The following is a 110,956-nucleotide window of genomic DNA, read 5'->3' on the forward strand; positions in this document are numbered from 1 at the left end:
GGATGGCCCGCTAATTTCCCTGACGGGTTCCCTGGTTTCCAGCCCCATGCGTGAGGAGCGGCGTGGGACCAACCTTGGATTGACGTAAGGTAAACCCTTCTGTAGCGTCAAAGGATCGGAGGGCGGCCGAAATGGATTTCATTGAACGCATTTTTGGATTTTCTCCCGACAATGGCTCGGGAACTGTCGAGAGCAGCCTTGTCATTGCTGCCATAGTCCTTGTCGCCGCCGTCTACTTCTACAGAAGACAGGGATCACTGAAGAAATAGCCTCTGGACAACCGGCGGAGACAGGTCCGCCAGGAAAACATTACCGTTGCGTCCTCTCAGCGTGGGGAACACGACATGGCAGGATCTCTGGTCAACCACATCAGAACCGCGGCCTTGCTGTTGTTTGCCGCCGAATTCTGGAAGCGTCTGGCCGCCGGGCTGAAGGTGCTGTTTGCCACGATATGCAGGCTGCTGTGCCGGCTGGCCAAGGGCCAGCGGCTGCCCAGCCCGGCGCAGAACGATTGCTGCATCCAGCTACCACCCGACATCTACAAGCGCGCCGATCCTCTTCTCTATGCCCAGTACTATCTGATGGGGCAGGGCCTCGCGGTCACCTGGGACAATCCCGATATCGACATTTTCGACGGCACCTTGCCGGTCACCGGCGCGCTTCAGCCAGCACATACATATCGCGTTCGCGTGCGTGTCTGGAACGGCTCCTATGACGCCCCAGCGGTGGGCGTCGGGGTGGCACTGTCCTACCTGTCATTCGGCGCCCAGACCATTTCCCGTCCGATCGCCAACGTCGCCATCAATCTCGGAGCCAAGGGCACGATCGATTGCCCTGCCTATGCCGAGTTCAGTTGGACCACGCCCGCCACCGGCGGCCACTACTGCCTGCAGGCACAGCTTTCCTGGGGCGATGACGCCAACCCCAGCAACAACCTTGGCCAGAAGAACGTCAACATTGCCGAGATGCGCTCACCGGCGAAGTTCGTCTTCAGCGTGCGCAACGAAGCCTCGGTCGTCCGGCGTTTCCAGATCGAGGCGGACTGCTACGCTCTACCGAAGCTGCGGCCATGTGTCCCGCCACGCGGCCAAGGTCGAGACGAGCGGACGGACACCCCACAGCCGCGGCTCGCCGAGAGCAAGGCGCGCTGGGCCAAGGCCCTCGAGGAACAGGCGTATGGCCGGTTTCCCGTGCCGGACGACTGGTTGGTCAGGATCGTCCCAAGAACGCTTTTACTGCAGCCGCGCCAGCTGACCGAGATCGCCGTCGAGATCGAACCGAAGGACTCCGCCTTCCGCGGCTCAAAGACCTTCAACGTCCACGTCTTCACGGTCGGCGAGAGCGGATCGCGCACCATGACCGGCGGCGTGACGCTCACCGCCACGAAAGGCTGAGGCTGCTCCGATGGCCTACAAGCACTATACGAGCTGCTTTCTCTATCCGGCCGGTGGCAAGCCCTACAACGAGGACGATCGGCTGGCTTTCCTCGCCGGCCAGGCGCTGCAGATCATCGTGATCACCGGGCTGGCGGCTGCCTTCGGCCTGCTGCTGGGGCCGGTCGGTGCGGCACTTGCCGCGGTCATCGCATTTCTGGCGTCCGCCACTGCCACGATCGACAAGGCGGCGGGGGAATGGCTCAACCATCGCCTGGTCTGCCTCGACAAGGACAATCCGAAATGCGCCGTCGGCATCGTGTCTTACAATCCGTTCCGCAGCGATCTCGGCGCCTTCGACAACGACCAGTATTTCGACGTCATACTGATGCCGCATCCGACGACCGAAATCCTCAATGCGGAAACAAATGAGGCGGCCTTGGCGGCGGCCAATCGCTACAATGCCGACGGCACCGTCGTGGCGGAATTCGCCGCCAGCGTCGCGGCCCATCCGGCCAACGATATTCTCAATGACGGCTTTCAGGGTCATGAGCTGCTGTTGCCGCGCGATGACCTGAAGACGGATCTGGGCTACGCACCCGCCGACGATCATGCCCGCTGGGGCCTGCACTGCGAGGCCGAGGGCGACTTCTGGATCAAGATGCGCCAATGGGCACCGGCCATCGTCATCCTGCTGACGGCGGCCCTGGTCGTCACGGCGGCCGCGGCGGCGGCCGGCGCCAGTATCGGCGCGGCTGTCGGCTGCGCCATAGGATCGTTCTTCCTGGGTGCGCTGGGCTGTGCCATCGGCTCGTTCCTGGGAGGATTGCTCGGAGCGGCCATTGGCGGCGCCATCGGCGGAGCGGCGTCCTATTTCGGCGGGGTCAAGCCGGTCCTTCAGGGGTTGTTCAACTGGAGCCCCGGCAATGTCGAGGACGCCAATGTCGGCGACAAGGCGCTCGGCCCCATCAGAATGGGCGACCATGTCGCCGTTCTCGGCGAACATGTCTATGACGGCTATCACAAGGGCTGGCACGAGTTTCATCCGCTGATGGCGGTGGTCAAATTCGATGCGGCCGACGGTGCCGACGCGAAACATTATCTACAGTGGGATCCGAACTTTGCCGACACGGGCACCGTTCCGCCCAAACCGCCGGGCGAGACCACCGACCTCACTGCGCAGGATATGCGTGACGGGCTTGGCAGCGCGGCGTTCCGGTCGCGCTGCGACAGCCTGCGCAGAACCTGGTGCGCCATGCTGAACGAAGCGTTCGATCCCGAGACCAAACGAACACAGCAGGGGCTGGACCAGCGCTGGACCATTCATCCGATGGTCGATGGCTGCATCCCGCAGGAGCAGCCACCAGCCCCGCATATCGGGTGATGCCATCGGCCTCCGACACGCGAAACCGTGATGATGCCAATCGTCTTTCAATCTTGACTAGTTCATTCATGAATTGTACTCGGACGCACCCCAGTGCGGGCAACCCGAGGAGTACTCTATGAAATCCCCCCTTCTTGCCCTTGCCAGCGTGGCCGCGCTCGCAATCAGCCTCGCCGCTGGTCCGGCGACGGCCGAAGATGCCGGCATCGTCGTCTATAACGCCCAGCATGAAAGCCTGGCGAAGGAATGGGCGGAAGGATTCACCAAGGAAACGGGGATAAAGGTCACCTTGCGCAACGGCGGTGACAGCGACTTCTCCAACCAGATCGTCGCCGAGGGCGCCGCCTCGCCCGCCGACGTGTTCCTGACGGAAAATTCGCCGGCCATGGTGCTGGTCGAGAATGCCGGCCTTTTCGCGCCGGTCGCCACCGATACGCTGGCTCAAGTCCCGCAAGACTATCAGGCCACCAGCGGCAAATGGGTGGGCGTGGCCGCGCGCAGCACCGTGTTTGTCTACAACACCACCAAGCTCAAGGCAGACCAGCTGCCCAAGTCGATGCTCGATCTCGCCGACCCGAGCTGGAAGGGCCGCTGGGCGGCTTCGCCTTCCGGCGCCGATTTCCAGGCCATTGTTAGCGCTTTGCTGCAGCTCAAGGGCGAGCCCGCCACGGCCGGCTGGCTGAAGGCGATGAAGGAGAACTTCACCGCCTACAAGGGCAACAGCACCGTGATGAAGGCGGTCAATGCCGGTGAGATCGAAGCCGGCGTGATCTACCACTACTACTACTTTGGCGATCAGGCCAAGACCGGCGAAAATTCCAAGAATGTCGCGCTGCACTATTTCAAGAACCAGGATCCGGGCGCTTTCGTCTCGGTTTCCGGCGGCGGCGTGCTGGCCTCGAGCAAGCATCCCAAGGAAGCCCAGGCCTTCCTGAAATGGGTGACCGGCAGGGGTGGCCAGGACGTGCTGAAGAACGGAAGCTCCTTCGAATACGCGGTCGGCAAGGGCGCGCAGTCCAATCCGAAGCTGGTGCCACTGGCCGACCTGCAGGCGCCGAAGGTCGATGCCACGACGCTGAACTCCAAGAAGGTCACCGATCTGATGACGGCAGCCGGCTTGCTTTAGTTGCCGTTCTTCCTAATAAGGACGTCAGATCGTGCTCCCGCGGGAATTCACCTTTCGCGGGAGCGTTTTGTTTCGAGATGCATTCGTCCATGACGACACGCTTCGTTCCTGACCGCTACCGTGGTCCCATGATTGCCGCTGCCGCGTCGCAACGGTATGGCGCCTGAACGGATGCAGCCCGCGGTCGATCTCGCGCGTCTCGGCCTGCCGCCCAAGATGCCTGGACGGGCGCAGCGGCGGGCGGCGCCCTGGCTTGTCGCCGCCGCCATATTTGTCTCCCTGCTGGCGCTGCTGCCGCTCGCTTTCATCTTCTGGATCGCGGTGCAGACCGGCTGGGAGACGGTCTCGGCACTGGTCTTTCGGCCGCGTGTCGGCGAACTGCTGGTCAACACCGGCCTGCTGGTGCTGCTGGCGGTGCCGATCGCCATCACCTTGTCGGTGACGCTGGCCTGGCTGACGGAACGCAGCAACCTGCCCGGTGCCCGGCTCTGGTCCTGGCTCTGCGTGGCGCCGCTCGCCATCCCCGCTTTCGTGCACTCCTATGCCTGGATCTCCCTGGTGCCCGGGCTGCACGGCCTGTGGGCTGGCGTGCTGGTTTCCGTCATCGCCTATTTCCCTTTCCTCTATTTGCCGGTGTCGGCGGCCCTGCGCCGTCTCGATCCCGCTCTCGAGGACGCGGCCGCGGCACTTGGCCATGGACCCTGGCGCGTGTTCTGGCGCGTCGTGCTGCCGCAGCTCAGGCTCGCAATATGCGGCGGCTCGCTGCTGGTCGGGCTGCATCTGCTGGCCGAATATGGCCTCTATGTCTTCATCCGCTTCGACACCTTCACGACCGCGATTGTCGATCAGTTCCAGTCGACCTTCAACGGCCCGGCCGCCAGCATGCTGGCCGGCGTGCTGGTGACCTGCTGCTTCGTGCTGCTCGGCCTCGAAGTGCTGGTCCGCGGCGAGGAGCGTTATGCCCGTGTCGGCTCGGGTGCCGCGCGATACCAGCAACGAATGAGCCTAGGCCGCGCCACTCTGCCCAGCTTACTGCTGCTCGCCGTCACCACATTGCTGGCGCTTGGCGTTCCGTTCGTGACCATCGGGCGCTGGCTCGCCGCCGGCGGCGCCGAGGTTTGGCGCTTCGACGAGATCGGCCTTGCACTCGGTCAGACGCTGTTCCTGTCGTTCGCCGGGGCGCTGCTTGCCACTGTGGCGGCCATGCCGATGGCCTGGATTTCTATCCGCGCGCCAGGTCCGTTGCAGCGCCTGCTCGAGGGATGCAATTATATCGTCGGTTCGCTGCCGGGCGTCGTCATCGCGCTTGCACTAGTCACCATCACCGTGCGCATCGCACTGCCGCTCTACCAGACCCTGTTCACCATCCTGGTCGCCTATGCACTGATGTTCCTGCCGCGCTCGCTGGTCAGCCTGCGTGCATCGATTGCGCAAGCGCCGGTCGAGCTCGAACGGGCTGCGTCCAGCCTCGGCCGTCGGCCGCTCAATGCGCTGTGGTCGACGACAATCCGCCTGTCGGCGCCCGGTGCGGCGGCCGGCATGGCGCTGGTGGCGCTCGGCATCATGAACGAACTGACCGCGACCCAGATGCTGGCGCCGAACGGCACCCGCACACTGGCCATGGCGTTCTGGTCCTACAGCAGCGAGATCGATTACGCCTCGGCGGCTCCTTACGCCTTCATCATGGTGGCGATGTCGCTGCCCCTGACCTGGCTGCTCTACGTGCAGTCGAAGCGGATGGCCGGACGATGAGCTTTCTCGAACTCGGCAATCTGCACAAGCACTACGGCGCGGTCGCCGCACTGGCCGGTGTCAACCTGAACGTCGCCAGCGGCAGTCGCACGGCGATCGTGGGACCTTCCGGCTGCGGCAAGACGACCTTGCTGCGGCTGATCGCCGGCTTCGAGGCGCCTGATCAGGGCAGCATCGTGCTCGACGGGCAGGTGCTGGCCAATGGCGGCGCCGCTGTCCCGGCGCATCGCCGCGGTATTGGCGTGGTGGCGCAGGACGGCGCCCTGTTCCCGCACCTGACCATCTCTGACAATATCGGCTTCGGCATGGCACGGGACGACGACAGGCGCGCCGAACGCATCGTCGAACTTGCCTATATCGTGGGACTCGACAAGGCCATCCTCAAACGCCGCCCGCACGAGCTCTCCGGCGGCCAGCAGCAGCGCGTGGCGCTGGCCCGCGCCATGGCTATGAAGCCGCGGCTGATGCTGCTCGACGAGCCGTTCTCGGCACTCGACACCGGCCTGCGCGCCTCGATGCGCAAGGCGGTGGCCGAACTTCTGGAGGCGGCCGGCATCACCACCATCCTGGTGACGCACGATCAGGCCGAGGCACTCTCCTTCGCCAGCCAGGTGGCGGTAATGCGCGATGGGAAATTTTCCCAGATCGGCACGCCGCGCGAGCTCTATCTCAAGCCGAAGGACAGGATGATCGCCGAGTTCCTCGGCGATGCCATCATCCTTCCGGCGAGCATTTCAGGCGGCTTCGCCAGTTCGCCGCTGGGTCGCATCGCCGTCGACGCGCCGGACAGCCGCGATGTCGCCCGCATCATGCTGCGGCCGGAGCAGATCGGCCTGAAACGCACCTCGCGCGAGGGCATGTCGGGCACGTCGGACATGCCGTTCGGCGAGGTGACGGAATTGGAATTCGCCGGCTCGACATGCACGATCGCCGTGCGGCTCCTGAACAATTCCGATCCGCCCGACGCTGCGGCCATCGGCGGCACGCCGCTGATCCTGCGCAAATCCGGCATGGACGCGCCGGCGGTCGGCGAGATCGTGCGGCTGACCGTATCGGGCAAGGCGCACGTCTTCGCTTGAGCCCGACGCGCCGGTCATGGTTACCCGGCGGCAGCCTCTACGGCACCGATAGCGTGGTCAGGGCAGCGCGCGGATCGGCATGGCTCTGTGGCGCACCGGTCTCTGTCAGGTCGCCGGTAAAAGACGCAAAGCGCAGCGTCGGCGTGATGTGCATTGATGTGCGCAATGCAATGATCCCGCCGCTGGTGCAGGTCGGCCCCAAAGCGGCGCTCACCTTGCCGACCGAGATGCACGTCGGTGACCTGGATGACTTTCATGTACGTCTCTATGGCTGTGCGCGTGCTGGAAATCAAAGCGCTGGCTCTGGCACCGAAGCCTTGAAGACATCGAGACGGGTGCCTGTCTCCGACGAGAAGAAGTGCATGTCGTCCGGCGAGATCTTCAGGCCGACAGTGCTGCCGGGCTCGGGGTGAACGGCCTCCGAGGTCATCACCGAGAACGGCGCGCCGTCGAGGTCGACATAGATCACCCGCCCCGCGCCCAATTCCTCCACCAGGTCGACCGTGGCATCGAGCGCGCCGGCCGTGCCTGGTGCCACCAGCCGGACCGCTTCCGGCCGGATGCCCATCGCCACTTTCGTGCCGACCGGCAGGCCAGCGCGAGCCATCGCCAGGCGCCGGCTGCCGCCGAGCAGCGACAATCCGTCGAGTTCGACGGTGCCTCCGAGGATGTTCATGGCCGGCGCGCCGACGAAGGTGGCGACGAAGCGGCTGGCTGGGCGGGTGTAGATTTCACCTGGCGTGCCGACCTGTTCGACCCGTCCCCCATTCATCACCACCAGTCGGTCGGCCAAGGTCATGGCCTCGACCTGGTCGTGGGTGACGAAGACGGAGGTGACATTCAGCCGGCGATGCAGCTTGCGGATCTCCGAGCGCATCTGCACGCGCAGCTTGGCGTCGAGATTGGACAGCGGCTCGTCGAACAGGAACACCTTCGGCTCGCGGATCATGGCGCGGCCCATGGCGACGCGTTGCCTCTGGCCACCCGAAAGCGCCATCGGCTTGCGGTCGAGCAGTTGCTCGAGTTCGAGCGTGCGGGCCACCGCCCGGATGCGCTGGTTGCGTTCGGCCGAGGGAACGCCGGCGACTTTCAGCGAATAGCCGATGTTCTGGGCCACGCTCATATGCGGATAAAGCGCGTAATTCTGGAACACCATGGCGCAGCCGCGCTCGCGCGGCTCGAGCTTGTTGACCACCATGCCGTCGATGGCGATCGTGCCGTCGGAAATCTCTTCCAGCCCCGCGATCATCCTGAGCAGCGTGGACTTGCCGCAGCCGGACGGCCCGAGGATGACGACGAATTCGCCCGAGGCGAAGTCGAGATCGACGCCGTGCACGACCTGCGTCTTGGCATAGTTCTTCTTGACGCCGCGTATTGCGATGGAGGCCATCTTTTGTCTCCTTGTTACTTCTCGGTGGCGATCAGGCCGCGCACGAACCAGCGCTGCATGAGCACCACCACGATCAGCGGCGGCAGCATGACGATAAGCGTTCCGGCCATGGCGATGTTCCATTCCGGAATGCCGCCGACATTGGGGATAAGTTGCTTGAGCTCGGTGACGGCGGTCGCGTGCGACTGGTCGGTGGTGATGAGCAGCGGCCACAGATACTGGTTCCACGCCCACAGGAACATGATGGTGCCGAGCGCGGCCATGTTGTTGCGCGACAACGGCAGCAAGATATCGATGAAGAAGCGCAGCGCGCCGGCACCGTCCATGCGCGCCGCCTCGGTCAGTTCGTCCGGCACGGTCAGGAAGAACTGCCGGTAGAGGAAGGTGCCGGTGGCAGTGGCGATCAGCGGCAGGATCAGCCCGGTATAGGAATTGAGCAGGCCTAGGCTGAGCGAAACCTGCACGCCCGAGATCTTCTCGATCAGCCAGCTCAGCCCGGTAATGTCGAGGATGGTCTGGTAGGGCGACAGCACATTGGCGACCACCGCATAGGTCGGCACGATGCGCACTTCCAGCGGCAGCATCAACGTGACGAAGATCAGCCAAAAGATGAAGGTGCGGCCGGGATAGCGGAAATAGACGATCGAGAAGGCGGTCAGCGCCGAGATGATTACTTTGCCGGCCGCGACGCCGGCAGCCATGATGAAACTGTTGAGCAGCTTGGGACCAAGGTCGGCCGTCGTCCACGCCGTCTTGATGTTAGTCCAGAAATCGCTGCCCGGCAGCAGCGACATCGGCACGTCGTTGACATCCTTGAGGTTGTGCGACGCGGCCACGGCCACAACCACGAACGGCGCGATGCAAAGCACAAAGCCGGCAAACAGAATCACATGGGTGAAGAAGTTGAGGAACGGGGTGCGCTCGACCATATCAGTCTCACCTGTAGTGGACGCGCCGCTCGATGAAGCGGAACTGGAAAATGGTCAGCACGATGATCAGCAACATCAGGATGATGCTCTGCGCGGCGGCACCGGAGTAATCGAGGCCTTTGAAGCCGTCGGAATAGATCTTGTAGACCATCAGATTGGTGGCATTCGCCGGCCCACCGGACGTCATGATATCGACGATGCCGAAGGAATCCTGGAAGCTTTCCGTGATGTTGATGACAAGCAGGAAGAAGATGGTCGGCGTGATCAGCGGAAACTGGATATCCCAGAAGCGCCTCATGACACCAGAGCCGTCCATCGCGGCGGCTTCGATCAGGGAACGCGGGATGGCCTGGAACGCGGCAAGGAAGAAAATGAAGTTATAGCCGACATATTTCCAGGAGAAGGCGACGATAATCGAAGCCATGGCGTCTGCGCCGTCGAGGCCGGGATCCCAGAAGCCGGGCCAGACCTGGTTGACGACGGCCATGAAGCCGGCTTCGGGGGCCAGGATGAAGCGGAACGCCATCGCCAGCGCGGGTGCGGCGATACCGTAGGGCCAGATCAGCACCACGCGATAGAGACGCGAGCCGGCTAGCTGGCGGTCGGTGAGCGCGGCGAGCACGAGCGCGACGAACATCGCAAGCCCGGTGCTGATGCCAGCAAAGACAAGACTGGCAGTGATCGAGTTCCAGTAATCGGCGTTGGCTAGGATCGAGCGGAAATTGTCGAGACCGACCCAGATGTTGCCGCCGCCCCAGGGCTGCTGCAGCGTCAGCGACCAGTATACGGCCTGGCCGGCAGGCCAGTAGAAGAAGGTGAAGATCAGGACAAGTTGCGGCACCGCGAAAAGAATGCCGACTGTCCAACTGCCGAAAGTGACGCGTTTTTCCATCGGTCCGCCGTTGCCGCAGGGTGGTCAGCTTAAAGCAAGCGAAAGATTAATAACGAAATAGCCGCCCGTCGACCCAAGCATGATCCCGAAAGTGGAGACGGTTTTCGGGATCATGCTCAAACGGGTCGGCCGGCGGCCCGGAATTTCCCTGGATCAGGGCAGGGTTTTTCCCGGATAGGTCTGCTGGAAGCGGTCGAGGATGGCGTCGCCGTTCTTGACCAGCGTGTCGAGGCCTTCCTGCACGCTGACCTTGTTGGCGAAGATCGCCTGCATCTGGGTGCCGAACTCGGCGCGGATCTGGGTGAAATTGCCCAGGCGGATGCCGCGGGTGATTTCGGTCGGCTCGGAGGCGGTCAGGCTGGCGATCGCGACTTCGCGCCCCTTGTAAGGCGCCTTGTCGTAAAAGCCCTGGCCCTTCATGTAGTCGAAGCCCGACTTGGTCACCGGGATGTAACCGGTGTTGGTCGACCAGAACAGGGCGGTCTTCGGATCGTGGATGAAGTTGAGGAACGCGGCCGCGCCCTTGTATTCAGCATCCGACTTGCCGGAGAGAACCCACAGCGATGCGCCGCCGACGAGCGAGTTCTTGCGCTCCGTGCCGGCATAGACGGGCAGTTCGGCAACGTCCCAGTTCATGCCTTCCTTCTGCGTACGGCCAACCGTACCGTGATCGCCGACCGAGGTCAGGATGACCTGGCAGGTACCGGTGGCAAAGGCCTGGACCATATCCTGGCCGAGATCCTTCGACTTGATCTTGATCAGGCCGGCGTCATACAATTTCTTGAGGTCGGTGACGTACTGCACGAATTTGGTCTTGTTGACTTCGAGACGGGCGTCGAGGCCGTCATAGCCATTGTTCTTCGTGGCGATCGGTTGGTTGTGCAGCGCCGAGAACTGCTCCATGAGCTGCCAGCTTTCATTGGCCGAGATGTTGATCGCCATCGGGCATTCATAGCCGGCGTCCTTCAACGCCTTGAGGTCGGCGCCGACGTCTTCCCAGGTCTTCGGCGCCTCGCTCTTGCCGATCTTGGCGAAGGCGTCCTTGTTCCAGTACATCAGCGGGGTCGACGAATTGAACGGGAAGGACAGCATCTCGCCTTTCGACGTGGCGTAATAGCGGGCGATGCCGGGGAAATAATCGGCGTAGTCGATCTTGTAGCCGTTTTCTTCCATGAGCTTGTCGGCGGGCTTGTAGGCACCCGACAGCATCATGGTGGCGGTGCCGACGTCATAGACCTGAACGACGGCGGGCTGCTTGCCGGCGCGGAAGGCGGCAATGGTGTTCTGCAAGGTGGCGTCGTAGTTGCCCTGGCTGGTGCAGACGACTTCATAGTCCTTCTGCGAGGCGTTGAAATTCTTGCACAGCGTGTCCACGACACGTGCGAGATCGCCCGAAAGGCCGAACCAGAAATCGAATTTTGCCGGTTCCGCGAAGGCAGGCATCGCCAGCGCGGTGCTCAGCACGCCTGCGGCAAGGGCAGCAAAGCCCCGCTCGATGATCGTCATGATTTCTTCCCTCTTGAATGACTGTTGACAAGGGTCTTGCGCAAGTCCTTGCCCGCTCTCTTAGAGAAGGTATGTGACAGTCTGTTGTGGCCCTTGCGGGCCTGAACACAGCTGGTCTTTTCTCCCCTTCGGCGGCGACAGCGGCATGAAAACGTCACACCGGCGCCCTAGGTAGCTAGGGCGCCTGCCAAAGACGTAAAGACCGTCATTGTTATCCGGCAAAGGGATGATGAAATGCTGGTGAAGCGTTCGTGCAATGGCATCGACATGACGAAGCCGCTCGACGTTCCAGGCCACCACCTTCAATGCCTCGCCGACGCCGCCTGAAATAGCCGTTGCCTTCAATCGATGCGGCTGACCTGGTCTGTGCTCTTGCGGTCAGCTTGCGCCGCAAAGGCACGCTGTGGTTGCAGGCGGCTTTATCGATCCTTCAACAGCCAAGCATTAATCAGTCATGTTTCTTTCTTTATTTCCTGCGGGCTAGGGGGAATAAGATGCTGACGATCTATAATTGCATCGTGAACCAGCACGATCTGAGGCTGGTTGCTCTGGCAGCGCTGATTTGTGGAATTTCCTGTTTTTCAGCCGTCAATCTTCTTCATCACATAGGCCGCTCGACGGATCGAAATCGGCTTGCCTGGCTGACGATCGCCTCCACCTCGACCGGCTTCGGCATTTGGGCCACGCACTTCATCGCCATGCTTGCCTTCACGCCGGGAATACCCAACGCCTATGATCCCGGACTTTCAGTACTCTCGCTCGCTGGTGCGGTGGCGGTGACGGCGGTTGGCATGTGGGTCGCCACCTTGCGCGACGAGCTTGATTATCATCTGGTCGGCGGTGCCGTTCTGGGCGGCGGTATCGCGGCCATGCACTACATCGGCATGGCGGCATTCGAGGTCGAGGGCCGGATCGAATGGAACCTGCTCCTCGTCGCCGTCTCCTTGCTGGTCGGCGTGACGCTCGCGGCGCTGGCTTTGCGCGTCGTCCTGCGTGGCTCGTCGATGCCTGCGACACTTGCCGGTGCGGTCTTGCTGACGCTGGCAATCTGCGGCCTGCACTTCATAGCCATGGCTGCCGTCTCGATCTTCCCGGATTCCTCGATAGCCATATCCGAACACACCGTCGCACCGACCTCGCAGGCCTTCGCCGCCGCTGCGGCCACTCTGGTGATCCTGGTGCTTTCGGCCTCCGCGCTGTGGATCGACCTGCGCTTCCGCCGCCAAAAGCTTGAGGTCGACCGCATGCACGGCTTGGCCAACGCCGCGGTGGAAGGCCTGATCGTTTGCGACGGCAATCGCATCGTCAGTGTCAACGACAGCATGGCCAGGCTGACCGGCATGGTCGCAACGACACTGAACGGAAGGGAACTTGGCGACCTCTTTGATGAGCGCACCGCATCCGACCTGATCAACTTCCAGGGACAGCCGTGGGAGGCGGAACTGAGCAATCGCGACGGGATGAGAATCCCTGTCGAACTGATCGCCAGAAGCATCGACTATTGCGGCAAGCCCCACAATGTCGTGGCCGTCCGCGACATTCGCGAACGCAAGAAGGCGGAGCAGGAAATCCTTCGCCTCGCTCATTTCGATCCGCTGACGGGGCTCGCCAACCGCCGTAGCTTTTCCAGCCGGCTTGATACCGAAATCGCGACCACGAGCCGAGACGCAAAACCCGGCAAGGGCGCGAGGGGCGGACATCTTGCGCTTCTGCTGCTCGACCTCGATCGCTTCAAGGAAGTGAACGATCTTTATGGGCATGGCGCCGGCGACGCGATGCTTCAGAAGGTGGCGAATTGCGTCTCCGGCGTTCTTCGCCACGGACAGATGCTGGCGCGCCTTGGAGGCGACGAATTCGCCATCATCGCCCCCAACCTGCCCGACCCGCAGGCGGCGAGCCGGATAGCCGACGCGGTGCTCGCCGCGATGCGCGAGGAGAACCGGCTCTCGGCGGGTGGCGGGCTGGTATCGGGGAGCATCGGCATCGCGCTCTATCCGCTGGACGCGGAAGACCAAGCCAGCCTCATCAGTCATGCGGATACCGCGCTCTATCGCGCCAAGACCGAAGGCAGGGACACCTATCGCTATTTCGAGGCGTCGATGGGCGCCGAGGCTCGCGACAAGCGCGTCATGGAGCACGAACTGCGCCAGGCAGTCGCGCGCGACGAATTCTATCTCGTCTACCAGCCGCAGAAAGAGATCAGCAGCGGCAGGATGGTCGGCTTCGAAGCCTTGATCCGTTGGCGGCATCCCGAACGCGGCGATGTTCCCCCGTCCATATTCATTCCCCTGGCGGAGGACAGCGGCGCCATCGGCCAGATCGGAGATTGGGTGCTGACGGCAGCGTGCCAGGAGGCCGCCCGTTGGGAAAATCCCCTGACGGTGGCCGTCAACGTCTCCGCGGTGCAGTTGCACAATCCGAACTTCAGTCGAAAGGTGCACGAGACCTTGCTCAAGTCCGGTCTCGCGGCGGCCAGGCTGGAACTCGAAATCACCGAGACGGCGCTGGTGAAGGACATGCCGCGCGCGCTGGCGAGTTTGCGACAGGTCAAGGCGCTTGGCGTGCGCGTGGCCATGGATGATTTCGGAACCGGCTATTCCTCCCTCTCCAACCTTCGCGCCTTCCCTTTCGACAAGATCAAGATCGACGGTTCCTTCATCAAGTCCGTCGACACCAACGGCCAGGTTGCGGCGATCGTGCGCGCCGTGCTCGGGCTGGGGCGCGGCCTGGGCCTGCCGGTGCTGGCGGAGGGCGTCGAGACGCTCGGCGAGTTGAAGTTCCTCGACGCCGAGGCCTGTGAGATCGGCCAGGGCTATTATCTCGGCAAGCCGGCGCCGATCGAGGCGTTCGGGGACCTGACCGGCCACGGCAAGCGTGTTCGGGCGCGAGGCGCCGACCGCCAGGATGGCAGCCTCGTATTGCTCAAACCGAGCGTACGCTCGGCCTAGAGCTCCTTGTTTTTACGCAATTCCGGACGGAAAACCGTTACACACTTTTCCTGGAGTTGCTCCGGCTCACGACCCGAGCGCCGTCTCGACCAGCCGCTTTGCATCGGGCCCGGCCCATTCGGCCGGACCGTTCATGTGGGCGATCAGGCAGCCTTCGCCGTCGATCAGCATGGTGACGGGCAGGCCGAGCGCCAGACCGCGCGTCTTGAGGTCGTTGAACAGCGTCATCGTCGAATCGCGGTAGTAGCCGAGCGTGTGCACACCGGTATCGGCGAGAAACTTCTTCGGTTTCACGTCGTCGCCGGCATCGACGTTGACGGCGACGACCTGAAAGGCGGCGCTGCCTTTCTCCTTTTGCAGCGCATCGAGCGCCGGCATTTCGGCACGGCAGGGCGCGCACCACGTGGCCCAGAGATTGAGCAGCACCGTCTTGCCGGCATGATCGGCGATCGTCATCGGCTTGCCGTCCGGACCGTTGAAGGCGAGGCTCCTCATCGACTGCGGCGGATCGGCCGGCAAAAGTGCCGCGACCTCGCCGGTGGCCGCGGCCGCGACCTTCTTGGCGCGATCGCTCTTGGCGGCGCAGGCGACATCGTCCTTGCTGTCGCCTGCGGCTGCTTGGGGCGCGGCGTTGTTGCCAGACCGGCTCCCGCTGACATATACCCCGACCGCGCCGGCCAGCGCTCCCGCCACCAGGGCGGCGAGGATCAGGCGCGGGGCCGGGAAAAATCTGTTTCCGTCTGCCATTTTCTCAAAACTGCTCCGAAGCACGGGTTATAGCCATGAGCGACAAGAAGACCAGCAACCAGATGTGGGGCGGACGATTTGCCTCGGGTCCGGCCGCGATCATGGAAGCGATCAACGCGTCGATCTCGTTCGACCGCAAACTCTACGCGCAGGACATAAGAGGCTCGATCGCCCATAGCGAGATGCTGGCGCAAACGGGCATTATTTCGGCGGCCGATCAAGAAAAAATCGCTCACGGTCTGAACACGATCCTGAAAGAGATCGAAGCCGGCAGCTTCGAGTTTTCGGCGCGGCTGGAAGACATCCACATGAATGTCGAGGCCCGCCTTGCCGATCTGATCGGTCCGGCGGCCGGCCGCCTGCACACCGCCCGTTCGCGCAACGACCAGGTGGCCGTCGATCTGAGGCTCTGGGTCAAGGACGAATGCTTTCGTGTCGCCGAGGCGTTGAAAGGCTTGATCATGGCCCTCCTGGCGCGAGCCGAGGAACATGCGGCGACCGTCATGCCGGGTTTCACCCACATGCAGGCGGCGCAGCCGGTCACTTTCGGCCATCATTGCATGGCCTATGTCGAGATGTTTTCGCGCGACCTGTCGCGCGTGCGCGACGCGATCGAACGGATGGACGAGAGCCCGCTCGGTGCCGCCGCCCTTGCCGGCACCAGCTTCCCGATCGACCGCCACCAGACCGCGAGCGCGCTCGGTTTCCGCGAGCCGATGCGCAATTCGCTAGACAGCGTCTCGGACCGCGATTTCGCGCTGGAGTTCCTTGCCATGGCGGCGATCTGCGCCACCCATCTGTCGCGGCTGGCCGAGGAGATCATCATCTGGTCGACGCCGCAATTCGGCTTCATCAGGCTGTCGGATAGTTTTTCCACCGGCTCCTCGATCATGCCGCAGAAGAAGAACCCCGACGCCGCCGAACTGGTTCGCGGCAAGACAGGCCGCGTCAACGGCCATCTGGTCGGCCTGCTAACGGTGATGAAGGGCATGCCTTTGACCTACGGCAAGGACATGCAGGAAGACAAGGAATCGGTGTTCGACGCGGCCGAGACGCTCGACCTGATGCTGGCCGCGATGACCGGCATGGTTGCGGACATGACGGTCAATGCCGCCGCGATGAAGAAGGCCGCCGGCTCCGGCCATGCCACCGCCACCGATCTCGCCGACTGGCTGGTGCGCACTTTGGGCCTACCGTTCCGCGAGGCCCATCATGTCACCGGCCGCGCGGTGGCGCTGGCCGAAGACAAGAAGGTCAGCCTGGAAAAACTTTCGCTGGAGGATCTGCGATCGATCAACCCGGGCATCACTTCCGACATATTTTCGGTGCTGGCGGTGCAGAGCTCGGTCAAGAGCCGCACCAGCTTCGGCGGCACCGCACCGTCGGAAGTGAGAAAGCAGATCCGCTATTGGAAAAGGCGTCTCGCCAAAGCGTAACCCCGATTTCGCGATCAGCAATATCCGGGGTGCAATGCAACCAGAACTCGGCTAAAAGCAGCGGCGGACAGAGAGTTTCGGACGGATGGATCGATGACCGGAAGCAGGATTTTGGTGACGCTGACGCTGCTTGCGGCGCTTGCCTTCGTGACCGCCTGCGGCCGCAAGGCGGGCCTCGACACGCCCTACGAGGCGGCTGTCCAGGCACGCAAGGATGCCGAGAAGGCCCACCAGCCCGTGCCGCCGGAACCGGAAAAACCGGTCGTGGACAAGAAGTTCATTCTCGACCCGCTGATCTAGCTTCGATGAAGGCGGGATTGGTCTTTCCAAACCCGATCGCATCGTGCCTCAACTTCCGGAACCACTCTCGTGAACCATTTCGACTACCGCGACGGCGTGCTGCATGCCGAGGACGTGGCGATCCCTGATATTGCCGCACAGGTCGGCACGCCGTTCTACTGCTATTCGACGGCGACCCTGACCAGGCACTACCGTGTCTTCGTCCAGGCCTTTGCCGGGCTCGATACGCTGGTCTGCTACGCCATGAAGGCCAATTCCAACCAGGCGGTGCTGCGGACCTTGGCCAAGCTGGGCGCCGGTGCCGACGTGGTCTCGGAAGGCGAATTGCGCCGGGCTCTGGCCGCCGGCGTACCGGCCGGCAAGATCCTGTTCTCCGGCGTCGGCAAGACCGCGCGCGAAATGGACTTTGCGCTCGAAGCCGGCATTCTCTGCTTCAACGTCGAATCCGAGCCGGAACTCGAGCTGTTGTCGGCACGTGCCGTGGCGCTCGGCAAGGTGGCGCCGATCTCGCTGCGAATCAATCCCGATGTCGACGCCAAGACCCACAAGAAAATCTCAACCGGCAAGGCCGAGAACAAGTTCGGCATTCCCTGCCAGCGGGCGCGCCAGGTCTACGCCCGCGCGGCAACGCTTCCGGGCATCCGGATCACCGGCATCGATACCCATATCGGCAGCCAGATCACCGAGTTGCAGCCCTTCGACGACGCCTTCGCCCTGCTGGTCGACCTGGTCGGTGCGCTGCGCGGCGACGGCCACGCCATCGAGCATGTCGACCTCGGCGGCGGCCTCGGGATTCCCTACCGCATCGACAACAATCCGCCTCCCTTGCCCGACGCCTATGCCCAGATCGTCCGCAAGCACGTCACCAAATTGGGTCTGAAGGTCATGTTCGAGCCGGGTCGGCTGATCGTTGGCAATGCCGGCATCCTGGTGTCGGAAGTGATTTTCGTGAAGGAAGGCGACGCCAAGAATTTCCTCGTAGTCGACGCGGCCATGAATGACTTGATCCGGCCGACGCTCTACGATGCCTTCCATGAGATCAAGCCGGTCGTGCAGCCGCCGGCCGACGCGCCGCGCATGATGGTCGATGTGGTCGGCCAAGTCTGCGAGACCGGCGATTATCTCGGCCTCGACCGCGACCTGCCCCGGATGATGGCGGGCGACCTCGTCGCCGTTTCCACCGCCGGCGCCTATGGCGCGGTCCAGGCCGGCACCTACAACACCCGCCTGCTGGTGCCGGAGGTGCTGGTCGACGGCGACCGTTTCCATGTCGTGCGTCCGCGCCTGACCTATGACGAGCTGATCGGGCTGGATTCGGTGCCGGACTGGCTTGCGTAAGCCGCCCTGCCGCGACGCTATAACCGGTTCTGGATGAGTGCCCTTGCGTCGGCGATCCTGTCCTCGTCACGGCGGTAGAAGGTCCATTGCTTGATGCGCTTGGTTCTGAGCAGGCCGGCCTGGATGAGCACGCGCATATGCTCGGAAAGCGTCGCCTGAGTGATGCCGAGCTTCTCGGCGATCAGCAGAGCGCAGACGCCGTCCTCGACCAGATCGCCATCCGCCTGTGCCCGGAAATGCGCACGTGGATCCTTGAGCCAGTCGAGAACCTGCAGTCTGCGCTCGTTGGCGATCGCCTTGAAGATATCAACCTCTTGCATTTAGTCATTTTGCCAAGTTACTAATTGCTGTCAATCCCAAGGAGATTTTGATGTCGCAGGGCAACGTCGTCACACGCGCACGCATCGCCGCGATGGAACCGCGCATCCGCCCCTATATCAGGCATACACCGGTTCTGCGCGTCGACATGGCCGACTTCGACCTGCCGCCTTTGGCGGTCGACCTCAAGCTCGAATGCCTGCAGCATTCCGGCTCGTTCAAAGCCCGCGGCGCTTTCACCAACCTGTTGGAGCGGCCGGTTCCCGAGGCCGGGGTCGTCGCCGCATCGGGCGGCAATCATGGCGCCGCCGTCGCCTACGCCGCCATGCGGCTTGGCCACGGAGCGACCATCTTCGTTCCCGAAGTGAGCCCGCAGGCCAAGCTGGACCGCATCCGGGGCTATGGCGCCGACCTCGTTGTCGGCGGCGCCCGCTATGCCGAGGCGCTGGCTGCCAGCGAACGATTCGCGGGGGAAACCGGCGCCTTGCGGATCCACGCCTTCAACCAGGAGGAGACGCTGATCGGCCAGGGCACGCTCGGGCTCGAAATCGAAAGCGATCTGCCTGAGATCGACACGCTGCTGGTCGCCGTCGGCGGTGGCGGCCTGATCGGGGGGATCGCCGCCTGGTATGCCGGCCGCATCCGCATCGTCGCCGTAGAGCCCGAGGGCGCGCCGACCCTCCATCGCGCCTTCGAGGCCGGCCATCCGGTTGACGCGCCCGCGGAAGGCATCGCCGCCGATTCGCTGGCGCCGAAGCGCGTCGGCGAGATGATGTTCCCGATCGCCGAAGCCTTCGTCGAACGCTCCATCCTGGTCAGCGACGACGACATCATCGCCGCCCAGAAGGCGCTCTGGAACCGCGTGCGCATCATCTCGGAGCCGGGTGGTGCCGCCGCCTTCGCCGCGATCCTGTCGGGCCGTTACGCGCCGACACCGGGCGAACGGGTCGCCGTGCTGGTCTGTGGCGCCAACGCAGACCCCGCCAATTTCTGATTGCAACCATTTCGGCAGGCTTCACGTTCTTTCAAACTGCCTCGCCTTTGCCGTGTTTGCTGGTATTCTTCGAGTCGTGAGGCTTGGGCTATCCCGCCCGCCTCGCCGCATGATCGCGAAAAGTGGAATCCGAGTTTCGGAACAGATCATGCCCAAAGAGGTTGAGCCCATTGCGGTCCTTCTGGACGGAACAGGGCTCTAGGAAGGGGCCGATGACCGAACGACCCATCTTCAGCAGCGATCGCGGCCTGGCCGGACGCCTGGCCTTGAGCCGGCTGGCGACGCGGATCTCGATGGCGATCGAGCGTGGCTGGCCGCTGCTGCTTCCGCTCATTATCGTCGTCGGCCTGTTCCTGAGCGTCTCCTGGTTCGGTATTTTCCCCCGGCTGCCCGACGTGGTGCGGATCGGCCTTACCGCCATGTTCTGCCTGGCAGGTCTGGCGGCGCTTTATCCGCTGCGCTTTTTCCGCATCCCTGGCGCGGCCGAGATCGATCGCCGCATCGAAGCCGCCAACAGACTGCTGCACAGCCCCGTACAGGTGCAGAGCGACCGGCCCAGCGGCCAGGAAAGCAGTTTCTCGCAAGCGCTCTGGCGCGAGCACCAGAAGCGAATGGCTGGAAAGCTCGACAATCTCAGCGCCGATCTGCCGCGCACGCGCGTGCCGGAGCGCGACCCGTGGGGGTTGCGCGCCGTGGCGGCGCTCCTGCTGGTCACTGCCTTTGCCTTCTCCTTTGGGCCGACCGGCGGCCGGCTGGGCGATGGGTTCAGCGCACATGGGACGCTCGACACCGTACCGCCGCGCATCGACGCATGGGTGACGCCGCCGGCCTATACCGGCAAGCCTCCGATCTTCCTGACGGCCGACGCCAACCAGGCGACGCCGACCTTTCATGTCCCCGAGGGCAGCGACGTCTCCTTGCGCGTTACCGGAGGCTCGGGCGAGGAAACGCTCGCCTATGCCGACAAGGACGGCAATGCGCGCGCCATCGACCCCGCAAGCCCGCAAGCCGCCGCCAAACCGGCAGCAAGCCCGGCGGTGCCGTCCGCCTCGAAGGTGCGCCAGTTCGCCAGCAAGCTGACCGGCGACGGGACGATGACGCTGAAATCGGGGGAGGATCAGCTTGGCCGCTGGGCTTTCGCCGTGATCGCGGACAAGCCGCCGCAGATCCGCTTCGTCGGCGAGCCCAAGCGCGCCGCCAACGGCGCCTTCGAGCTCAACTATCAGATCGACGACGACTACGGCGCCGCCACCGCCAAGGCGGCCTTCGCGCTGGCCGACCCGCAGGCGCCGGGTGCGCATCCGCTCTACGGTCCGCCCGAAATGCCGCTGACACTGCCGCGCCGCGGCGGCAAGTCGAATGCCGCCAAGACCACGAAGGACCTGACCGAGCATGTCTGGGCCGGCAGCAGCATCAAGCTGACGCTGGTCGCCACCGACGACGCCGGCCACACCGCCTCAAGCGAAACCAAGACGCTCGTGATGCCCGAACGGCCCTTCGCCAACCCGCTGGCACGCGCGCTGATCGAACAGCGCCGCCTGCTTGCGCTCGACGCCAATGCCAAGCCGCGCGTGCTCGACCTGATGGAGGCCATCACGCTGCGGCCCGAAGACACGTTCGATACCATGTCCCACTACCTCGCCATCATGAGCGCGATGAGCCGGCTGAAGCTGGCGGTGAACGACGATCAATTGCGCAGCGAGGTTGCCTACCTCTGGGAGATCGCGCTTGGTATCGAGGAGGGCAACCTCTCGGCCGCCGAAAAGCGGCTGCGCCAGGCCCAGCAGGCCCTGCAGGATGCCATCAAGAATGGCGCCAGCGATGCCGAGATCGAGAAGGCGATGAAGGAACTTCGCGAGGCGATGAACCAGTTCCTGCAGGAATTCGCCGAACGCGCCAAGCAGAACCCGAACGCGCCGCAGATGCAGCAGAACGGCCAGGAGCTGCGCCAGAGCGACATCGACCGCATGATGGACCAGATCGAAAATCTGGCGAAGTCGGGCGCTCGCGACAAGGCCCAGCAATTGCTGTCTCAGTTGCAAGACATGATGAACAACCTCCAGGCCGGTCGCCAGCAGCAGGGGGGCGAGCAGGACAGCCAGATGCGTCAGCAGATGGATAAGCTTGGCGAGATCCTGCGGCGCCAGCAGGAGATGATGAACGACACCTTCCGCATGGATCAGATGCAGCGCGGCGAGCGCCAGCGCGGCCGCAACCGCGACGAGCAGCTTGGCCAGAACGATGAGCAAGGTCAATCGGGCGAAAACGGCAAGCCCGGCGAGAATGGCGAGCCAAAGCCGATGACGCCGCAGGAATTCGCCGATGCGCTGAAGCAGCTGCAGGAAGGCCAGGGCCAGCTGAAGAGCGATCTCGAGCAGCTGAAGAAAGGCCTGGAGGGCATGGGCATGGAGCCCAATGAAGGATTTGGCGAGGCCGGCAAGTCCATGGGCAGCGCCGAGCAGGCGCTTGGCGAGGGCCAGGGCGACGAGGCCGTCGGCCACCAGGGCCGGGCGCTCGAGGCGCTGCGCAAGGGCGCCAAGGACATGATGAAACAGATGCAGGCCATGCAGGGCGACCAGGGCGGCAGCCAGGAAGGCGGCCGCCAGCAGGATGCCGACCGTGACCCGCTCGGCCGGCCGCGCGCCAGCCAGGGTCCCGATTTCGGCGATTCGGTGAAAGTGCCCGACGAGATCGACGTGCAGCGCGCGCGCCAGATCCTGGAAGCGATCCGCAAGCGGCTCGGCAATGCGCTCAGCCCCGACATCGAGCGCAGCTATCTGGAACGGCTGCTGGAGCTGAAATAGGAAGCGGCGAGAGCGGCCAGCTTCATTTCCATGAAGCCGATCTACCTGTTGACGAACGCCTCGCGGATTGCCTCCTGCATGCCGTCGATTGCTTCGCCTGACGCATTCGGGTTGCGATGCATCACCACATTGGAGGAATCGATGTCGCCGAACCCGTCCGCGGACGTCAGCTCTCGGCAGTCCGCCGGAATGTTGCTGCGTGAGATCGGCGCGATCGCCAACCCTGAGGTGACGGCAAGCTTCAGGCCGCCATTGGTATCGCTTGTATAGGCGACGCGATAGGCAAGGCCGCGCTGCTCCAGCGATTTGATGGCGAAGTCCTTGCACCAGCCGGCGCGGTTGTAGAGCGCGATCGGCACCGGGCGCTCCTCATGCATGTGATGCAGGTTCGACGTCACCCAGACCGTCGGATCGTGCATCAGCACTTCGCCGCCGGATGGGTCCTGCCATTCGAACACCACGCATAGATCCAGCTCGCCGGCGGCGAGCGCCGCGATCTGCGCCTCCGAATGCGCGTAGCGCACGGTGACCTCGACCTTGGTGTGGCGCTTCGAAAATGCGCCGAGCGCGCGAGACAGGATGGCATGGCCATATTCCTCCGGAATGCCGATGCGCACCGGCCCACCGAGCGGCGCCGCCGCCATCGACGCCGCCGTTTCGTCGAGCAGCGAAACGATACGGCGGGCATTGACGATGAGTTCGCCGCCCCGCCGCGTCAGTGCGACGCCGCGTGAACCTCGCTCGAAAAGGCTGTCGCCGACCAGCTCTTCGAGCTTCTTCATCTGCATCGACACGGCCGATTGCGTGCGGCCGGCCTGCTCGGCGGCCCTCGTGAAATTGCCAGCCTCGGCGATGGCGACAAAGGTACGCAGGAGATCACTGTCGAGGGTTGGCCGCATGGCATCCATCATAAGCGGATTTGATCGCTGGCATCATTCCAATTCGTTTGCAACATGTCAAACGCCGAACGATAATCGCATCACCCATTGGAAATGCAGTCGCGAAATCGGCCGCGGACCAATCAAGAGTCCTCACTCGTGCCCGCTACCCGAAAACGGTGGCGGGTTCTTTTTGATCTGGTGAGGGTCGCCGGATCGGATGCGCGGGAGCCTGAACGGATGCAGAATAGGATGGTGGGCGGCATCCTGAGCCTGTGCCTGGGCGTGCTGGTCTTCTCGCTGCAGGATCCGCTCGTCAAAGCCGTGTCGAGCGGCTACCCGGTGACCGAGGTGATGGCGATCCGCTCGATCATAGCCTTGCCGATCCTGATCGTTCTGGTTCACGTCGATGTCGGGCTGCGGGCAATCCTGTCGAAACGGTTCGGCCTGCTGACGATACGCGCCTTCATCCAGTTCACCTCCTACACGGTCTATTACCTGGCCATCGCCGCCCTGCCGCTGGCCGACGCCGTGGCGCTTTATTTCATGGCGCCGCTCTGCATCATGGCGATGGCCGGCCCCTATCTCGGCGAGCGCGTTTCCTGGCAGACCCTGTCAACCGTGCTGATCGGCATGTTTGGCGTCCTGGTGATGCTGCGGCCCGGCGCAGGGCTGTTCGACTGGGCGGCCTTGCTGTCGCTGGGCTCGGCCGTGCTCTACGCCTTCTCGCAGCTGATGGCTCGCAAGATCGGCGATACCGAATCGTCCACTGTCATGGCCTTCTACCAGAACGGCGCCTATCTCGTCGGCGCGGCCGTCGTCGCCGGCACGTTTCACATTGCGGGCATAACCCACGCTGTCCACCCGAGCCTCGAATTCCTGGTGCGACCATGGATCTGGCCGACGCTGCCGGATTTCCTCAAGATGGCCGCCTGCGGTTTCGTCGCCGCAGCCGGCATGATCCTGCTCTCGCAAGGCTACCGGCTGGCGCCGGCCAACCGCGTCGCCACCTTCGAATACACCGGCATCCTGTGGTCGCCGCTGTGGGGTTTCCTGTTCTTCGCCGAGGTGCCCAGGTCAGCAACGGTGATCGGCGCGGCGCTTATCATCGGCGCCGGCCTGCTGGCGCTCAACACCGAGCGCCGCGCCAGCCCGGCACCGGCGCTTGTCGCCAGGGATCCAGCCTGATCAGGCGAAGCAGATCAGCGCGCGTTCGACGCGAGAACGGATCTCGGCCAGCGTGAAGGGCTTTTGCACGACATCGAGGATGATGCCGTTCAATTCCTCGGCGCGCTCGCGCTGGTCGGCATAGCCGGTCATCAGCATGATCTTCATCGCGGGAAAAAGCGCGGCTGCCGCAACCGCCATCTCGATGCCGTCCATCTCGGGCATGCGTATGTCGGAGACGACGAGATCGTAACCGCCTTTTGCGGCGCGGATCAGCGAAAGCCCCTGCGCGCCATCGGCGGCGATATCGATTGAGTGGCCGGCGCGTTCGAGCGCGCGGGCTGCGAGGGTGCGGACGGACTCATCGTCCTCGACGATCAAAAGCTTTGCCATGGCCGGCATATTTGGTGGCGAAACGTTGACTTTTCCTGAAAACCCCGGCGTTCGTCCACACTAATTTTCCTGCCACCGTTAAGGCCTTTTTCAGGATTCACCGGTGCGAGGCACTCGCCTTACACGTCGCCTTTCACCACACCCACGAACGGCAATTCACGGAAGGCATGCGCCACATCCATGCCATAGCCGACGACGAAATAATCGGGGCAGTCGAAGCCGACGTAATCGGCGTTGAGCGCGGTCTGGCGGCGCATGCGCTTGTCGAGCAGCACGGTGATGGAACAGCTTTTCGCGCCACGCGACAGCATCAGGTCGCGCGTGAAGCTTAGCGTCTTGCCCGATTCCAGAATGTCGTCGATCAACAGCACGTCGCGGCCGGCGACCTCGTTGTCGATGTCGCGCAGCACCCTCACCTCGCCGCTGGTTGTGCCGGCGCCATAACTGGAGATGAAGATGAACTCGACTTCCGGCGACAGGCCGACATCATGCATGGCGCGGATCAGGTCGGCGGCGAAGATGAACGAGCCTTTCAGCACCGAAATCACCAAGAGATCGTGATAATCGTGCCCGGCGATCTCCTTGGCGAGTTCGAGATTGCGCCGCGCGATCGCCGATGCCGAAAACAGGACTTCGATGTCCTTGCCGCGCACGTTTGGCATTTCTCGCCCTCTCCAGTTTTTTCCCAACGCCTTCACACCGAGCGTGTGATGGGATTCAGGTCAGGCCGAGCCGAAAGCGGTGGTTTCCGAGAACCGGAGCGGAGCGTACTTAAGTACGTGAGCACCGGAAGCGCGGGGAACCACCGTTTGCAGACCGGCTTCACCTGAATATCGACACACGCTATTCGGCGAAGGTGACCAAAACGGTCCTTACGCCGTTCTTAGGCACGTCGAGCCGGCTGGCAAAGCCGAATCTTTCGCCCGATGCCAGCGAATGGCCAGATGTCCCCAGCGTATAGCGGGTTGTTCGCCCGTCATTGCCCGTCACCCGGATTTCGAGTGGCGGCATTGTCGCCGGCCTCGTCCCATCATTGGCGGCCTCGCCGTCGACGAACAGCACCGGATTGGCGCCGGAGGCGTCGACGCGTGACGTCACGCCTGAAATGGTCAGCGCCGACGCTTGCGCGCCGGGCAGGAGCGGTGCCTGGCGCACCAGCGCATGACCGCCCGAGACCCAGAAGGCAGCAAGGGCGGCACCGATGCCGGCGATCCAGAAGATCGGACCGCCGCGCGAGGCCGGCGGCCGTTCCGCCGGCGTTTCCGGCTTGCGCAGCATGTCCATGCCTTCGATAGGCGGGGTGACAATCGCACGCGGCAGCGGCGAAACATTTTCGACTGGTGAGGCCGGCTGCGGCAACACCATATAATCCGCATCGATGATATCATCCGCCGGAGCGCGCAAGATCCGGTCAACCGCGGCAACTGCCGCGGGATCGGTCATGATTTCGCCGGAAACCGGGCGCGCGGTTCGTTCGTCAGCCATCACGGCCCCAGTATTGCGCATGTTCGCTTTTCGTTTCTTTTGCGTAAACACAAATGGTTAACGCTTCCCCACCGGAGCCCTCTTGAAGAGCCTAAACGAGCCAGGAATTAACCGCCGGTTAACCATGCCGGCCGATGGTCTTTTCACAAAACAGGCCGGTTCGCCGCGGCCAGGAAATTCAGGTCGTCGAAATTGATTCGCTTTGAAAATGTCGGCCTCCGCTATGGCATGGGTCCGGAAATCCTCCGCGACATCTCCCTGCACATACCGGAGCGCTCCTTCCAGTTCCTGAGCGGTCCTTCGGGTGCCGGCAAGACGACATTGCTGCGCCTTTTGTTCATGTCGCTGAAACCGACGCGTGGACTGATCACCATCTTCGGCAAGGACCGCTCGCGCATCTCACGCACCGAACTGCCGCATCTGCGCCGCCGCATCGGCGTGGTCTTCCAGGACTTTCGCCTGCTCGACCACATGACCACCTATGAGAATGTCGCGCTGCCGCTGCGCGTGCGCGGGCGCGAGGAAGCGAGCTACCGCACCGATGTCACCGAGTTGTTGAAATGGGTGGGGCTCGGCGAGCGCATGCATGTGCTGCCGCCGGTCCTGTCCGGCGGCGAGAAGCAGCGTGCCGCGATCGCGCGCGCCCTGATCGAGCAGCCGGAGATCCTGCTCGCCGACGAGCCGACCGGCAATGTCGATCCGCCGCTGGCGCGGCGGCTGCTGCGGCTGTTCATCGAGCTCAACCGGCTTGGTACCGCCGTTGTGATCGCCACGCACGACCTGGGCCTGATGGAGCAGGTCGACGCGCGCCGCATGATCTTGGCCGGCGGAAGGCTTGATATCTATGACTGAGCAGTCGGCCGACCATTTCGAGGAGCAGGATGGCGAGGCGGTGGAGGCGAGGCCGCGCGCACAACGCAAGATGGCGCCGATCGTGCCGGCTCAGAACATTGCCGGCCGCGCGCTGGTGCTGGTCATCGCCATCATGACTTTCCTGTCCTGCCTGACCTTCGGCGCGGTGACACTGGTGCGCGACACAGCCTCGGTTTGGGAAAACCAGATCTCGCGCGAGGCGACGATCCAGATCAAGCCGGCCGACGGCCTCGACATGGAAGCGGCGCTTACCCAGGCTTCGCGGATCGCTGGCGAGTTCCCTGGCGTGAAGGCCACCCGGATCATCGACCGCGAAGCGACCGCGAGACTGCTGGAGCCCTGGCTGGGTTCGGGCCTCAACATCGACGACCTGCCGGTGCCGCGCCTCATCATCGTCACCATCGATGAGAGCAGCCCGCCGGACTTCGCCGCCATGCGCGCCGCGATCACGCCGAAACTGCCGAGTGCATCGCTCGACGACCACCGCACCTGGGTCGACCGGCTGGTGGCCATGGCCCGTACCACGGTGACCATAGGCGTCGCCGTTCTGGCCCTGATGCTGTCGGCGACGGTGCTGACCGTGGTGTTCGCGACCCGTGGGGCCATGGACGGCAACGGCCACATCATCGAGGTGCTGCATTTCGTCGGCGCCGAGGCGCGCTTCATCGCACGCGAATTCCGCCGGCATTTCCTGGTCACCGGCATGAAGGGCGCGGCCGCCGGCGGGGCGGCGGCGGTGCTCGTCTTCATCGTCTTCTCCTGGTGGTCGTCACGCAACATGGCAACCCCGCAGGCCGATCAGGCAACCGCCTTGTTCGGTAACTTCGCCATCGGTTCGGCTGGTTACGCAGGTGTCGTCCTGATGGTGCTGGTGATCGGCGCGCTGACGGCGGCAACCTCGCACGTCACCGTCGTTGCCTATCTCAGCGACATCGACGTTCGCCAGCCCGATGCATGAAAGGACCTCGTCCTGGCTTGGATGGAAACAGGGCGATCACGGATAGAGAATTCGCGTAACGCAAAGTGCGTCTTTTACCTATCAAGGGCCGCATTTGAGGATTAACTACATGATCATGGATGTGCGGGACTCGACCGGGACGGCTGGACAGCTGCCAGTGGTGGTTGACCGTTGGCGCGGCCTTGGCAGGGTTAGCCATCTAAGGACCGCCCTTCGCTTCTCCGCTCTCTCCCTGCTTGTGCTTGCAACAGTGTTCGCTGGCGGCTTTGGCTGGTTCGCCAGCAAGGTCAGTCATCTGACCACGCCCGCCAACCCGGCCAAGGCCGACGCCATCATCGTGCTGACCGGCGGCCAGTCGCGCCTCGACGCCGCGATGGAGCTGCTCGCATCCGGCAAGGGCGAGCGGCTCTTGATCAGCGGCGTGCACCCCTCGGCCAGCCGGCGCCAGCTTCAGGCGGCGACCGGCGGCGACAAGAAACTGTTTTCCTGCTGCGTCGACATCGATCGCGCCGCGCTCGACACGATCGGCAATGCCGAGGAAAGCGCCAAATGGGTGGAAAACCATGCCTATGGCACGGTGATCCTGGTCACCAACAATTATCACATGCCGCGCAGCCTTTTGGAGATGGGCCGGCTGCTGCATGGCGCCAAGCTCGAACCCTACCCGGTGGTCAATTCCAACCTGGATAATGGCAGTTGGCTGACCAAGCCGCGGGCCGTGCGCGTGCTGTTCACCGAATACACCAAGTATCTGCTGGCGCTGGCTCGCGGGTTTATCCCGGTGAAACCGACGCCCGAGGGAATCGCGCTGGCCGAGACCGCCGCCGGCGGCTGAGCCGCGTCACTGCTTGGCGACAGCCCCTGAAACGCCCTTGAGGCGCGCGATCTCTCGTTCAAGGTCTTGGATGCGCCGGTCGCGCTCGCCAAGCGCGGCTGCCACATCAGCCGCCTCGAAGCGCTGCGGTATATGTTGCGGGCAATTGGCATCCCATGCCGAGACGGTGAACAGGATGATCTGCTCGGGACGCGCCTTGTAGTCCGGCGGCATCAGCCTCGCCGTCAACTCGGCATCGTTCTCGACAACGCGCGCCGTACCCCAGATCTTGATGCGCTGGCGCATCATGTAGTCGATCAGGAACAGGAAGGCCCTCGGATTGTCGGCCAGATTGCCCTGCGTGATGAATTGCTTGTTGCCGGAGAAATCCGCGAAGCCGATCGTCTTTTCGTCGAGTACCTTGAGAAAGCCAGCAGGCCCGCCGCGGTGCTGGATGTAGGGCTGGCCATCGCCATTGGCCGTCGACAGGAAGATGCTGGTCTGCATTTCGATGAACGCGGCAAGGTCCGGTGTGATCGCCGACTGCCAGCCGCCGCGCTCCTCGACGCGGGCGTAGGACTGGCGCGAGCCCTTGCGCGCCTGGATCGCCTTCACCGTCGGCGTGAAGGCGACATCGCTGGTAAAAGCGTGTGCGTTCATCGAAACCTCCTTGCAGGAATGCTTCTAAAGACCGAGCTCCGACAAGGTCGGATGGTCGTCCGGCCGCCGGCCGAGCGGCCAGTGATATTTGCGCTCGGCTTCGGCGATCGGCAGGTCGTTGATGCTGGCGATGCGTAGCCGCATCAGCCCGTGCTCGTCGAACTCCCAGTTCTCGTTGCCGTAGCTGCGGAACCATGAGCCGCTGTCGTCGCGCCATTCATAGGCGAAGCGCACGGCGATGCGGTTGCCGTGGAAGGCCCAGACCTCCTTGATGAGCCGGTAGTCGAGCTCGCGGCTCCATTTGCGCGTCAGGAACGCCTGGATGGCATCGCGGCCCTGCAGGAACTCGGCGCGGTTGCGCCAGCGGCTGTCCGCCGTATAGGCGAGAGCCACCCGCGCCGGATCGCGCGAGTTCCAGGCATCCTCGGCCATGCGCGCTTTCTGGGCTGACGTCTCGGCGGTGAAAGGTGGAAGCGGCGGGCGGCTCTCAGACATGGGATTCCTCTGCGGCATGAAGGTGGGGACCGGCGGGCACCGCCGCTCCTATCCGGATTCAGGCAACATCGCGGGCGGAAACAACCGGAAAATCGATCTCGGTCTGGGCAACCTCATTGATATAGTTGGTCCAGACGTTCAGGGCGACATGCTGGACAATCTCGATGATCTCTCCGTCGTCATAGCCCGCGAGCCTGACAGCGGCGATATCGTCCTGGGCGACATGTCCGCGGCTTTGCGCAATCCGGGCGGCAAAACGCACCGCCGCGGCTGCCTTGGGATCCAGGGAGCCGCCATGGCGATTGGCCATCATCTCGGCATCATCGAGGCTTGCTAGCGTCTTGCCGAGATAGGTGTGCGCGCACAGACAGTAGTTGCACCCATTGATTTCGGCGATCGCCAGCGCGATGCGCTCTCGCGTCGGCGCCGGAAGCCGGCCCTTGGCAAGCGCTCCCATCATGCCGAGATAGCCATCCAACGCCGCCGGACTGTTGGCGACCATCCGAAACAGGTTCGGCACGACACCAAGCTGTCTTTCCACCGCTTGCAGCATGGGCTGCGCGGCGGCGGGAGCGGCAGCGATAGACGAAGGCGTAGCGATGCGGGGCATGGAGATTTCCTGGTTGAGGTGTGCCCCCACTATATGCAGCCTTCCATCTTGCGGATGTAGATGCCATATCTGCAATCAACCCTTCCATTTTCTGGAACAAATGATGGATCGCCTCGAAGCCATGTCTCTTTTCGTCGCGGCGGCGGAAGGCGGCAGCCTTTCCGCCGCCGCGCGCCGTTCGGACGTTCCCCTGGCAACAGTCAGCCGCAAGGTCTCCGACCTGGAGCGGCACCTGAAGACACGCCTGTTGAACCGCTCGACGCGGCGGCTGACACTGACCGACGCTGGCCATGCCTATCTCGCTGCCTGCCGCCGCATCCTCGACGAGGTCGGCGACGCCGAACGCGCCGCCGGCGGCGAATACAGCGCCCCGACAGGGGAATTGATCATCACCGCGCCAATCGTCTTCGGCCGTCTTCACGTGCTACCGGTCGTCACCGACTTCCTCGCCGCCTATCCCCTGGTGGATATCCGCCTGACGCTCGGCGACAGGATAAGCCAGTTGGCCGAGGATCATATCGACCTCGCCGTCCGTATCGGCAGGCTGCCGGATTCGCGCATGGTCGCCATCAGGGTCGGTTCGATCGGTCACGTTGTCTGCGCAAGCCCTGCCTATCTGGCCGGACGCGGCATTCCAGAAACTCCCGGAGATCTCGAAACGCACAGCTGCATTACCTTCGAGGGCCTTGGCTCGCTCGCCACCTGGACCTTCACCGTGGACAAGGCTGATTGTGTCGTGCCGGTCCGATCAAGGCTCCGGGTCAACACCGCCGAGGCGGCGATTGATGCGGCGATCGCCGGTGTCGGACTGACGCGGGTGCTTTCCTACCAGATCGTCGCCGCCGCACGCTCGGGAACACTGCGCCCCGTGCTCGGGGATTTCGAACCCGAGCCTTGGCCGGTAAACCTGGTGCATGCGGGCCAGGGCCGGCTGCCGGTGAAACTGCGCGCCTTCCTCGACTTCGCCGCCCCGCGCCTGAGGGAACGCCTGGCGCAGGCGACCTGGTAGGACGGGGCAGTATCGCACCGTTTCCTTTTTCTCCGCGCTTGGTGTAACCAACGCACACTTCCTCACCGGACCCTCCCCATGCTCTATGTCCGATCGCTGGCCTTCAATTTCGTCTTCTACGTCAATCTGATCGTCCAGATGATCCTCTGGACCCCGTACTATTTCCTGTCGCCCCGCCACCGCGCCTGGTTCGTGCCGAAATTCTGGTCGCGCACCTCGATGTGGCTCTATGACAAGATCGCCGGCACCAAAAACGACATCACCGGGCAGGAAAACCTGCCCGAGGGTTCCTTCATCCTGGCGCCCAAGCACCAGTCGTTCTGGGACGCCATCGCCTTCTTTCCTTTCCTCCAGGACCCGCTCTACATCCTCAAGCGCGAGCTGACCTGGATCCCCTTCTTCGGCTGGTACATCTTGAAGATGCGGATGATCCCGGTGCATCGTGGCAGCCGCTCCAAGGCCTTGAAGGCCGTGGTCGCGGCGACCAAGGAAGAAATGGCGCGCAACCCGCGCCAGCTAATCATCTATCCGGAGGGCACGCGCCGGGCGCCGGGCGACGAGCCGGCCTACAAATACGGCATCGTCGAAATCTATTCGCAGCTTGGCGTTCCGGTCGTGCCGGTCGCCCATGTCGCTGGCCTCTATTGGCCGCGCCGCAAGTTCCTGCGCTATCCCGGCACCGTCAAGGCGCGCTTCCTGCGGCCTATACCGCCTGGCCTGGGCAAGGACGAGTTCATGGCGCGGCTGATCGGTGAGACCGAGGCTGCCTGCGACCAGCTTCTCCTCGAGGCATCCCGCGCATCCAACCCGCCGGTCCTGCCGCCAACGGCGGTGAAGCGGCTTCGGGAGCTCGGCGCGGAGGCCTGAAGCCTTCTGACCACGGGCCGTGAGCTGTACACCGCCAGCACCGTGGTAACGCTTATCGTCGCCGGTTCCGGGCTGCCCATGACGACAGTGGCGGCCAACAACAGCGTGAGCAATTGCCGCCAAAGCTCCGGCTGCGAGACAAACGGTCCGGCCATCTGATCCTCCGCCCTGAGCCCCATTGCCAAGGACGGTATGGCAGCAGATGAGGACCGTCTTGGACGTTCCTGCGTGCGGCGCCGGCGGTAGCCTCAGGCGCTGGCTTTGTCGAGTTCGGCCATGTCGTCCGCGGACAGCTTCAGCGACGCCGCGCGGATCAGGCTGTCCATCTGCTCAGGCTTGGTCGCACTGGCGATTGGCGCGGTGACGCCGGGCCGCGCGATAACCCACGCAAGCGCCACTTCCGCCTGTTTGGCCGAATGCCTCGCCGACACCGCGTCCAGCGCCGCCAGGATGCGCATGCCACGCGCATTGAGGTAGTCTTTTACCCCGCCGCCGCGCTCGCTTTGGCCGAGATCGGCCTCGCTGCGATACTTGCCGCTGAGAAATCCCTTGGCCAGGCTGAAATAGGTGATGACGCCGATATCCTCCGCCACGCAGAGATCGCGCAGCGGGCCATCGAAGGAGGAGCGGTCATAGAGATTGTATTCCGGCTGCAGCACCTCATAGCGCGGCAGGCCGCGCAGGCTTGCCACGTCAAGTGCCGCGCGCAACTGGCCGGCGTCGAGGTTGGAACAGCCGGCATAGCGGATCTTGCCCTTGGCGAGCAGTTTCTCATAGGCGCCGAGGGTTTCCTCATAGGGCGTGGTCGGATCCGGCCAGTGCGACAGGTAAAGGTCGATGAACTCGGTCTGCAACCGCTTCAGCGATACATCGACGGCCTTTTCGATATAGGCGGCCGACAGGTCCTTGTGGCCCTGCCCCATGTCCGAGCCGACCTTGGTGATCACCACGACCTTGTCGCGATTGCCACGATCCTTCATCCATTTGCCGATGATGGTTTCCGATTCACCGCCCTTGTTGCCGGGAACCCAGCGCGAATAGGCGTCGGCCGTGTCGATGGCATTGAGGCCAGCCCCTACAAAGCGATCGAGCAGATCGAAAGAAGTCTTCTCATCGGCGGTCCAGCCGAAAACATTGCCACCCAGAACCAGCGGCGCGATGGAAAGGTCGGTGCGACCGAGACGGCGTTTCTGCAAGACGGATCTCCGTGATGATTGGGACCGGGCGGATGCCGCCCGCTGGCTGGGTTCGGAGCCTAACCTAGGTCTTGCCGCATCGAGGTCAAAGGCCTGGCCACCTTTTCCGCGGAGCCAGGCTTCACAAAGTCGCTATCCGCTGCGCCACGTCCTCCAGCCAGTGGTCGCGAATCTCAAGCGCCTCGTTGTCGCCGGATCGGCCGACCGCGCCGCGCACCACGGCCGCCGCATCCGCCGCGTCCAGCGCGCCCGCATATTGCTCGTTCTTGCGGTCGACGATGTAGGCCACGGCTTCCACCGCGCCACCGCCGTCGAGGCGAACCTTGAGCGTCCGCTCGAGATAGACGCTGGTGACGAGTTCGCGCTCGCGCAGATAGGCAATGACCTCGTCGCGCAATTCGCCAGGCACGCGGTACGCGAGGCCGACGCAGGAGCCGCCATGGTCGAGGCCAAGCACCAGTCCGGGCCGCTGGCGTGTGCCGCGATGGACGAAGGAATAGACGCAGAGCGAGCGGCGATAGCCGTTCAGACGGGCGCGTCGTGTCTCGACATGAGCGAAACCCGGCCGCCAGATCAGCGAACCGTAGCCGAACACCCAAAAATCGCCCATATCACCGCGCCTGATTGTTAAAGAATGGCAGCACCGCACCGGTAACCGGTGTTTTTTCCATCCATCTCTGTCTACCTAGTGTTCGGAACCTGAGAATCCGTCCACACCATCCATGCGTTAATGAGAGCCAAAGCATGACGTCAAGTGACGAACGCCAACCGGGTAACCGTCGCCGGCTGTGGTGGCTTGCCACGTTCATCCTCGTGCTGTTCGCCGTTTACAGCGCCGGCTGGTTCTATCTTGCCAACAGGGTCCGGTCCGAGGCCGGCAAGGTGGCTGCCACGCTCAACAAGAGCGGGATCGAGGCCGGTTGCGCCAATCTCCAGGTCGGTGGCTATCCCCTGAGCTTCACGCTCTCCTGCGACAGTCTGGCGTATGAAGACGATGCCAAAAACATTGCCGCCTCGGCCGGCGCCTTCAACGCCGTCGCTCAGATTGTCCAGCCTTTGTCGCCTGTTGCCAATCTACGCGGTCCGCTCCGGACCTCAGTCCCCGGCATGATGCCACTCTGGATCGACTGGGACAATCTGCAGGCCAACGTCAAATTGTGGTACCCGCTGCCGCGGCGTGTAGCGCTGCAGGCCGAGGGCCTGTCGGGCCAGACCGACCCGGCCGACGACACCGATCCGGTGGAACTGTTCAGTGCCGGCAAAGCGTCAGGCCAGTTGCAGCCCAACAACGGCGATCTCGACTATGTCGGCAGCTTTGGCGATCTCGAGATCGATGCCGACGCGATCGGCGGGCGGGTGTTGCCGGCGCTCGATGCCAGCGGCGACGTGACACTGAAGAACGGCGTGGCGCTGATCGGCACGCAGGTGAAAAGCCTGCGCGGCCAGCGGATCGAAATCCGAAACCTCGATCTGTCGTCCGGCACGGCGCGCGTGACCGTTTCCGGGCCGCTGTCGGTCGATGCCGAAGGCTTGGTCGACGCCGACCTGATGATTAGGATCAAGGATCCCAAGGCAGTGGCATCTATTCTTGCTGGCGCCATACCCGAGCAGAAGAATGCGATCGAGCAGGGTTTTGGCGCCCTGGCACTGCTTGGCAGCGAACCGTCGATGCCGCTGAAAGTGATCAAGGGCAAGGCTTCCCTTGGCTTCATTCCGCTGGGCAAGATCAAACCGGTCAACTAACGGATGGAGAGGCCGGCAAAGCTCCTGAGCGTCGGCGCACTGACGCTTGACACTATTCTTCGTGTCGAATCGCTGCCCACGCATCAAGGAAAGTTCATCGCCTCGGACGGCGTCCAGATCGCCTCGGGCATGGCCACGAGCGCGGCCTGCGCCGCGCATCGCCTGGGTGCCGAGGTGTCGCTATGGGCGAGCGCCGGCGACGATCCGGTCGGCGATCTGCTGATTGCCGGGATAGAGGCCGAAGGCGTCGATTGCAGCCATGTACGCCGCGTCAGCGGCGCCCGCTCGGCACTGGCCTCGATCCTGGTCGATGCGCATGGCGAGCGGATCATCGTGCCTTTCTACGACGCGCGCGCTCAGGCTGATCCCGAGGTTTTGCCGTTCACCGACATAACGGCATTCGACACGGTACTGGCCGACGTGCGCTGGCCGGGCGCCGCGGCACTTGCCCTGAAGGCGGCGCGCGCCGCCGGCCGCCCAGCTATACTCGATGCCGATACCGCGCCCCTGGCGGTACTGGAGCGATTATTGCCGCTGGCCTCGCACATCGTCGCCTCCGAGCCGGCGGTCCGCATCATATGCGGCCACGCGCTGGATCTGGAGACCGCCTGCATCGATCTGGCGTCCCGCACCGATGCGTTCGTCGCGGTCACCGGCGGCGCGGCGGGTACCTGGTGGTTCGAGCGAAGCACCGGATCATCCCGCCATGTCGAGGCACCGAGGATCAAGGCGGTCGATACGCTGGCCGCCGGCGATGTCTTTCATGGCGCCTTTGCCGTCGGGCTGGCGGAAGCCATGGCGGTCGAGCACGCACTGCGCTTTGCCAGCGCGGCCGCCGCGCTCAAGTGCCTGCGCTTCGGCGGCCGGCTGGGCGCGCCCGATCGGGCGGAGACGCTCGCCATGATGGCAACGGCCTGGCCGGTTAAAATCACCTAGCTCTTTGCCGGATGCTCGACCGCCTGGCGGCCAAAATCGGGCGCGTCGATATCTTGGCCCGCCTCGATGATCGAGCGGCGCACGGCGCGTGTTCGGGTGAACAGGTCGAAGAGTTTGTCGCCGTCCCCCCAGCGGATGGCGCGCTGCAGGAACGCCAGGTCTTCCGAGAACCGCGCCAACATCTCCAGGATGGCATCCTTGTTGTGCAGGCACACGTCTCGCCACATGGTCGGATCGGAGGCAGCCAGACGCGTGAAATCGCGAAAACCGGAGGCGGAATATTTGATCACTTCCGTCTTGGTCACCGATTCCAGATCGTCGGCGGTGCCGACGATGTTGTAGGCGATGATGTGCGGCAGATGCGAGACGATGGCCAGCGTCATGTCGTGATGCTGCGGGTCCATCGTGTCGATGTTGGCGCCGCAGCGGCGCCAGAATTCCGACAGCCGTTCCAGCGCATCCGGATCGGTGCCCGGCACCGGCGTGAAGATGCACCAGCGATTGTCGAACAAGTCGGCAAATCCGGCATCCGGGCCGGATTTTTCGGTGCCCGCCAGCGGATGGCCGGGAATGAAATGGACGCCTTCGGGCACATGCGGCTGCATCTGCGCGATAACCGAGGCCTTGGTCGAGCCGACATCGGTGAGGATCGCCCCCTTTTTCAGCGCCGGCGCGATTTCCTCCGCTACAGCGCCGGATGAGCCGACCGGCACCGAGACAACGACCAGATCGGCATCACGCACCGCGTCCTCGGCATCGATGGTGTAGGAATCGCCAAGGCCCAGTTCCTCGGCTCGCTTAAGCGTTGCCGGGCTGCGCGTCGAGACGGCGACATGGCGAGCCAAACCCTCGCGTCGGATGACGCGGGCCAGAGACGAGCCGATCAGGCCAATGCCGACCAGCGCGATCTTTTCGAACATCGGTGATGCCATGGTGTTCCAGCTTTTCAGACGTTCTAGCTTTTCAGGAATGTCGTGAGCTCGGCGACAACGCCGCGATTGGCCTCTTCGGTACCGACCGTCATGCGAAGCGCGTTGGGAAAGCCGTAGCCTGAAACGCGCCGCAATATATAGCCGCGCGCGCTCAGATAATCGTCAGCCGCCGCCGCGGAATGCTTCTGATCGTCGGGAAAATGAATGAGCAGGAAATTGCCGACGCTCGGCGTCACGCGCAGCCCCAGCCCGGCCATTTCGCCGCTCAGCCAGGTGAGCCAGGTCTCGTTATGCGCCACGCTTCGCTCGACATGGGCACGGTCGCGGATCGCGGCGATGCCGGCCTCGATCGCTGTAGCATTGACGTTGAAGGGGCCGCGCACACGATTGATGGCGTCGACTATATGCAGGGGACCATACATCCAGCCGATGCGCGCGCCACCCAGCCCGATCTTGGAGAAGGTGCGGGTCATCACCACGTTCTCGGCGCTGCCGGCCAGCTCAATGCCGGCTTCGTAATCGTTGCGGCGAACATATTCGGCGTAGGCCGCGTCGAGCACCAGAAGCACGTTTCCCGGCAGTCCGGCGTGAAGGCGGCGCACCTCCTGGAACGGCACATAGGTGCCGGTCGGGTTGTTGGGGTTGGCCAGGAACACGATTTTCGTGCGCGGCGTGACGGCCGCCAGCATCGCATCGATGTCGGCGCGCTCGTTGGTCTCCTTGACCACGACCGGGGTAGCGCCTGCCGACTGGATGTAGATCTTGTAGACCATGAAGGCGTGCTCGGTGAACATAGCCTCGTCGCCGGGCGCGAGATAGGTCTGCGCCAACAGGCCGAGGATTTCGTCCGACCCATTGGAGCAGATGATGTTTTGCGCGTTGAGGCGATGCACCTCGGCGATTGCCTCGCGCAACCGCCTGGCGGTACCGTCGGGATAGATGTCGAGCTTGCCGGCGACTTCGCGCGCGGCCTCGATCGCCTTCGGCGAAGGCCCAAGCGGATTCTCGTTCGACGACAGCTTGTAAACCTTGGCGACACCGGCGGGTGCCGAGCTTTTGCCGGGCACATAGGCTTCTATGTCCATGATGCCCGCGCGCGGAGTTGGACGTGCCTGATCCGGTGTCTGGTTCATATCTTGCAAATTCCGTCGAAAACGCCTCCATCCGGAGGCCGCTGCGGAAATACAAGCCATGGCTCGCAATGTCGAGAGGTGGCAGTGGTGCCAGCCGCCGCCATTGACGGCGAGGCAGGCGGGTTCTAGAAAGACCATGACAGTTCCGTGGTGATTTGGCCGGTCGGCTTGCAGCCACGTTAAACAATTCGCTAAAGGGCCGTTTGCGTGACGTAACCGGCTTTGCGAAGGCAATGCCGGTTTTTTGTTGTCCGCGACCGGACGGACGGACGCATCGGCGGCGGAGATCGGCAGCGATTTCCACGAGCGCACGGTGCAGCAAGAGGGACGTGATGGCCGCTCTGCGTGCAGGAAAGACCAACAACGAGGCCGACCAACCGTCGAGCCCGGTGTTGCGGTTCGGGCCCGACAAGCCGCTCAAGCTCGACGCCGGCACGCTGCTGTCGCCGTTCCAGATCGCCTACCAGACCTATGGCACGCTGAACGATGCCCGTTCCAATGCCATCCTCGTCTGTCATGCGCTGACCGGTGACCAGCATGTCGCCAGCACCAATCCGGTAACCGGCAAGCCCGGTTGGTGGGAAGTGCTGATCGGACCGGGCAAGATCATCGATACCAGCCGTTTCTTCGTCATCTGCTCCAATGTCATCGGCGGCTGCCTGGGTTCCACCGGTCCGGCCTCTACCAATCCGGCCACGGGTAAACCCTATGGCCTCGACCTGCCGGTCATCACCATCCGTGACATGGTGCGCGCGCAGCAGATGCTGATCGACCATTTCGGCATCGAGAAACTTTTCTGCGTGCTCGGTGGCTCGATGGGCGGCATGCAGGTTCTGGAATGGGCGTCGAGCTATCCCGAGCGCGTGTTCTCGGCGCTGCCGATCGCCACCGGGGCGCGCCATTCGTCACAGAACATCGCCTTCCACGAAGTCGGGCGGCAGGCTGTGATGGCCGATCCGGACTGGCATGGCGGCAAATATTTCGAGCATGGCAAGCGTCCGGAGAAAGGGCTGGCGGTGGCGCGTATGGCCGCCCACATCACCTATCTGTCGGAAGCCGCCCTGCACCGCAAATTCGGCCGCAATTTGCAGGACCGCGAAGCGCTGACCTTCGGCTTCGATGCCGACTTCCAGATCGAGAGCTATCTGCGCCACCAGGGCATGACCTTCGTCGACCGCTTCGATGCAAACTCCTATCTCTACATGACGCGGTCGATGGATTATTTCGACCTCGCCGCCGACCATGGCGGCCGGCTGGCCGACGCCTTCGCCGGCACGAAAACCCGCTTTTGCCTGGTGTCCTTCACATCGGACTGGCTGTTCCCGACCGAAGAGAGCCGCTCCATCGTCCACGCACTCAACGCCGCCGGCGCCTCGGTATCCTTCGTCGAGATCGAGACCGATCGCGGCCACGACGCCTTCCTGCTCGACGAGCCGGAACTGTTTGCCGCCATCAACGGCTTCATCGGCTCGGCCGCGCGCGCCAGGGGGCTCAGCGCATGACCCTGAAAAGTTGCGGACTTTTCGGACCAAGGTCATGCGCCAAACAGAAAGGCGAAGCCATGACCCTGAAAAGTTGCGGACTTTTCGGACCAAGGTCATGCGCCGTTCCGGAGGCGAAGCCATGAGCGTCAACGGCAGCCAGCGCGTCGACCTTGAGGTCGTCGCCAACCTCATCCCGCCGCAATCGCGTGTGCTCGACGTCGGCTCGGGCGACGGCTCGTTGCTCGAATTGCTGCAAGACACCAAGCAGGTCGACGGTCGTGGTCTCGAGCTGTCGCAGCGTGGCGTCAACGAATGCGTGGCGCGCGGTCTCAGTGTCATCCAGGGCGATGCCGACACCGATCTCGAATTCTATCCCGACAAGGGCTTTGACTTCGTCGTTCTGTCGCAGACCCTGCAGGCCACCCGCAACCCGAAGCTGGTGCTCGACGAGCTGCTCAGGATCGGCAACCGGGCGATCGTGTCCTTCCCCAATTTCGGTCACTGGCGGGTGCGCCTGTCGCTGTTCGTCAAGGGCCGCATGCCTGTGACCAGCGACCTGCCCTATTCTTGGTACGACACGCCCAACATCCACTTCTGCACGATCCGCGACTTCGTCAACTTGTGCGAAGAGCTTGGCGCGACAGTGGAGAAGGCGACCGCGCTCGACGCCAACGGCCAGAAGATCGGCCTGTCGATGCCATGGTGGTTCTGGAATTTCTTTGGCCAGCAGGCAGTGTTCCTGCTGAAGCGCTAATGAAATGGACACCGCAGGCGAGACTGCCAATCCTTTGAGGCGGCCGCGCTACTTCCTGCGGCGCGAAAGTGTTGCAGTTGAAGCGCCAGGAGCCGGAATTCATCATGCCTGGTCGGTCGAACGACGGCACGACGGGGTGACATGGCAGGTTGTTTTTTGTAGCGTCGCACCGAATCCGAGGAGGCCCATCCAGGGGGAAGTCCGATCCATTTAGCCATCCCCATGATCAAAGGACCTGGCGCGAAGGGTGTTTACGCGATGAAGGCGGCCGGCGCGATATGATCGGGAAGACCGAACAGGCGCCCCTCATCACGGTGATCACGCCGACTCACAACCGGCGCGAAACGGTGCTCCGCGCCGTCGAAAGCGTGCTCTCCCAGAGCATGCCGCGATTTGAACATATCGTCGTCGACGATGGTTCGACGGACGGGACCGAGGCGGCGCTCGCCCGCATCCATGATACCCGGCTGATCTATGTCGGCGCGAAGTGGCGCGGCGCCAATGCCGCCAGGAATGCCGGCATCGAGCTAGCCCGGGCGCCCGTGGTGACTTTTCTCGATTCGGACGATCTCTTCCTGCCGCACCGGCTCGCACGGACGCTGACATGGTTCGACGACAATCCGGCGCTCGAGGTCCTGCTCTCCTCATATGTCTCGGTGAAGGGTGGCCGTGGCACCGCCTGCGTCAACCGTGGCGCTTTCCTGAACCCGCCAATGCTGGAGCGGGCCGTGGTTGCACAGACGGCCTTCATAGCCGGATCGGCGATAACGGCCAGGCGCGAGGCTTTGCTGGCCATCGGTGGCTATGACAGCGACATTCCCCGGATGCAGGACCGCGAGCTTCTGCTGCGCTTCGCACAGCGCTTCGGCGCGCAATTGTCGGAAGATATCGACTGGACGAAGCACAATTCGCAGAATTCGATTTCAGGCCGCAGGGACGGCTATGTCGAAGCCTACGCGATCCTGATGAGCAAGCATCCGCACATCGCTCGCTCTTACCCCCATATCCCTCCCTTTATGATCGCGCGGCAGATCATCGCCGATATTCTCCGGGGGCGAATACCACAGGCATTTGCGGGATACATGGCCAACCGCTCGTCTGACGCGCTTGGTTATTCATTGCCGGAACTGATCAATGGTTATCTCCACGGCCGCCGCTGGCGGCGCGACCTCTACGACGAAGTTCGCGGTAAGTTTGGGATTCCACCGGCCTGACCGGCGACAGCTCAGCGATCGAGCGCGGCGCGTCGCAGGGCGCATTCCTTCTCGTCCGGCAGCGAGATGTCGACCGCCAGGGCCTTTGGCGGCCAGGCAACGGGCCGCAACGGGGGAAAACTGCTACTTCCTGTGGTGGAGGCTTGCCGCGGCTGGCGGCGGCTCGATGGCACCCGCCCTGACGTGGGCAGGTTTCAGCGAGGGCGCGCCGGAATCCTTAACGATCGTCAGGGAACGCGGGAAGAACTGATTGTTGTGCTGTCCGCGCCCGATGTTGAGGATCGCGGCCCCGGGCAGTCGCTTCTCCAGCAGCGACAGCACGCGCCGCAGCGAGGGTCCGTCGAACGCATCCATGGCTTCGTCGATGATCACCCATTTCGGCTGTCGCAAGGCGAGCCTGGCCACGCCCAGCAATCGCTGTTCGTCATCGCCCAACTCATGGTCCCAGCGTCCGACGCGGTCGAGCGACGACGACAGGCGTCCAAGACCGACCTCGGCAAGCACCGCTGAAATGTCGGCGTCGTTCGCCGGCGCATGCCCGTTCGGGTGATTGAGGACTTCGCGCAGCGTGCCGGCCGGCAAATAGGGGACGCGCGGCACGAAGATAATGGTTTCACCCGCGGGCAGGCCGATGCGTCCACTGCCCCACGGCCACAGCCCGGCAATGGCGCGGAAGAACAGCGTCTTTCCGGCGCCCGGCTCGCCGGTGATCATGACGCGCTCGCCGGCAAGGATTTCGACATGCTGGTCGGCGAGCTTGGTGCATCCGTCAGGCGATGCCACCTGAAGCTTCTCGAACGTGAGGCTGCCATTGGCGTTGTCGGCGAATTCGATGCGCTTCTCCTTATCGTGCAGCACATCGGTTTCATCGAGCGCGATGCGGAAGTCGGCGACACGCATCAGCGTGGCGCGCCAGTCGGCAATGCTGCCGATGTTGTTGATGAACCAACGCAGGGAGGAGTGGACCTGGTTGAAGGCCCCGACCGCCATCATCAGCCCGCCAAAGCTGATATCCCCCGAGAAATAGACCGGCGAGGCGACCAGGATCGGCGGCCAGCCGTTGACGTGGAAGACGAAGCCCGAAGACAGTTCCCACAGCACACCGACGAAGGACACGAGCAGGATGAACGACTGCAGCAGGCCGACACCAAGATCGGTCGACAGGTCCGAGAGATGCGCGGCATCCTGCTGCATGCGCTGGTCGGGATTGACGCCGATGGCGCCGGCATTGGCCAGCCGGAAGGCGCGCGCCGGCCGCATCCACTGGTCGATCAGGTCCAGCGTCAGCGCCTCGCGCAACTTCAGCCGGATCATCTGGTTGAGCCAGGTCTGGCCGATATTGAGCACCAGCAGTCCGCCGGCGATCATGGCAAAGACCATGAGCTGATGCAGGAAGGCCGCCATGTCGCGGCGCGCGAGCGCGTCGTAGAAGGGCTGGTTCCAGCGGTTGAGCAAGACCTGGCCGATCGACGTCGCGATAATGACGCCCATGATGCCGAGCGACGTCCACAGCAACCACTTGCGAACCGGCGATCCGATCAGCGCCCGCTTGATCGTCGCCACCTGATCGCGCAGGCTGCTGGCCACGGCGACCGGCTGAACGGTGGCCTGATTGTCCAATTGATCAGCCATGGCCGAGGTCCTTGCGTTCAGTAGCGAAGCTGAAACCGGATGAAGGGAGCCGACGGCGGCAGCCCCTCAACCACTCTGCGAGCCCAGCACGACAGATAGGTCGGAAAGACGCGGCGCGATGCAAGTTTCCATCGCGATCACGAAGGTGTCACTTGCCGGGGCGATGCCACACCCCTTGCCTCGGCCCGCCGGCCGAGCCGTGTCGCGCCATGCGGCGACAGCACCGGCACGAAGACGCGGCGGGACGCACGCTGGGCCACCGGCACGCCTTGATAGAGCCGTTTCTGCGCTTCGACGACAATGACGCCGGAAAAGATCGGCCACAGCTTCCGGCCGGCGCGCTCCAGCACATTGTGGAAGCGCATCATGAAACGCCGCCGCGATGGCGGGAAAAACAGCGCATCCGACCAGGCGGCGGGCGTGAAATTCGCCTCACGCAGCAATTCGGTGAGCTGCCCGCGTGAGAAGGGCCGGCCATTGCCGAACGGCGTATGTTCGAAGCGCGCCCAGACCCCGCGCCGGTTTGGCACGACGATGACGACGCGCCCCGCCGGGGACAGCACCCGCCAGATCTCGTTCAGCGTTTCGCGCGGGTTTTCGACGTGTTCGAGCGAATGGACGAGCAGCATGCGGTCGATGCAGGAATCGACCAGCGGCAGTTCCTCGTCGAACACCAGGGCCGTCGCCGTTGGCCCGGTCGCCGGCCAGACCACGGCGCCCTGAGTCGCCGGCATGAAGGCGAAGACCCGCTCGGCGTCGGTGCCGAAGCGTTCCAGCCAGGGCAAGGTATAGCCCAGGCCGACCAGCCGCTCATTGGGCACCGCGGCCCATATCGACGACAGCGCCATGGTGATCGAGCGCTCGGCGAACCGGCCGAGCGTTGTCGAATAGAAGGAACGAAGGTCGACGATGTCGGAATGCATGTCAGGGATGTAGCCGTGATATCGGCCGGATTCAACAAAAGGCCGAAGCGGCCGGCACTACGTATGTCAATTTGACATCCCAGGATAACATTCGCTTTGCTTGCCATCCGGGATGACATTCGCTTTCTCATCCGGGATGACATTCACGCAGCGGCGCCCTATGTCTGCGGCGGTAAATGGAGAGATGCGATGCCGGTCGAAATCGAACAGTTCATGTGCCGCACCGACAATTTCGGCGTGCTGGTGCATGACCGCGAAAGCGGCCAGACCGCGATCATCGACGCGCCTGAGGAAGCGCCGATCCTGGCCGCGCTCAAGCGCACCGGCTGGACGCCGACGATGATCCTGACCACACATCATCATATGGATCACGTCGACGCGAATCTGGCGCTCAAGGAGCGCTTCAAGCTGCGCATCGTCGGCCCGGAGGCGGAAAAGGCCAAGATCCCCGGCATCGATGAAACCGTCGAAGAAGGCTCCGTCCTGCATCTCGGCAACGAGCGCATCGAAGTGATCGCCACGCCTGGGCATACCGCTGGCCATGTCTCCTACCATCTGCCGTTGTCGAAAGTGGCGTTCACCGCCGACACGCTGTTTGCGCTGGGTTGTGGGCGGCTGTTCGAATGCAAGCCGCCGGTGATGTACGGCTCGCTGAAGAAGCTCGCGGCCCTTCCCGCCGAGACGACAATCTATTGCGGCCACGAATACACGCTCGCCAATGCCCGTTTCGCGCTGAGCGTCGACCCCACCAATTCGGCGTTGAAGGAGCGCGCCGCGCGGATCGAGGCGCTGCGGGTCGACAACAAGCCGACGCTGCCGACGACGATCGGCGAGGAACTCGCGACCAATCCCTTCCTGCGCTGGCACGATCCGGCAATCCGCAAGCATCTCGGCATGGAAAAGGCCGGGGATGCCGAGGTCTTCGCCGAGATCCGCAAGCGCAAGGACAATTTCTGACCACCATGCCAACTTTCTGCCGATGACCAGTTCCGCGGAAATCATAGCAACGCTCGCCCTGAAGCCGCATCCGGAAGGCGGCTGGTACGCGGAAACCTTTCGCGACGAAGCCGGCGGTGCGCGCGGCCATTCGACAGCCATCTACTTCCTGCTGGAACAGCATCAGGTTTCGGCCTGGCATCGGGTCAGGGACGCCGCCGAGGTTTGGCACTTTTATACCGGCGCGCCATTGGCATTGTCGATGTGGGAAGAAGGCGGCGCCATTATCGAGCAGGTTCTCGGCATCGAGCTCGCGGCGGGTGAACGGCCGCAGATCGTCGTGCCAGCGGGCTGGTGGCAATCGGCGCGCACACTTGGCGAATGGACGCTGGTCGGCTGCACGGTGGCGCCGGGTTTTGATTTCGCCGCCTTCGAACTGGCCGAGCCGGGCTGGCAGCCGAAGCCGATTTAACCCAGCAGGAATCCCAGCGTGATCGCCAGTTGGGCGGCATAGTACAAAACCCACACGGTCAAACCCATCCAGGCGCGATGCGGCGAGACGGCCGCCACTAAAAATTTCTCCATGGCGAGCAGCCCGTCCGATGCCATGAACAGCACGGCGCCACCAATCACCCAGACATTGCTTGTCGTTAGCGCCGACATGCCCATAGCCAGGATCGCCATGACATAGACGGCAACCGGTATACGCAAGCCGGGACCAACGCGGCGCCAAAGCGCCGCCAGCATGACGATCGCGAACACCGCCATGGCCAGCGCGATCGCCCCGCGCCAGGGCTCGGCGCCTAGCAACTCCAATCCGGCACCGCTGCGCAGCAACAACGCGACATAGACGATGTGGGCGACGAGAAAACTGGCCAGTCCACCCAGAAAGGCTTTTTCGCCGTCGCGCGACAAGAAGGCATCGCCCATGGCGCTCAGCGCAAGGGCGGCGACCAGCAGCAGCGGCCCGCCTTGTATTGCGGCGAGTACGGCGAGCATCGCGACGGCAAGTGTCTTTGCCGCCGAGCGGGCCAGCGTCGGCGGCGTGCCAAGCGTGAAGGCATAGATCACCGCCGCCACCAGCGAAAAGATCAGCGTCGCATTGGCGTTGGCGTCGATGCCTCCGGCAAACGGCATCGTCATGCCCTGGCTCCGCCTTCGGCTGCCCGGGCTCCGCCTTCGGATGCCCTGGCTCCCTCTTCGGATGCCCCGGCTCCGCTCTCCGTAGCCGGCTTGCGCAGGAACAGCGATTTTGCCGCTAGCGCCGCGCCGCCCGTGATGAGCACACAGGCGGCCAGAATGCGCAGCGACGGTTCGGCGGCGCCGGCCGCGATCAGCACCAGCGTCGACAGCAGCGGCGCCGCGTAGCCCGCGGCACCCAGCACCTGGATGTTGCCGCGCTTGACACCGATGTCCCAGGCATAGAAGGCCGCGCCCACCGGCATCAGGCCGAGCCCGAGCACGGCCAGCCACTGGCCGGCGCCGTCAGGCAGAACCGTTTGTTCCAGCGCCAAGTGGCAGACGAGCGACAGCACGGCGGTTGCCGCGCAGAACCAGGTGACGATGCTGGTCGGCACCGACGGGAAACGTCGAGACAGCAAGGAATAGGACGACCATAGCAGGGCGCAGATGGCGGCCATGGCGTAACCGAAGGCGTAGCGCGCATCTAAGGCCAGGCCGCCGCCCTTGGTGACGATAAGCACGGTGCCGGCAAGGCCGAGCAGCGCGCCGACGACATGGTTCCAGGCCAGCTTCTCGCCCGGCATCAGCGCCGAGCCCAGCACGATCAGCAGCGGCCAGAGATAAGCAATCAGGCTCGCCTCGATCGCCGGCGCGTTGCGCAGCGCGGTGAAGTAGAAGAAGTGGTAGCCGAACAGGCCGGCAATGCCGATCGCCCAGACCTGAGGAGGAATCTTTTGGCTCCTGTCGGTGGCCGGCATGAACAGTCGCGTGACAAACCCAACGCCGGTGCCGATCGAGAAAGTGATCGCCGACAACAGGAATGGCGGCACTTTGCCGGACGCATCCGTTAGCGACGCCAGCAATGCCCACATGGCGACCGCCGAAAAGCCGATCAGTGTTGCGCGCCCCATTTTGTCTCCAGTGGCGCGCCCGTTCTGTCCCGGTGGCGTGCCTTATTGTACCGCTTCGAACCGTCTGGCGCTGATGGTCAAGGTGCCGATCTGCGTTCCGACCGTGGCGTGGATCGGCGCATATACGCCGGTTTGGCCGAGCGGTGCAAAGGTCACCATCATGCGGCTTTTGTTCTTGAGATAATTGAGCGCCTTGCGGCCCTTGCGATAGCCCGCCACCGGCTCGAAACCCATCTGGCAGGTGACGGTGTCGCCCTTGTAGCCCGGCACCGAGATCGTTCCTTTCGAGGCGTAGGTCAGCGTCAGGTCGGCGCGCATCTCGCCATCGTAGAACTTGACCTTGCGGCCACAGACCTGGTCGAGGCTGTCGGCATGGATGACGGTCGCCGCCATCGGATCGAGCACCGATGCAAGGTCGCCGGCGCCGAGCGGCACCCAGGCCTTGGGATCGCGCTTGCCCGGAGCAGGGATGACCTGAGTCGAGGTCACGTTGCCATTGCTAAAGCGAATGTCGATCGAAGACGCTTTCTTGCCGGAGGTGTAGTCGGCTCGAAACGCCTGCGGCACCATTTTCTGGCCCGAAATGGTGCCTTTTGACGAGATCGTGCCCCGCGTGTCGTCGAACAGCTTGGCGAGACCCGCCGCCGAGACACTGCCTTCGATCGCGTAGGCACCGTTCTCATAATGGCTGGAAAAGGTCGATCTGGCGATCGAGAGACCAAGGAACGACACCGTGTATTCGCCCTTGAACGACTGCGGCGAGGCAGCGGACGTAGCGGTCGGCAGGGCGATGACTAGCGCGGCAACAAGCGCGTGAGACGAACGAGGCATGGCGGGATCGGATCCTTGGTTTTCGGCCGGAGGCGGGCGACTCCGGTCTGGCGTGTCCCTACGAGACCGCTTATACGGTGAAATCCGGCCTTAATATGAAAAGCCGGGCGCTTCCGTGCGGAAGCCGGAGCTTGACGCCCCGGTGAAATGCAACTATGGAACGCCAACTTTTCCATAAGGCCGCCTGACCAGAACCGCGCGCCACCCGGCGCGGGTACGAAGGTTTGGCAGGCCCCGAGAGAACTGAAGGTTAGAACCATGTCCCGCACCTGCGAACTCACTGCCAAGGCAGTCCAGACCGGCAACAATGTGAGCCACGCCAACAACAAGACCAAGCGTCGCTTCCTGCCGAACCTCGTCAATGTGACGCTCATTTCGGAAGCGCTGAACCAGAATGTACGCCTGCGCATCTCGGCCAACGCGCTGCGTTCGGTCGAACATCGCGGCGGCCTCGATGCCTTCCTGGCCAAGGCCGACGTCAAGGAACTGTCGCAGCGCGCGCGTCTCTTGAAGAAGCAGATCGCCAAGAAGCTTGCCGAGCAGGTCGCTGCGTAAGATCCAGATAAAGGCGGGGGACGACCGCCTGGCCAGCCTCTTTGCTGGCCGCTGAGCATCGGATAGATCCGCAAGGTTCGACACTCCGATGCTCAATTTCGAAGCGAGCGCTGCCTCGGCATGATGCTCCGCTGGTTCCATTACCCAGGATAAAAAAATGTCTTCTTTTTCGCGGTACCTGCCTTTCGTGGCCGCCATGGCACTTGTCGTCGTGGCATCGAACATCCTCGTGCAGTTTCCCATGCAGGGCCACCTCGGCGGCCTGTCGCTCGCCGACGTTTTGACCTGGGGCGCTTTCACCTATCCCTTCTCTTTCCTGGTCACAGACCTCGCCAACCGCCGTTACGGGCCCGCCGCGGCGCGCCGGATCGTCTTTGTCGGCTTCATGACGGCGGTGGTCTGCTCGATCCTCGTCCCGCCCTTTCTGTTCCGCCATGGCCTGATCGAATTCGAGACATCAGCCGACCGGCTGGTGCGCATCGCGGCGGCTTCCGGAGCGGCATTCCTGTCCGCGCAATTGCTCGATGTGACCGTGTTCAACCGTTTGCGCCGGCAGAGCTGGTGGCGGGCGCCGATCGTCGGCACGCTGGTTGGATCGGTGTTCGACACCCTCGTGTTCTTCGGCGTCGCCTTTTCAGCCGCCTTTGCCTTCGTCGGCCCAAGCGACGGGTTTGCGCTGGAGAGCGCCCCATTGATGGGGGTGTTTCATGTCGACGCCATGCGCTGGGTGTCCTGGGCGCTCGGCGATCTTAGTGTGAAACTGATCATCGCTGTTCGTGGCTCTGATCCCTTACCGGCTGCTCGCCGCCCGCTGGAGCCAGCCGGCCGTTGCCGCGGCCTAGCAGTGATTCCCTGGATCCAGCTGGACTCCGCGAAAACGCCTGATGGCCGGCAGGAACTGCGGCTGAAACAGCGCGGTTCTGAATTCTCGATCATGCTTGGTACCAACGAGCTGATGAACAGCCGACTGAGCGGCTCCGAAGAAGCGCTGGCAAAACTGTCCTGCCAGGGGATTGCGGGTCATCGTCGGCCGAGAATCCTGATCGGCGGGCTCGGCATGGGTTTTACGCTGCGCGCTGCCCTCGCCGAATTGGGCGACAACACCGCGATCGTCGTCGCGGAACTGGTGCCGGCCGTCGTCGCCTGGGCACGCGGCCCGATGGCCGAGATTTTTGCCGGCTCGCTCGATGATCCCCGCGTCACCATCCGCGAAACCGATGTCGGCCAGCTCATACGGTCCGCACCCATTGCCTGGGACGCGATCCTGCTCGACGTCGACAATGGCCCCGAAGGCATCGTCCACAAGGGCAACGACGCGCTCTACAGCGTGGCTGGCCTCGCCGCCGCACGCACCGCCCTAAGACCGGGCGGAGTCCTGGCCGTATGGTCGCAAGGGCCGGATGCCGGCTTCACGAGGCGGTTGAAACAGGCGGGTTTCGCTGTCGAGGAAGTCAACACGCGCGCCAACGGCAAGCGCGGCGCGCGCCATGTCATCTGGATCGCCACCAACAGCTCATGATCCTAGGTCGAGGCCGTAGGCAGCCGGGGCTACTTCGGCCGCTGAAGTTCGGTGGCAAGGGCCTCCAGCAGCCCGCGGGTCCCTCTTCCCGCCCCTTGGCGGAATCGACACCGTCGAAGAAGGCGCCCTGCTCGGTGTAGGTCAGCCTTGTGCCGTCGCCCGAAGGCGTCAGCTCCACGGTGGTCAGCGATGCCGACATGGGCTGCGGCCCGACCGCCATCCTGTAGGAAAACACGATGCGCTGGTCGGCAACGATATACTGGAATTGCGCGTCGAGCCTGATCTCAGGGCCGTCGCCATAGCTGAAGCGAGACACCTCGCCGCCACCGACACGAAAGTCGAAGCTGAACTCGGCAACGCTAAAACCATCGCCTTCAATGCGCCAGCGCCGCACCGTCTCCTTGTCGCCGAAGGCATGGAAGACACATGACGGCGATTGCGGATAGGTTCGCTCGACGGTGAAAGTGGAATGGATGACGGAATGCTCGTCTTTCGCGGGGGCGATCTGGTTCATTGCGGTTCGTCCTTTTCCTGATTTTTCTTGGGGAATTGGTCTGTCTCGGCCAGAATCTGGCCAAGACGGTCGAGGTGGCGTTCCGCCGGTAAGCGGCGCTCGGCAATCCAGTCGGCGAGCGGAGCGAGCCCGCCCGGTTCGATCCGGCAGGTGCGCACTCGCCCGATCTTTTCGCTGCGGATCAGCCCACAGGCCTCCAACGCCTGCAGATGCTGCAGCACGGCGGCAAACGTCATGCCGAACGGCTCCGCCAGCTGGCTGACGGTGGCCGGTCCGCTGCTCAACCTTTCCAGGATCTGTCGGCGGGTGGGCTCGACAAGCGCGCGAAGTATAACGTCGATCCCTGAATTGTTAAGCATGGACTTGAGTATTGTCGGCGCCACTTTAATTGTCAAGCCCAGACTAAAGTGTTTTTGCCTGGCGGTCGTCGCGACACTGGCCCGGATTCAGTGGCTTGTCGGGGCAAAGACTGTGGGATGGCCGGCGCATGGACAAAATCGCCGCAAGATCGCTGGTGGGGCGTCGCGAAGGGCTGCCCCTCAATCCTGAAGCAGAATGAATTCCAGATAGAGATTGCGCTGCAGGATCGAATGGTTGTCGTCGGAGATCAGCGACACCATCAGCGCGCCGTCATCCCGGCTCCAGACGTCGAGCCCTTCAATATTGTCGATTTGGTAGCCCATGTCGGCTTGCAGCAGCACCGGCCCGTCGGCGACGGCGCCCTTCTCGACGCTCTCCCCATAAATGCGCCGCAGCCGCATCTTGAGGCCGCCCGCCATGGTGAAGCTGCGCTCCAGCAGCAAGAGGTCGCCATCCGGCAGGAAGGCGCCGTCGGTGATGTCGAAATCGTCGTTGCGCTTGATGGTGAAGACGCCCCTATGCGGGCCTTCGATAATGGCGGCGTAGATGTTGCCTGATTTGTCGAGGCTCTTCTCCGACACCACGACCAGGCCGCCTTGATGCTGGCCATTGGCATTTGAATGGGTAACTGTCTCGAAGCCGCGGTTCTGCCGCAGCTCCCGCGGCGGCACCAGGAAATCCAGCTGCCTGAATGGCGCCTTCATGGTGTCCGGTTCGATCCTGAATTGGGAGACGCGGTGGTTGCGCTCGAAACCGACGGTGGCAATGCCGTCCTTGACCGCGAGGCCTTCGGCGTCGACTTCCCATTTTTCGTCGATCGGCTGCCCGCTCTGGTCGGCCATCTGCTGCATGCGAAAATTCTGGATGCCGAGGGGTCGCCTGTCGGCGTCGCGGGCCACCGAGCCGAAGAACCAGTAACCGGTGTCGGCAACACCGATGAAATCACTGCCCGCTTTCAGGAACCGAAAGGCCGACAACGCGCCGAAATCGCGTGATGGCGACGTCATTTCCAGCCCACCGACGAATTCGAGCGGACCGAATTGCTTGTCGGCGCGGCCAATGTGGAATTCGGTGATCGGGCGTGCCGAGACGGCGACAGGTTCAACTGGAGCCGAGCCGGCCGAACCTGCCGGAACACCGGCGAGCAGGACGATGGCGGCGAAAAGCGTTTGCCTAAACCCGCCTCGCGAAAAGATCATCCGGCGCGCCGCACGCCGCCGCGACGCGTATCCTTCGCGCTCTCCTCGGCGAACAGCGACGCCAGCTGCTCGGTCATCGCGCCGGCCAGTTCCTCGGCATCGACGATGGTGACAGCGCGCCTGTAGTAGCGCGTGACGTCATGGCCTATGCCGATGGCCAGCAGCTCGACCGGTGAGCGCGTCTCGATCAATTCGATGACAGCGCGCAGATGCCGCTCGAGATAATTGCCCGGATTGACCGACAGCGTGGAATCGTCGACCGGCGCGCCGTCCGAGATCATCATCAGGATCTTGCGCTGTTCAGGCCGGGCAATCAGCCGATTGTGCGCCCACAGCAGCGCCTCGCCGTCGATATTTTCCTTGAGCAGGCCTTCGCGCATCATCAGGCCAAGGTTGCGGCGTGCCCGCCGCCATGGATGATCGGCGGATTTGTAGATGATATGACGCAGATCGTTGAGGCGGCCGGGGTTCGGCGGCTTGCCGTCCTTCAGCCACTTCTCGCGCGCCTGTCCGCCCTTCCAGGCCCGCGTGGTAAAGCCGAGGATCTCGACCGAGACGCCGCAGCGCTCCAGCGTGCGCGCCAGAATATCGGCGCAGGTGGCGGCGACCGTGATCGGCCGGCCACGCATCGAGCCGGAATTGTCGAGCACCAGCGTCACCACCGTGTCGCGGAACTTGGTGTCGCGCTCCTGCTTAAACGACAGCGGCTGCATCGGATCGATGACGACGCGCACCAGTCGCGCCGGGTCGAGATAGCCCTCTTCCAGGTCGAAATCCCAGGACCGGTTCTGCTGCGCCATCAGCCGGCGCTGCAGCCGGTTGGCGAGCCGTCCGACCACGCCCGACAGATTGGCGAGTTGCTTGTCGAGGAAGGCGCGCAGCCGGTCGAGTTCTTCCTCTTCGCAGAGCTCCTCCGCGCCGACCGTCTCGTCGAAAGCTGACGTGTAAACCTTGTAGTCGATTTCCTTCGGCAGATTGGTGAAGGGATTGTCGTTGCGCCTAGCCTCGCCGGGCGTCTCGGCATCGGCATCGTCGTCGTCGGACAAATCGTCAGCGGTGGCGTCGGAGGCTTCCGTCTCCGCCGATTGCTCGTCGTCGGCCGATGCCTCGGCGTCCTCGGACTGGGACTGCTCGGAGCCTGAATCGTCCTCGCCGCCTTCCTCGCTCTGTTCCTCGCCTTGCGGCTGGTTGTCGTCATTGTCCTCGGAGTCTTCGGTCTCCTGGTCGTCGCCGAGTTCCTCGGCCATTTCCATGGAGGCAAGCATCTCGCGCACGACCCGGGCGAAGGCCTGCTGGTCCTCGAGCTTTTCCGACAGGCCGTCGAGGTCGGCCTTGGCCTTCTCCTCGACCCAGGGCCGCCAGAGTTCGACCAGCCGCTCGCCGCTCTTCGGCACCGGCCGGCCGGTCAGCTTTTCGCGCACCATCAGCGCCAGCGCCTCCTCAATGGGCGCGTCCGCCTTATCCTTGACGTCGACGAGGTTGGCCTTGGTGTATTTGTCCTCCAGCATCGAGCCGATATTGTCGGCGACGCCCTGCATGGCGCGGCTGCCGATCGCCTCGACGCGGGCCTGTTCGACCGCGTCGTAGATGGCGCGGGCGGCCTTGCCTTCCGGCGCCAGCTTGCTGTGGATGCGCACATCATGGCAGGCGCGCTTCAACGCCATGGAATCGCCGAGCCCGCGGGTAATCGCGATGTCGGACTTCGATGCCTTCTTGGGCAGTTCGGGCAGCCGCGCACGGCTGCCCGCCAGCGCCGGCCTGTCCTTGGCGAAGCCGACTTCCATTTCCTTGTCGCCGGCAATGGCGCGCATGCAGACGGTGACGGCGCGCTTGAAGCTGTCGGCTTCAGACCCCGTCTTGGACTTGTTGCGCGTATTGTCGCCCGGACCCGCCATAGAGGCTCTGCTTAGCCCAGCACCACATTGACCGCGCTCTCGGGCAGATCCTGGCCGAAGGCGCGCTGGTAGAACTCGGCAACCACCGAACGCTCCAGCTCGTCGCACTTGTTGAGGAAGGTCAGCCGGAACGCCATGCCGACATCGCCGAAGATCTCGGCATTCTCGGCCCAGGTGATGACGGTACGCGGGCTCATCACCGTCGACAGGTCGCCATTGATGAAGGCCGAGCGCGTCATGTCGGCGACGCGCACCATCTTGTTGACGATGTCCTTGCCCTTGGTGTCGCGATAATGCTTGGCCTTGGCCAGCACGATGTTCACTTCATTGTCGTGCGGCAGATAATTCAGCGTGGTAACAATCGACCAGCGGTCCATCTGCGCCTGGTTGATCTGCTGGGTGCCGTGATAAAGGCCAGTGGTGTCGCCTAGACCAACCGTATTTGCGGTCGAAAACAGCCGGAACGCCGGATGCGGGCGGATAACCCGGCTCTGGTCGAGCAGCGTGAGTCGGCCGGACGATTCCAGCACGCGCTGGATGACGAACATCACGTCCGGACGGCCGGCGTCATACTCGTCGAAGCAGAGCGCCACATTGTGCTGGTAGGCCCAGGGCAGGATGCCGTCGCGGAATTCAGTGATCTGCAGGCCGTCCTTGACCACGATCGCGTCCTTGCCGACGAGATCGATACGGCTGACATGGCTGTCGAGATTGACACGCACGCAGGGCCAGTTGAGGCGGGCGGCGACCTGTTCGATATGGGTCGACTTGCCGGTGCCGTGATAGCCCGACACCATGACGCGGCGGTTGTAGGCAAACCCGGCGAGGATCGCCAAGGTCGTCGCCTTGTCGAACAGATAGTCGGGATCGACATCAGGCACATGCTCGCTGGTGACCGAGTACGCTGGCACCACCATCTTGGACTCGAAACCGAATTTCTCCTTCACCGACACCGTCGTGTCGGGGAGGTTGGCGATGTCGCGATCGACCTTGTTCATATCTCTCAACGTCTCCACGGGCGAAACGTCGCGTTTCGCCGGCAATCCATTTTGTTCGGGGGCGGTCTTAGAGCCTTTTCCAACCTTATGAAAGTTGGAAAACGACACGAACCATAGGGTCGCTCAGCACAGGCCCGCCTGTTTGAGCACGCGATAGGCCTGAAGCACATCGCGGAACCGGTCTTCCGAACCTCTGTCGCCGCCATTCGCATCCGGATGGTGACGCTTCACCAGTTCCTTATAGCGCGCCTTGATGTCCTTGCCAGTCGCCTTTGTATCAAGGCCAAGCGTTTCCAGCGCCTTGGCCTCAAGCGGCTTGGCCTTGCGCTCGCGCGCCTCGCGCGGATCCTTCGGTCCCTTGAACAGGTCGAACGGGTCGCGCATGCGGTTGTAATAGCCCGCGCGGCCGGAGCGCATCTGCGCCATGTCGGGCGAAGAACGCGTCGAGGCGCCGTTGACGCCCATCTTCCAAGTCGGCCGGTGGCCGGTCATCGCTTCCTTCTGGAAGCGCGCCACCTCGGTGTCCGGCACGCCGGAGAAGTAGTTGAAGCCCTTGTTGTACTCACGCACATGGTCGAAGCAGAAGCGGAAATACTCGCCCTCCTTCATGCGGCCGACCGGCGCGCGATGCGTGCCCGCCTCCTTGCAGCCATCCCACTGGCAGATCGGCGCGTGCGCCTTCACCTCCGCGTCCTTGTCGGGGCGGACGCGAATCTTCTCGAAATATTTGGGATACGGCTTCATCTAACCCATTTATGGGGCGTTCGCAGATGCGAAACAAGAATTGACATTTTCGCGATGATCGCCCTAACCGCTGAATCGCGGCTTAAAGCAGGCGAATGACCGATTTTGTTGCGCGCCGGCGGCCCGGCGAATCCTGTTTCCGGTTTACACGCCGGCGCGCCGACCATATGTGGTGAAGGGAGAAGACGATGTCCATACAGGCGACCATGGAAGACAAGCTCAACAGGGCATTGTCGCCCGAGCGGCTGGTCATCCTCAACGAAAGCCATCTCCACGCCGGCCATCATCACGTGGAATCCGGTCACCACGCTGAGTTCGATGGCACCGGCGAGACACATTTCCGTGTCCGTATCGTCTCGGCGAATTTTGTTGGCATGAGCCGCGTCGAGCGCCACCGCGCCGTCAACGAACTGCTGGCCGACGAGTTGAAGGCCGGCGTTCACGCACTGGCTATCGAGCCCACGGCGCCCGGCGAACAGACGCGCTGGTAGGCCAAGTCCCCGAGCTGAGCTGTAGCGCGCGTCTCGCGCTGTTCAGATTATCGCTTCGATCAGGAATGGCCCGCGCCGCGACAAGGCGGCATCGAGCAGCGCGTTAAACCGCTCGCAGGTGTCGGCACGCGCCGCCTCCACGCCCATGCCTTTGGCCAGCGAAACCCAGTCCAGCGCCGGATGGTCGAGGTCGAGCATGCGCCTGGCATTTTCGCCGATCGCGTTCACCCCGACATTGCGCATTTCGCCATGCAGGATCGCATAGGTGCGGTTGGAAAAGACGATCGTCACCACGTCGAGATTTTCCCGCGCCTGCGTCCACAGGCCCTGCACCGTGTACATGCCGCTGCCGTCGGCCTCCAGATTGATTACCTTGCGGCCGGGACAGGCGATCGCCGCGCCTGTCGCCAGCGGAATGCCGCCGCCGATCGACCCGCCCGTGCCCATCATATAGTCGTGCGGCGCGGCAAAGGCCGACAGCGCGAAGAAGCGTCGCGCCGAAGTGACCGCCTCGTCGCAAACGATCGCGTCGCCCGGCAGCTTTTTGGCGACGGAGAGTGCAATTGCATCTTCCGTCAATCTGCCGGTTGGTGTTGCCTCCTCGGGAAAGGCGCTTGCAACCAACGCCGGTTGCGATTGCTTGACGCGTAGTTCGTCGCGAAGCGCCTCCAGCGCCGCATGCAGATCCTGACCATGGGCGGCGAGCGTCAGCACCTGGCAATCGTCACGGACAAGCCTTCCCGGTTTTCCCGGATAGGCGAAGAAGGCGACCGGCTCCTTTCCGCCGATCAGCACAAGGACATCGATATCCCTGAGCGCTGCCGTCGCCGCGTCGACGGGATAGGGAATGCGCGTCGGCGCGACACGCCCGCGCCCGCGCTGCATACGCGCGATCAACACCTCGCTGAACAGCCTGACATCGCAGGCCGCTGAAATCTGGCCGGCGATCTCGAGGGCATCGGCTCGCGCCGCCCGTCCCCGAACGATCATGCCGACGCGCCCGGGAGCGGCACGGATCGCGGTAGCCACCGCTCGCACGGCGTCGATGTCGACGGCTCGCGGCGATGCGAGTTCCACTTTGACGGGCGAAACCGCGTCGGCGTCGCCCCAGGCCGCGTCCGCCGGCAGGATCAGCGTTGCGACACCCGGCGGCGTCAGCGAGGCGCGAAGGGCCGCCTCCGTGGCCGGTTGGACATCCGTGGGCCCTTCGATGCGGCGCACCCACTTCGACATCGGCGCCGCCAGCCCCTCTATGTCGCTGGTGAGCGGCGCGTCGAGCGGCAGATGGTAGGAGGCATGGTCCCCGACGATGTTGATCATCGGGCTGAAGGCGCGCCTTGCATTGTGCATGTTGGCCAGCCCATTGGCGAGGCCCGGGCCGGTGTGCAGCAGCGTCGCGGCGGGTCGATCGGTCATGCGCGCATAGCCGTCGGCCGCACCCGTCACCACCCCCTCGAACAGGCCGAGCACGCAGCGCATCGCCGGCTTGCGGTCGAGGGCCGCGACGAAATGCATTTCGGATGTGCCGGGATTGGCGAAGCAGACATTCACGTCATTAGCCAACAGCACGTCGCACAGAACATCGGCGCCATTCATGCAAATTTTCTCCCATTCACGAAGAGCAATTGCACCCGCGGATATCGGCACGGCAATATCCCGCCGCCGCTTTTGGCATGATCCAGCCACGGAATGGGCGAGCGACGGTCGGCAGGATCAGGCGAGCGTCGATTTCAGGAACGCTGGCGCCGCGGCGTTCGGCGCACTGCCGTCATCTCCGCCGAAATCGCGGTTGATGGGCGGCCATTCGGGCGGGAGCGTTGTTTGGATTTCAGTACCAGATGCATGCGCGCCGACGGAACAAACAATGCCTTCCCGCAGTTGAATATGCGAGCCCCATCAAAATGGCTCCGAAGGCAACGAACATGCGTGAGAACCAATCCGACGTCTTCCATCTCTTCTCGGAAATTTATGCGAACGCCGCCCAGGAAGAGATAAGTCTCCAGCAATATCTGCTCGCCTGCCGCGAGGACAAATCGATGTATGCCTCGGCGCCGGAACGAATGGTCGAGGCGATCGGCGAGCCAAACCTGGTCGACACCAGCAAGGACGAGCGGCTAGGCCGTATCTTCTCGAACCGGACCGTCAAGATATATCCCTCCTTCTCCGACTTTTACGGGATGGAAGATACGATCGAGCGCATCGCCGGATATTTCCGCTATGCCTCCCAGGGCCTCGAGGAGCGCAAGCAGATCCTCTACCTCTTGGGTCCGGTCGGTGGCGGCAAATCCTCCTTGGCCGAACGGTTGAAGAAATTGATGGAAGAGCGCCCGATCTACACGCTGAAGGTCGGCAACCAGATCAGTCCGGTTTTCGAATCGCCGCTTGGCCTGTTCCATCCCGATCGCATGAGCGATCTCCTGGAGGACAAATACGGGATAGCCCGGCGCCGCCTGAACGGACTTATCTCGCCATGGGCGGCCAAGCGCCTCGACGAACTGTCCGGCGACATTTCCAAATTCAGCGTCGTCAAACTGATGCCGTCGCGGCTGCGCCAGATCGGCATCGCCAAGACCGAGCCTGGCGACGAGAACAATCAGGACGTCTCGGCCCTGGTTGGCAAGGTCGACATCAGGCAATTGGAAAATTTCAGCCAGTCCGACCCTGACGCTTATTCCTACAGCGGCGGGCTGAACCGAACGACGCAAGGGCTGCTCGAATTCGTCGAGATGTTCAAGGCGCCCATCAAGGTGCTGCATCCATTGCTGACGGCGACCCAGGAAGGCAGTTACAACGGCACCGAGAATTTCGGTGCCTTTCCGTACCAGGGCATCATCGTTGCCCATTCCAACGAATCCGAGTGGCAACAGTTCAAAAACAACAAGAACAATGAGGCGTTTCTCGATCGCATCCTCGTGGTCAAGGTGCCGTATTGCCTGCGCATCACCGAAGAGAGGCAGATCTACGAGAAGCTGCTGCGCGAGAGTGAATTGGCCGCCAGCCCCTGCGCGCCCGAGGTGTTGGACATCCTCAGCCGGTTCAGCGTCTCGACACGCCTTGCCGAGCACGACAATTCGCCGCTGCACACCAAAATGCGCGCCTATGATGGCGAGAACCTCAAGGAAGTCGACCCGAGGGCGAAGTCAGTCCAGGAATATCGCGACGCCGCCGGCGTCGACGAAGGCATGACCGGCGTCAGCACGCGCTTCGCCTTCAAGATCCTGTCGCAGACGTTCAACTACGACACCAACGAGGTCGCGGCGGACCCCGTGCATCTTATGTACATCCTGGAAGAGGCGATCAAACGGGAGCAGTTTCCGAAGGAGACGGAAGCCGCCTATCTCGAATTCATCAAGTCGGAGCTGGCCGCCCGTTACGCCGAGTTCATCGGCCATGAAATCCAGAAGGCCTATCTGGAGTCCTATAGCGAATATGGCCAGAACCTGTTCGACCGCTACATCGCCTATGCCGATGCCTGGATCGAGGACCAGGACTACAAGGACCCCGACACCGGCCAAATCCTCAATCGCGAGGTGTTGGACAACGAACTGTCGCAGGTCGAAAAACCGGCAGGCATCGCCAATCCGAAGGACTTCCGCAACGAGGTGGTGAAGTTCACGCTGCGTGCCCGGGCGCGCAACCATGGCCGCAACCCGTCATGGACGAGCTACGAGAAGCTGCGCGAGGTTATCGAAAAGCGCATGTTCGGCCAGGTCGAGGACCTCCTGCCCGTGATCAGCTTCGGCTCCAAGCAGGATAGCGTCACCGAAAAGCGGCATAATGAATTCGTCCAGCGGATGGTGGAGCGCGGCTATACGGAACGGCAGGTGCGCCGGCTGGTCGATTGGTACATGCGGGTGAACAAGGCGGGCTGAGAGCAGTCCGGATGGTTGCATGCCGATCTTTATCGACCGCCGCCTGAATCCGAAGGACAAAAGCCTTGGCAACCGCCAGCGCTTTCTCAGGCGTGCCCGCGAGGAGCTAAAGCGCAGCATTCGCGACCAGATCCGCGCTGGGCGGATCGCCGACGTGGACGCGGAGCATGTCGTGCCGATGCCCGAAAGAGGCACTGGCGAGCCGACCTTCAACGACGCCAGGGACACCGGCCGGCGCCGGCACATCCTGCCGGGCAACAGGCAATTCTCCCAAGGCGACCTGATCGCCAAGCCCGGTCAGGGCGGAGGCATGGGCGGTTCGTCACCGGGAAAAACCGCGTCCGAGGACGACTTTCGTTTCGTGCTTTCGCGCGAGGAGGTGCTCGATCTCTTCTTCGAGGATCTCGAACTGCCCGACCTGGTCAAGCTCAATCTCAAGGAGATCCTTGCCTTCAAGCCGCGCCGGGCGGGTTTCGCCGCCACCGGTTCGCCAACCAACATCAATGTCGGCCGCACGATGCGCAACAGCCACGGCCGCCGCATTGCGCTCAGGCGCCCCAAGCAAGCGGCGGTCGATGCGATCACGCAGGAACTCGCCTTGCTGGAGGCCGCACCGCCTGATGCTCAAGCGCGCGAGCGCGTCGTGGCGCTCAAAGAAGAGATCGAGCGGCTGGAGCGCCGGCGCCGGCGGATCGCCTTCGTCGACCCGGTCGACATCCGGTTCAACCGCTTCGACCAGCGCCCGGTGCCGAATGCGAAAGCGGTCATGTTCTGCCTGATGGATGTGTCAGGCTCGATGGGCGAGCGCGAGAAGGACTTGGCCAAGCGCTTCTTCGTGCTGCTGCACCTGTTCCTGAAGCGACGTTATGAACGCACCGAAATCGTCTTCATCCGCCACACGCACGAGGCGCAGGAGGTGGATGAGGAAACCTTCTTCTACTGCTCGCAAAGCGGTGGCACCGTCGTTTCCACCGCGCTCGAGGAGATGCATCGCGTCATCGAGCAGCGTTACCCCGCGAGCGAGTGGAACATCTACGCCGCCCAGGCCTCGGATGGCGACAATTTCGCCACCGATTCCGAGCGCTGCATCGCCCTGCTGAACGGCAAGCTCATGCGCCTGTGCCAGTATTTCGCCTATGTCGAGATCATCGACGAACGCGAGAGCCACATCTTCGGCGCGACTGAAAACGGGACGTCGCTCTGGCGAGCCTACAGCGCCATCGAATCGAACTGGCCGAACTTCCAGATGAGCCGCATAGCCACGGCCGCCGATATCTATCCTGTCTTTCGTCAGCTCTTCGCCAAACAGCCCGCGCTCCGGAAGAGCGCCTGAGGGGAACCATGGCCAGGACAGCCAGCAAACCGGGTTTGCTCTTTTCCGGATCCGACTGGGATTTCCCGAAATTGTCGCACGCCTACGAGGCGATCGCGGCAATCGCCATCGAGGACCTCAAGCTGGACACCTATCCGGTGCAGATGGAAATCATTTCCTCGCAACAGATGCTCGACGCCTATTCATCGGTCGGCATGCCGCTGATGTACCGTCATTGGTCGTTCGGCAAGCATTTCCTGTACCAGGATTTTCTCTACCGCAAGGGTGGACGGGGCCTGGCTTACGAACTGGTCATCAACTCCAATCCCTGCATCGTCTACCTGATGGAGGAAAACACCATGGCCTTGCAGGCCCTGGTGACGGCGCATGCGGCGCTCGGACACAATCATTTCTTCAAGAACAATCACCTGTTCCGGCAGTGGACCGACGCCGGGGGGATTCTGAGCTACCTGGAGTTCGCCAAGGGCTACATCGCCCGATGCGAGGAGCGGCACGGACTGTCGGCCGTGGAAAGCATTCTCGACTGCGCCCACGCGCTGATGGAACAAGGCGTGTTCCGATACCACAGGCCGCCAAAGCTGTCGTCGGAGCGGCAGCGTGAAGGGCTGCGCGAGCGCCTGGAGTATGAAGAACGCTCCTACAACGACTTGTGGCGCACGCTGCCACCCTCGCAGGAGAGCAGCAAGACGGAGAAGAAGGACGAAGGCTTGGCGGAGCGGAAGAAATCGCTCAACCTGCCCGAGGAAAATCTGCTCTATTTCCTCGAGAAGAACAGTCTTATCCTGGAGCCCTGGCAGCGCGAGATCATCCGCATCGTGCGCATCGTCGCGCAGTATTTCTATCCGCAGCGGCAAACGCAGGTGATGAATGAAGGCTGCGCCACCTTCGTGCATTACACCCTCATGAACGCATTGTTCGACCGCGGCCAGATCAGCGAGGGCGCCATGCTCGAGGTCCTGCGCAACCATTCCAATGTGATCTTCCAGCCGGCCTTCGACGACCCCCGGTTCTCCGGTATCAACCCATACGCGCTCGGCCTCGACATGATGCAGGACATCCAGCGCATTTCGACCGCGCCTACGGCGGAAGACCGCGACTGGTTTCCCGACATCGCGGGCCGGGGTGACTGGCGCGATGTGCTCCTGGACGCCTGGGCCAACCACCGCGACGAATCCTTCATCCGCCAGCACCTCAGCCCAGCCCTGATACGGAAATGGCGGATGTTTGTCCTGGCCGATCAGGCCGACAACGCGCATTACGAGGTCGCCTCGATCCACAACGAGCGCGGCTACCAAAAGATACGTGCCGCGCTGGCCCAGAGCTACGACATCGGGGCGAGCCGGCCGGATATCCAGGTGGTGGATGTCGACCTGCTCGGTAACCGGCATTTGCGGCTGCAGCACAAGGTGAAGGAGGGCGTACTGCTCGACAGCGGCAGCCGCGACGCGACCCTGCGCCATGTCCGAAGCCTCTGGGGTTATGAGGTCAGCCTCGCTTCGGTCGACGCCGAAACCGGTGCGACGCTCAGCGAGCGCTCAAGCAACGACTGTTGAATTTCCGCCCGGCCGCATCGGCGGGTGCCCGGCACAACGAGTGGAACACAGCCGGTGCGCTCAACCGACCCTCGTTCAGGAACGCCAGCGCGGCTGCTTGGCCTGACCGTAGGCCACAGTTTCCGGGGATGGCGTATCTCGCGCCGCTCTCGTGCGGGTTGGCAACAAGGCAGCCATCGAGGCCAGGAGCAAGGTTCGCCGATCGATCGTCATCGGCGAAGAATGCATCGTGGCGGGGGGGGTTTCCGCGAAGGATTGGTAAGGCGACGGCTCGATAGCAATTCCAGGAAAAAGTGCGTAGCGGCTTTCCGCCCGGAATCTCGTAAAACAAAGAGTTAGAGCGGCTCGGCGATCCTATCAAACACTGACCCGATCTAACTGTCGCCGGCCGGCCGGATCCTGACCCTGGCAATCCGGTTCTTGTCGCGTTTCATGACGACGAAGCGCTTGCCGTGAAAGGTAAAAGCCTGCTTCTCCTCGGGGATCGATTGCGCCTCGTGGATGACGAGGCCGGCGATCGTCGTCGCCTCTTCGTCCGGCAGGTTCCAGTCGAGCGCCCGGTTGAGGTCGCGGATCGGCACCGTGCCCTCGACGACGACGGAGCCGTCCGCCTCCTGCTTGACGCCCTGGATGTCGACATCGTGCTCGTCCGCGATCTCGCCGACGATCTCCTCGATAATGTCCTCCAGCGTCACCAGCCCTTCGACCTCGCCATATTCATCGACGACGACGGCAAAATGCGCCTTGCGGCGCAGGAAGGCGTTGAGCTGTTCCTGCAAGGTCGTGGTGTCGGGCACGAACCACGGTTTTGACGCGATCTTCATCACGTCGATCCGCGAGAAATCATTGCCGGCTTCGTTCAGCGCGCGCAGCAGATCCTTGGCGTGCAGCACGCCGACGATGTTGTCGAGTGAACCTTTCCAGAGCGGCATGCGGGTGTGCGGGCTCTGCAGGATCTCGCGCACCACCGCTTCCGGCGCATTGTCGGCATTGACCGAGCGCATATTCGTGCGGTGGACCATGACGTCGGAAACTTCGAGCTCTTCGAGGTCGAACAGGCCGCCGATGCGGTCGCGATCCTCACGCACCACCTGGCCGTCGCGGCGAAAATCGTCGACCGCGCCGCGCAACTCGTCCTGACTCGACCGCTGCGGCTCGATGCGCGAGAGTTCATAGCCGAACATGGCAAGCAGGCGGGTTCGCACGGCAACGACCAGGATGACGAGGATGGCAAGAACGGCGAAGACGACCCAGCCAGTGTCCATCTCAGCCGGCTTTCCCGTTGCCTGGATGGTTTTCCCTGAGGAACGCCAGCACTTCCGAGGCCGGCACATCCTTGGCGATGAAAGCCTCGCCGATCCCGCGCGTCAGAATAAAGGTCAGCGCACCGCGCGACACTTTCTTGTCCTGCGTGATGAATGAAAGCAGCGCATCGGCATCGGGCAAGTCGCCCGGAATGTCGGCCATCCGCCACGGCAGCCCGACGGCACGCAGATGCGCCTCGACGCGGGCCGCGTCGTCGGGGCTGGCGAGATTGAGCCGAGAGGAGAACCGGTACGCCAGCGCCATGCCGATGGCGACCCCCTCGCCGTGGACGAGGCGCGTCCCGTCATACAGCGTGGCGGCTTCGAGCGCGTGCCCGAACGTATGGCCGAGGTTGAGCAGAGCGCGGTCGCCGGTCTCGAACTCGTCGCGGGCAACGACATCGGCCTTGGCGCGGCAGGCTTCGGCAATGGCCTCGACCCGCTCCGGTCCGCCGGCGAACACCTTTTCCCAATTCGCTTCCAGCCAGGCGAAGAAATCCGGCCGGTCGATCAGCCCGTATTTGGCAAGCTCGGCATAGCCGGCGCGAAATTCGCGGATCGGCAGCGTGTCGAGCACTTCGGTATCGGCCAGCACCAGCCTGGGCTGGAGGAAGACGCCGACGAGGTTCTTGCCGCGCGGGCTGTTGATGCCGGTCTTGCCGCCGACCGAAGAATCGACCTGCGCCAGAAGCGAGGTCGGAACCTGCACGAAATTCATGCCACGCCGCACGATCCCGGCGGCAAAACCGGTGAGATCGCCGATGACGCCGCCGCCAAGCGCGATGACGACGTCGCCGCGCTCCAGCCTAGCGGCCAGGACGCCGTCGACCACCGCCTCGAGATGGGCAAAGCTCTTGGTCTTCTCGCCGGGCGGCATCGTGATGATCGCGGGCTGGATGCCACTCTTCTCGAGCCCGGCCCTCAGCGTATCGAGATGCGCGGCGGCGACGTTCTCGTCGGTCACCACAGCGGCGCGCGTGCCCGGCAGCCGGCGCGAAATCTCAACGCCGGCGCGCGACAGCAGGCCGGAGCCGATCAATATGTCGTAGGCACGGTCGCCCAGACCGACTTCGACTGTGACTGGCTGATCCGCGCTCATGATTCGACCTCGCCCGTCGCGGCTATCGCATCGATGCCGAAATGCCGGCACAGCGCCTCGATCACCTCGGCCGCGATGATCTCCTTGCGATCGTCGCGGGTCGGCACGGTGACGTCAGAGGTCGCATAGACCGGATAGCGTTCCGCCATCAGCCGCTCCAGCACGGCACGGGGATCGGCGCTTTTCAAGAGCGGCCGGTTCTGCTTCTTGGAAACGCGGTCCATCAGAAGGTCGAGTTCGGCCTTCAGCCACACCGAGACGCCATGGGCGGCGATGGCTTCGCGCGTCTGCGCGTTCATGAAGGCACCGCCGCCGGTCGACAGAACCTGCGGACCGTTTTCCAGCACGCGCAGGATGACACGCTGTTCCAAGGCCCTGAACTCGGGTTCGCCATAGCGCTCGAACAGCTCCGGCACGCTCATCCGCGACACGCTTTCGATCTCCTGGTCGCTGTCGATGAAGGGCAGCGAAAGCATGGTCGCCACCTTGCGGCCGATCGCCGTCTTGCCGGCGCCCATTAGCCCGACAAAGACGATGGACCGGCTGCCCAGCCGGCCAAGCAGCGTGCCATGGGTCTCGCCTGGGGGATTTGCCTGTAGCGCGTTCATCGGCTGCTTCTTCGGCCCTCTTTGCCGGCGTATCGACATGAAAAGCCGGTTTGCGTCAAGCGTGCCGAGTGCCTTGGGCCGATATGGACAGAGCGACGCTTGCGTCAGGAGTTGCTAACAGGGTCCGCTTCTTCCTTGAATTGGCCGGATTGGCGTCCCATAAGGGCACAGGGTTTGGAAACGCAGAACAAGAAGACGGGCGAGAACTGAATGCCGACACTGTTTCGCTTTGTCGTGACCCTCGCGATTCTGGCCGGCATTGCCTATGGTACGATGTTCGCGCTGGTGATGTTCGTCGAGCCGAAAAAAGCCGAGATGAGCGTGCGTATTCCGCCGGAAAAGCTCAATCCGAAGAAAAACTGAACCCCAAGAAGACCGACTCGGAACCGCCTCAAGGACATGAACAGCGCCGCTCGCATCGAGGCCTTCCTGGAAATGATGAGCGCCGAGCGCGGAGCGGCGGAGAACACGCTTTCCTCCTATCGCGGCGATCTCGAGGATGCTTCCGAGGGGATCGATGGCGGACTTGCCCGCGCCGGCGCCGCCGACATCAGGGCCTATCTCGACGATATCGCCGCGCGTGGCTTCGCGCCGACCTCGCAGGCGCGCAAACTGTCGGCGATCCGGCAGTTCTTCAAGTTCCTCTACGCCGAGGGCCTGCGCGCGGATGACCCCACCGGCACGCTGGACAGCCCGAAAAAAGGCCGCCCGCTGCCTAAGACGATGAGCGAGGCCGAAACCGGCCGGCTGATCGACCGCGCCGCGCAGGAAGCCGGCGATGATGGGCTCGGCCACGCCGACAGGCTGGCGGCCTTGCGCCTGCATGCGCTGGTCGAAGTGCTCTACGCCACCGGACTGCGCGTTTCCGAGCTGGTCGGCCTGCCGGTGACGGTGGCACAGCGCGACGACCGTTTCTTCATGGTACGCGGCAAGGGCGACAAGGAACGCATGGTGCCGCTGTCGGCCAAGGCGCGCGCGGCGATGCGGAACTGGCTTGAAGCCCGGGCCAAGCTGCCCGCCTTCGCCAACAGCCCGTTCCTGTTTCCGGCGGCATCCGACAGCGGCTATCTCTCGCGCCAGGTCTTTGCCCGTGACCTGAAAGGATTGGCGGCGCGCGCCGGCATCGCCTCGGCCAAAATCTCGCCGCACGTGCTGCGCCATGCTTTCGCCAGCCATCTCCTCCAGAACGGCGCCGACATGAGAGCCGTTCAGCAACTGCTTGGCCATGCCGACATATCGACGACACAGATTTACACCCATGTGCTGGAAGAGCGGCTGGTGCGGCTGGTCAACGAGCATCATCCGCTTGCCGACTAGGCCTCATATCGCTATGTGAGGACGACATTTCACCGCCCGGAGCCTTGGTTTCAACGGTTCCGCTGTCATTGCCTTCCGACGTATCGGTCCGCCCAAGCATGTACAATTACCTCGATTTCGAAAAGCCGGTCCAGGATCTTGAGCTCAAGATCCTCGAACTCAAGAAGCTTGCCGAGAACGGCGAGGCGGTCGATGTCGCCGATGAGATCACCAGGCTCGAGAAGCGCTCGCGCGACGCGCTGCGCGAACTCTACAAGGCGCTGACGCCGTGGCAGAAAGTGCAGGTGGCGCGCCACTCCGACCGGCCGCACTGCATCGACTACATCAAGGGCCTGTTCAGCGACTTCACGCCACTCGCCGGCGACCGCAATTTCGGCGAGGACCAGGCGATCGTCGGCGGCTTTGCCCGTTTCCGCGGCGAGCCCATCGCGATTCTCGGCCAGGAAAAGGGTTCGGACACGGCGAGCCGCCTGAAGCACAATTTCGGTTCGGTACGCCCCGAAGGCTATCGCAAGGCGGTGCGGCTGATGGAACTGGCCGACCGTTTCAAGATCCCGCTTTTGACGCTGGTCGACACGGCCGGCGCCTATCCCGGCGTTGGCGCCGAGGAGCGCGGCCAGGCCGAAGCCATTGCCCGATCGACCTCGGCCTGCCTTGGCCTGAAAGTACCGTCGATCTCGGTGGTTATCGGCGAAGGCGGTTCGGGCGGCGCTATCGCGATCGCCACCGCCAACCGCGTCTACATGCTCGAACACGCCATCTATTCGGTGATTTCGCCGGAAGGTGCCGCCTCCATCCTGTGGCGTGACACGACGCGCTCCAAGGACGCGGCAACCAACATGAAGATCACCGCGCAGGATCTCCTGGAACTGAAGGTCATCGACGCCATCATCCCCGAGCCGATGGGTGGCGCCCAGCGCGCGCCCGAAACGGTGATTGCCGCGACCGGCGATCTCATAGCCAAGACAATGAACGAATTCGCCGGCGCCAACACCGATTTCCGCGAACAGCGCCGCGAGAAGTATCTGGCGATAGGCCGCAGCCTCTGACGCCTTTTGGGCGGCGGAACAAGGCAGACGGAAGCTGCCTGTCCACGCCAATGTGGCGGCGATGAGCAATTTCGCCACAAAAATGCCGCCCCATTCGGTTCAATGAAATCACCGCGGGAGAACGGCCGAGCCTTGCGGTAAGGAATTTTCAAGGTTAACGGGCTTACGGTCCGTCAGTGTTCAGCATGCGGGTGTGGCCGTTTCGAAGCCATTGGCCCGAAAGAAAAGACATAGCCTTATCCATGTTTGCCAAGCTTGCCCGCACTGGAGTTCTTGCCGCCTCGATTGCCGTCGCGGGCTGTAATGATTCGTCGATGAAGGACTTTGCCCCGGAAGCCAACAAGCCGCTGCCCGACAAGGTCCTTGCCGATATGAGAGCCAAGGGCATGGTCCGCACCTCTTCGGTGATGGCGCGCATCTTCAAGGAAGAAGGCAAGCTTGAGATCTGGAAGGCCAAGACCAATGGCCGCTACGACATGGTGGCGAGCTACGACATCTGCAAATGGTCGGGCAAGCTCGGCCCGAAATACACCGAAGGCGACCGCCAGGCGCCGGAAGGTTTTTACACGGTTCGCCCGTCGCAGATGAATCCGCGCTCGAATTACCATCTGTCGTTCAACATCGGCTTTCCCAACGCCTATGATCGTGCCAATGGCCGCACCGGCCAGAACCTGATGGTGCATGGCGCCTGCTCGTCATCGGGCTGCTATTCGATGACCGACGCCCAGATCGAGCAGATCTACGCCTTCGGCCGCGACGCCTTCCAGGGTGGCCAGACCGAGTTCCAGATCCAGGCTTTTCCGTTCCGCATGACGGCCGCCAACATGGCGCGCTACCGCAACGACCCGAATTACGAATTCTGGAAGATGCTGAAAGTCGGCTACGACAATTTCGAGGTCACCAAGGTGCCACCGAAAGTCGACGTCTGCGAGAAGCGCTACGTCTTCAACCAGGTCGCCCCCGATGGGCAGACCTTCAATCCGACCGGCCCCTGCCCGGCGACCACGCAGCCGGATTCGCTTAGGAGCGCCTATAACGCCTATCAAAGCACCTATGACTCGGCCTTCAACAGCGCGCTCAAGGCCAGTGTGCCGCCACCCAAGCCGACGATTGCCGGCATCAAGGAAGCGAGCATCGTCTCCGACTGGTCCAAGCGCCGGGCGCGTGGCGAGCGCGTGCCGATCGATCCGCCGTCGCTCAACACCGACGGTTCGGTGACCGAGACGTCGCGCATGGGCCGCATCGATTCGCCCGCCGGCCGCAAGATGGCCGCGCTCGAAGCCGAAAAGGCCGCCAAGGAGAAGGCCGAGCGAGAGCGGGTGGCGGCGATAGAAGCGGCAAAAGCGGCGAAGGAAGCCGCCAAGGCGCAAGCGTTGGCCGAAAAGGAAGCTGCCAAGGCGCAAGCCGTGGCTGCGAAGGAAGCGGCTAAGGCCGCCAAGGAAGCTCCGGTTGCCCCCGCGACCATCGCGGCCCCGGCGGAGGCCGCGCCGGCAGCCGAGACGCAGGCGGCGAGCGCCGATGAAAGCCGGGTTACGAAGCTGAAGAACAAGTTGCTCGGCATGTTCGGCGGCTGAGGTTTTCACCTTGGCCGAACTGATAGCTATCTACGACCTCAAGGGGCTGAACTGCCCTTTGCCGGTCCTCAAGGCGAAAAAGCGCCTGGCCGGGATGCAGCCCGGCAGCAGGCTCTGGCTCGAAACCACCGACCCTCTGGCTGTCATCGATATTCCTGCCTTCTGCGCCGACAGCGGACATCAGTTGATCGAGACGGCGGCGATGTCCGGTGGCCATCGCTTTCTGGTTGAACGCGGCCAACAGCGCCCGTAAAGCTCAACGCCCGGCGATCGCCAGGGGATTGTTTTCCAGCGCCGCGCGGTCGGGCGTGTCGACCGAAGGCCGGTTGGTGAAGGCGGCGAACAGCCGGCGCACATAGTCTTCCGGCATGTCGAGCGTAATCAGCACCAGCCGCGTGCCGCGCTGGCTGTCCGGCCAGGACGGCAACCGCACCGGCGGATGCAGGATCTTTTGGACGCCATGCACGACCAAGGGCCGCGACGGATCCTCCTGCAATTCGATGACGCCCTTCATCCGCAGCAGGTGCTCGCCATGTGTGGAACGCAGGAGATCGAGGAACATCTCGATGGCTGAAAACGGCACCGGCCCGTCATGCACCAGCGAGTGGGTTTTTACGCGCTGATCGTGGCGATGGGCATGGTTATGCCCTTCATGGTCATGGTCACGTTGGTGGTGATCATGCGCGGCTTCTTCGCCGAGCCAGCGCCGCACGTCGGCGGATTTGGCCGCAGGATTGTAGAGACCGCAGTCGAACAATGCCGCCACCCCGGTTTTCGTCTCCCCGGCATCGAGCACTCGAGCCCCGGGATTGATCTGCCGCAAGCGCGCCCGCAGCGTGGCGAGGTCGCCGTGACCGGTGGCCAGATCGGCCTTGGAGAGCACGATGCGGTCGGCCACGGCGACCTGCTTGACCGCCTCGATATGCGCATCGAGCGTAGCATTGCCGTTGACCGCATCCACCAGGGTGATGACGCCGTCGAGTCGAAAGGCCTGGACCAGCGCCGGATGGGCCATGATCGACTGCAGCACCGGCGCCGGGTCGGCCAATCCCGTGGTTTCGACGATGACGCGGCCAAGCCGGACGATGCGGCCGGTCTGCAGCCGGTCGACCAGCTCGGCCAGCGTGTCGACAAGTTCGCCGCGCACCGTGCAGCACAGGCAGCCGTCGGAAAGCTGGATGATGCCGTCGGAGGCCTGCTCGACCAGCAGATGGTCGATCGCCACCTCACCAAACTCGTTGATGATGACCGCGGTGTCGACGAGCGCCGGATCCTTCAGGAGCCGATTGAGCAATGTCGTCTTGCCGGCGCCGAGAAAGCCGGTCAGCACCGAGACTGGGATCGGGAAACCGCTCATCTGGTTCTGTCTTCTAGTTTGACCATGATCTCTCGCGAAAGCCGGATCATGCTCTAATTCGCGACCTTGGCCGGCTGGTCGCCTTGCGCGGCGGCACCCACGACTTTCGGGCCGGTGCCGGCGGGCACCGGCTTGTCGGGCCGCCAGGTCGGGATTGGTACGTCGGCATATTCCTGCGCGCCCTCGTCGAGGATCGCCTTAGGCGCCGGCCCCGTCGCGCCGCCAAGGCCGACGGCAACCAGTGTCGGTACATGATCGAGCTTCTCCCGATAGGGCGATTTAGACTGGTCCTTGGCGGCGGCCGGCGGCGGCGCCTCGGACTGCTCCGCCTTCGTCTTCTTCTTGCAGACTTCGTCATGCATGTCGTTGGGCGAGATCAGATCACCGTAGGGCGCGAGTGTGGTGACGGTGGTGGACCCCGCGGCAGGCGCGTCAAAGCCCTGATCGAGCAATTTGGCCGCGGTTTCGGCACGGCTGACCGCCGACTTCTCGCCAAGCACGACCGCCACCAGCGTACGTCCGTTGCGGGTCGCCGACCCGATCATGTTGAAGCCCGACGGGCAGACAAAGCCGGTCTTCATGCCGTCGGCGCCGGGATACCGGCCGATCAGGAGATTGTAGTTCGGAATGGCCTTCTTGCCGACCGCGAGCCCCTCGATCGAGAACCACGGCGCATATTGCGGGAACTCGCGGCGGATCGCCATCACCAGGATCGAAAGATCGCGCGCCGTCGTGTACTGGTCGGGCGAGTAAAGGCCGTTCGGGTTCACGAAATGGGTGCCGTTCATGCCGAGCCTGGCCGCCTCGGCATTCATCCTTTCAGCGAAGGCTGCCTGCGAGCCGCCGACATTCTCGCCGACCGCCATGGCGATGTCATTGGCCGACTTGACCAGCATCATCTTCAGCGCATTGTCGAGCCGCATCACCGAGCCGGGCTTGAAACCCATCTTGCTTGGCGGTTCGCCAGCGGAATGTTTGGTCACCTTGATCGGCGAATCGAGCTGGACTTCTCCGGCCGCGATCGCCCGGAAGGTCACATAGGCGGTCATCAGCTTGCTGAGCGAGGCCGGATACCAGCGCTTGAACGCATCCTGGTGCTGCAGGATCTGGCCGCTCTTCAGGTCGAAGACCACCACCGGATTGGCCAGCGCTGGCCCAGCCAGGACGGACAGCATGATTGCGCCAGCCGGGAATGTTTTGAGGAAATGCCTGTACCGCATGATCGAATCCGAAATCGCCTCTTGCCCTGATTGCCCCTGGCTCCGTAAGATTTCATTACGTGACCGCCAGCATAAGGATCCGACCCTCAAAAACCGGACCGCATTATTGCGGTGCTATTTACCCTATGTGACGCCAACATGGCAAAGCGCCTGACAATCATAATTGCAAGGCACCCCGGGCCCAATTGCAAACCACCAGGCTGAAGCCGGCTGCACCAACAACGAAATGGAACCATCATGCCAATCCTCAACCGCGCCGCCGAAATGCAGGACGAAGTCGCCGGCTGGCGACGACATTTGCACCAGACGCCAGAACTGAACTTCGATGTCTTCAAGACGGCGGCTTTCGTCACGGAAAAGCTGAAAGAGTTCGGCTGCGACGATGTGGTGACCGGCCTCGGCAAGACGGGCGTCGTCGGCATCATTCGCGGCCGTCAGGGGGAAGGCCCCACAATCGGATTGCGCGCCGACATGGATGCACTGCCGCTCAAGGAGATCACCGGCAAGCCCTACGCGTCGACCGTTCCGGGCAAGATGCATGCTTGCGGCCATGACGGCCACACCGCGATGCTGCTCGGTGCGGCGAAATATCTCGCCGAGACGCGCAACTTCACGGGCTCCGTGGCGGTGATTTTCCAACCGGCGGAAGAAGGCGGCGGCGGCGGCAACGAGATGGTCAAGGACGGCATGATGGAGCGTTTCGACATCGCTAAAGTGTTCGGCATGCACAACATGCCCGGCCTGCCGGTCGGCCAGTTCGCCATCCGTCCGGGCCCGATCATGGCGGCGACGGCCGAATTCACCATCACCGTGAAAGGCCGCGGCGGCCATGCGGCGATGCCGCACGGCACGATCGATCCGATCGTCATCACCAGCCAGTTGGTCGGCGCCTTGCAGACGATCGCCTCGCGCAGCACCGATCCGGTCGAGGCGGTGGTGGTGTCGGTGACCAAGTTCCACGCCGGCGACGCATACAACATCATCCCGGAATCGGCCGAGATCGCCGGCACCGTGCGCACGCTGAAGAAGGAGGTGGCCAGGAAATCGGAAGAGCGGATCCGCGCCATCTGCGCGGGACTTGCCACTGCCTATGGCGCGACGATCGAAGTCGACTACGACGCGAACTACCCGGTGACGTTCAATCACGCCGATGAGACCGTCTTCGCCAGCGATGTGGCCGCCGACGTGGCGGGCGATGCCCAGGTGCACCGCGAGATCCAGCCGGTGATGGGCGGCGAGGATTTCTCCTACATGCTGGAAGCCCGGCCTGGTGCCTTCATCTTCATCGGCAATGGCGAGACCGCCGGTCTCCACAACCCGGCCTACGACTTCAACGACGAAGCCATCCCGCACGGCATGAGCTATTGGGTGAAACTGGCGGAGACGGCGCTAGCCGCCTGAGGCCATAAAAATCGCCGGCCGAATTGCGTTCGACCGGCCCTCTTGGCGAAACGATCCGAAGGGGCTATGTGTCGGGCCGCGTGGTCCCGTAGCTCAGTAGGATAGAGCGGCAGATTCCTAATCTGTAGGTCACAGGTTCGATTCCTGTCGGGATCACCAAAATCGCTGAAAATACAAGGCGCTAGGCTGGTGATAGAGATGCTCATTGCCCGGAGCATATCTGTGTCCGCGTGATGTCCGCAACTTGCGCGTTGCTCCGCGAGCCGCGAGTGACCAGGCTGTGTCGCGCCCAATGTGGCGATGTCCCCACGGGTCTGTCTCAGATCGACCGCCGAACAAGCCCTGCGGTCGCGCGGACCGACTCCGCAGGAGCCTCGATTTCGGCTATACATCGGTCTGTGAGTCGAGATGACGCCAGTGGTAAAGCTGCCGCGAAATCATACTTCCCCTAGATCATTCGCGCCCCCAGCTCGATGCATCTATTGCGGTCGTGAGGGCGGAGAGCGCGGTCTTCGAGACGAGCATATCATTCCCGATGGAATTGGCGGACGGTTGGTTTACTCCAAGGCGAGCTGCCATGATTGCGAAAAAATCACATCCGCGTTTGAGGGGCGCGTCATAAGCCAAGCCTACGGAGATACGCGTGCAATACTTGGCCTAAAGCGTGGGAATGGCCGAAAATGGCCTAATGAATTCAATCTCACTGTCACGCGCGACGCTGAGGAGACCACTATTCCAGTAAAGGAGGATGGCCTGCCGGTCGCGATCTGGCTGACCTGCTTGAATCATCGCCCATTGATCCTGGACAACAAGCCGGTCAGCGGCAACACGAAGGTGGATCTCGCACTCTGGTCTCCACTTAAAGATTATCAAGACCGCCTAGCAAATTTGGGACCTGGAAGCGTGCCGGCTGCCAAGAGCTATCAGTTTGACCAGTTCTTCCGATTCATCAATCGGATCGCGTTCGCCTATGCACATGCTCTGCTAAAGGGAAAATTCTCCCCGCTGACTTCCGAATACGTGCTTAGAGACAGAGGCAAGTGGATCAGGAGATACATCGGTGCGGACATCATCGGACGGCCCGACGATGCCGCTTACGATATCCACGAACTCTACGTCGCTCAGGTTGAGGCCGGCGGGCTAATTTATATTGCCGTTCGGGTTCATCTTTTTGCCCTGAACAATTTCCCGGCGTACGTTGTCATCGTCGGCACAGCCAACGCCGAGACCGAGCAACCTACTAGTCCCGTTTACGATCAAAAGACGCCCGGAAAGTGGCTCGAGGAGAATTCTGTCTTGATGCGATCTCACCCTAGGGTTCGCTTTCGCTTTCGCAAGGATCGATAATCGCATGAAATAAGACTCCGACGCCCGCTGAACGATCGTGGCCGCGATCGCGCCGCAGATGTTCTTGACTTCGAATGGCATGGTGTCGACGCGCACATCGCCTCGCGCGCCGTCCGGTGATGTTGCGACGCGCCGCGCTGTTGCTCCGACGGCGGGTTCAGCCGACGCACTGATTGACGCGTTGACCAGCCTAGCGGCAGAGCTGCGCGCCCAAGTGGAACGATAGTCGGTGATTGGCTTGTCGCCAACGCTTGTTTGCCGGCGCCGCAAATGTTGGACGAGGAAGACAAGATCGAAGGACGGCTAACTTACTGACAGCTTTTAAGGGCAACGCCCTGCTTGTCTTTGTACGATTTGAGAGGCCCCTTCGCAGAGACCTTAACCGTTACGCCATCTTGTGCGCATATTAGACAAACGTTGGTCTCGCAAATGCGCAGGATTAGCGCTCGCGACGACGCGGCTGTCGTGCTGGAAACCCAAAAGTCGGAAACGTCAGACGAGTTTGTGACGGCTGGAGAATTCGGGTCATCCTTCATCGAGGCGACTAACGCTGAGAGTTTGCCTTCGAACGACACCAAATTCTGTACAGTGGAATAGGTCGTCCAACCAGTTAGAATAAGTAGCACGACCACGCTGAATACAAGCCAAGTCGTCAACCTGGCTCTCCGCTCCTTAAGCGTCTGAATAGCGAGATTGTATTTTTGAATTTGAGACATCCCATCGGTATTGATGTGGAATGACTCGTTCAGGGCGTTTACTAGCTCACGTTGCTGGTCAGGAGCCGCTTTAGAGATTGTTGAGGCTCGATGCCGAAGGAATAATGCGTAGGCGGAAAAGGAAGCAGCGGCAAGAAAGGCCACGAGCGTGAACGTCGATTGAACCTTAGGTACCGCATCCCAAATGTCTGCAAGCATAGCTTCACTCTTTTATTGAGGTATGCAGCCTGTTGGAGAAGCTGAAGACCAATCCGTTTTCAAGAATGCCTGCCACCCCGGACTAACCACGGCCACACACCCGTGCTGCACAAAAAGGCGGCTATCGCTAATGCCGTTTATCAGCTTGGGAGAATTGACATCAAAATTTGCGAACGTGGTAGCGATGTCCTGGGAATTGCTCTGCAGTAGGTCGAGTGAAAGCTTCAACGCCGAGGGATCGGCCTGCGCGATTGCGGGCGAAAGCGCTAAGAAGAGAGTATTTGCGAACGCTGCGGGATCGCTGACTGCTGGTCCGACAACATCCTTCGGGTCGTTCAGGAATCGTAGTCCCTGGGTAATTGGGTCGCCGTCACCGCTTTTGAGAAACTGCAGACCGTTGAGAAAGCCCTGCTTTTCAATCTCTTGCAGAGCAGCGGCCTTCGCATTCCCAGCTTCGAATGTGATGGTGCATTTACTGGACAGGTCGGCTACCGAGCATGTCCCTTCTCCGCTAGCCGACGCTTTCTGATTTTTTTTGCACTCACAAGTATTTTCCGCCGCGAAGGCGGAAACACTGCTTGCGACCAAAAAGAATGCAACCAATGCGTAGCGCGCGTTCTCACGGGTCCACATCATCGCCCCCTCAAATATTCTATAACGCTAATTTGTACAGATTTGGAAGTGAACTGGCGAGTCGGATTGAAGAAGGCTGCTGGTTTAGCCACTGCGGTGCTCTGCCTGCGGCTCGTTAAAATCCTGGAGCGACGTATGCCGAAGGTCTCACAGCGTCGCCGGCTACTCATGCCCTTCGGCGCGGCCCGGCTGGATCCTGGACCCCCTGAGCCGTTGGCGCATCTCGCGATTGAGGGTAATGAAGGCCGATCCGACATAGCGGCTGCGCCAGGTGATTTGGCATGAGTAGCCCGGTCATAAGCAGCTGGAGATGTCCAGTTGAATCAGTATTTCGAGCGACGGGGCGACGACGGCGCACCTGGTCGCGCGGCGAGCGGCGGCGGATTGCCACCTGAAGTTGGCAGGGTTGGAGGGCTCGGCGGTTTTGGCGGCGTCATAGATGACGACTTGCCGATCGAGAAGTGTGCTTCGTCATCAGGCGGGCTATCCGGGGCTCGTCTCATCAAGTGCAGCCATTCCCCAATACGCTCGTCTATGACGGTGCGCGCTGGCACCACGAGAGAGAGCAATTCCTTTATTTCACTTTGGCTGTGGCGCAGTCGCGCCTGTTCAGAGAGCAGCTGAGCAAGTGCGGCAGAAATGTTGGCGATCGCATCTGGCTTTGCCTGTCGCTCCTCCTCGTCATGATCGGCGGGGATAGCAGCATAGATTTGTTCCAGGTCGGGCCACCATTTGTCGAATGTCGCCGCGAGGCGATTCTCCTCTATGGGGGATGCCGAAGCCTTGTTGATATCTTTGGTCAGCTTCAAGATGCCTGGTCCGTCGAATCTATTGAATTGGAACTGACCAAGTGGGCTGCGAGCAAGGGCTAGCTCAGGCAAGTCACAGAGGAGAGGTGTCACACGTCCGGGTAGGGTGTTTGACAAAGCACCTGCTTCGAACAGAACCCAAGGTGCATTCTGGTTCGACTTAGTCACAATGACTATGCCAAAACCTCTCTCAGCAAGGGATTCGGCGATGGTATTCAGACCTCGATCGCCAGACACGATATCCTGGGAAGACACAAAAACGTCCACGGCCTGCAGCACATTTGGAAGCCAGTCCCTCAAGGCTTGAGCTATTGCATGGCTTTGCTTGCCGGACCAGCTGGCGAATATTTTCATGGGGTTCCCCTCCCTTATATAGCGAATATTAGCGTACTAGCGGTGTAGGCGAAACAGCCTGATCTCAGCCGGCACGTTTGGAATGAGGCTCATGGCTCAGTCGAAACCTCACGCGCAGGTGACAGCTGTCAGGTCTCACGCAGCACGAGGTGGCGGATGGGCGTCGACCGCGCCTATGTAAGCGGATTGGAGATGGGTAGGAGGAACCCCACGGTCATTACGCTTTGGCAGATAGCCGAAGCGATTGGGGTCAGGCCATAGGATCGATCTATTGTCCGAGGAAGAATAGCAAGATATCCGAACTCAACAGAAATTCGTCGGCGCCGGGAAGGTGATCTCTTGCCGATCCAACTTTGCGGAAGGGTAACCATGCAGACTTTGGCTGCGCTCCTCACGCCAACGATCGGTAAGCAGCCGGCCCGCACGTTCGTACAGCGCTCGCCCTTCCTAGGTCAGCTTGAGCATGCGTGCGCCGCGTTCGAACAGGCGCAGGCCAAGGCTGGCCTCAAACTCCGCTACCCGACGTGACAGCGTCGCCTTGGGGCGAGCGGCAGCGCGGGCGGCACGCCCGAAGCCGCCATGGCGCGCCACGATGACGAAATCAGCGAGAGCAAGCAGATCCATGTGTTCCACCAGTGATACGCTGCGTTCAAATATCACAGCTATCGGCCCATGTGCGAACCACTCATATTCGGGTTGTCAAGCAACCCAACTCGGAGAAACAATCATGACTATCCTCGTTACCGGCGCCACTGGCCGTGTCGGCCGCCAAGTCGTCCAGCAGCTCGTCAAGCGCGGCGCCGATGTGCGCGTCCTCGTTCGGGACATCTCGAAGGCTGACTTTCCGGCCGTCGTAGAGGTCGTTCAAGGCGAACTGCTCGATATCGACTCGCTGCGCAAAGCGTTTGCCGGCATCAACACACTGTTCCTGCTCAACGCCGTGTCGGGGGATGAATTCACCCAGGCGCTCATCACCCTGAACATTGCCCGCGAGTCAGGCCTCGAGCGAGTTGTCTACCTGTCGGTGATCCACAGTGATCGCTTCGTCAATGTGCCGCATTTCGCCGTGAAGTCCGGCGCGGAGCGGATGATCGAACAGATGGGCTTCAGCGCCACTATCCTGCGCCCGGCCTACTTCATCGACAATGAACTCATGATCAAGGATGTGATCTTCAACCATGGGGTCTATCCGATGCCGATCGGAGCCAAGGGCATCGCCATGGTCGACGCCCGCGACATTGCCGAGGTCGCAGCCGTCGAGCTGATCCGTCGTGACCAGGCCCCGGGCAAGCTGCCGATCGAAATCATCAATCTGGTCGGCCCCGATACGCTGACTGGTTCGGATGTAGCGGCGATCTGGTCGGATGTCCTGGGCCGCCCGATTGCCTATGGGGGCGATGATCCTACCGGGTTCGAGCAGAATCTGGCGAACATCATGCCCAAGTGGATGGCCTATGAGATGCGCCTGATGGCCGAGCGCTATGTCGCCGACGGCATGCTTCCGGAGGCCGGCGACGTCGAGCGTTTGACACGGATCCTGGGCCGCCCCCTGCACTCCTATCGCAACTTCGCGAATGAGCTTTTGAGGCCAACCGCATTCGCACTCAGCTTCAACGAGTGGCAGCTGTATGGCCCGAATCTTACTGGGGCTTGTCGCTCGGCGTCCATTTGAAGTGGTCGCCGTCTTTCTCGATCTGCCCAATACCTGGGAACGGAAAGTGTGGCGCGAAGATCATCTCGTGGTCCTTGGCCAGTGTGGCCAAGGTCTTGGCCCTGTTCTGCTCACCTTCCGGCTTGTCGCCGTCGAAGGCCACGGCCCAGTCCGGCTTGGCGAGCGAGATGATTGAGCTGTGCACCGTGTCGCCAATATCGAACAGCCGTTCTTTTCCGGATTTGATCTGATAGCCGACATGGCCAGGTGTGTGCCCCTTGAGCGCTACCGAGGTGATACCAGGCGCAATCTGGGCGCCGGCCTTGAAGGGTTTCACATGGCCGGCGATGACCTTGACGATATCGGCCGCATCCTTGTTGGACTTGGCGAAATCCCACTCCACGTCAGACATCCTTATCGTGGCATTGGGAAAAGCCAGTTTGCCGTCCTTGACCAGCCCTCCTATGTGATCGGGATGAGAATGGGTGATCAATATCTCGTCGACGTCAGCGGGTTTGATGCCGGCCTTGGCCAGGCTGTCCTGCAGCGCACCGCCGACACCCGTATCGATCAACACGACGCTGGTCTTCGATTTGACCAGCAGGGCGTCAACACTCAGCGTGATGGTATCGGTCGGCGCCCCCGCCGCCTTGAGCAGCTCGCCGACTTCCGCGGGGCTGTGATCGAGGCCGAAGGTCTTGCCATCGTTGGGCTTGACGAACTGGGCGTCGTGCAGGGCGACGATGTCGAGTGTGCCAAGCTTGAATGACTTGGCATCCGGCTGCTGCGCCGGCATTTGCGCCATTGCCAACCCCTGATGGAGCAGCATCAAAGTCGTTGTGGCCAACAGCCTGATGGAATTGGACCTTATCATGCGGGTATCCTCTGGCTGCTGAGGCGCGACCGTATCGGAAGACAGCTGGTGCGGCGGGCAATTCCGGGGTCGGGCCGATCACAAATTCGCTAGGGATATAGGCCTCGGGCACGGTCCGGCAATGGCGACCCCTTACCGATAGCCGCTTCCGGGACGACTCGGTAGGCTGGGCGTGTTCTCAAAGGCCTCGGCGAGCCCCGAAGAATAGTCCGCGCTTCAGCGTCGGCGCACTTCGCCTGGGTCATCGGCGACACCCACGCGATGACGGTAGACCATTTCCCAACCTTTCCAGCCCGTGAACAGAAGAATGAGAACCACGATCAGCGAGAGGACCAGGCCGGTGGGCATCACCGCCGTCTCGCCATGGGTATAGCGCGAGTACCAGTTGTAGAGTTCGATCAGGACGACGAGCACATTGCCGCCGGCGTGGAGCCAAGCGTCACTCAGATTTCGGATTTGAACATCGCCCAGGACATCGGTCAGCCCGGCAAGGGCTGCCAAAGCGGCCATTATCAGGCCCGCCCCAAGCAGCCAGAGACTAGCGGTCACCCATCCCGGATTGCCTGTTCGCCAGAAGATCAGGTCGCACACGAAGGTAGCGACGAAGAAAGCGATCGGGAAAGGAATCAGCATGGGATGGATCGGATGGCCGGCAATGCTTGCCGTGCTTTGCGGGTTGCGGGCCATGGTAATGCCTCCAAAGGCAGTCGCGCGCGACTGCGGTACATCTCTGAAAGACAGTGTGGAGTAAAACGCCGGCTGCAGGTGAAGGTTCCACACCCCAAAGCGGTAGAGCTCCGAAGCGGAAGGCGCGCGGGCACGGTTCGATGGCGGAGCTGGTTGAGTGGAGTCGTGGGGCGGATAGCTATGCCGCAGTAGGCGCAAAGTTATCCGTGCTTACCCGCCTTGGCGAACCACGGCGGGCCTGCTTCGGCTGCGATCGGGCGGGCTCAGCCGACCCTGACGACAAAATGCTTGGTCACCGGCTCGATGATCTTCCAGGTGCCCTTGAAATCGGCTTCCACCACGAAGGCGTCGCCGGGGCCGACCTCGACCGGCGTGCCGCCGTCGGGCGTGATGATGATGCGGCCGGCGATCATGTGCACGAACTCATAATCGGTGTAGGTCGCATGATAGGTGCCGGGCGACGCCCGCCAGGTTCCCGATATCACCTTGCCATCCGGAGTCGTGTGCTGGACGGCTGTCTGCATGGTTGGCTGGCCCTCGACCGCGATCCAGCCAGGCAGATCGCCGGCTTCCGCGTGCTCGACCGCGCCGAATTTCAGGATGGTCTTGTTCGTCATGCCGGGCTCCGTTTGCTTCATGTGTCCTGCGGTTCGGATAGCCGATGCACATGACGGGAGCAATGCCGTGCCATGCGAAACAGGCACGGCGGCGCATTCGGGCTGACCGGCGCGGACCTGGAGGATTATGGCTTGTGCCGTGCCGAGACCAGCTCTGCCTTGCGTTGCGCCGTCTCCAGCCCGAGACCGATGAAGGCGCGCGCGTGCTTGGCGAGCGCCATGTTGTCGGTCCACAGATTGCGCCAGATCGCCGTCTTCTTCGACAGGTTCTCGTCGACAATCTCCGAGGAGAAGGATTCGAAGCTGAGATCGTCGGCATAGCCGATTGCGGTCAGCGCGTCGAAAATCCCTGCGAAATCGATGTTGCCGGTGCCGAGGAAGCCGCGATGGCTTTCGCCGATATGGACATAGCCGATCTTGGCCGCGGCGTGGCGGATGGCCAGCCCGACATCGGCTTCCTCGATGTTCATGTGGAATGTGTCGAGATGCAGGAAGATGTTGTCCGACCCGGTGTCCTCGATAAAGGCCAACCCTTGCGCGGCGGTGTTGAGCAGGTTGCTTTCGAAGCGGTTGACGATTTCGAGGTTGAGCGTGACGCCGGCTGCCTTCGCCGTCTCGGCGACCTTTGCCAGCGTTGCCGCGCTACGGTTCCATTGATCGCGTGTCGGTGCCTCGATCTGCAGGCCATGGCTGGTCGAAAGAATGCCGGCGACCTTGCTGCCGCCAAGGTCGCGCGTCAGCGCGACGGTGTCGCTGAGGATCTCGACACCGCGGGCGGCGACCGCCTTGTCGGCGCTCGAAATATCGCCGTCACCAGGCAATCCGATGCTGATCGCGACGCCGAGACCAAGATCGAGGATGCGTTTGGCAAGCCCGCCAATATCGACATTGGCAGGGTCGAGATAAGAGAATTCAATCAGGTCGAAACCGGCCTCCCTGGTATTGGCCAGCGTGCGTTCGAGTTCGCTCTGCGCCGAGCTTGCCGACCAGACGAAGGAATGGATTCCGATGCGTGACATGATCGTCTCCGGTTAAAGCAATTCCGGGAAAAGCATGCAGCGGTTTTCCGTCCGGAATTGCGTAAAACAAAGAGTTAAGCGGCGAGGAGAATGGTGCGGCCGGATCGCTCCGGCCGCACCGGCCTTGGGAGGCTTATCGGGCCGCGGTCCAGCCCTTGTAGTCCTTCAGGTTCTCGGCCGTGATCAGCTTCGGGTCGAGCAGTACGGTGGCCTCCGCCGGCTTCTTGCCGGCGAGCAGGTCGGCCGCCATGGTCAGCGACTGGCCGGCCATCACATAGGGATCCTGCGAGGCCGAGGCCTTGATCATCGATTTGCCGGAAGAAAGTTCCTTTTCGATATCCGGCGCGCCGTCGACCGCGGTGAAGATGAACTCCGAACGGTTGAGCTGCTTGGCGGCGAGTTCCGCGCCGATCGCCGTCGGATCGTTGATGGCGAACACCGCGTCGATCTTGTCGAAACGGGTGAGCAGCGACTGGAACACTTTCAAGCCGCCATCGCGGGAGCCTTCGGCGTTCTGGTCATCGGACAGGATCTTGATGTCGGGATGCTGGGCAAGCACGTTCTTGCAGCCTTTCACCCGTTCCAGGATCGACGACGACGCCGGCCCGTTGAGGATGACATAGTCGCCCTTGCCGCCGGTGTGGTCGACCAGGTATTGGCAGGCTTCCTCGCCGGCCTTGACGTTGTTGGTCATCACCGTGACGTCGGCACCGGGCGCCGAAACGTCGAAGGCCGCGACGATGATGCCGGCGGCCTGCGCCTTCTTCACCGCCGGAGCGATCGCCTTGGCATCGACCGCGTTCAGCATGATCACATCGACGCCGGCGGCGATGAAGGAATCGACCTGCGAGACTTGCTTGTTGAGGTCGTAGTCGGCCGACACCGACGTCACCTCGACTTTCGGATTGATCTTCCTGGCCGCGTCCTCGATGCCCTTGATGGTGGCGACGAAGAAGGGGTTGCCGAGCAGGCCGACCGAGATGCCGACCTTGTTGAGGTCCTTGGCCGATGCCGGCGCGATGGCGACGGCCGCGAGGGCGGCGCCGCAGAGCAGTTTGGCGATGGTCTTCATTACGCTTACTTCCTCCTGATGCCCCGCGCCTCTCACGGTGCGTTACACAAGCCGGTCGTTGATGCCGGCGACTAGGTCACTCACGTTCTTGCCCCTGACTGGAGCCGGTAGCGGTCGAGGGCGACCGCCACGATGATGACCAATCCCTTGATGATGTACTGCCAGATGTCAGAGACACCGGCCAAGATGAGGCCGTTGGAGAGCACCGCGATGATCAGGCCGCCGATCAGCGTGCCCCAGATCGAGCCGACGCCGCCGACGAAACTGGTGCCGCCGAGAATGACGGCGGCGATGGCGTCGAGTTCGTAGCTTTGCCCGAGCTGCAGGCCGTTGGCGGCGTAAAGCCTTGCCGCCGACATGGCGCCGCCAAGGCCGGCAAGCAGGCCGGAAACGCCATAGACGAAGAGCAGCACCAGCGGCACCTTGATGCCGGTCAGCCGAGCTGCCTCGGCATTGCCGCCGACGGCATAAATCCAGGTGCCGAGCACCGTGCGCTTCAGCACCAGCCAGGACAGCACCACCACCGACAGGGCGATGACGACGAGCCAGGGAATGCCGAGCACCGAACCGTTTCCGATGAAGTCGAACGGCAGGTCGGAGTTGAACACCGTCGTGTCCTGCCCGAGCAGGCGGGCAATGCCGCGCACGGCTGTCAGCGAGCCCAGCGTGACGATGAACGGCGGCAGCCTGATATAGGCGATGAGCAGCCCGTTGATGAGCCCAAAGCCGAGCCCCGCCAGGATGGCCGCAGGCACGCCGAGCAGGCCCCAGTCGGGCACCAGCGACACCAGCACCGCCACCATCGCGGCGGCTGCGAGGATAGAGCCGACCGACAGGTCGATGCCGCCGGTCAGGATGACGAATGTCATGCCGGCGGCAAGCACGATGTTGATCGACGATTGCTGCGTGACGATGAGCAGGTTGGTGCCGGTGAGGAAGCGCGGGTTGATGAACTGGAAGCCGGCCGCCAGCAGCACCAGCACCGGCAGCATGCCAAGCGCCGCAAGCGCGGTGCGCAGCCGCCGGCTCCTGACCGCCGCCTGATCCACGCTCTTCGTCGCGGTCGTTCTGTCTGTCATCGCTGAGACGCTCCCGTCGCAAGTTCCATGATCGCCTCCTGACGAAGCGGCTCGCCTTCGGATGCCGTCACCTCGCCTGATATGGCGCCGTCGCGCATCACCAGCACGCGATCGGCGACGCCGATCACCTCGGGCAACTCGCTTGATATCATCAGGATGGCGATGCCCCGGTTGGCGAGATTGTCGATCAGCCGGTAGATTTCCGATTTGGCGCCGACATCGACGCCGCGGGTCGGCTCGTCGAGGATGACCACCTTCGGCTCGGTCTCCAGAAGGCGCGCGAGCAACACCTTCTGCTGGTTGCCTCCCGACAGCGAGCCGGCATTGGCCTGCGCCGAGTTGGTGCGGATCGACAGGTCGGCAATGGCCTTTGCCGCACGCCTGTCGGCGGCCGTGAAATCGCGAAGGCCGCCGGCTCGCGCGTCCCTGACAAGTACGCCCATGCTGATGTTGTCGGAAATGGACATATCGAGGAACAGGCCGAGTTCCTTGCGGTCCTCGGTGAGGTAGGCGATGCCGGCATCGAGCGCCTCGCGCGGCGAGTCGATGGTTATGGGCTTACCGTCGAGCTCCATCGTGCCGGCGCTACGTTTGTCGGCACCGAAGATCAGCCGGGCAAGCTCCGTGCGGCCCGAGCCGACGAGGCCCGCCAAGGCCAGCACCTCGCCGTGATGGAGATCGAACGAACAGTTCTTCAGCAGACGAGCGTCGGACATGCCGCGCACCGAGAGCGCGACGGCGCGTTCTCCGTCTGGAGGGCGATGATCCTTCTTGTAGAAGGCGGAGAGATCGCGGCCGACCATCATCGACACCAGGCGCGAAGCGTTGAGATCGGCGCGATCGAGCGTACCGACATAGCCGCTGTCGCGCAGCACGCTGACGCGGTCGGCAAGTTGGTAGACTTCCTCCATGCGGTGGCTGATGTAGATGATGGCGATGCCTTGCGCCTTCAGCGTCGCGATCACCTCGAACAGGCGGTCGGTCTCGCGAGAGGTCAGCGATGTAGTCGGCTCGTCCATGACGATGATGCGCGCATTGGTCGACAGCGCCCGTGCGATCTCGACCAGTTGGCGCTCGCCGAGCGACAGGCCGGAGACCAGCGCACGCGCCGAGAACGAGACACCCAGCCGACCGACGATCTCTGCTGCGCGCCGGTTGCACTGGTCGCGGTCGACGATGCCGAAGCGGCGCGGCTCGTTGCCGAGGAAAATGTTCTGCGCCACCGTCAGGTTCGGCGCCAGCGACAGCTCCTGGTAGATGACCGCGATGCCGGCGGCGCGCGCCTTGATCGGATCGCCGGTCGCGGCGGGCGCGCCATCGATCAGGATCTCGCCGCCGGGATCCGGCCGATAGGCGCCGGACAGCACCTTCATCAGCGTCGATTTGCCGGCGCCGTTCTCGCCCATCAGCGCGTGCAGCTCGCCGGCGTGGACGCTGAGCGAGACGTCCTGCAGGGCACGGATCGCGCCGAAGGTCTTGGAGATGTGGCGCATCTCCAGCACCGGCTGGCGCGCCGCCTGCGTCTGCACCGCGCTCATCGCGTACCACCCGCCGCCGTGGCGGCGGCACCATGCCCGGCAACGAGATCGCGCCAGGCGTCGCGATAGCCGGCAAGCCCGCTGAATTGTGTCCCCTGCACCGGCTCTGGCGGCTCGGCTGCGAAGTCGCGCCCCACGCTCTCGAAGGCGAGCGCCGCGGCACCCGTGGCGCTGCCTTCGAGCGAAGCACCTTGCAGGAAGGCCTGACCGGGACGCAGCTGCGCCAGCAGCCCGGCAAGCAGGCCGCCAGTGTTCAGCCCGCCATCGATGATGACGGTGTCGTCGGAATGGATGAGATCGAGGCAGAGATCGATCATCAGCGCCACATAGAGCAGAGCCACGGCCGCGCGTTCCTTGGCATCGGGCGTGCGCCCGACCAGCCGGCCGGAACGGTCCGGCATCGGCCCGCCCGCAGCGAAGCTCGGCAGCGCCATGAGGCCGGCATCGATCGCCTGGTGGATCGAGCCACGCGGGATCGCGCCTTGCCAGTCGCCGCTGATGACGGCGAATTCGCGCCCGCCCATGAAGCGGATGGTCGGTACTGGACTACCGTCGACATCGACATTGACCAGCATGTCGCGCTCACGGTCGAGCGCTTCGAGCGGACAGTCGGGGTTGAGCACGACCACCCAGGTGCCGGTCGACACGACAGTCAGCGGGCCAAGCTCCTGGCGGCGATAGGCATGCAGTGCCGCATTGGAGTCGTGGACGCCGTTGTGGATGGCGACCGGGCGCCCGGCACCATCGAAGCGCTGCTCGCCGATGACGGCGCCGGCGCGTTCGAAAGCCGGCATCTGGCCACGCCAGCCCTCGGCGTCGACCAGCGAGGAGAAATCACGTTTGCGCGGTGCCCACAAATGCGAATGGCAGCCGAGATAGGAGACTTCGCAGACCGGCCGGCCGCCAAGGCGCCAGCTCCAGTACTGGGGATAGCCGAGGATCCATTTCGCCGCCGCGAACGCGTCGGGATCGACTTCCTGCAGCCATAGCATATGACGGCCATAGTTGAAGCCGAGCGGCAGGCGGGGGGAGAATGTCTCGCCGAAATCCGGGATGCGGCGGTCGATCCGCGCCACGATTTCGGCCGGTGGCTCCTGTTCGTAGTCGAGGATCGGATGGGTCAGCGCCTTGTCGTCGACAAGAGCGAAGGTACAACCATGGCCCGACACCATCACCCCTTCGACACCATGGTTTTCGACCGCGTCGGCCACGGCACCGAACGCCCAGCCATGGAGGGCGGCCTCGTCGAGCACGCTGAAGCCGCCGTGGCGCGCCCATTTCGGTTGCGTCCGGCGCTCGTCGAGAATACGTCCGTCCTGGCCGAAGACGAACAGCTTCGAATTGGTCTTGCCGAAGTCGAGCACCGCCACGTTCACGCGAGGGCTCCCGAGGTTGAAGCGATCCGCACCATGACGCCGGCATCCTCCAGCATGCGCGCATCGCCATCGGAGAGCCCGTCATCGGTGACCAGCGTGCCGATGCGCGACAGCGGCAGCGCGACATTGCGCGCGTGGATCGACAGCTTGCGGCTGTCGGCCAGCACCACGATCTGGTCGGCGCAGAGGCTGAGCTCGACGATGGAGCGGACCAGCAGCGGATGCGATTCCAGCAGCCCTTCCTGGTTGAGCCCTTGTGAGCCGAGAAAGAATTTCGAGGCATAGAAGGGCGTCGCCTGGGTCGGCGAATGGATGATGCCGGGTTCGCGGTGCAGATCGCCGCCGGCAACCGTCAGGCTGCAATGGCCATGGTCGCTGAGATAGGCCGCGAGCGGCATCGAATTGGTGTAGAGCCGGATGTTACGGTCGGCGAGCTTGACGCCGAGATGGAAGCAGGTCGAGCCGCCATGGACGATCACGGCGTCGCCATCGCGCACCATGGTCGCGGCGACGGCCGCGATCTGCCGCTTGGCCTCGACGGCAAGGTCACGGTTCTCGTCATAGGGCCGGGCATAGGCGACGCCCGCATGCGAGGCGCCATCGAGCGCCGAAATGCCGCCATAGACCTTGCGCGCCTCACCGGCCTCGTCGATACGGTCGATATCGCGCCTGACGGTCGCCGCCGAAACGCCGAGCCGCTCCTGCAATTCGCGCACGGAGGCAAACGGGCGATCCCGCAGCAATTCGACGATCTGACGCTGGCGGCCGAGGTCGCTCAACCTTTCCTCCCTGACGCCATTTCTATGGCAATTGGTGCAACTTACTCAACATTAGTTGGATTGCAAGCTGCTTTTGACGATAGTAGATCACTATTGACGCAGATCACTCACATCTGCGATACCAGCGCCAACACCCGTCCCGACGACGGGATTTCGTGCAAGCGTTGGAGAAAAGGGCCATGGCGACCCAAGCTGATGCACAGGAACTGGCCGCCTTGCGGGCGCTTTCGGCCAGCATCGGGCTGAACCCCCATATGACGCAGGCGGCGGGCGGGAACACCTCGCTCAAGGCCGGCGACACGCTGTGGATCAAGGCCTCGGGCACCTGGCTGAAGGACGCGCTCAGCGACGACATCATGGTGCCGGTGGCGATGGCGCCGCTGCTCGAGGCCGTCGACCGTCGCGACCCGGCCGCCGACAAGCCACAGGCCTTCGCCATCGAAGACCTCAATCGGCGCGGCCTGCGTCCGTCGATCGAGACCACGGTTCATGCCTTGATGCCGCAACGCGTGGTTCTGCACGTCCACTGCGTCGACACGATTTCGCTGGCCGTGCAAGCCGATGGCGAGGCCGAGGTCGCCACACGGCTGGGCGGCATCGAATGGGCCTGGGTGCCCTATTTCCGGCCGGGCCTGCCGCTCGCCCGTGGCATTGCCGAGAGATTGCGCCCCGGGGTCAACGTACTGATCCTTGGCAATCACGGGCTGGTGGTCGCCGCGGAAACCGTCGCCGAGGCGCAGGCCTTGCTGCACCGCGTCCGGTCGCTGCTGGCGCGCCCGGCGCGCGCGACCGCCGCACCCGACATCGCCGCCCTGACGACGCTGGCCGGCGACTACCGATTGCCGGCGGACATCGAAGCGCATGCTGTCGCGCTCGATCCGGAAAGCCTGGATATGGCCGAGGCCGGCAGCCTCTATCCGGACCATGTCATCTTCCTTGGCCAGGGCTCGGTCGTGGCGAGGTCGGGCGAGGACGTAGCCGGCGTCGTCGCGCGGCTCGGCGCGGCGCCCCCGGCGATCCTGTTTCCCGGCGCCGGCGTGCTGATGCGCGGCGACGCCAGCGCCGGTGCCGACGCGATGCAGCGTTGCCTGGCCGACGTGACCACGCGCGTCGATGGCAAGGCGCGGCTGAACTATCTCACTGCCGCCGAGAATGACGAACTGGTCAACTGGGACGCCGAGCAGTATCGCCAGAAGCTCAACGCCGCCGGCACGGCCTGACAAGGAACGGGACGACATGACGCCACTTGTCGTCGGCATCGACATCGGCACCTCCGGCGCCCGCGCGGTCGCCATGCGCCAGGATTTTTCCATTGCCGCCCAATCAGCCGTGCCTCTCGACAAGTTCGGCCCGAACCCCCGCGATCCCCCGACCTGGTGGCAGGCGGTCCAGGCGGCGCTGGCCGGGCTGCTCTCAAGCATAGACCGTGCCACGGTCCGCGCCATCGCCGTCGACGGCACATCGGGCACGCTGCTGCCGGTCGACACTGATGGGCGGCCCCTGGCCGAGCCGCTGATGTACAACGACAAGGTCGATGACGTAGACATCGTGACCATCGTCGCGCGCGAGGCGCCGGAAGCGAGCGCCGCCCACGGGCCGACTTCAGGCCTCGCCAAGGCGCTCCGATTCCAGCGCTTGCCCGGCATGGCGGGCGTGCTGCACCAGGCCGACTGGATCGCCGGCAACCTGTCCGGACGCTTCGACGTCAGCGACGAGAACAATGCGCTCAAGACCGGCTATGACGTCGAGGCCCGCCGCTGGCCTCATTGGATCGCGGCCACCGGCATGCGCATGAATTTACTGCCTGATGTCGTCGAGCCGGGCGAGGTCACCGGCACGCTCACCACGGCCGCCGCCACGCTTTTCGGCCTGCCGCGCGATGTGGTTGTGGTTGCAGGCACCACGGACGGCTGCGCCTCATTCCTGGCGACGGGCGCTACGGCAGCCGGCGACGGCGTCACCGCATTGGGTTCCTCGCTGACCATCAAGATCCTGTCCGACCGGCCGATCTCGGCGCCGCGCTTCGGTATCTACAGCCATCGTCTTGGCGACACCTGGCTAGCCGGCGGCGCATCGAATTCCGGTGGCAAGGTGCTGGCGCGGCATTTTCCGCTCGCGCGGATCATCGAGCTCAGCGCGATGATCGACCCGGCGACCGAGACCGGCCTCGACTACTATCCGCTTGGGACGGCTGGCGAACGGTTCCCCATCGCCGATCCGGGCTTGCCCCCACGGCTCACCCCTCGGCCTGCTGACGATGCCGATTACCTCAAGGCGATGTTCGAGGGCATGGCGGCCATCGAAGCGCTTGGCTACGGCAGGCTGGCCGAACTCGGCGCGCCGGCCCTAACCTCGATCCGCAGCGTCGGCGGCGGCGCCGCCAATCCGGCGTGGAGCGCGATCCGGCAGCGCAAGCTCGGCGTCGCGTTCCTGCCGGCCCTGTCGGACGAGGCAGCCGCGGGTACCGCACGGCTGGCGCTGAAGGGCGCAAGCGAGACAGGGCTTCTATGAACGTCGAACACCTCGATAGCATCGCACCGCTGGCGGAACGCTACCAAATCTTCCTGCTCGACCAGTTCGGCGTGCTGCATGATGGCCAGGCTCCCTATCCTGGCTCGGTGGATGCATTGTCCACGCTGAAGCGCGCCGGCAAAACCGTGGTGCTGGTTTCAAATTCCGGCAAGCGCGCCCGGCCCAACGAGGATCGCCTGCTGAAGCTTGGCTTCGCGGCCGGCAGCTGGGACCATTTGGTGTCTTCGGGCGAGGTGGCGTGGCGACGCTTTCACGACATGACGGCGTCCGGAGCGTTGCGGTCCGGCACGAAATGCCTGCTGATCAGCCGCGACGGCGACCGTAGCGCGATCGAAGGCCTGCCCTTCGCGCTATGCGAAGCCGGTGAAGAGGCTGAACTGGTGCTGATCGCGGCCAGCGAGGGAGACCGCTACGGCCTCGACCACTATCGCAGGCTGCTGGCCCCGGCTGCAACGCGACAAGTGCCGTGCTTCTGCACCAATCCAGACAAGATCATGCTGACGGCTATCGGACCCCGCTTCGGCGCAGGCGAGATCGCCGATCTCTACGAAAGCCTGGGCGGTAGCGTCACGCGCATCGGCAAACCCTATCCGGGGATCTTCGAAGCGGCGCTCGCGTTGGCCGGCGAACCGGAGCGCGGCAGCGTGGTCTGCGTCGGCGACAGCGTCGAACACGATATTGCTGGCGGCAACGGAGTCGGCATCGCGACGGCACTGGTGATGGGTGGGATATTGGCCGACGCGCCTGACCTCGCCGCTGTCTTCGATGAGCATAAGGCTTGGCCGGACTATAAGGTGTGGTCCTTCAGCTTTCGCTGACCGCCGCCAGGATCCGCCTTGCACTCTCCTCGTCGGTGATCAGGATTGTGGGCGCGATCAGGTTCATTGCGCCGAGCAGGGCGTCGGTCTTCTCCGCGCCGCCGGAGGTCAGAACGCGGATTGGCGCCTTGCGCAGCCGGTCGACATCCACCGACATCACATGGTTGTTGACGGGATGGTCGACCAGATCGCCGTTGCGGTCGTAGAAGTGGAACAGGAGGTCCCCGACGGCGCCGCGCGCCAGCAGCGCCTCCCGGTCCGCTTCCCTTAGGAAGCCGCCGCGCGAGAAGGTGGTGGCCGAAGCGATCCCGCCGACACTCAGCAGAACGGCATCGAGCGCGTCGGCCATTTCAAAAACCTCCTGCAGGCCGCAGCGTTCGATCAGCGCGATCTTGGTCTCGACGCTGTCGACGACGGCTGGCGTCGGCATCAGATAGCCGTCGCCCTGAAAAATCTGGGCGAAGCGCCAGGCGAACTCGGCCGGGTTGACCCGGCGCGCGACGCCGACGCCGCCAAGCAGCGAAATCACCTTGAAATCGGTCAGCGACTTGGCGCTGATGAACGGCAAGGTGTGGAACAGCGTATTGCCCCAGCCGACACCGACCTGCATGCCGGATTTCATCGCGTCGGACAGGAACATGCCGGTCTTGGCGGCTATTGCCGGGATCGGATCGGCACTGGCCGCCGTCAGCGGCGCCACCAGGGCCTGCTGCAGGCCGAAGGTTTTTTCCAGCGCGCGCTCCAGCCGCACGATCTCCAGAAGCTCGCTCTCGATGGTAATCTTGACCTCGTTGCGCGACCGCGCCTCCGCCAGCATGCGCACGATGGTGACGCGGCCGACGCCGAGCACATCGGCGATCTCGTTCTGCGTCATCTGCTCGACGAAATACATCCAGGCGGCGCGGATCCTGAGGCGGTCCGTGCGGCTCTCGCTGACGACCTGCTCGGTCGCTTCGGCTCCTGCCCGCCTTTCCTCGGCCCGCCTTTCCTCGGCCCGCCTTTCCTCGGCCCGCCTTTCCACGATTTGTCGTCCCCTGGCCAATCATCCCTCCCCCGCGACGGACGAGCGCGCCGTCGCCGATTCTGCATGCTGGTCTAGTATCGCCTATTGATCTACCAATCGATAGGAACAATGTAGAGTGGGTGGCGCCCGTCACAGGTGGCGCCGCACGGCACATTCGAGGCTAACCGCGATGCTCCGACAAATCTCCGAAGATGTCCGCGTCAACCTCAAGGACCGGCTGCGGGAAGTCCGCGACATCATCCGCCAGAGCCGCCACGACGGCGCCAGCGATGCCAGCCTGCTGCGCGAAGCAACCAGCCATCTGCCGCCATTTCCGGGCAAAGGCATCGAAGGCCTGCTCAGTCATGCCGCGAGTGCCGTCGACGAAGCGCTGTCGATCGCCGAATCCTTCGTCCCGCACGAGCGCCCGATAAGGGTGGACGGAACGACTGTAAAAGGGCTCGCCACCTATTTCCCGGCCGGTGACGAAGACCAGCAATTGAGCGCCGAGCGCTTGTTCCGGCGCGACATGTACTATCTGACCAAGGCGGTGCTTGCCGGGCTGAAGATCGACCACGCCCGTATCCATGAAGCCGGGTTCGCCGCCGTCCACGCGGCCATGCGCAAGCGCCATGGCGAATTGTTGGCTGCGCTGGCCGCGCCGCGTGCCGGACTGCAGGCCATCGCGGCCATCTGCGCGGCACTGCTGGTCGAGTTGCTCAACCAGCGTCCGGTCCGCTTTGGCGAAGCCGCGCCGGAAACGAACGCCGCTGGCGGCCAGGCGCTCGACATAAGCTGCCTGGCGCCGGTCGTCCTGGCCTGCGGCCTGGCGACCACCGGTCGCGACGGCGCGCCGGAGCCCGACATGCTGGAAATCGCAATTCTGGCGGCCGACATACGTCATGAGCGCATTGCCCAAGCGTGCGCCAAGGCGAGCCCGGTCGATGAATTGACACCTGTGTTCGCCACCTTGCTTGCGCATCTGCCGTAAGCTCCAGCGGCGATTGCGGAACTACTCCCCGGCTGCCATCGCCGTGATCGTCTTCTTGGCGCGCTGGATCGAGGCCGGGCTCATCGACAGCTCGGTCAAACCCATCTCCAGGAAGGCCGGAATGAGATCCGGCCGGCCCGCCGCCTCGCCGCACATGCCGACCATGATGCCGGCGGCGACGCCGGCCTTGGCCGTCAGCTCGATCGCCGACATGACCGCCGGATTGGTGACGTCGTTGAGCTTCGCAACGGTCGGGTTGAGCCGGTCGGCGGCCATGATGTACTGGGTCAGGTCGTTGGTGCCGATCGAGAAGAAAGCCACTTCCTTGGCCAGTGCCGGGGCGATCAGCACGGCGGCCGGGGTTTCGATCATCACGCCGAGATCGAACGTCGCATGCGGCACGCCTTCGGCCTTGAGTTCGGCGGCGCATTCGTCGACAAGAACGCGCGTCTGCCGCACCTCGCCGAGATCGGAGACCATCGGCAGCATCACCTTGATGTTGCCATGCACGGCGGCCCTCAGCAGCGCCCTTAGCTGGCGCTTGAAGATATCGGGCCGGTCGAGGCACATGCGGATGCCCCGCCAACCGAGGAAGGGGTTCTCCTCGTCGGGGAACTCGATGCCGGCAATCGGCTTGTCGCCGCCAATGTCGAGCGTGCGCACGATGACCGGATAGGGTGCGAAGGCCTTGGCCAGCGCCGCATAGGTCTCGGCCTGCATGTCCTCCGACGGAAGGTGCATATGGCGCATGAACAGGAGCTCGGTGCGGAACAGGCCGACACCCATGGCGCCGGCCTCTTGCGCCGCCTCGATCTCTTCCAGCGAGCCGATATTGGCCGCGACCTCGATGACCCTGCCGTCCGCCAGTTTCGGCGTCACCGTCTTGAAGGCGGCCAGGCCGGCACGCTCCTTCGCCGCCGCTTCGACACGACCGGCGAAATCGGCGCGCGTCGCCGCATCGGGGTCGATGATCACCTGGCCGCTGTTGCCGTCGAGCGCCACCTCTTGCGCCTTGCGCAAGAGGTGGATCCGGTCGCCAAGGCCGAGCACCGCCGGAATGCCATGCGAGCGGGCGATGATGGCGATGTGCGAGGTGGCGCCGCCATGGCCGCACACCACCCCGCCGATGCGTTTCAGCGGCGCCCGCGCCAGATCCCAGGCGCCGATATCATCGGCGATCAGGATCGCGCCTTGCGGGATGTTTTCGAGGCTGGCGTCGTCCTGGCCAAGCAGCACCAGGCTGATCTGCCGTCCGACCGCATGGACATCGTCCGCCCGCGCATTGAGATAATGATCGTCGACGGCGCTGAAGTCGGCGGCGATGGTGGAGGCTGCGGTGATCGTGGCCGAGACAGCGTCATTGCCGCCCCTGATTGCCTTCTCGGCCTCGCCGGTCAGGCTGTCGTCGGCGGCGATATCCCTCAGCGCCGCGACGATGCCCCGGTCACCGGCCGACAGGCTATCCTGCGCCAAGGCCCGGTCCATGCGTGCCTGAACGGCGGCGACGGCGGCGTGAAACCTGTCGATCTCGCCGGCGATCTCATGGGCCTGCAGCATGCGGCCCTGCCCGGCGATGTCAGGCGGGAGATGTACGAAAGCCGGCCCGATGGCGACGCCCTCGCTTGCGGCGACGCCGCGCAAACCACTGCTTGCTTCGTCTGATACGGCGGGCGCGGATCGGGGCGCTGGCGCGGGTGCCGCTTCCTTGCCGTGGTCATTGGCTGGAGCGTGGGTTTCTTCGTCGTCGAGACCCGCCTTGGGGTTTTCGAGATAGCCGATCAGCGCCTCGATCGCCTCGATGGCGTCGGCGCCGTTCGCCCGCACGGTGACTTCCTGGTTTTCCTTGACCGCCAGCAGCATCAGCTTGACCGAGCTCTTGGCACTGACCGCCTTGCCGTCCTTGACCAGTTCGACGTCGGATTCGAAAGCCTTGGCGAGCTTGACGAAGCGCGTGGCGGGACGGGCGTGCAAACCTTCATGCACTCTGACGATGGTCGAGCGTTCCATGGCGAATACTCTGCTTTGTTGGGCGCCAAAGCCAGACTGGCTGGGCGCGAATGCTTTCAAGCGGCGATGGTGATGATCGCGTCTGTCTTCAGGGCAGCCACGAGGGCTTGCGTATCGACCTGGGACGCGCAGATCTCGCCCGGCCTTTCGGCCTCGGTGGCGCCGTTGAACGAGATGACGACGTGGCCCATCTCGAGCACCTTGCTCCAGGCGCTGGAGCCGACGGCGGTTATGACAGCCGAAACCGGGCCAAGAGTGATCGACGCGCCCTGTTCAGGCGCGCCGTCGCTGGGTCCGATCTCCGTCTTGTGGAGCACCGAGACCTCGGCAAGCTCCGGTGGCGAGCCATCCGCGAACAGAATGACCACGCCGCCCTCGGCGAGGTCCGCCACTTCGGGTCCTATCGCCGTGACCCGTGTCTTGAGAAGAACCGACATATGGCGAACCTCGTTATTTCTGGTGTTTAAAACACGATCAGGGAGACGACCCAGGCGATCAGCACCGAGACCGGACCCATGATCTGGCGGCTGATGAGCACCGCCGGCACGCCGATTTCGATGGTTTTCGGCTTGGCTTCACCCAGTGCAAGGCCGACGGGAACGAAGTCGCAGCCCACCTGGGTGTTGTAGGCAAACAGGGCCGGCAGCGCCATCGCCGGAGAGATCGTGCCGTTGGCAATCTGCGGGCCGATGATGGCAACGCCGATAACCTGCGCGATAACAGCGCCTGGCCCCAGGATGGGCGACAGGAACGGCAGGCCGCAAATGGCCGAGATGATCAGTAGGCCGACGATATTGTTGGCCAGCGGACCCATCGGCTGCGCCAGCACGTCACCGACGCCGGTATACAGGATCAGGCCGATGAGCATTGTCACGAAAGCCATGAACGGCAGCACGTTGCGGATGACCTGGTCGATGGTGCGGCGGCCGGCATTGAAGAAGATGCCGACGACACGACCCATGACGCGGCCGATCGTGCTGATGAAACCGATCAGGCCACCCTCGCTGGGCAGCGCCGTCGGCGTCGCTGTGTTGTTGGTCGAACTCATCGATGCTGCTCCCCCTGCAGTCGTGACCGCCTCGGACCCGTCCGCCATTGTGACGTCGGCCGGCTTGACGCCCGAAACGTAGATATCCTCGGTGATGAACTGGGCGAGCGGCCCGGACTGTCCGACCGGCGTCAGGTTGACGGTCGGGATACGCTTGCGCGGATAGACGCCGCATCGCGCGGTGCCGCCGCAGTCGACGACGACAACCGCCATTTCGCTTTCGATCGGCGGCGCCCTGAAGCCGTCGACGGCTTCAGCGCCGGTCATATCGGCGATGAGCTGCGCCACCGGATGAATGCCACCACCGGTGACTGAAACAACCTTGCTGCGCTGTTCGGTCGGCTCGATCACAAGCGGACCGCCCCACCCTGTTTTGCCCCGGGTGATCCGTACGGCTTTGTATGTCTTGGCCATGATGTCCTCCCCGCCCTTACAGCTCGACGCCCTGGCGGCGTGCCATGATGGCGGTGATGCGCTCGGTCAGCATGCCCTTGAGCAGGATGACGACGAGGCCGACGATGGCGTACCAGATGGCAACCTTGACATGGTAGCCGGCGGCAATGACGCCCCGCTTCTCGAGATCGAGCAAGGCCACGAGCATGCCTCCCCAGACGAAATATTCGCCAGGGTTGATGTGCGGAAAGAGGCCGAGCGGCGGATGCACGTAGGACACGGCCGCGTCATAGAAGGCCGGCTTGTGCTTTTCTTCCAGGAACGAGCCGAAGGTGTAAGCCATCGGGTTGGTGAGGAAGAACACCGCCAGCAGCGGCAGCACGGTGTAGCGAGTCAGCGCGATACGGCCAGCGCCACGCGCCAGACCGTGAACCCGCTCTTCGCCGACCAGTTCGGTGACGGCGTAAAATGCGGTCATCAGCACCACAAGCGTCGGGATGATGCCGGTGACAAAGCCGGCGAAAACCTCGCCGCCCTTCTGGAAAATGCCGATGAAGTACTTGCCGATGGCAGTGAGCCAGCCAAGCTGCTCTTCCTGCTGCAGGTTTTTCAGCTGCTCCTTCAGCTGATCGGCGGTGACCGGCCCGCTGTCGGTCTGCGCCTGCGCCAGGACCACGAGATGATCGGAAGCATGCTCGACGGCGAGCTTGCCATGCAATGCAGCATCCGAGACCATGGCACCCGCGACATGCAAATTGTGCACGGCCATGTCGGCATGCTGCGCCAACAACGAAAATACAGACATTTCTCCTCCTTATGCCGGCCCGCCGGTAGATCCCAGTCGGCGCACGGCCTCCTCTAAGCCCTTGCTACATTCAAGCCGGCCAAACCCGGCTTCTTCCCCGGCTCCGACCGTGCTTTGTCGATCTGTTCGATCGCCCGCTTCACGGCCTCGGCCACACCGGGTTCCCCCTCCCCCATGATCGCAGGGTTGGACCGGAGTCGATCGAGGGGAACGCCCTCGAATTCTTCATGTCGCTTGAATTTGGTGAACACGGAACGGCCACTCATCACCATCATGCGGCGCACGATCAAGTCGGGCGTAACCACGACCAGCGCGATCGTTCCCTTGGCAAATCGGCCGCGAAAATTGCCGGCTCCGACGAAGCCGTCCTTGAACTGGTCGGTGACGCCGCGGAAGACATCCGAATAGTGCCGCATCTGCAGCCAGACGCCGAGCGACTGCAACGCCCACACAATAACCAGCAGAAGCAGTCCCCACTGCCAAATCGCCATTCGGTTCTCCTCCCGAAGCCTCGGTCGAGGCGCACCTTGGACCGGCGCGCGACAACAGCAAAGTGAGAACATTTGTTTCCGCCAATGTCAATATGTATGATATTGGCCTCTACCACGGTCATCCACAAGGCCGCTGCGCGATTACCGCGACGGCACGACTGTGATAACCTGTTGGGAAACGGGATACAGAAAATGGAACTGCCCTTCAGGGACGAACTGGCCCTCATGCCCGACCTGCGCCACCGGCTGCGGCAGTTGCGCTGGTTCCGCGCCACCTTCCGCGGCAGCGCCAAGGTGGTTTCGGACACATTCGGCGTACGCTTCGACATCGACGAGGCGAAGCTGACCCGGGCTTTTCTCGATTGGGTCGAGGTCATGGAAGCGCAGAAACGTTTTGCCGCGATCGACCGCGCCGATTTCATCGTCTTTGCCGCCGGCCTCGTGCTGCGCGAACTGATAAAACAGGCGCCGGCTCGGGAAATCTCCGGCCTCACCCAGCTCATCGAAACGGATCAGAATGCCGGCACGCTGGACATCATCCGTTTCTGGCCGGAAGGCTTTCTCTACACCAACTACTGTGTCTCGGTGATTTCGGCGATCTACGAGCAGGAGTTTGGCTCGGCGCCCAGTATCGACAAATGCGCCGACGACCTGCGCACCTGGTGGTCCTATCGCGAGAACGTCACCGAAATTCCGGCGTATGCCGTGGCTTTCCTCGACCGCTTCCTGGGGGCGGAACCGAACTGGATCACGCCCGATCGCGCACAGTCGCGGCAGGCCATGCAGCGGGCGCTAGGGTCCTCCCGCGCCAGCGACGTCTTGCGCCAGCTTTGAATCGGCCTCTATTACCCCCTATCCACGAGGCCGAGCGTGCCCGCTATTGAACATTTGACTTTTTGCCGATAGCGATGTGCGAAATCGGACAGAGGCCGGGAGAAACGCGTGGCGCCGTCAAGACTGATCATTTTCGATTGCGACGGCGTTCTCGTCGACAGCGAGCCGCTGGCCGCCAAGGCCTATGAACGTGTCTACGATAAGCATGGCATGCCGGGCGTTCACGGCGGCATCATCGCCCAGTGCGTCGGCATGAAACAGGCCGACATCATCGTCAGGATCAAGGAGTTGACCGGCCATCAGTTTCCCGCGTCGGCCGACGGCGATATCTGGGCCGAGACCAAGGTGCTTTTCACCGAAGAGTTGAAGCCAACGCCTGGAATAGGCTCGTTTCTGGAAACGCTTGCCGGCGACCGCTGCGTTGCCTCTTCATCCTCCATCGAGCGTATAAACCACAGCCTGGCGGTGACCGGACTGGCACGCTTCTTCGGCGATGCGATCTACAGTTCCTCGATGGTCAAGAACGGCAAGCCGGCGCCGGACATCTTCCTTTTCGCGGCTGCCGGGATGGGCGCCAAACCAGCCGACTGCATCGTCATCGAGGACTCGCCTTTCGGCATCCAGGGCGCGGTTGCCGCCGGCATGACGGCGATCGGCTACACCGGCGGCGGCCATACCTATGCCGAGCATGCCGCACGGCTGACGGCGGCCGGCGCCGATCTCGTCTGCGCCGACTGGCATGAAGTTAGCCGGCAATTGGCTGGACTTGGTGTGCCAGCCTAAGTGGCAGAGGCTAAAGAGGATGGTTTGGCGGCCATTCGCTGCGTGGAATCTCGGAGCCGACACGGAAGCCGAACGACAGGACCCTGGTCGCCTCGGCATCCACCTCGCATCGGAAGCTCAGTTGGTACCATGTGGTTGTCGTGCTGAAGGCCGCTTCGGGGCGGTCGAGAACATTGCCGGTTTTCAGCGGGATCGTCGGCAGCCATTTGGGAGAATAGTCGGCACCCTGCAGCTCCTGGTCCAGCACGTTGGCGCAAAGGGTCGCAACGCGCTGACTTCGAGGTACGCCGCTCATGGAACTCGTGGCCAACGCGTCGCCGGTAGCACCCTGCGAGTAGAGTCTCCGAACCCCCGGAAGACCGGAATACATCGGTGATCCAGCACCTGCGTCGTTCGTGGGATTTGAGGCGGTGGCTTTTCCGGCCCGGGACTTCAGGGCCTTTTCTGACTTGAACTTCATCGTCTTGACGACTTTGGCCTTGGGCTTTTCGGTCGCGGGCCCGGTCTTGGCGTCGCTCTCGGCTGGCGACGGCTTCGGCTCTACGGCTGCTTGCTGATCGGCGGCTTTTGGCGCAGCCAGCCGTTTATCAGCGTCCGCCGTGACCTGCTTATCCTCGCTCGGCGTGGGCTTGGCGACGGTCGGCTCGGTTGGCGGATTCTCATCGGCCTTGCTCGCATCCGGCCGCGGCTCCGCGTTTGCCGTGGCGGGGGGGTTGTCCTCGGCGGACTTGGGCTCAACCGGAGGCTTCGAAGCGTCATCCTTTGCAGGCGACGGCGCATTGTCCTTGGCCGCCGCCCCATCCGGGGATTTCTTCGGTCCTGCATCTTTGTCGCCATACTGGAAAACGCGCTTCAAAGCGGTGTCATCAGGTTGTTTGCGCGGCTGTTCGGGTGGTTTTTCAACCTTCTGCTCGGGGGGCTTCTCAGCCTTCGGTTCCGGCGGTTTCTCGGCCTTGAGCGGCTGCGGTTTTGGCTTGTCGGGCGGAGGCACGAGCGCGACGCTTATCGGTTGCTCCTGCTGCGGCTCTTGTGAGGCTTTTGACAGGCCGTGGATGAAGAACGATGCGACAAGCGCATGCAGCACCAGCGATGCGGTCAAGGCCCACAGCAGATTCCGGCGCCATTCGCGTGTCTCGTCCTTCATCTCTTCCGATGTGGAATGAAATAGCGGCGGCTTCAAGCATAAGGACCGGATTGGCGCCATTTAGCCGCTGACAGCTTGGTGATCTGAATGATGCCGCGCAGCGAGATCGGCTAGCTTTGCCACCAGCGTGGGATTCCGTCCAGAAATCCTTCGTCCAGCCGCGTTTCGCCAAACCAGTTCAGCCGGTTGATGCTGACGAAGCCGGCATCGATCGCCGCGTTTTCGTCGCCCGGCCCACTGGCATGCACGCGCCCACGCGGCACGGTGATGACCGTGCGATCGCCGTCGCTTTCCATCACCTCGGCCGTGCGGCCGATCTTGTCGCGGCCGATGCGCGGCTGTCGGATTTCGGCCGGCAGCGCGGTCGGCAGGTTGACGCTCAGCCAATGTCCCTCTGTCGCCCAATCGGCGCGCGATTGCCAGAGCGAGGCGATCAGCCTGCCCAGCCATTCGTCGTCGCCATCGGCGAATTCAGGATTCTTCACGCGCGAAAAGCCGATCGCCGGTACGCCCCAGAAAGTCGCTTCGCGGGCAATACCCAGCGTGCCGGAATAGGCGATATCCTCGGCGACGTTGCGGCCGTCATTGATGCCCGACAATACGAGGTCAGGTTTCGGTTCATCAGCGAACAGCCACGTCATGGCGCTCACCACGCAATCGGCTGGCGTGCCGGAGCACGAATACCAGTTCGGCTTGACGCGCCGCATCATCAGCTGCCTGGCGATGGTCAGCGACGAGCCGGCGGCGGTGCGCTTGCCGTCCGGCGCAACCACCCAGACATCGTCGCTCAACCCGCGAACGGCATTCACGAGACGGGCAAGACCCTGCGCTTCGATGCCGTCATCGTTGCAGATCAGGATTCTCATGATGCGCTTCCTTGCCGCACCGTGATGCGTTGGCCCGTACGGCATTGCGTGAGCAACGACGGGATATGGCCTTTCAACTCGCCAAGAAGATCGGGGGCGCAGGAATGCCCCAGTGCCCTGGGGCGTCCCGCCTTCTCCCAGATGCCGACATTGCCCGATAGTGTCGGGTGAGTGGGCATGCGGATCCAGTCCGCCCGGCCGGCCTTGTGCATGAGATCGCCCGGAGAGCCCAAGGGCAGATGTCCCGTGAGCAGCACCGGAAACCCGGCATCGTCGGCGCGAGGCAACAGTAGCGACGACGGGCCGGCCTCGCCCATGCCGTCATCGGCCAGCAGGGGCAGCGAAGGCAGCGGGTCGGCGTCGGTCCAGTCCACGGCACTCCGCAGCCGCAAGCGCAGCATCTCGGATGCGCCCGGCAGCAGCGCTGAAGTGGCGGCGACCTGCGCTTCGAGCGACGAACGCATGCCGGCGTGGATGGCGAACGACCCGGGCAAGGCCGCGATCAGTTCCAGCGATCGGCCAGACAGCGGCGTCGGCAAGAGGCATCCCTGCGGATGCCGCGCCACCCATTCGGAAATTTCTTGCGCCCGGGCAGCCCCCGGCACGGGATCCGCGCCGTAGGAGGCATCGAAGACCAGGAGATCGCAGTGCCGGATCGTGTCCATGACGAACACATTGCTGTCAGGCACCACATCGGCGGAATAGGCGACGCGGCTTGTCCCGTCATCGACGGCGAACCAGACCCCGCCAGCGACATGACCTGAACGTCCCGTGCTGACGACGAGATTGCCGCTAGCGAGCGTGTCGCCGGGCTCGAAGAGCTCGATGCGGTTTTCGGGCAAGGGAAATCGCCTGAAATCCTCCGGCTCGGCATAGGCGGCGAGCGTGGCCGGCGCCTCGGCGCGGGTCTCCGCCGTCATGAAGATCGGACCGCTATAGCCGCGTGACAACAGCCAGCTCAGCGCGCCGACATGATCCTCATGGGCATGCGAAACGAAAACGGCGGCGATATTGTCGATCTGTCCGTTGAGCGCTGGATAGTATTCCGCCCCCGAAGCGCCGACCTTGATGCCGACATCGAGCAGGATGCGATGGTCGCCGCTGTTGACGGCGAGGCTGGTGCGGCCCTTTTCTCCGAAGCCGCCGGCAAGGTCCACCATCATCACGGGGCCGTCCCCGCCGCCGGGACCAGCCAGCCGGATTTTATGCGCAGGCGCGCTTGCGCCCCGTTCACCAGCACAACCGGGTCGGGCTGCTCGAAATGCAAGGTGAGGTCGGGACCAGCGGCCGGTGCGAATTCAATCCGCGCCGCGCCGCCCTGGTAGATTGCCCGCTTGACGAGACCGTCGACGCCCGAGGCATCGGCCGAAAGCTCGATATCGGCGGAGCGGCAGCAGATCTTGGCGCCGGCGCGCGGCCGCTCGCCAAGCCGGCAACGGACCACCAGCTCGGTTCCGAGAACCCGGACCTTGCAATGGCCGTTTTCCTCGCTGGCCAACACGTCCGCCGGAAGCAGAATGCCTTGTGAAATGAAGGAGGCTACCATTTCATTTGCCGGCTTATGATAGAGTTCGCGCGGGGTCGCGAGCTGCGCCAGGCGTCCATGGTCCATCACCGCGATGCGGTCGGCCAGCGCCATCGCCTCGGCCTGGTCGTGGGTGATGTAGACGATGGTCGTGCCCGTGCGCTTGTGGAAGGCGGCGAACTCGTCCTCCATCGATGCTCTGAGATGGACGTCGAGGTTGGCGAGCGGCTCGTCGAATAGCACCAGCGAGGGTGTCGCCACCAGGCAACGCGCCAAGGCCACGCGCTGGCGCTGGCCGCCGGAAAGATTGGCGGGCCGGCGCTCGCCCAGCCCCTGCAGATTGACCAAGGCGAGCGCGTCTTCCACTTTTTGGCGCGCAACCGCCTTGTCGAGCTTAGCCACCTTCAGCGAATACCCAATATTCTCGGCGACGCTCATATGCGGCCACAGCGCGTAATTCTGGAAGACGATGCCGACGCGCCGCTTTTCCGGCGCGACGCTGCCGCCGCTGTTCGACACGACATCGCTGCCGATGCGGATTTCGCCCGAGGTCACCTTTTCGAAACCGGCGACCAGTCGCAGCAATGTCGTCTTGCCACAGCCGGAGGGGCCGAGCACCGCCAGAAACTCGCCGTCAGCGACATCTATCGAGACATCCTCCACGGCGTCGAAATCGGCGAAGCTTTTGGTCACATGGTCCAGGGTTAGTCGCGCCATGGCAGAACTCCGCTCGGAAGATGAGGGGCAAGCAGGTTGGTCACCAGCATCAGCACGAAGGTGACCGCGACCGTGATGACCGACATCGCCGCTGCATAATTGGAATCGCCGCCCTGCTCGAAGGAAAACATGACAACGCCAATAGTCTCCGAGTCCGACGACCACAGCAGCGCCGAGACGGTGAGTTCGCTGAGCGCCGTCATGAAGATCAGCAGGCCGCCGGCGATCGCCGCCGGCGCGACCAGCGGAAAGACGATGGTGCGCATGCGCGTGAACAGGCCGGCGCCCGCCACCTGTGCGGCTTCTTCAAGTGCCCGATCGATCTGGTGGTAGCCGCTGATGGTCGGCCGCAGCGCCAGCACCAGGAAGCGGGCGAGATAGGCGTAGAGGATGATCCAGACGGTGTTGTAGAGCTGGACGCCGGTTAGCGGAATCGGCCGCAGGAACAAGAGCAGCGAGGCGATCGCCAGCACCACGCCGGGCAAGGCGTACGGCAGTTCGACCGACAAATTGAGCAGTCGCACCCAGCGCTGCTTGCCCCAAGCGATGAGGTAGCCGACCGGCACGGCAACGACGACCGCGAAGAAGGCGGCGGCGATCGACAGCCAGAAACTGTTGAAGAAGGCGCGGTTGGCGGCATCGTGTTCGAACAGCACGAAGCGGTAATTGTCGAGCGTCGCCGTCTTGGCGGTGAGTGCGATGCCGTAGCCCGGCACCAGCGAGGTCAGTACGAGCCCGAACAGCGGCAGGACCAGCACCAGCACGATGAGCAGCCACAGGCCGGCCTCGGCGACCGGCCGCCAGCGGCGCAGTTCATAGGGTTCGGCAGGCAGCGATGTCGAGGAGATGCGGTAGTCCCGACGGCGGCTCACCACCTCCTGGGCAAGGATGCCGGCCATGGCGATGATGCCGATCAGCACCGACAGGCACGCGGTCTCGCCGAGTACCGCCGGCCCCCCGCCGGCCAGCTTCTGATAGATGAGCGTCGGCAGCACCAGATAGTTGGCGGGAATGCCGAGGAAGGCTGGAATGCCGAAATTGCCGACGCAGGAGACGAAGGCCAGCGCCGCGGCCGCCATGATCGACGGCGTCATCAAAGGCAACACGATGGTGATCAGTACGGTGAACCAGCCGGCGCCGCCGGCCCGCGCGGCCTCGACCAGCTCGCGCGGCAGCTTGCGCAGGCCGGCCCGCACCAGCAGGAACACGAGCGGGCCGTATTGGACGCCGAGCAAAAGGACGATGCCCGAGGTCGAGTAGAGCGGGTTCTTCGTGCCGAGCGGCGGCGCTGCACCGAAAAGCTTGAGGAATGGGCTGGCAGGGCCGAACAGTTGCAGCCAGGCCAGCGCCGTCACCTGCGGCGCGATCATCAGCGGCATGACGTAGCAGAGCACGAGGGCGCTTCGGCCACGTATGTCGGTCAGCGAGACGAGCACCGCCACCAGCGTTCCCGACAGCACCGCCAGAAGAGTGCCGCCGATGCCGACGACCAGCGTATGCCATGTCGCGATCCAGGTTGCGGGGCTGGCAAGTCCGGCCTCCACGGCCACCGTCGACAAGACACCGCCGGGTGCCACGATCTCCTTGACGAGGCGCAGCATGGGCAGCAGCGAAAGCAGGACGATAACGACGGCCACCGCCGCCGTCAGGACCATTTCCTGGCCCCGGCTCTCCCTGATGCGTGTCGGCATGATTGCGTTTCCTGGGATCGGTGCGGGCGGCATGCCGTCGAAACGGCATCCCGCCGCGTTGCCGGCTCAGCCGCCGAACAGGTCCTGGAACTTCGCCTTGTCGGCGTCGGTCTTGGCGACGATCGCCTTGGTGTCGAACGGCATCACGTTGACCTTCACGCCTTCCGGCAGCCATTCGGGACGACCGACCGAGGCGCGTGCCGGCAGGTAACCCATCGACAGTGCCAGCTTCTGGCCTTCATCGGACAGAATGAAGTCGACGAACTTTTTCGCGCCGTCGACGTTCTTGGCTGTCTTCATGATGGCCACTGGTTCTGTCACGGCCGGCACGCCTTCAGAGGGGAACACGAATTCGACGGGCGAACCCTTCTTCTTGGCGTTCATCGCCATGAAGTCGACGAGGATGCCATAGGGCTTCTCGCCCGATGCCACCGACTTCAGCACCGCGCCATTGCCGCGCACGCTGACGGTATTGTTGGTCTTCAGCTTCTGGAAGAAATCCCAGCCATAATTGCTGTCGCCGGCGAAGCCCGAAAGCAGGTAGGCGGCCGCACCGGAATAGAGCGGGCTCGGCATGACCAGGCTGTCGGCATAGGCCGGCTTGGCGAGGTCCGCCCAATGCTGCGGCTTTTCGGCGGCAGCGGTATTGTAGACGATGCCGGTGGTGATCAGCTTGCTGCCGAAATAAGTCTTGTCGGCGTCATAGGCATCCGCCTCGATGCCGTCGAGCTTGGCCTCGGGATAGGCCAGCAGCCGGTCGTCCTTCTTCAGCAGTTCCATCGACACCGCGTCGGCGATCAGCAGCACGTCGGGCTGCGGGCTGCCTGCGGCGAACTCGGCCGCCAGCTTGGTCAGGATGTCGCTGGTTCCGGAGCGATAGATGGTGACGTCGATGTCGGGCTGTGCCTTCTTGAAGGCATCCACGGTCTTGGCTGCATCTGCCTCGGGCTGGGATGTGTAGAGCGTCAGTGTTTCAGCATTTGCCACGCCGGCAAACAAAATTGCCGCGAGCGCCAGCTGGCTAGCCAGCTGCTTGATGAAGTGCGTCTTCATGAGACCTCCTGTCGTGTCTGTGCATGACCGGTCCGGCCGCTGGCCAGCACCCCGTCTCTTCCTCCCTGCACGGCGCATATGACTGGTGGATGACACAGCGCGTGAAACCAACAAAATATGTTCATATGTACGATGTCAATTACAAATGATCACAATTATGCGATAATCGGCCTGCCGCGAACCCGACATCCGATTGACATAAGAGCGGCCTTTCCCGGATGAGGACAACGCCGGCCGCCATGACGCATGAGGGACGACAATCCATGCCCACGCAAAAGCCCGCACCGGCTCGCCTGCCGATGGTCTCGTCGGACCTCAGCGTCAAGACGGCATGGCTCTATTACGTCGAGGGCTTCACGCAGGAGCAGATCGCCGAAAAGCTCGGTGTCTCCAGGGTGAAGGTCATGCGTACGCTGGCCGCCTGTACCGCTGAAGGCATCGTCGTTACCACGATCAACGCGCCGACAGCCGAACAGGTGGCGCTTGAGCGGAAACTGGAAAAACGCTGGGCCCTCAACGCCGCGGTCGTCATCCCGACACCCTCGGTTCACGACCATCTGGAGAAGGCCATCGGCCACGCCGTGGCGGCCTATCTCGGCGAGCAGATGCAGGATGGCATGACGCTGGCGATCGGCGGTGGCGCCACGCTGCATGCCAGCGTGAGCTTCCTCGCCCGCCGGCACTTGAAGCGCGCCTCCGTGGTGGCGCTTGTCGGCAGCCTGCCGCATTCGCAATGGATCAATCCGTCGATCGTGGCCGCCAAGGTCGCCGATGTGTTCGAGGTCGACAGCTATCAGATCACGGCGCCGGTAATGGTGGAGGACCCTTCACTGCGCGATCTCCTGTGGGCCCAGCCGACGCTGCAGGACGTGCGCCGGCGCGCCGCGGCGGCCGATATCGCATTGCTCACCGTCGGCGACATGTCGCCCGATGCAACCATCTTCCGGCATGGCATCGTGCCGTCATCGCTGATTACACCCTTGAAGGCAAAAGGCGCGGTCGCCAACATGCTGTGCTATTTCGTCGATGCCACCGGCAGGCTCGTCGACCACGAAGTCAACCGGCGCGTGATGGCGATCGATCTCGATGTCGTCGCCCATGTGCCGAATGTCGTGCTGGCCGCCGGCGGAAAGCGCAAGGTGGCGGCAATCCTCGCCGCGCTCAAGGCTGTCAGCACCAATGTGCTGATCACCGACAGCGACACCGCTGTGGAGTTGCTGGCCAAGGCCGGCTAAGACGCCTGCAGGGCTTAAATCAATCCGCGCTCGCGCAAAAAATCCTCGACGCCGACATGGGTCATGGATTCGAATTCGGCGATCGCTTCGGCCACGCGTCTACGCTGCCCCGCCAGCAGCGTGAACACCTGCTTCATCTCGCCCGAAACGCCAAAACGGTTCCAGCGCTCGGCGATATGAGCGGGCAGGCCGATATCATTGCAGAACGCATCGAGGCTGTCGTAGCCGAGGCCGACGACAAGCCGCCTTGTCTCTTCCGCCGACATGCGTGGCTCGAAAGCATGATCGTGCAGGCGCTGCGCCACCAGCTTGATGTCGGAAGGCGATGCACCCATGACCTTGCCGAACAAGGTTTTGACGTCAGACGGGTCGAATGCAGGCATGTTGGCCTCCCTTGGTCGCGATCACCAGAGAACATGGGTCAAGGGTCGGTGCCTGACAAGTCGTTTCATCATGAGCCGGCGCACCATTGGCGCCGGCTTACGGCAGGAGACTAGACCAGCATGCCCATCGGATTCTCGATCAGCTTCTTGAAGGCGACCAGCAATTCGGCCCCCAGCGCGCCATCAACCGCACGATGGTCGGTCGACAGCGTCACCGACATCACTGTCGCGATCTTGATCTCGCCATTCCTGACCACCGCCCGCTGCTCGCCCGCGCCGACCGCCAGGATCGTCGCATGCGGCGGGTTGATGACGGCGGCAAAGTCCTTGATGCCGAACATGCCGAGATTGGAGACGGCGGTCGTGCCGCCTTGATACTCTTCCGGCTTCAGCTTGCGGCTGCGGGCGCGGCTGGCCAGGTCCTTCATCTCGTTGGAAATGACCGACAGCGTCTTGTCGTCCGCATGCCGGATGATCGGCGTGATCAGGCCACCGGGGATCGACACGGCCACCCCGACATCGGCATGCTTGTGTTTGACCATGGCGCTCTCGGTCCATGAGGCATTGGCATCCGGCACCGCCTTCAGCGCCATCGCCATCGCCTTGATGACCATGTCATTGACCGACAACTTGTAGACGGGCGCCTCACCCTTTTCGGTCTTTTTCACCGGCGCAGCGGCATTGAGCTGAGTGCGTAAAGCCAGCAGCGCGTCGAGTTCGCAGTCGAGCGTCAGATAGAAATGCGGGATGGTGGTTTTTGCTTCGACCAGGCGCCGCGCGATGGTCTTGCGCATGTTGTCGTGAGGGACGAGTTCGTAGGAGCCTTGCTCGAACAGTTTCAGCACCTGCTCGTCCGACATCGCCTTCACCGGCGGGGCGGAGGCAGGGACCGGAGCTTCGGTAGCGACCGCCGGAGCTTGCTTGGCGCCGCCCTTGGCAATCGCCGCGTCGATATCCGCCTTGACCACACGGCCGTGTGGGCCGGTGCCGGATATGGCTGAAAGAGTGAGGCCCGCCTCGCGCGCCAGACGGCGAGCCAGCGGTGTCGCGCGGCCGCCCGACGCAGATTGGCCAATCTCCCCCCTCGTGGGGGAGATGCCCGGCAGGGCAGAGGGGAGTGTGAGGGGACGGGACGCTAGTGGGACAGCGCCCCCCCTTGTCGGCTTCGCCGACATCTCCCCCACGAGAGGCGAGATTGGCGTCCCATTCTGCTTCGCGCCAGCTCCATAGGTCTCATCCTCGGCATAGATCCAGGCAACCGCCGATCCGACCGCAATATCGACTCCTTCCTTGCCGGTCACGTCGCGCAACACACCGCTTGCCGGAGCGTCGATCTCCATCGCCGCCTTGTCGGTTTCGATCTCGAACAGCAAATCGCCCTTCTTCACGGTGGCGCCTTCCTCGGCGAACCAGCGCGAAATCTGTCCGGTCGCCATATCCATGTCGACCTTGGGAAGAATGACTTCGGTCGGCATGGATCAGCGGACCCCTTTGACGAGGTCGCGCGCGGCGGTGACGATGTCCGGAACCTGCGGCACCGTGGCTTTTTCCAGTTCCGGATTGTAGGGGATCGGCGTTTCCGCACCGCCCAGCC

107 protein-coding genes, 1 tRNA gene, 2 pseudogenes and 1 riboswitch (1 of these 111 cut by a window edge) are annotated in these 110,956 nt (G+C 63.3%); of the genes and pseudogenes, 48 read left to right on the top strand and 62 right to left on the bottom strand.

The genetic code is table 11. The features are described 5' to 3' along the window. Nucleotides 1-344 precede the first annotated feature (344 nt). From AC3CB8_RS00320 to AC3CB8_RS00340, 5 genes are all read left to right on the top strand, one after another. Nucleotides 345-1,394, top strand: a complete 1,050-nt coding sequence (locus AC3CB8_RS00320; RefSeq protein WP_023770770.1) for a hypothetical protein — start codon at nucleotides 345-347, stop codon at nucleotides 1,392-1,394. 10 nt (nucleotides 1,395-1,404) lie between these two features. Beyond that, nucleotides 1,405-2,757 (top strand): hypothetical protein, encoded by a 1,353-nt coding sequence (locus AC3CB8_RS00325; protein WP_352548711.1) that lies wholly within the window; start codon nucleotides 1,405-1,407, stop codon nucleotides 2,755-2,757. 118 nt (nucleotides 2,758-2,875) lie between these two features. Beyond that, nucleotides 2,876-3,883: an iron ABC transporter substrate-binding protein gene (locus AC3CB8_RS00330; protein WP_352566098.1), complete on the top strand. Its 1,008-nt coding sequence runs from the start codon at nucleotides 2,876-2,878 to the stop codon at nucleotides 3,881-3,883. 171 nt (nucleotides 3,884-4,054) lie between these two features. Beyond that, entirely contained in the window at nucleotides 4,055-5,635 is a 1,581-nt protein-coding gene (locus AC3CB8_RS00335) for an ABC transporter permease (protein WP_352566100.1), read from the top strand. Further along, on the top strand, nucleotides 5,632-6,714 hold the full coding sequence (locus tag AC3CB8_RS00340) for an ABC transporter ATP-binding protein (protein ID WP_488377254.1): 1,083 nt from the start codon (nucleotides 5,632-5,634) through the stop codon (nucleotides 6,712-6,714). The genes AC3CB8_RS00335 and AC3CB8_RS00340 overlap by 4 nt, the downstream gene beginning before the upstream one ends. 37 nt (nucleotides 6,715-6,751) lie before the next feature. Here the strand turns inward: AC3CB8_RS00340 and AC3CB8_RS00345 are convergent, their stop codons facing one another. The 5 genes from AC3CB8_RS00345 to AC3CB8_RS00365 form a co-directional block, all read right to left on the bottom strand. Next, nucleotides 6,752-6,880, bottom strand: coding sequence for a hypothetical protein (locus AC3CB8_RS00345; RefSeq protein WP_280800182.1), 129 nt, complete (start codon nucleotides 6,878-6,880; stop codon nucleotides 6,752-6,754). Between the two features lie 123 nt (nucleotides 6,881-7,003). After that, entirely contained in the window at nucleotides 7,004-8,104 is a 1,101-nt protein-coding gene (locus tag AC3CB8_RS00350; RefSeq protein WP_352566103.1) for a sn-glycerol-3-phosphate import ATP-binding protein UgpC, read from the bottom strand. A gap of 14 nt (nucleotides 8,105-8,118) precedes the next feature. Beyond that, on the bottom strand, nucleotides 8,119-9,033 hold the full coding sequence (locus AC3CB8_RS00355) for an ABC transporter permease subunit (protein WP_023770776.1): 915 nt from the start codon (nucleotides 9,031-9,033) through the stop codon (nucleotides 8,119-8,121). 7 nt (nucleotides 9,034-9,040) lie between these two features. Continuing rightward, the gene (locus AC3CB8_RS00360) at nucleotides 9,041-9,925 is read right to left on the bottom strand and encodes a carbohydrate ABC transporter permease (RefSeq protein ID WP_023770777.1); all 885 of its coding nucleotides are present in this window, start codon (nucleotides 9,923-9,925) and stop codon (nucleotides 9,041-9,043) included. A 153-nt stretch (nucleotides 9,926-10,078) separates the two neighbouring features. Beyond that, on the bottom strand, nucleotides 10,079-11,431 hold the full coding sequence (locus tag AC3CB8_RS00365; RefSeq protein WP_352566105.1) for an extracellular solute-binding protein: 1,353 nt from the start codon (nucleotides 11,429-11,431) through the stop codon (nucleotides 10,079-10,081). 494 nt (nucleotides 11,432-11,925) lie between these two features. On the opposite strand from AC3CB8_RS00365, the gene AC3CB8_RS00370 reads away from it, so the two are divergent. Next, a complete protein-coding gene (locus tag AC3CB8_RS00370; RefSeq protein ID WP_352566107.1) occupies nucleotides 11,926-14,379 on the top strand; it encodes an EAL domain-containing protein in 2,454 nt (817 codons plus the stop codon). Nucleotides 14,380-14,445: 66 nt separating this feature from the next. On the opposite strand, the gene tlpA is transcribed toward AC3CB8_RS00370, so the two are convergent. Continuing rightward, nucleotides 14,446-15,126 carry a thiol:disulfide interchange protein TlpA gene (gene tlpA, locus AC3CB8_RS00375; RefSeq protein ID WP_352566109.1) on the bottom strand — a complete coding sequence of 227 codons (681 nt, stop codon included), beginning with the start codon at nucleotides 15,124-15,126 and terminating at the stop codon, nucleotides 14,446-14,448. A 35-nt stretch (nucleotides 15,127-15,161) separates the two neighbouring features. On the opposite strand from tlpA, the gene argH reads away from it, so the two are divergent. The 3 genes from argH (at nucleotide 15,162) to lysA (ending at nucleotide 18,200) form a co-directional block, all read left to right on the top strand. Further along, on the top strand, nucleotides 15,162-16,562 hold the full coding sequence (argH, locus tag AC3CB8_RS00380; protein ID WP_352566111.1) for an argininosuccinate lyase: 1,401 nt from the start codon (nucleotides 15,162-15,164) through the stop codon (nucleotides 16,560-16,562). 93 nt (nucleotides 16,563-16,655) lie between these two features. Continuing rightward, nucleotides 16,656-16,862, top strand: a complete 207-nt coding sequence (locus AC3CB8_RS00385; protein ID WP_023770782.1) for a lipoprotein — start codon at nucleotides 16,656-16,658, stop codon at nucleotides 16,860-16,862. A gap of 69 nt (nucleotides 16,863-16,931) precedes the next feature. Then, the gene (gene lysA / locus AC3CB8_RS00390; RefSeq protein ID WP_352596650.1) at nucleotides 16,932-18,200 is read left to right on the top strand and encodes a diaminopimelate decarboxylase; all 1,269 of its coding nucleotides are present in this window, start codon (nucleotides 16,932-16,934) and stop codon (nucleotides 18,198-18,200) included. Between the two features lie 17 nt (nucleotides 18,201-18,217). On the opposite strand, the gene AC3CB8_RS00395 is transcribed toward lysA, so the two are convergent. Continuing rightward, entirely contained in the window at nucleotides 18,218-18,520 is a 303-nt protein-coding gene (locus tag AC3CB8_RS00395) for an ArsR/SmtB family transcription factor (protein ID WP_023770784.1), read from the bottom strand. 50 nt (nucleotides 18,521-18,570) lie between these two features. Between AC3CB8_RS00395 and AC3CB8_RS00400 the strand changes: the two genes are divergently transcribed. Next, on the top strand, nucleotides 18,571-19,512 hold the full coding sequence (locus tag AC3CB8_RS00400) for a threonine/serine dehydratase (RefSeq protein WP_023770785.1): 942 nt from the start codon (nucleotides 18,571-18,573) through the stop codon (nucleotides 19,510-19,512). A gap of 212 nt (nucleotides 19,513-19,724) precedes the next feature. Next, nucleotides 19,725-22,316 carry a TIGR02302 family protein gene (locus AC3CB8_RS00405; RefSeq protein ID WP_352566114.1) on the top strand — a complete coding sequence of 864 codons (2,592 nt, stop codon included), beginning with the start codon at nucleotides 19,725-19,727 and terminating at the stop codon, nucleotides 22,314-22,316. Between the two features lie 41 nt (nucleotides 22,317-22,357). Here AC3CB8_RS00405 and AC3CB8_RS00410 read toward each other — a convergent pair whose 3' ends face one another. Beyond that, nucleotides 22,358-23,215, bottom strand: a complete 858-nt coding sequence (locus AC3CB8_RS00410) for a LysR family transcriptional regulator (protein ID WP_015315538.1) — start codon at nucleotides 23,213-23,215, stop codon at nucleotides 22,358-22,360. A 219-nt stretch (nucleotides 23,216-23,434) separates the two neighbouring features. Here AC3CB8_RS00410 and AC3CB8_RS00415 point away from each other — a divergent pair, with 219 nt between their 5' ends. Beyond that, nucleotides 23,435-24,382, top strand: coding sequence for a DMT family transporter (locus AC3CB8_RS00415; protein WP_023770788.1), 948 nt, complete (start codon nucleotides 23,435-23,437; stop codon nucleotides 24,380-24,382). On the opposite strand, the gene AC3CB8_RS00420 is transcribed toward AC3CB8_RS00415, so the two are convergent. The 3 genes from AC3CB8_RS00420 to AC3CB8_RS00430 form a co-directional block, all read right to left on the bottom strand. Next, on the bottom strand, nucleotides 24,383-24,754 hold the full coding sequence (locus AC3CB8_RS00420) for a response regulator (RefSeq protein ID WP_023770789.1): 372 nt from the start codon (nucleotides 24,752-24,754) through the stop codon (nucleotides 24,383-24,385). A 119-nt stretch (nucleotides 24,755-24,873) separates the two neighbouring features. Further along, nucleotides 24,874-25,416 (bottom strand): hypoxanthine phosphoribosyltransferase, encoded by a 543-nt coding sequence (gene hpt, locus AC3CB8_RS00425; RefSeq protein ID WP_023770790.1) that lies wholly within the window; start codon nucleotides 25,414-25,416, stop codon nucleotides 24,874-24,876. A 181-nt stretch (nucleotides 25,417-25,597) separates the two neighbouring features. Continuing rightward, nucleotides 25,598-26,242: a hypothetical protein gene (locus AC3CB8_RS00430; protein ID WP_352566125.1), complete on the bottom strand. Its 645-nt coding sequence runs from the start codon at nucleotides 26,240-26,242 to the stop codon at nucleotides 25,598-25,600. Nucleotides 26,243-26,431: 189 nt separating this feature from the next. Between AC3CB8_RS00430 and ftsE the strand changes: the two genes are divergently transcribed. From ftsE to AC3CB8_RS00445, 3 genes are all read left to right on the top strand, one after another. Next, nucleotides 26,432-27,091 carry a cell division ATP-binding protein FtsE gene (ftsE, locus tag AC3CB8_RS00435; RefSeq protein WP_010911739.1) on the top strand — a complete coding sequence of 220 codons (660 nt, stop codon included), beginning with the start codon at nucleotides 26,432-26,434 and terminating at the stop codon, nucleotides 27,089-27,091. After that, nucleotides 27,084-28,070 (top strand): cell division protein FtsX, encoded by a 987-nt coding sequence (locus tag AC3CB8_RS00440; protein WP_023770793.1) that lies wholly within the window; start codon nucleotides 27,084-27,086, stop codon nucleotides 28,068-28,070. Before ftsE ends, AC3CB8_RS00440 begins: the two co-directional genes overlap by 8 nt. Nucleotides 28,071-28,179: 109 nt before the next feature. Continuing rightward, nucleotides 28,180-28,905 carry a YdcF family protein gene (locus AC3CB8_RS00445; RefSeq protein WP_023770794.1) on the top strand — a complete coding sequence of 242 codons (726 nt, stop codon included), beginning with the start codon at nucleotides 28,180-28,182 and terminating at the stop codon, nucleotides 28,903-28,905. A 6-nt stretch (nucleotides 28,906-28,911) separates the two neighbouring features. Here AC3CB8_RS00445 and AC3CB8_RS00450 read toward each other — a convergent pair whose 3' ends face one another. Genes AC3CB8_RS00450 through AC3CB8_RS00460 form a run of 3 tightly spaced genes read right to left on the bottom strand, consistent with a single transcriptional unit; the run spans nucleotide 28,912 to nucleotide 30,649 of the window. Further along, complete coding sequence (locus AC3CB8_RS00450; protein WP_352566118.1) at nucleotides 28,912-29,544, bottom strand: pyridoxamine 5'-phosphate oxidase family protein; 633 nt, start codon at nucleotides 29,542-29,544, stop codon at nucleotides 28,912-28,914. A gap of 24 nt (nucleotides 29,545-29,568) precedes the next feature. Then, nucleotides 29,569-30,039 carry a nuclear transport factor 2 family protein gene (locus tag AC3CB8_RS00455; RefSeq protein WP_023770795.1) on the bottom strand — a complete coding sequence of 157 codons (471 nt, stop codon included), beginning with the start codon at nucleotides 30,037-30,039 and terminating at the stop codon, nucleotides 29,569-29,571. 58 nt (nucleotides 30,040-30,097) lie between these two features. Then, nucleotides 30,098-30,649 carry a carboxymuconolactone decarboxylase family protein gene (locus AC3CB8_RS00460; RefSeq protein WP_352566120.1) on the bottom strand — a complete coding sequence of 184 codons (552 nt, stop codon included), beginning with the start codon at nucleotides 30,647-30,649 and terminating at the stop codon, nucleotides 30,098-30,100. Nucleotides 30,650-30,752: 103 nt separating this feature from the next. On the opposite strand from AC3CB8_RS00460, the gene AC3CB8_RS00465 reads away from it, so the two are divergent. Then, the gene (locus tag AC3CB8_RS00465) at nucleotides 30,753-31,658 is read left to right on the top strand and encodes a LysR family transcriptional regulator (RefSeq protein ID WP_023795030.1); all 906 of its coding nucleotides are present in this window, start codon (nucleotides 30,753-30,755) and stop codon (nucleotides 31,656-31,658) included. 78 nt (nucleotides 31,659-31,736) lie between these two features. Further along, entirely contained in the window at nucleotides 31,737-32,525 is a 789-nt protein-coding gene (locus AC3CB8_RS00470; RefSeq protein ID WP_023783575.1) for a lysophospholipid acyltransferase family protein, read from the top strand. Nucleotides 32,526-32,773: 248 nt separating this feature from the next. On the opposite strand, the gene AC3CB8_RS00475 is transcribed toward AC3CB8_RS00470, so the two are convergent. Further along, complete coding sequence (locus AC3CB8_RS00475) at nucleotides 32,774-33,721, bottom strand: aldo/keto reductase (protein ID WP_352565762.1); 948 nt, start codon at nucleotides 33,719-33,721, stop codon at nucleotides 32,774-32,776. 121 nt (nucleotides 33,722-33,842) lie between these two features. Further along, nucleotides 33,843-34,331: a gamma-glutamylcyclotransferase gene (locus tag AC3CB8_RS00480; RefSeq protein ID WP_352565764.1), complete on the bottom strand. Its 489-nt coding sequence runs from the start codon at nucleotides 34,329-34,331 to the stop codon at nucleotides 33,843-33,845. Nucleotides 34,332-34,465: 134 nt separating this feature from the next. Here AC3CB8_RS00480 and AC3CB8_RS00485 point away from each other — a divergent pair, with 134 nt between their 5' ends. Together AC3CB8_RS00485 and AC3CB8_RS00490 are read left to right on the top strand one after the other, a co-directional pair. Next, nucleotides 34,466-35,464 (top strand): DUF2125 domain-containing protein, encoded by a 999-nt coding sequence (locus AC3CB8_RS00485; RefSeq protein WP_352565766.1) that lies wholly within the window; start codon nucleotides 34,466-34,468, stop codon nucleotides 35,462-35,464. 3 nt (nucleotides 35,465-35,467) lie between these two features. Beyond that, nucleotides 35,468-36,400 carry a sugar kinase gene (locus AC3CB8_RS00490; protein ID WP_023783578.1) on the top strand — a complete coding sequence of 311 codons (933 nt, stop codon included), beginning with the start codon at nucleotides 35,468-35,470 and terminating at the stop codon, nucleotides 36,398-36,400. On the opposite strand, the gene AC3CB8_RS00495 is transcribed toward AC3CB8_RS00490, so the two are convergent. Both AC3CB8_RS00495 and hisC read right to left on the bottom strand, forming a co-directional pair. Continuing rightward, a complete protein-coding gene (locus tag AC3CB8_RS00495; RefSeq protein ID WP_352565769.1) occupies nucleotides 36,397-37,332 on the bottom strand; it encodes a prephenate/arogenate dehydrogenase family protein in 936 nt (311 codons plus the stop codon). The genes AC3CB8_RS00490 and AC3CB8_RS00495 overlap by 4 nt on opposite strands. A 23-nt stretch (nucleotides 37,333-37,355) precedes the next feature. Further along, on the bottom strand, nucleotides 37,356-38,465 hold the full coding sequence (gene hisC / locus AC3CB8_RS00500) for a histidinol-phosphate transaminase (protein WP_352565771.1): 1,110 nt from the start codon (nucleotides 38,463-38,465) through the stop codon (nucleotides 37,356-37,358). 137 nt (nucleotides 38,466-38,602) lie between these two features. After that, nucleotides 38,603-38,680, top strand: a riboswitch (SAM riboswitch). Nucleotides 38,681-38,797: 117 nt separating this feature from the next. Between hisC and metX the strand changes: the two genes are divergently transcribed. From metX to AC3CB8_RS00515, 3 genes are all read left to right on the top strand, one after another. After that, nucleotides 38,798-39,967 carry a homoserine O-acetyltransferase MetX gene (metX, locus tag AC3CB8_RS00505; protein WP_023770805.1) on the top strand — a complete coding sequence of 390 codons (1,170 nt, stop codon included), beginning with the start codon at nucleotides 38,798-38,800 and terminating at the stop codon, nucleotides 39,965-39,967. A gap of 121 nt (nucleotides 39,968-40,088) precedes the next feature. Beyond that, nucleotides 40,089-40,703 carry a methionine biosynthesis protein MetW gene (gene metW / locus AC3CB8_RS00510; protein ID WP_015315519.1) on the top strand — a complete coding sequence of 205 codons (615 nt, stop codon included), beginning with the start codon at nucleotides 40,089-40,091 and terminating at the stop codon, nucleotides 40,701-40,703. Between the two features lie 278 nt (nucleotides 40,704-40,981). Continuing rightward, nucleotides 40,982-41,917, top strand: coding sequence for a glycosyltransferase family 2 protein (locus AC3CB8_RS00515; protein WP_023770806.1), 936 nt, complete (start codon nucleotides 40,982-40,984; stop codon nucleotides 41,915-41,917). 123 nt (nucleotides 41,918-42,040) lie between these two features. On the opposite strand, the gene AC3CB8_RS00520 is transcribed toward AC3CB8_RS00515, so the two are convergent. Further along, nucleotides 42,041-43,549: an ABC transporter ATP-binding protein/permease gene (locus tag AC3CB8_RS00520; protein ID WP_352726929.1), complete on the bottom strand. Its 1,509-nt coding sequence runs from the start codon at nucleotides 43,547-43,549 to the stop codon at nucleotides 42,041-42,043. Between the two features lie 137 nt (nucleotides 43,550-43,686). Then, a complete protein-coding gene (locus AC3CB8_RS00525) occupies nucleotides 43,687-44,472 on the bottom strand; it encodes a class I SAM-dependent methyltransferase (RefSeq protein ID WP_023770809.1) in 786 nt (261 codons plus the stop codon). A gap of 189 nt (nucleotides 44,473-44,661) precedes the next feature. On the opposite strand from AC3CB8_RS00525, the gene gloB reads away from it, so the two are divergent. Beyond that, nucleotides 44,662-45,429: a hydroxyacylglutathione hydrolase gene (gloB, locus tag AC3CB8_RS00530; protein WP_352565775.1), complete on the top strand. Its 768-nt coding sequence runs from the start codon at nucleotides 44,662-44,664 to the stop codon at nucleotides 45,427-45,429. Between the two features lie 22 nt (nucleotides 45,430-45,451). After that, nucleotides 45,452-45,880 carry a cupin domain-containing protein gene (locus AC3CB8_RS00535; RefSeq protein ID WP_023770811.1) on the top strand — a complete coding sequence of 143 codons (429 nt, stop codon included), beginning with the start codon at nucleotides 45,452-45,454 and terminating at the stop codon, nucleotides 45,878-45,880. Here the strand turns inward: AC3CB8_RS00535 and AC3CB8_RS00540 are convergent. The 3 genes from AC3CB8_RS00540 to AC3CB8_RS00550 are packed head-to-tail and all read right to left on the bottom strand — an operon-like array spanning nucleotide 45,877 to nucleotide 48,332. Further along, nucleotides 45,877-46,551: a lysoplasmalogenase family protein gene (locus AC3CB8_RS00540; protein WP_352565777.1), complete on the bottom strand. Its 675-nt coding sequence runs from the start codon at nucleotides 46,549-46,551 to the stop codon at nucleotides 45,877-45,879. The genes AC3CB8_RS00535 and AC3CB8_RS00540 overlap by 4 nt on opposite strands. Next, on the bottom strand, nucleotides 46,548-47,501 hold the full coding sequence (gene yddG / locus AC3CB8_RS00545) for an aromatic amino acid exporter YddG (RefSeq protein ID WP_352565779.1): 954 nt from the start codon (nucleotides 47,499-47,501) through the stop codon (nucleotides 46,548-46,550). Before yddG ends, AC3CB8_RS00540 begins: the two co-directional genes overlap by 4 nt. 42 nt (nucleotides 47,502-47,543) lie before the next feature. Next, nucleotides 47,544-48,332, bottom strand: coding sequence for a DUF3108 domain-containing protein (locus tag AC3CB8_RS00550; RefSeq protein ID WP_352565781.1), 789 nt, complete (start codon nucleotides 48,330-48,332; stop codon nucleotides 47,544-47,546). Between the two features lie 258 nt (nucleotides 48,333-48,590). Here AC3CB8_RS00550 and rpmB point away from each other — a divergent pair, with 258 nt between their 5' ends. The 3 genes and pseudogenes from rpmB to AC3CB8_RS00565 all read left to right on the top strand — a co-directional run bounded on the left by rpmB (nucleotide 48,591) and on the right by AC3CB8_RS00565 (nucleotide 50,406). Further along, nucleotides 48,591-48,887 (top strand): 50S ribosomal protein L28, encoded by a 297-nt coding sequence (gene rpmB / locus AC3CB8_RS00555; RefSeq protein WP_010911765.1) that lies wholly within the window; start codon nucleotides 48,591-48,593, stop codon nucleotides 48,885-48,887. Between the two features lie 157 nt (nucleotides 48,888-49,044). Beyond that, nucleotides 49,045-49,729, top strand: a pseudogene (locus tag AC3CB8_RS00560) (queuosine precursor transporter). 2 nt (nucleotides 49,730-49,731) lie between these two features. Beyond that, nucleotides 49,732-50,406 (top strand): spermidine synthase, encoded by a 675-nt coding sequence (locus tag AC3CB8_RS00565; RefSeq protein ID WP_023770816.1) that lies wholly within the window; start codon nucleotides 49,732-49,734, stop codon nucleotides 50,404-50,406. On the opposite strand, the gene AC3CB8_RS00570 is transcribed toward AC3CB8_RS00565, so the two are convergent. The 6 genes from AC3CB8_RS00570 to AC3CB8_RS00595 form a co-directional block, all read right to left on the bottom strand. Then, a complete protein-coding gene (locus AC3CB8_RS00570; protein ID WP_352565784.1) occupies nucleotides 50,378-50,920 on the bottom strand; it encodes an SRPBCC family protein in 543 nt (180 codons plus the stop codon). The two genes, AC3CB8_RS00565 and AC3CB8_RS00570, sit on opposite strands and share 29 nt — an antisense overlap. Further along, complete coding sequence (locus AC3CB8_RS00575) at nucleotides 50,917-51,279, bottom strand: ArsR/SmtB family transcription factor (protein WP_023770818.1); 363 nt, start codon at nucleotides 51,277-51,279, stop codon at nucleotides 50,917-50,919. Before AC3CB8_RS00575 ends, AC3CB8_RS00570 begins: the two co-directional genes overlap by 4 nt. 180 nt (nucleotides 51,280-51,459) lie before the next feature. Continuing rightward, nucleotides 51,460-52,479 carry an esterase-like activity of phytase family protein gene (locus tag AC3CB8_RS00580; protein WP_023795019.1) on the bottom strand — a complete coding sequence of 340 codons (1,020 nt, stop codon included), beginning with the start codon at nucleotides 52,477-52,479 and terminating at the stop codon, nucleotides 51,460-51,462. After that, the gene (cobT, locus tag AC3CB8_RS00585) at nucleotides 52,476-54,374 is read right to left on the bottom strand and encodes a cobaltochelatase subunit CobT (protein WP_023770820.1); all 1,899 of its coding nucleotides are present in this window, start codon (nucleotides 54,372-54,374) and stop codon (nucleotides 52,476-52,478) included. Before cobT ends, AC3CB8_RS00580 begins: the two co-directional genes overlap by 4 nt. Nucleotides 54,375-54,385: 11 nt before the next feature. Beyond that, nucleotides 54,386-55,372 (bottom strand): cobaltochelatase subunit CobS, encoded by a 987-nt coding sequence (cobS, locus tag AC3CB8_RS00590; protein ID WP_352565787.1) that lies wholly within the window; start codon nucleotides 55,370-55,372, stop codon nucleotides 54,386-54,388. A gap of 123 nt (nucleotides 55,373-55,495) precedes the next feature. Continuing rightward, nucleotides 55,496-56,116 (bottom strand): J domain-containing protein, encoded by a 621-nt coding sequence (locus AC3CB8_RS00595; RefSeq protein WP_023770821.1) that lies wholly within the window; start codon nucleotides 56,114-56,116, stop codon nucleotides 55,496-55,498. A 188-nt stretch (nucleotides 56,117-56,304) separates the two neighbouring features. On the opposite strand from AC3CB8_RS00595, the gene AC3CB8_RS00600 reads away from it, so the two are divergent. Further along, nucleotides 56,305-56,607 (top strand): BolA family protein, encoded by a 303-nt coding sequence (locus AC3CB8_RS00600; RefSeq protein WP_352565789.1) that lies wholly within the window; start codon nucleotides 56,305-56,307, stop codon nucleotides 56,605-56,607. Between the two features lie 42 nt (nucleotides 56,608-56,649). Here the strand turns inward: AC3CB8_RS00600 and AC3CB8_RS00605 are convergent, their stop codons facing one another. Then, entirely contained in the window at nucleotides 56,650-58,203 is a 1,554-nt protein-coding gene (locus AC3CB8_RS00605) for an acetolactate synthase large subunit (protein WP_023795018.1), read from the bottom strand. Nucleotides 58,204-58,529: 326 nt separating this feature from the next. Here AC3CB8_RS00605 and AC3CB8_RS00610 point away from each other — a divergent pair, with 326 nt between their 5' ends. From AC3CB8_RS00610 to AC3CB8_RS00620, 3 genes are read left to right on the top strand one after another with little or no spacing between them, the layout of a single operon-like run. Next, nucleotides 58,530-60,479 (top strand): PrkA family serine protein kinase, encoded by a 1,950-nt coding sequence (locus AC3CB8_RS00610; protein WP_140616802.1) that lies wholly within the window; start codon nucleotides 58,530-58,532, stop codon nucleotides 60,477-60,479. 19 nt (nucleotides 60,480-60,498) lie between these two features. Further along, nucleotides 60,499-61,812 carry a YeaH/YhbH family protein gene (locus tag AC3CB8_RS00615; protein WP_023770823.1) on the top strand — a complete coding sequence of 438 codons (1,314 nt, stop codon included), beginning with the start codon at nucleotides 60,499-60,501 and terminating at the stop codon, nucleotides 61,810-61,812. Between the two features lie 8 nt (nucleotides 61,813-61,820). Next, entirely contained in the window at nucleotides 61,821-63,365 is a 1,545-nt protein-coding gene (locus AC3CB8_RS00620) for a SpoVR family protein (RefSeq protein ID WP_023783597.1), read from the top strand. Nucleotides 63,366-63,739: 374 nt separating this feature from the next. Here AC3CB8_RS00620 and AC3CB8_RS00625 read toward each other — a convergent pair whose 3' ends face one another. From AC3CB8_RS00625 to AC3CB8_RS00635, 3 genes are read right to left on the bottom strand one after another with little or no spacing between them, the layout of a single operon-like run. Then, nucleotides 63,740-64,630, bottom strand: coding sequence for an HlyC/CorC family transporter (locus AC3CB8_RS00625; RefSeq protein ID WP_023770826.1), 891 nt, complete (start codon nucleotides 64,628-64,630; stop codon nucleotides 63,740-63,742). 1 nt (nucleotide 64,631) lies between these two features. Continuing rightward, nucleotides 64,632-65,768 (bottom strand): 3-dehydroquinate synthase, encoded by a 1,137-nt coding sequence (gene aroB, locus AC3CB8_RS00630; RefSeq protein WP_352565792.1) that lies wholly within the window; start codon nucleotides 65,766-65,768, stop codon nucleotides 64,632-64,634. Continuing rightward, nucleotides 65,765-66,376: a shikimate kinase gene (locus AC3CB8_RS00635; protein WP_352565794.1), complete on the bottom strand. Its 612-nt coding sequence runs from the start codon at nucleotides 66,374-66,376 to the stop codon at nucleotides 65,765-65,767. Before AC3CB8_RS00635 ends, aroB begins: the two co-directional genes overlap by 4 nt. Before the next feature lie 210 nt (nucleotides 66,377-66,586). Here AC3CB8_RS00635 and AC3CB8_RS00640 point away from each other — a divergent pair, with 210 nt between their 5' ends. The 5 genes from AC3CB8_RS00640 to AC3CB8_RS00660 all read left to right on the top strand — a co-directional run bounded on the left by AC3CB8_RS00640 (nucleotide 66,587) and on the right by AC3CB8_RS00660 (nucleotide 70,569). Beyond that, on the top strand, nucleotides 66,587-66,739 hold the full coding sequence (locus tag AC3CB8_RS00640) for a hypothetical protein (RefSeq protein ID WP_015315495.1): 153 nt from the start codon (nucleotides 66,587-66,589) through the stop codon (nucleotides 66,737-66,739). A 36-nt stretch (nucleotides 66,740-66,775) separates the two neighbouring features. Then, nucleotides 66,776-67,693: a site-specific tyrosine recombinase XerD gene (locus tag AC3CB8_RS00645; RefSeq protein WP_352565796.1), complete on the top strand. Its 918-nt coding sequence runs from the start codon at nucleotides 66,776-66,778 to the stop codon at nucleotides 67,691-67,693. A 98-nt stretch (nucleotides 67,694-67,791) separates the two neighbouring features. After that, nucleotides 67,792-68,742: an acetyl-CoA carboxylase carboxyltransferase subunit alpha gene (locus AC3CB8_RS00650; RefSeq protein WP_352565798.1), complete on the top strand. Its 951-nt coding sequence runs from the start codon at nucleotides 67,792-67,794 to the stop codon at nucleotides 68,740-68,742. Between the two features lie 242 nt (nucleotides 68,743-68,984). Next, entirely contained in the window at nucleotides 68,985-70,316 is a 1,332-nt protein-coding gene (locus tag AC3CB8_RS00655; protein WP_023783602.1) for a L,D-transpeptidase family protein, read from the top strand. 10 nt (nucleotides 70,317-70,326) lie between these two features. Beyond that, complete coding sequence (locus AC3CB8_RS00660) at nucleotides 70,327-70,569, top strand: sulfurtransferase TusA family protein (RefSeq protein WP_023783603.1); 243 nt, start codon at nucleotides 70,327-70,329, stop codon at nucleotides 70,567-70,569. Between the two features lie 3 nt (nucleotides 70,570-70,572). Here the strand turns inward: AC3CB8_RS00660 and AC3CB8_RS00665 are convergent, their stop codons facing one another. Then, nucleotides 70,573-71,673, bottom strand: coding sequence for a CobW family GTP-binding protein (locus tag AC3CB8_RS00665; protein ID WP_023783604.1), 1,101 nt, complete (start codon nucleotides 71,671-71,673; stop codon nucleotides 70,573-70,575). A 53-nt stretch (nucleotides 71,674-71,726) separates the two neighbouring features. Further along, complete coding sequence (locus tag AC3CB8_RS00670) at nucleotides 71,727-72,893, bottom strand: D-alanyl-D-alanine carboxypeptidase family protein (protein ID WP_023783605.1); 1,167 nt, start codon at nucleotides 72,891-72,893, stop codon at nucleotides 71,727-71,729. A gap of 237 nt (nucleotides 72,894-73,130) precedes the next feature. Here AC3CB8_RS00670 and AC3CB8_RS00675 point away from each other — a divergent pair, with 237 nt between their 5' ends. The 3 genes from AC3CB8_RS00675 (at nucleotide 73,131) to AC3CB8_RS00685 (ending at nucleotide 75,641) form a co-directional block, all read left to right on the top strand. After that, complete coding sequence (locus tag AC3CB8_RS00675; protein WP_015315488.1) at nucleotides 73,131-74,294, top strand: M20 aminoacylase family protein; 1,164 nt, start codon at nucleotides 73,131-73,133, stop codon at nucleotides 74,292-74,294. 82 nt (nucleotides 74,295-74,376) lie between these two features. After that, nucleotides 74,377-74,453, top strand: a tRNA-Arg gene (locus tag AC3CB8_RS00680). 249 nt (nucleotides 74,454-74,702) lie between these two features. After that, nucleotides 74,703-75,641, top strand: coding sequence for an HNH endonuclease (locus tag AC3CB8_RS00685; RefSeq protein WP_084056341.1), 939 nt, complete (start codon nucleotides 74,703-74,705; stop codon nucleotides 75,639-75,641). A 926-nt stretch (nucleotides 75,642-76,567) separates the two neighbouring features. On the opposite strand, the gene AC3CB8_RS00690 is transcribed toward AC3CB8_RS00685, so the two are convergent. Together AC3CB8_RS00690 and AC3CB8_RS00695 are read right to left on the bottom strand one after the other, a co-directional pair. Then, nucleotides 76,568-77,191 (bottom strand): hypothetical protein, encoded by a 624-nt coding sequence (locus AC3CB8_RS00690; protein WP_352564099.1) that lies wholly within the window; start codon nucleotides 77,189-77,191, stop codon nucleotides 76,568-76,570. A gap of 320 nt (nucleotides 77,192-77,511) precedes the next feature. Beyond that, nucleotides 77,512-78,351 carry a toll/interleukin-1 receptor domain-containing protein gene (locus AC3CB8_RS00695; RefSeq protein ID WP_156939875.1) on the bottom strand — a complete coding sequence of 280 codons (840 nt, stop codon included), beginning with the start codon at nucleotides 78,349-78,351 and terminating at the stop codon, nucleotides 77,512-77,514. A gap of 156 nt (nucleotides 78,352-78,507) precedes the next feature. On the opposite strand from AC3CB8_RS00695, the gene AC3CB8_RS00700 reads away from it, so the two are divergent. Then, entirely contained in the window at nucleotides 78,508-78,612 is a 105-nt protein-coding gene (locus AC3CB8_RS00700) for a helix-turn-helix domain-containing protein (RefSeq protein ID WP_156939873.1), read from the top strand. Nucleotides 78,613-78,801: 189 nt separating this feature from the next. On the opposite strand, the pseudogene AC3CB8_RS00705 reads toward AC3CB8_RS00700, so the two are convergent. Further along, nucleotides 78,802-78,975: pseudogene (locus tag AC3CB8_RS00705) on the bottom strand (LysR family transcriptional regulator); the annotation flags it as partial. Between the two features lie 103 nt (nucleotides 78,976-79,078). Here AC3CB8_RS00705 and AC3CB8_RS00710 point away from each other — a divergent pair. Further along, nucleotides 79,079-80,023, top strand: a complete 945-nt coding sequence (locus tag AC3CB8_RS00710) for an SDR family oxidoreductase (protein ID WP_352564249.1) — start codon at nucleotides 79,079-79,081, stop codon at nucleotides 80,021-80,023. Here the strand turns inward: AC3CB8_RS00710 and AC3CB8_RS00715 are convergent. From AC3CB8_RS00715 to AC3CB8_RS00755, 9 genes are all read right to left on the bottom strand, one after another. Beyond that, nucleotides 79,992-80,876, bottom strand: a complete 885-nt coding sequence (locus tag AC3CB8_RS00715; protein WP_352564100.1) for an MBL fold metallo-hydrolase — start codon at nucleotides 80,874-80,876, stop codon at nucleotides 79,992-79,994. The two genes, AC3CB8_RS00710 and AC3CB8_RS00715, sit on opposite strands and share 32 nt — an antisense overlap. A gap of 216 nt (nucleotides 80,877-81,092) precedes the next feature. Further along, nucleotides 81,093-81,563 carry a DUF2231 domain-containing protein gene (locus AC3CB8_RS00720; RefSeq protein WP_352564101.1) on the bottom strand — a complete coding sequence of 157 codons (471 nt, stop codon included), beginning with the start codon at nucleotides 81,561-81,563 and terminating at the stop codon, nucleotides 81,093-81,095. A gap of 263 nt (nucleotides 81,564-81,826) precedes the next feature. After that, nucleotides 81,827-82,180, bottom strand: coding sequence for a cupin domain-containing protein (locus tag AC3CB8_RS00725; RefSeq protein WP_023770850.1), 354 nt, complete (start codon nucleotides 82,178-82,180; stop codon nucleotides 81,827-81,829). A 125-nt stretch (nucleotides 82,181-82,305) separates the two neighbouring features. Next, nucleotides 82,306-83,199, bottom strand: coding sequence for a sugar phosphate isomerase/epimerase family protein (locus tag AC3CB8_RS00730; RefSeq protein ID WP_023770851.1), 894 nt, complete (start codon nucleotides 83,197-83,199; stop codon nucleotides 82,306-82,308). A gap of 133 nt (nucleotides 83,200-83,332) precedes the next feature. Then, nucleotides 83,333-84,271 (bottom strand): ABC transporter substrate-binding protein, encoded by a 939-nt coding sequence (locus tag AC3CB8_RS00735; protein ID WP_015315481.1) that lies wholly within the window; start codon nucleotides 84,269-84,271, stop codon nucleotides 83,333-83,335. A gap of 80 nt (nucleotides 84,272-84,351) precedes the next feature. Next, nucleotides 84,352-85,350: an ABC transporter permease subunit gene (locus AC3CB8_RS00740; protein ID WP_023770852.1), complete on the bottom strand. Its 999-nt coding sequence runs from the start codon at nucleotides 85,348-85,350 to the stop codon at nucleotides 84,352-84,354. Next, nucleotides 85,347-86,888, bottom strand: a complete 1,542-nt coding sequence (locus tag AC3CB8_RS00745) for a sugar ABC transporter ATP-binding protein (RefSeq protein WP_023770853.1) — start codon at nucleotides 86,886-86,888, stop codon at nucleotides 85,347-85,349. The genes AC3CB8_RS00740 and AC3CB8_RS00745 overlap by 4 nt, the downstream gene beginning before the upstream one ends. Then, nucleotides 86,885-88,264, bottom strand: coding sequence for an FGGY-family carbohydrate kinase (locus AC3CB8_RS00750; protein ID WP_023795003.1), 1,380 nt, complete (start codon nucleotides 88,262-88,264; stop codon nucleotides 86,885-86,887). The genes AC3CB8_RS00745 and AC3CB8_RS00750 overlap by 4 nt, the downstream gene beginning before the upstream one ends. Beyond that, complete coding sequence (locus tag AC3CB8_RS00755) at nucleotides 88,261-89,043, bottom strand: DeoR/GlpR family DNA-binding transcription regulator (protein WP_023770855.1); 783 nt, start codon at nucleotides 89,041-89,043, stop codon at nucleotides 88,261-88,263. The genes AC3CB8_RS00750 and AC3CB8_RS00755 overlap by 4 nt, the downstream gene beginning before the upstream one ends. 179 nt (nucleotides 89,044-89,222) lie before the next feature. Between AC3CB8_RS00755 and AC3CB8_RS00760 the strand changes: the two genes are divergently transcribed. From AC3CB8_RS00760 to AC3CB8_RS00770, 3 genes are read left to right on the top strand one after another with little or no spacing between them, the layout of a single operon-like run. After that, a complete protein-coding gene (locus tag AC3CB8_RS00760) occupies nucleotides 89,223-90,263 on the top strand; it encodes a class II aldolase/adducin family protein (protein WP_352564102.1) in 1,041 nt (346 codons plus the stop codon). Between the two features lie 16 nt (nucleotides 90,264-90,279). Beyond that, complete coding sequence (locus AC3CB8_RS00765) at nucleotides 90,280-91,554, top strand: FGGY-family carbohydrate kinase (protein ID WP_352564103.1); 1,275 nt, start codon at nucleotides 90,280-90,282, stop codon at nucleotides 91,552-91,554. After that, on the top strand, nucleotides 91,551-92,393 hold the full coding sequence (locus AC3CB8_RS00770; protein WP_352564104.1) for a TIGR01459 family HAD-type hydrolase: 843 nt from the start codon (nucleotides 91,551-91,553) through the stop codon (nucleotides 92,391-92,393). Before AC3CB8_RS00765 ends, AC3CB8_RS00770 begins: the two co-directional genes overlap by 4 nt. On the opposite strand, the gene AC3CB8_RS00775 is transcribed toward AC3CB8_RS00770, so the two are convergent. After that, nucleotides 92,380-93,414 carry a sugar-binding transcriptional regulator gene (locus tag AC3CB8_RS00775; protein WP_352564105.1) on the bottom strand — a complete coding sequence of 345 codons (1,035 nt, stop codon included), beginning with the start codon at nucleotides 93,412-93,414 and terminating at the stop codon, nucleotides 92,380-92,382. The genes AC3CB8_RS00770 and AC3CB8_RS00775 overlap by 14 nt on opposite strands. Before the next feature lie 172 nt (nucleotides 93,415-93,586). On the opposite strand from AC3CB8_RS00775, the gene AC3CB8_RS00780 reads away from it, so the two are divergent. Continuing rightward, on the top strand, nucleotides 93,587-94,387 hold the full coding sequence (locus AC3CB8_RS00780; protein ID WP_023783620.1) for a hypothetical protein: 801 nt from the start codon (nucleotides 93,587-93,589) through the stop codon (nucleotides 94,385-94,387). A gap of 21 nt (nucleotides 94,388-94,408) precedes the next feature. Here AC3CB8_RS00780 and ptsP read toward each other — a convergent pair whose 3' ends face one another. From ptsP to AC3CB8_RS00805, 5 genes are read right to left on the bottom strand one after another with little or no spacing between them, the layout of a single operon-like run. Beyond that, nucleotides 94,409-96,394 (bottom strand): phosphoenolpyruvate--protein phosphotransferase, encoded by a 1,986-nt coding sequence (ptsP, locus tag AC3CB8_RS00785; protein WP_352564106.1) that lies wholly within the window; start codon nucleotides 96,392-96,394, stop codon nucleotides 94,409-94,411. A 56-nt stretch (nucleotides 96,395-96,450) separates the two neighbouring features. Next, entirely contained in the window at nucleotides 96,451-96,831 is a 381-nt protein-coding gene (locus AC3CB8_RS00790) for a PTS glucitol/sorbitol transporter subunit IIA (RefSeq protein WP_023774179.1), read from the bottom strand. Nucleotides 96,832-96,857: 26 nt separating this feature from the next. After that, nucleotides 96,858-97,856, bottom strand: a complete 999-nt coding sequence (gene srlE, locus AC3CB8_RS00795) for a PTS glucitol/sorbitol transporter subunit IIB (RefSeq protein WP_023783623.1) — start codon at nucleotides 97,854-97,856, stop codon at nucleotides 96,858-96,860. A 16-nt stretch (nucleotides 97,857-97,872) separates the two neighbouring features. Then, a complete protein-coding gene (srlA, locus tag AC3CB8_RS00800; RefSeq protein ID WP_023795000.1) occupies nucleotides 97,873-98,640 on the bottom strand; it encodes a PTS glucitol/sorbitol transporter subunit IIC in 768 nt (255 codons plus the stop codon). A gap of 53 nt (nucleotides 98,641-98,693) precedes the next feature. Further along, nucleotides 98,694-99,131 carry a transcriptional regulator GutM gene (locus tag AC3CB8_RS00805; protein ID WP_023774176.1) on the bottom strand — a complete coding sequence of 146 codons (438 nt, stop codon included), beginning with the start codon at nucleotides 99,129-99,131 and terminating at the stop codon, nucleotides 98,694-98,696. Nucleotides 99,132-99,323: 192 nt separating this feature from the next. Here AC3CB8_RS00805 and AC3CB8_RS00810 point away from each other — a divergent pair, with 192 nt between their 5' ends. Continuing rightward, nucleotides 99,324-99,965, top strand: coding sequence for a hypothetical protein (locus tag AC3CB8_RS00810; protein WP_023774175.1), 642 nt, complete (start codon nucleotides 99,324-99,326; stop codon nucleotides 99,963-99,965). A gap of 108 nt (nucleotides 99,966-100,073) precedes the next feature. Next, the gene (locus AC3CB8_RS00815; protein ID WP_023774174.1) at nucleotides 100,074-100,748 is read left to right on the top strand and encodes an HAD family hydrolase; all 675 of its coding nucleotides are present in this window, start codon (nucleotides 100,074-100,076) and stop codon (nucleotides 100,746-100,748) included. A gap of 10 nt (nucleotides 100,749-100,758) precedes the next feature. Here the strand turns inward: AC3CB8_RS00815 and AC3CB8_RS00820 are convergent, their stop codons facing one another. The 6 genes from AC3CB8_RS00820 to AC3CB8_RS00845 all read right to left on the bottom strand — a co-directional run bounded on the left by AC3CB8_RS00820 (nucleotide 100,759) and on the right by AC3CB8_RS00845 (nucleotide 107,744). After that, nucleotides 100,759-101,892 carry a DUF930 domain-containing protein gene (locus AC3CB8_RS00820; RefSeq protein ID WP_352564107.1) on the bottom strand — a complete coding sequence of 378 codons (1,134 nt, stop codon included), beginning with the start codon at nucleotides 101,890-101,892 and terminating at the stop codon, nucleotides 100,759-100,761. Between the two features lie 110 nt (nucleotides 101,893-102,002). After that, nucleotides 102,003-102,758, bottom strand: a complete 756-nt coding sequence (locus tag AC3CB8_RS00825; RefSeq protein WP_352564108.1) for a 5'/3'-nucleotidase SurE — start codon at nucleotides 102,756-102,758, stop codon at nucleotides 102,003-102,005. Next, a complete protein-coding gene (locus tag AC3CB8_RS00830; protein ID WP_023783627.1) occupies nucleotides 102,755-103,921 on the bottom strand; it encodes an MBL fold metallo-hydrolase in 1,167 nt (388 codons plus the stop codon). The genes AC3CB8_RS00825 and AC3CB8_RS00830 overlap by 4 nt, the downstream gene beginning before the upstream one ends. Further along, the gene (locus tag AC3CB8_RS00835; protein ID WP_023783628.1) at nucleotides 103,921-105,000 is read right to left on the bottom strand and encodes an ABC transporter ATP-binding protein; all 1,080 of its coding nucleotides are present in this window, start codon (nucleotides 104,998-105,000) and stop codon (nucleotides 103,921-103,923) included. The genes AC3CB8_RS00830 and AC3CB8_RS00835 overlap by 1 nt, the downstream gene beginning before the upstream one ends. Next, nucleotides 104,988-106,691, bottom strand: a complete 1,704-nt coding sequence (locus AC3CB8_RS00840; protein ID WP_023783629.1) for an ABC transporter permease — start codon at nucleotides 106,689-106,691, stop codon at nucleotides 104,988-104,990. The genes AC3CB8_RS00835 and AC3CB8_RS00840 overlap by 13 nt, the downstream gene beginning before the upstream one ends. A gap of 66 nt (nucleotides 106,692-106,757) precedes the next feature. Further along, entirely contained in the window at nucleotides 106,758-107,744 is a 987-nt protein-coding gene (locus AC3CB8_RS00845) for an ABC transporter substrate-binding protein (protein WP_352564109.1), read from the bottom strand. 263 nt (nucleotides 107,745-108,007) lie between these two features. Between AC3CB8_RS00845 and AC3CB8_RS00850 the strand changes: the two genes are divergently transcribed. Beyond that, nucleotides 108,008-108,979 (top strand): sugar-binding transcriptional regulator, encoded by a 972-nt coding sequence (locus AC3CB8_RS00850; protein ID WP_023783631.1) that lies wholly within the window; start codon nucleotides 108,008-108,010, stop codon nucleotides 108,977-108,979. A 14-nt stretch (nucleotides 108,980-108,993) separates the two neighbouring features. Here the strand turns inward: AC3CB8_RS00850 and AC3CB8_RS00855 are convergent, their stop codons facing one another. The 3 genes from AC3CB8_RS00855 to AC3CB8_RS00865 form a co-directional block, all read right to left on the bottom strand. Continuing rightward, a complete protein-coding gene (locus AC3CB8_RS00855; RefSeq protein WP_023774166.1) occupies nucleotides 108,994-109,362 on the bottom strand; it encodes a hypothetical protein in 369 nt (122 codons plus the stop codon). 110 nt (nucleotides 109,363-109,472) lie between these two features. Further along, on the bottom strand, nucleotides 109,473-110,837 hold the full coding sequence (locus AC3CB8_RS00860; protein ID WP_352564110.1) for a pyruvate dehydrogenase complex dihydrolipoamide acetyltransferase: 1,365 nt from the start codon (nucleotides 110,835-110,837) through the stop codon (nucleotides 109,473-109,475). Between the two features lie 3 nt (nucleotides 110,838-110,840). Beyond that, on the bottom strand, nucleotides 110,841-110,956 hold the end of the coding sequence (locus AC3CB8_RS00865) for an alpha-ketoacid dehydrogenase subunit beta (protein WP_023774165.1). Its footprint extends 883 nt past the window's final position; only the last 116 of its 999 coding nucleotides appear in the window; its start codon lies off the right edge, out of view; its stop codon occupies nucleotides 110,841-110,843.

The organism is Mesorhizobium sp. P160927, assembly GCF_057766385.1.

Bases quoted from the DNA above. Each gene is read 5' to 3' on its own strand.
- AC3CB8_RS00320 (WP_023770770.1), top strand. From the start codon at position 345: ATGGCAGGATCTCTGGTCAACCACATCAGAACCGCGGCCTTGCTGTTG.
- AC3CB8_RS00325 (WP_352548711.1), top strand. From the start codon at position 1,405: ATGGCCTACAAGCACTATACGAGCTGCTTTCTCTATCCGGCCGGTGGC.
- AC3CB8_RS00330 (WP_352566098.1), top strand. From the start codon at position 2,876: ATGAAATCCCCCCTTCTTGCCCTTGCCAGCGTGGCCGCGCTCGCAATC.
- AC3CB8_RS00335 (WP_352566100.1), top strand. From the start codon at position 4,055: ATGCAGCCCGCGGTCGATCTCGCGCGTCTCGGCCTGCCGCCCAAGATG.
- AC3CB8_RS00340 (WP_488377254.1), top strand. From the start codon at position 5,632: ATGAGCTTTCTCGAACTCGGCAATCTGCACAAGCACTACGGCGCGGTC.
- AC3CB8_RS00350 (WP_352566103.1), bottom strand. From the start codon at position 8,104: ATGGCCTCCATCGCAATACGCGGCGTCAAGAAGAACTATGCCAAGACG.
- AC3CB8_RS00355 (WP_023770776.1), bottom strand. From the start codon at position 9,033: ATGGTCGAGCGCACCCCGTTCCTCAACTTCTTCACCCATGTGATTCTG.
- AC3CB8_RS00360 (WP_023770777.1), bottom strand. From the start codon at position 9,925: ATGGAAAAACGCGTCACTTTCGGCAGTTGGACAGTCGGCATTCTTTTC.
- AC3CB8_RS00365 (WP_352566105.1), bottom strand. From the start codon at position 11,431: ATGACGATCATCGAGCGGGGCTTTGCTGCCCTTGCCGCAGGCGTGCTG.
- AC3CB8_RS00370 (WP_352566107.1), top strand. From the start codon at position 11,926: ATGCTGACGATCTATAATTGCATCGTGAACCAGCACGATCTGAGGCTG.
- tlpA (WP_352566109.1), bottom strand. From the start codon at position 15,126: ATGGCAGACGGAAACAGATTTTTCCCGGCCCCGCGCCTGATCCTCGCC.
- argH (WP_352566111.1), top strand. From the start codon at position 15,162: ATGAGCGACAAGAAGACCAGCAACCAGATGTGGGGCGGACGATTTGCC.
- AC3CB8_RS00385 (WP_023770782.1), top strand. From the start codon at position 16,656: ATGACCGGAAGCAGGATTTTGGTGACGCTGACGCTGCTTGCGGCGCTT.
- AC3CB8_RS00395 (WP_023770784.1), bottom strand. From the start codon at position 18,520: ATGCAAGAGGTTGATATCTTCAAGGCGATCGCCAACGAGCGCAGACTG.
- AC3CB8_RS00400 (WP_023770785.1), top strand. From the start codon at position 18,571: ATGTCGCAGGGCAACGTCGTCACACGCGCACGCATCGCCGCGATGGAA.
- AC3CB8_RS00405 (WP_352566114.1), top strand. From the start codon at position 19,725: ATGACCGAACGACCCATCTTCAGCAGCGATCGCGGCCTGGCCGGACGC.
- AC3CB8_RS00410 (WP_015315538.1), bottom strand. From the start codon at position 23,215: ATGCGGCCAACCCTCGACAGTGATCTCCTGCGTACCTTTGTCGCCATC.
- AC3CB8_RS00415 (WP_023770788.1), top strand. From the start codon at position 23,435: ATGCAGAATAGGATGGTGGGCGGCATCCTGAGCCTGTGCCTGGGCGTG.
- AC3CB8_RS00420 (WP_023770789.1), bottom strand. From the start codon at position 24,754: ATGGCAAAGCTTTTGATCGTCGAGGACGATGAGTCCGTCCGCACCCTC.
- hpt (WP_023770790.1), bottom strand. From the start codon at position 25,416: ATGCCAAACGTGCGCGGCAAGGACATCGAAGTCCTGTTTTCGGCATCG.
- AC3CB8_RS00440 (WP_023770793.1), top strand. From the start codon at position 27,084: ATGACTGAGCAGTCGGCCGACCATTTCGAGGAGCAGGATGGCGAGGCG.
- AC3CB8_RS00445 (WP_023770794.1), top strand. From the start codon at position 28,180: ATGATCATGGATGTGCGGGACTCGACCGGGACGGCTGGACAGCTGCCA.
- AC3CB8_RS00450 (WP_352566118.1), bottom strand. From the start codon at position 29,544: ATGAACGCACACGCTTTTACCAGCGATGTCGCCTTCACGCCGACGGTG.
- AC3CB8_RS00455 (WP_023770795.1), bottom strand. From the start codon at position 30,039: ATGTCTGAGAGCCGCCCGCCGCTTCCACCTTTCACCGCCGAGACGTCA.
- AC3CB8_RS00460 (WP_352566120.1), bottom strand. From the start codon at position 30,649: ATGCCCCGCATCGCTACGCCTTCGTCTATCGCTGCCGCTCCCGCCGCC.
- AC3CB8_RS00465 (WP_023795030.1), top strand. From the start codon at position 30,753: ATGGATCGCCTCGAAGCCATGTCTCTTTTCGTCGCGGCGGCGGAAGGC.
- AC3CB8_RS00470 (WP_023783575.1), top strand. From the start codon at position 31,737: ATGCTCTATGTCCGATCGCTGGCCTTCAATTTCGTCTTCTACGTCAAT.
- AC3CB8_RS00480 (WP_352565764.1), bottom strand. From the start codon at position 34,331: ATGGGCGATTTTTGGGTGTTCGGCTACGGTTCGCTGATCTGGCGGCCG.
- AC3CB8_RS00485 (WP_352565766.1), top strand. From the start codon at position 34,466: ATGACGTCAAGTGACGAACGCCAACCGGGTAACCGTCGCCGGCTGTGG.
- AC3CB8_RS00490 (WP_023783578.1), top strand. From the start codon at position 35,468: ATGGAGAGGCCGGCAAAGCTCCTGAGCGTCGGCGCACTGACGCTTGAC.
- AC3CB8_RS00495 (WP_352565769.1), bottom strand. From the start codon at position 37,332: ATGGCATCACCGATGTTCGAAAAGATCGCGCTGGTCGGCATTGGCCTG.
- hisC (WP_352565771.1), bottom strand. From the start codon at position 38,465: ATGAACCAGACACCGGATCAGGCACGTCCAACTCCGCGCGCGGGCATC.
- metX (WP_023770805.1), top strand. From the start codon at position 38,798: ATGGCCGCTCTGCGTGCAGGAAAGACCAACAACGAGGCCGACCAACCG.
- metW (WP_015315519.1), top strand. From the start codon at position 40,089: ATGAGCGTCAACGGCAGCCAGCGCGTCGACCTTGAGGTCGTCGCCAAC.
- AC3CB8_RS00515 (WP_023770806.1), top strand. From the start codon at position 40,982: ATGATCGGGAAGACCGAACAGGCGCCCCTCATCACGGTGATCACGCCG.
- AC3CB8_RS00520 (WP_352726929.1), bottom strand. From the start codon at position 43,549: ATGGCTGATCAATTGGACAATCAGGCCACCGTTCAGCCGGTCGCCGTG.
- AC3CB8_RS00525 (WP_023770809.1), bottom strand. From the start codon at position 44,472: ATGCATTCCGACATCGTCGACCTTCGTTCCTTCTATTCGACAACGCTC.
- gloB (WP_352565775.1), top strand. From the start codon at position 44,662: ATGCCGGTCGAAATCGAACAGTTCATGTGCCGCACCGACAATTTCGGC.
- AC3CB8_RS00535 (WP_023770811.1), top strand. From the start codon at position 45,452: ATGACCAGTTCCGCGGAAATCATAGCAACGCTCGCCCTGAAGCCGCAT.
- AC3CB8_RS00540 (WP_352565777.1), bottom strand. From the start codon at position 46,551: ATGACGATGCCGTTTGCCGGAGGCATCGACGCCAACGCCAATGCGACG.
- yddG (WP_352565779.1), bottom strand. From the start codon at position 47,501: ATGGGGCGCGCAACACTGATCGGCTTTTCGGCGGTCGCCATGTGGGCA.
- AC3CB8_RS00550 (WP_352565781.1), bottom strand. From the start codon at position 48,332: ATGCCTCGTTCGTCTCACGCGCTTGTTGCCGCGCTAGTCATCGCCCTG.
- rpmB (WP_010911765.1), top strand. From the start codon at position 48,591: ATGTCCCGCACCTGCGAACTCACTGCCAAGGCAGTCCAGACCGGCAAC.
- AC3CB8_RS00570 (WP_352565784.1), bottom strand. From the start codon at position 50,920: ATGAACCAGATCGCCCCCGCGAAAGACGAGCATTCCGTCATCCATTCC.
- AC3CB8_RS00575 (WP_023770818.1), bottom strand. From the start codon at position 51,279: ATGCTTAACAATTCAGGGATCGACGTTATACTTCGCGCGCTTGTCGAG.
- AC3CB8_RS00580 (WP_023795019.1), bottom strand. From the start codon at position 52,479: ATGATCTTTTCGCGAGGCGGGTTTAGGCAAACGCTTTTCGCCGCCATC.
- cobT (WP_023770820.1), bottom strand. From the start codon at position 54,374: ATGGCGGGTCCGGGCGACAATACGCGCAACAAGTCCAAGACGGGGTCT.
- cobS (WP_352565787.1), bottom strand. From the start codon at position 55,372: ATGAACAAGGTCGATCGCGACATCGCCAACCTCCCCGACACGACGGTG.
- AC3CB8_RS00595 (WP_023770821.1), bottom strand. From the start codon at position 56,116: ATGAAGCCGTATCCCAAATATTTCGAGAAGATTCGCGTCCGCCCCGAC.
- AC3CB8_RS00600 (WP_352565789.1), top strand. From the start codon at position 56,305: ATGTCCATACAGGCGACCATGGAAGACAAGCTCAACAGGGCATTGTCG.
- AC3CB8_RS00605 (WP_023795018.1), bottom strand. From the start codon at position 58,203: ATGAATGGCGCCGATGTTCTGTGCGACGTGCTGTTGGCTAATGACGTG.
- AC3CB8_RS00610 (WP_140616802.1), top strand. From the start codon at position 58,530: ATGCGTGAGAACCAATCCGACGTCTTCCATCTCTTCTCGGAAATTTAT.
- AC3CB8_RS00615 (WP_023770823.1), top strand. From the start codon at position 60,499: ATGCCGATCTTTATCGACCGCCGCCTGAATCCGAAGGACAAAAGCCTT.
- AC3CB8_RS00620 (WP_023783597.1), top strand. From the start codon at position 61,821: ATGGCCAGGACAGCCAGCAAACCGGGTTTGCTCTTTTCCGGATCCGAC.
- AC3CB8_RS00625 (WP_023770826.1), bottom strand. From the start codon at position 64,630: ATGGACACTGGCTGGGTCGTCTTCGCCGTTCTTGCCATCCTCGTCATC.
- aroB (WP_352565792.1), bottom strand. From the start codon at position 65,768: ATGAGCGCGGATCAGCCAGTCACAGTCGAAGTCGGTCTGGGCGACCGT.
- AC3CB8_RS00635 (WP_352565794.1), bottom strand. From the start codon at position 66,376: ATGAACGCGCTACAGGCAAATCCCCCAGGCGAGACCCATGGCACGCTG.
- AC3CB8_RS00640 (WP_015315495.1), top strand. From the start codon at position 66,587: ATGCCGACACTGTTTCGCTTTGTCGTGACCCTCGCGATTCTGGCCGGC.
- AC3CB8_RS00645 (WP_352565796.1), top strand. From the start codon at position 66,776: ATGAACAGCGCCGCTCGCATCGAGGCCTTCCTGGAAATGATGAGCGCC.
- AC3CB8_RS00650 (WP_352565798.1), top strand. From the start codon at position 67,792: ATGTACAATTACCTCGATTTCGAAAAGCCGGTCCAGGATCTTGAGCTC.
- AC3CB8_RS00655 (WP_023783602.1), top strand. From the start codon at position 68,985: ATGTTTGCCAAGCTTGCCCGCACTGGAGTTCTTGCCGCCTCGATTGCC.
- AC3CB8_RS00665 (WP_023783604.1), bottom strand. From the start codon at position 71,673: ATGAGCGGTTTCCCGATCCCAGTCTCGGTGCTGACCGGCTTTCTCGGC.
- AC3CB8_RS00670 (WP_023783605.1), bottom strand. From the start codon at position 72,893: ATGCGGTACAGGCATTTCCTCAAAACATTCCCGGCTGGCGCAATCATG.
- AC3CB8_RS00675 (WP_015315488.1), top strand. From the start codon at position 73,131: ATGCCAATCCTCAACCGCGCCGCCGAAATGCAGGACGAAGTCGCCGGC.
- AC3CB8_RS00685 (WP_084056341.1), top strand. From the start codon at position 74,703: ATGACGCCAGTGGTAAAGCTGCCGCGAAATCATACTTCCCCTAGATCA.
- AC3CB8_RS00690 (WP_352564099.1), bottom strand. From the start codon at position 77,191: ATGATGTGGACCCGTGAGAACGCGCGCTACGCATTGGTTGCATTCTTT.
- AC3CB8_RS00695 (WP_156939875.1), bottom strand. From the start codon at position 78,351: ATGAAAATATTCGCCAGCTGGTCCGGCAAGCAAAGCCATGCAATAGCT.
- AC3CB8_RS00700 (WP_156939873.1), top strand. From the start codon at position 78,508: ATGGGCGTCGACCGCGCCTATGTAAGCGGATTGGAGATGGGTAGGAGG.
- AC3CB8_RS00710 (WP_352564249.1), top strand. From the start codon at position 79,079: ATGACTATCCTCGTTACCGGCGCCACTGGCCGTGTCGGCCGCCAAGTC.
- AC3CB8_RS00715 (WP_352564100.1), bottom strand. From the start codon at position 80,876: ATGATAAGGTCCAATTCCATCAGGCTGTTGGCCACAACGACTTTGATG.
- AC3CB8_RS00720 (WP_352564101.1), bottom strand. From the start codon at position 81,563: ATGGCCCGCAACCCGCAAAGCACGGCAAGCATTGCCGGCCATCCGATC.
- AC3CB8_RS00725 (WP_023770850.1), bottom strand. From the start codon at position 82,180: ATGACGAACAAGACCATCCTGAAATTCGGCGCGGTCGAGCACGCGGAA.
- AC3CB8_RS00730 (WP_023770851.1), bottom strand. From the start codon at position 83,199: ATGTCACGCATCGGAATCCATTCCTTCGTCTGGTCGGCAAGCTCGGCG.
- AC3CB8_RS00735 (WP_015315481.1), bottom strand. From the start codon at position 84,271: ATGAAGACCATCGCCAAACTGCTCTGCGGCGCCGCCCTCGCGGCCGTC.
- AC3CB8_RS00740 (WP_023770852.1), bottom strand. From the start codon at position 85,350: ATGACAGACAGAACGACCGCGACGAAGAGCGTGGATCAGGCGGCGGTC.
- AC3CB8_RS00745 (WP_023770853.1), bottom strand. From the start codon at position 86,888: ATGAGCGCGGTGCAGACGCAGGCGGCGCGCCAGCCGGTGCTGGAGATG.
- AC3CB8_RS00760 (WP_352564102.1), top strand. From the start codon at position 89,223: ATGGCGACCCAAGCTGATGCACAGGAACTGGCCGCCTTGCGGGCGCTT.
- AC3CB8_RS00765 (WP_352564103.1), top strand. From the start codon at position 90,280: ATGACGCCACTTGTCGTCGGCATCGACATCGGCACCTCCGGCGCCCGC.
- AC3CB8_RS00770 (WP_352564104.1), top strand. From the start codon at position 91,551: ATGAACGTCGAACACCTCGATAGCATCGCACCGCTGGCGGAACGCTAC.
- AC3CB8_RS00780 (WP_023783620.1), top strand. From the start codon at position 93,587: ATGCTCCGACAAATCTCCGAAGATGTCCGCGTCAACCTCAAGGACCGG.
- ptsP (WP_352564106.1), bottom strand. From the start codon at position 96,394: ATGGAACGCTCGACCATCGTCAGAGTGCATGAAGGTTTGCACGCCCGT.
- AC3CB8_RS00790 (WP_023774179.1), bottom strand. From the start codon at position 96,831: ATGTCGGTTCTTCTCAAGACACGGGTCACGGCGATAGGACCCGAAGTG.
- srlE (WP_023783623.1), bottom strand. From the start codon at position 97,856: ATGGCCAAGACATACAAAGCCGTACGGATCACCCGGGGCAAAACAGGG.
- srlA (WP_023795000.1), bottom strand. From the start codon at position 98,640: ATGTCTGTATTTTCGTTGTTGGCGCAGCATGCCGACATGGCCGTGCAC.
- AC3CB8_RS00805 (WP_023774176.1), bottom strand. From the start codon at position 99,131: ATGGCGATTTGGCAGTGGGGACTGCTTCTGCTGGTTATTGTGTGGGCG.
- AC3CB8_RS00810 (WP_023774175.1), top strand. From the start codon at position 99,324: ATGGAACTGCCCTTCAGGGACGAACTGGCCCTCATGCCCGACCTGCGC.
- AC3CB8_RS00820 (WP_352564107.1), bottom strand. From the start codon at position 101,892: ATGAAGGACGAGACACGCGAATGGCGCCGGAATCTGCTGTGGGCCTTG.
- AC3CB8_RS00825 (WP_352564108.1), bottom strand. From the start codon at position 102,758: ATGAGAATCCTGATCTGCAACGATGACGGCATCGAAGCGCAGGGTCTT.
- AC3CB8_RS00830 (WP_023783627.1), bottom strand. From the start codon at position 103,921: ATGATGGTGGACCTTGCCGGCGGCTTCGGAGAAAAGGGCCGCACCAGC.
- AC3CB8_RS00835 (WP_023783628.1), bottom strand. From the start codon at position 105,000: ATGGCGCGACTAACCCTGGACCATGTGACCAAAAGCTTCGCCGATTTC.
- AC3CB8_RS00840 (WP_023783629.1), bottom strand. From the start codon at position 106,691: ATGCCGACACGCATCAGGGAGAGCCGGGGCCAGGAAATGGTCCTGACG.
- AC3CB8_RS00845 (WP_352564109.1), bottom strand. From the start codon at position 107,744: ATGAAGACGCACTTCATCAAGCAGCTGGCTAGCCAGCTGGCGCTCGCG.
- AC3CB8_RS00850 (WP_023783631.1), top strand. From the start codon at position 108,008: ATGCCCACGCAAAAGCCCGCACCGGCTCGCCTGCCGATGGTCTCGTCG.
- AC3CB8_RS00855 (WP_023774166.1), bottom strand. From the start codon at position 109,362: ATGCCTGCATTCGACCCGTCTGACGTCAAAACCTTGTTCGGCAAGGTC.
- AC3CB8_RS00860 (WP_352564110.1), bottom strand. From the start codon at position 110,837: ATGCCGACCGAAGTCATTCTTCCCAAGGTCGACATGGATATGGCGACC.